This window comes from Klebsiella sp. GW_Kp182, from assembly GCF_040062275.1.
In the GTDB taxonomy this organism is placed as follows: domain Bacteria; phylum Pseudomonadota; class Gammaproteobacteria; order Enterobacterales; family Enterobacteriaceae; genus Klebsiella; species Klebsiella michiganensis.
Window position 1 is genome coordinate 1 of record NZ_JBEAFQ010000043.1, and the last position, 100707, is coordinate 100707.

A 100707-nucleotide genomic window follows, 5' to 3' on the forward strand; every position below is an offset into this window, starting at 1 on the left:
CGCGAGCAGAACCACCGTAGGTTTTAGCCAGAACGGTAGTGATTGCAGCGGTCAGAGTAGTTTTACCATGGTCAACGTGGCCGATAGTACCGACGTTGACGTGCGGTTTTGTACGTTCAAATTTTTCTTTAGACACGGCTATATTCCTTACTATAGTGCTCTCCCCTTCTGGAGAGAGCACGGGACTTTGGTTTTAACCCTGCGGCTTATTTACCACGGGCTTCGATTACGGCCTGAGCAACGTTGTTCGGCGCATCATCATACTTCAGGAACTCCATGGAGTAAGAAGCACGACCTTTGGTCAGAGAACGCAGCTGAGTTGCATATCCGAACATTTCAGACAGCGGAACTTCAGCGTGGATCACAACGCCAGTCACGTTGGATTCCTGACCGCGCAGCATACCGCGACGACGGCTAAGGTCACCGATAACGTCACCAGTGTTCTCTTCCGGAGTTTCTACTTCAACCTTCATGATCGGCTCAAGCAGAACTGGTTTCGCTTTCTTAAAGCCATCTTTAAAGGCAATAGAAGCGGCCAGTTTAAACGCCAGTTCAGAGGAGTCAACGTCGTGGTAAGAACCGAAGTGCAGACGCACGCCCAGATCAACTACCGGATAACCAGCCAGAGGACCTGCTTTCAGCTGCTCCTGGATGCCTTTATCAACGGCCGGGATGTATTCGCCAGGAATTACACCACCTTTGATGTCGTTGATGAACTCATAACCTTTCGGGTTAGAGCCCGGCTCCAGTGGGTACATGTCGATAACGACGTGACCGTACTGACCGCGACCACCAGACTGTTTAGCGTGTTTACCTTCGATATCGGTAACTTTCGCGCGAATCGCTTCGCGGTAAGCAACCTGAGGTTTACCGACGTTCGCTTCAACGTTGAATTCACGCTTCATACGGTCAACGATGATGTCGAGGTGCAGCTCACCCATACCGGCGATGATGGTCTGGTTAGATTCTTCATCAGTCCATACGCGGAAAGACGGGTCTTCTTTAGCCAGACGGCCCAGAGCCAGACCCATTTTTTCCTGGTCAGCTTTGGTTTTCGGTTCAACAGCGATAGAGATTACCGGCTCAGGGAATTCCATACGCTCCAGAATGATCGGCGCATTAGGATCGCACAGAGTGTCACCCGTAGTTACGTCTTTCAGACCGATAGCAGCAGCGATATCGCCCGCGCGAACTTCTTTGATCTCTTCACGTTTGTTAGCGTGCATCTGTACGATACGACCGAAACGCTCACGTGCAGCTTTCACGGAGTTCAGGATGGTATCACCAGAGTTAACCACACCAGAGTACACGCGGAAGAAGGTCAGGTTACCCACGAACGGGTCGGTAGCGATTTTGAATGCCAGAGCAGCAAACGGCTCATCATCGCTAGCGTGACGCTCAGCCGGAGTATCTTTACCATCGTCCAGGATACCGTTGATCGCAGGTACGTCAACCGGGGATGGCAGGTAGTCAACTACCGCATCCAGCATCGCCTGAACACCTTTGTTCTTGAACGCAGAACCACAGGTTACCAGGATGATTTCGTTGTTCAGAACGCGCTGACGGAGAGCAGTTTTAATCTCTTCTTCAGTCAGTTCTTCACCACCCAGGTATTTCTCCATCAGCTCTTCAGAAGCTTCAGCAGCGGACTCGATCAGGTTCTGGTGCCATTCTTCGGCCAGTTCCTGCATGTCTGCCGGGATATCTTCGTAAGTGAAGGTTACACCTGCGTCTTCTTCGTTCCAGTTGATGGCTTTCATTTTCACCAGGTCAACAACACCGGTGAACGCTTCTTCAGCGCCAATCGCCAGCTGCAGCGGAACAGGGTTCGCGCCCAGACGGGTTTTGATCTGACCAACAACCTTCAGGAAGTTCGCACCCATACGGTCCATTTTGTTAACGAACGCAATGCGCGGAACTTTGTATTTGTTTGCCTGACGCCATACGGTTTCAGACTGAGGCTGAACACCACCAACTGCGCAGTAAACCATTACTGCACCATCAAGCACACGCATGGAACGTTCTACTTCGATGGTGAAGTCAACGTGCCCCGGGGTGTCGATGATGTTTACGCGATGCGGTTCATACTGCTTAGCCATACCTGACCAGAATGCAGTAGTCGCTGCGGAGGTGATAGTAATACCACGCTCCTGCTCCTGTTCCATCCAGTCCATGGTGGCAGCGCCGTCATGAACTTCACCGATTTTGTGGTTTACACCGGTGTAGAACAGAATACGTTCGGTAGTAGTAGTTTTACCGGCGTCGATGTGCGCACTGATACCGATGTTACGGTAGCGTGCGATGGGTGTTGTACGAGCCATTTGATTCCTCGTTTATTTCTTTAGGCGTTCAGTTAAGTTATCCAAAACGGGCGACTTATCTGAAGCGCCCGCCTGGTGACTAATACTCCGAAGGGATTACCAACGGTAGTGTGCGAACGCCTTGTTGGCTTCTGCCATACGGTGAACGTCTTCACGTTTCTTAACTGCAGTACCTTTGTTGTCTGCAGCATCAGAAAGTTCGTTCGCCAGACGCAGAGCCATGGATTTATCACCACGTTTACGAGCAGCTTCAACGATCCAACGCATTGCCAGAGCATTACGACGAACCGGACGGACTTCAACTGGAACCTGATAAGTAGAACCACCAACGCGGCGAGACTTAACTTCTACAGTCGGGCGCACGTTGTCGAGAGCGACTTCGAAAGCTTCCAGTTCATTTTTACCAGAGCGCTGAGCCAGGGTCTCCAGCGCGCTGTATACGATTGCTTCTGCAGTAGATTTTTTACCATCTACCATCAGGATATTTACAAATTTAGCCAGCAGTTCTGATCCGAACTTAGGATCCGGCAGGATTTTACGCTGACCAATGACGCGACGACGTGGCATGGAAATACTCCGTTGTTAATTCAGGATTGTCCAAAACTCTAAGAGTTTAGTTTGACATTAATATAAAACGTTTGGCCTTACTTAACGGAGAACCATTAAGCCTTAGGACGCTTCACGCCATACTTGGAGCGAGCTTGCTTACGGTCTTTAACGCCGGAGCAGTCAAGCGCACCACGAACGGTGTGGTAACGAACACCCGGAAGGTCTTTAACACGACCGCCACGGATCAGGATCACGGAGTGCTCCTGCAGGTTGTGACCTTCACCACCGATGTAGGAGGTGACTTCGAAACCGTTAGTCAGACGCACACGGCAAACTTTACGCAGTGCGGAGTTCGGTTTCTTAGGAGTGGTGGTATATACACGAGTACATACGCCACGTTTCTGCGGGCAGGCTTCCAGCGCCGGCACGTTGCTCTTTGCAACTTTGCGCGCGCGTGGTTTGCGTACCAGCTGGTTAATTGTTGCCATTAAATAGCTCCTGGTTTTAGCTTTTGCTTCGTAAACACGTAATAAATCGCCTCATATAATATGAGGACGCAGAATTTTAGGGCGGTGCCGAAAAGGTGTCAAGAAATATACAACGATCCCGCCATTACCAGGACAACTGACCTGCATGTTTGACTGAAAGTCTGACGAAATCAGTATAGCTAACCCTGACGACACTGTCCGCAATTTGACCAGCCAGCCCGCGGGCTTCGATATCTTCTTGCAGAGCGTAGAGGGATATGGGGGCAGATTGCAGGATTTCAAGGAAACGGCCTTCCGCGAGAGCGGCGATAACGCCATCCGACAGCAGCAGAAGATCGTCGCCCTCTTTTAGCAAACGGAGCATAGCCGCCATATCGGCGTGCCAGGGGGATGTGCTTAGCGTGTGGAGCATTCGAGCCTCAGAACCGCAGTATCACGTTAAAATCGTCAAGCCGGGCGCGCAAAGCCTCTGGCTCCAGCCATTCGCCATCAACAACCCACGGCGTGGCAGAATTCAGACCGCGCTCCCGTGCTGAAGCAGCGCAAATCCAGCACTGTTCGATATCGTATAGCGATAAGAGCTTAAAGGTGGAGATATAGTCGCGCGCCAGCACCGCTGCGGGGCGCTGCCCGGGAAGAAGCTGAAAGACGCCATCACCCACGAAGAAAACGCCGATCTCCTCCGTCAGCGCTGAGGTTGCCAGCAGGGCGTCCAGCCCTTCCCTGCCCGACGCTGAACCATGAGGCGCAGACGAAAAAACAAAGGCTACGCGCTTCATCAGAACTGCACCATGCGATCGCAGGTTAACGCGGCTTCCGCCAGCGCGCCCAATCCGCTCAAGGTAAAGCCCGGCTGCAAATTATACCCAGGCAAATTCAGCTGCCGGGCCTCCTGTTCATCAGTGATTCCACGCCGTAACGCTGCGGCTACACAGATATGCAAGGAAACGGCGTGTTCGTCATGCAGCGTCTGCCAGGCCCGAACCAGATCAAATTCGTCGCTGGCGGGCGCCGTGAGCTGATTCGCGTTATGGACGCCTTCACGATAGAAAAAGATGCTGAGCAACTCGTGGCCTTCCTGCAAAACGGCGCGGGCAAACTGTAGTGCGCTGCTGGCCTGCTGGGTACCATAAGCGGGCCCCGTTACCGTAATGGCAAAGCGCATTACTTATCCAGCCCCTGGAAATCTCCACTTTTGAACTGACGAATGTAGAGATATACCGTGTGCTTAGAGATGTTCAGCCGATCGGCCACCTGGTTGATGGCATCTTTGATATCAAAGATCCCCTTCTCATAGAGGTTCAGGACGATCTGCCGATTTTTAGCGTTGTTAGAAACGTTACGGTCAGCGTTCACCTCTTCAATCGTGAACTCAAGCGTCTGGGCCACCAGATCGTCAACCGATGAAGCAAAGTTGACCTGGGAATTCACCTCCGTCGTTTCCGGCGGAATAAAGGTGCTCATGATTTGTGAGAAAGGGACATCAAGGTTCATGTTGATGCACAGCAGGCCAATAACCCGATGGTCACGGTTGCGGATAGCGATAGTGACCGATTTCATCAGCACACCGCTTTTGGCGCGAGTAAAATAGCATTTGGAAACGCTGCTATCGGCTCCAGTCATATCGTGCAGCATGCGCAGCGCAAGGTCGGTAATTGGCGAGCCGATTTGACGGCCGGTGTGTTCACCGTTGGCGATACGAATAGCGGAACATTTTAAGTCCTGCAATGAGTGCAATACGATTTCACAGTGGGAACCGATGAGCATCGCTAACCCGTCCACTACCGCTTCATAGGATTTAAGGATATCGAAGTCGGTCTGGTCAAAAGGACGTTGATCCAGCAAATCAAGCTCACTGGTCTCGTTGGTTAAAAGCGACCTGGACATGAAAAAAAGCACTCCTTTTCAGGAGCCTGTCGTTATCGTCAGGGCAGGCTCATCATCATTATTAATCTATCTAAAGTAATACAGCGCCTGAGGTTCTTTCCAGTTTTAATTATATCTGCCCGCAATAAAAAAACCGCCGCCCCTGGAGGCGGCGGCTTAAAACCGATTACTTCTTAGCGTCAGCGGCTGGCGCTTCAGCAGCGGCTTCAGGCTTGGCATCCGCTTTCGGCGCCGGTTTAATATCCAGCAGCTCTACATCAAATACCAGAGTAGAGTTTGCCGGGATACCCGGTACGCCAGTTTTGCCGTAAGCCAGATCCGGTGGAATGACCAGCTGGATTTTACCGCCTTTCTTGATGTTCTTCAGGCCTTCGGTCCAGCCCGGGATCACGCCATCCAGGCGGAAGGAAAGCGGCTCGCCGCGGGTATAAGAGTTATCAAACTCTTTACCGTCGATCAGCGTACCTTTGTAGTTGACGACAACGGTATCGCTGTCTTTCGGCGTTTCGCCGGTACCCGCTTTCTCGACTTTGTAGAGCAGGCCAGATTTAGACGTTTTCACGCCTTTCTCTTTCGCAAAGGCGTCACGGTAAGCTTTGCCTTTCGCTTCATTCTCAGAGGCGTCTTTTTCCATTTTCTGCTGAGCAGCTGTTTTTACACGGGTTTCAAACGCCTGCAGAGTCTGTTCGATCTCCTGATCGGACAGCTTGCTCTTATCAGCAAAAGCGTCCTGAACGCCGGCGATCAGCTGATCTTTATCTAATTTGATGCCCAGTTTTTCTTGTTCTTTCAGGGAGTTTTCCATGTAACGTCCCAGCGATGCACCCAGCGCATAAGCAGATTTCTGATCGTCATTTTTAAATGCCGATTTGCTGTCCGTTGCGGGTGCCGCTTTCGCTGTAGTCTCAGCAGCGAAGCTCAGCGGTGCATTCAGGGCGATGGCCATAGTGGTCGCCAGCAGCGTTACTTTAAACAGTGATTTCATCCATTTCTCCAGGGCCGGGGCATCTCACCCCAGGGTTATCGTAAAAAACAAAAAACGTACTATAGAACGTTGCAGAACAAATCAACATACAGACGTACCTGAATATCGCCTCATTTAAGACTATTTTTGTATGAATTAGTTTCCTGTCAGACGTAACGATGCTGCGCGGATGCTGAAACTTCAGTAGAATCCGCCCGCAGGATAAGACAGAAGAGGTTACTCATGCACGATAGCACTTTAGAGACTCGCCTTGCGGAGCTGGAGAGCAGACTGGCGTTTCAGGAAATCACTATTGAAGACCTCAACAAGACCGTCACCGCCCACGAGATAGAAATGGCGAGGATGCGCGAACATATGCGCCTGATGGTCGAAAAACTGAAAGCCACTCAGCCGTCGCATATGGCTTCACAGGCGGAAGAAACGCCCCCGCCGCACTATTAAGACGTAAAAAAAGCGGGTTTCCCCGCTTTTTTCTATTCCGCGACGCGAGCGCAGCGGAATTAGTGGCAGCCGCAGCCGCCGTTGCCGCCGCAGCCGCCTTTGCCATGTTCGTGGTCATGGTCATGGCCGTGGCCACCGCAGCAACCATCATGATCGTGGTCGTGGCCATGATCGTGCCCGTGAGCACCGTGTACATGACCATGCTCCAGCTCTTCCGCCGTTGCTTCGCGAATCGCGACAACTTCAACGTTGAACTTCAGATTCTGACCAGCGAGCATGTGGTTACCGTCAACAACAACGTGTTCGTCACCCACTTCGGTGATTTCTACCGGTACCGGACCCTGATCGGTTTCCGCCAGGAAGCGCATGCCAACCTGCAGTTCATCAACGCCCATAAATACGTCTTTAGGAACGCGCTGAACCAGGTTTTCGTCGTACTGACCGTATGCATCGTTAGCGCCGACTTCGACGTCAAATTTGTCGCCAACGTCGTGGCCGTCCAGCGCGTTTTCCAGGCCGGAAATCAGGGAACCGTGACCATGCAGGTAGTCAAGCGGCGCGCTTACCGGAGACTCATCAACCAACACACCGTCTTCTGTACGTACCTGATAGGCCAGGCTGACCACCAGGTCTTTTGCTACTTTCATGATATCTCCTGAGCATGGGAAGAATAGTGGCGCAGATTGTAGCGGAATTCTGCACCCGTGTACCCTCTAGCTTAAAAAAAGCCGATAGATAACGCTAGTCCGGATGAAAAATGCCTATCACTTGCTCTTCTTTGCGAACATGCTCGCGGACCTCTTTATCCGCCTCACGCATCTGATGACCGCACTTAACGCACTCAACAATATCGACATTATTCTCACGCCACATCGCCAGCGAATCCTGGGCCTGGCACGCCGGGCATTTCGCACCGGCGATAAAACGTTTACGCACAGCCATATCATTTACCTTTATTCAAATTCATCCCAGCCGTCTAACTGCCTGCTCTCTTTTTGCATCTCGCGCTGAAAAATCTCCTCCAGCTCGCGTCTCGCTTCCCGCACGCGGGATATCTGCAGGGTATCACTATGCACCGGCATTAACTCGCGCAGCATCCGCATATCGAGGCGCCGAAAATGCAGCTGGGCGCGCTGCGCCTGATGGGGATGCATGCCGAGTGAGATAAGCGCTTTCCGTCCTAGCTCCAGCGCGCTGGAGAAGGTTTCGCGGGAAAACTGCGCCACTCCCGCCTGCAGCAGCTCATGGGCCTCAACGCGTCCCCGCGCTCGCGCCAGAATATGGAGATGTGGAAAGTGTTGTTGACACATCTCCACCAGCTTCATGGTATCTTCCGGCTCGTTGCAGGTGATAACGATCGACTGCGCGTCTTCGGCTCCCGCCGAGCGAAGGAGCTCCAGCTGCGTCGCATCGCCAAAATAAACTTTATAGCCATATTTACGCATCAGATTGACCGCGCTGATATCGCGCTCCAGTACCGTAATACGCATTTTGTTCGCCATCAGCAGACGGCCAATCACCTGGCCGAAACGCCCAAAACCAACGATGATCACCTGCGGTTTGTTATCTTCAACCCACGGAGCCTCGCCCTCCTCTTCAGGTTGGTTCAATCGCCGCGAAAGGACTTTATCGATGAGCTTCATCAGCAGCGGCGTGGTCATCATCGATAATGTCACCGTCACCAGCAGCAGGGCCATCTGATCGTTTTGAAACAGACGAAGCGAAGCGGGGAGTGAGAACAGCACAAAGGCAAACTCGCCCCCCTGGCTCAGCACGCCGGCAAACTGCACCCGTTCAGAGCTGCGCAGGCCATAAACCCGTGCCAGAAGATACAGGACGAGACCTTTTACCGTCACCAGTATCGCGACGCTGGCCACAACCCACAGTAAATGGGTATAGAGCACCCCAAGGTTCAGCGCCATGCCAACGGAAATAAAGAACAGCCCGAGGAGAAGCCCTTTAAACGGCTCAATGGCGATTTCCAGCTCGTGGCGATACTCGCTCTCTGCCAGCAGGACGCCGGCGATAAAGGTCCCCAGCGCCATCGACAAACCGAGCGCATCCATAAACAACGCCGATCCAAGAACCAGCAGTAGCGTCGCCGCGGTGAAGACCTCCCGCACGCCGGAGCCGGCGATAAACCGAAATACCGGCCTCAGCAGATAACGACCTCCAACCAGCATTCCGCCGAAGGCCAGCACCTTCATCCCGATGGTGAGCCAGTTAAAATGGTCGTCACCTGACCCTGCGAGCAGGGGAACCAGCGCCAGGGCCGGGATCACAGCCAGATCCTGAAACAGCAGTACGGAGAAGCCCAGCTGCCCGGACTCGCTGCGGCTCATGCCTTTCTCCCGCATCAGCTGCAGCGCCATCGCGGTGGAAGACATCGCCAGCCCAATTCCGCCAACCACCGCAGCGCGCCATGAGAAGTCGCTAAGCATGAGCAAACCGCCAAGTATCAGCGCGCTGAAGGCGACCTGAGCGGCCCCGACGCCGAAAATGGAGCTTCTCAGCCGCCACAGCTTGGACGGATTCAACTCCAGTCCGATGATAAACATCAGAAAGACGACGCCTAATTCTGAGAAGTGAAGAATTTCATCCACATCGCTGATGAAGCCTAATCCCCAGGGGCCGATGGCGATACCGGCCAACAGATACCCGAGCACGGCACCAATACCCAGCCTCGCCGCCAGCGGCACCGCCACTACGGCGGCAAACAGAAATAACACCCCGGCCAGCAGTAAATCAGCTCCCGCCATTTGGACCTCCCGCCGTTACAGGGTTAGCCAGCCAATCGCGGTAGGCGCGAGCGCGGCTTTTCAGATCGTCGGGTGATTGCCGACGCGCCCAGTAGACGATAATCGGGCTCATCCAGTGCATGCGGCACATACCGGCGGTCAGTTCGAAAGGGCGGAGAATATCATTCATCGGATAACGATGGGCATCGCGCCGGTAGGCGCTCTCCGGCTCGCCGGTAGTAATGACGCTACGCCAGTACTTTCCCGCCAGCTGATTCCCTCCCGCCCCGCTGGCAAAGCCGCGGCTGAGCACCCTGTCCAGCCACTCTTTCATCAGCGCCGGGCAGCTCCAGGTATAGAGCGGATGCTGGAAAACAATCACCTCATGCTGGCGCAGGAGATCCTGCTCGCAGGCGATATCGATAAAAAAATCCGGATAGTGCGCGTAGAGATCGTGCACGGTAACATTCGACAACTGTAAGGCCGATTCAAGCAAAACCCGGTTGGCCACGGAATCCTGAGATTCTGGGTGGGCATACAGCAGCAAAACTTTCGCTGTCTGAGACATCTTTCCCCTCCCGAACGTCTTCTGGCGGCCTGTGCAGCGGCTGCGTCCCGACGCAACCAGAATGACTTTGTGTATCATCTTCATTTTGGGCTACCATTGCGGCCCGGTTGAGCGATTCGCTCGACACTACATTATCATAATGACAAATTAACATAGTCAGAACATACGGCGCCTTATGATTGTTTTCTCCTCCTTACAAATTCGTCGCGGCGTACGCGTCCTGCTGGACAACGCTACCGCCACCATCAACCCAGGGCAAAAAGTCGGCCTGGTGGGTAAAAACGGCTGCGGTAAATCCACGCTGCTTTCGCTTTTGAAAAACGAGATTAGCGCCGACGGCGGCTCAATGACCTTCCCCGGCAGCTGGCAGCTGGCCTGGGTTAATCAGGAAACGCCTGCGCTTGCGCAGCCGGCTATTGACTATGTTATTGATGGCGATCGCGAATTCCGCAAGCTGGAGGCGGACCTGCACGAAGCCAACGAACGTAATGACGGCCATGCCATCGCGACGGTCCACGGTAAGCTGGACGCCATCGACGCCTGGACCATCCGCTCGCGTGCGGCCAGCCTGCTCCACGGGCTCGGTTTCAGCAACGAACAGCTTGAAAGACCGGTGAGCGACTTTTCCGGCGGCTGGCGTATGCGTCTCAACCTCGCGCAGGCGCTGATTTGCCGTTCCGATCTGCTGCTGCTTGATGAACCGACGAACCACCTCGATCTCGACGCGGTCATCTGGCTGGAGAAGTGGCTCAAAGGCTACCCGGGGACCCTGATACTGATCTCCCACGATCGCGATTTTCTCGATCCGATCGTCGACAAAATTATCCATATCGAACAGCAAACGATGTTCGAGTACACCGGCAACTACAGCTCATTTGAAGTGCAGCGCGCGACCCGTCTTGCGCAGCAACAGTCGATGTATGAGAGCCAGCAGCTGCGCGTCGCGCATTTGCAGAGCTACATCGACCGTTTTCGCGCTAAAGCCACCAAAGCTAAACAGGCGCAAAGCCGTATCAAAATGCTCGAGCGTATGGAGCTCATCGCCCCTGCCCACGTTGATAACCCGTTTCACTTTAGCTTCCGCGCGCCGGAAAGCCTGCCCAATCCCCTATTGAAAATGGAAAAGGTCAGCGCCGGTTATGGCGAGCGCGTGATTCTCGACTCAATCAAGCTGAATCTGGTTCCCGGTTCGCGCATCGGTCTGCTGGGGCGTAACGGGGCCGGTAAATCGACGCTGATTAAACTGCTGGCCGGCGAGCTACAGCCGCTGCAGGGTGAAATTGGTCTGGCGAAAGGCATCAAGCTTGGCTACTTTGCCCAGCATCAGCTGGAGTTCCTGCGCGCCGACGAATCCCCGCTGCAGCATCTTGCCCGTATTGCGCCGCAGGAGCTGGAGCAGAAGCTGCGCGACTATCTGGGCGGTTTCGGCTTCCAGAGCGATAAAGTCAACGAAGAGACAAAGCGTTTCTCCGGCGGCGAGAAAGCGCGCCTGGTGCTGGCGTTAATCGTCTGGCAGCGGCCTAACCTGCTGCTGCTTGATGAACCCACCAACCACCTCGATCTCGATATGCGCCAGGCGCTAACCGAAGCGCTCATTGATTTTGAAGGCGCGCTGGTGGTGGTTTCGCACGACCGTCATCTGATTCGCTCCACCACCGATGACCTTTATCTGGTGCACGACAGCAAAGTCGAACCTTTCGATGGCGATCTTGAAGACTATCAGCAGTGGCTGAGCGACTCGCAAAAGCAGGAAAGCCAGACATCGGAAGAGCCAAAGGAAAACGGCAACAGCGCCCAGGCGCGTAAAGATCAGAAACGCCGGGAAGCCGAACTGCGTACGCTGACCCAGCCGCTGCGCAAAGAGATCGCCCGACTGGAAAAAGAGATGGAGAAGTTCAACGCGCAGCTGGCGCAGGCGGAAGAGAAGCTGGGCGACAGCGAATTGTACGATCAAAGCCGCAAAGCCGAGCTCACCGCGTGTCTACAGCAGCAGGCCAGCGCGAAGTCCGGGCTGGAAGAGTGTGAAATGGCCTGGCTGGATGCCCAGGAGCAGCTGGAGCAGATGCTACAGGAAGGCTAGCGGCAATATGCCATACGTGAAGGCGGGCTAACCCGCCTTTTTTCATCCTCCGCACCGTGGCTTAGCGCTGCGCCGCCAGCCGGGCGCGGATCTGCGACAGCGAGACATAGCCGTACAGCTTGCCATCCAGAAAGCGCGTTTTTAACTCGCCCTGCTGCTCCTGTTCCAGCGTTTGCCCATCGTACAGCTGCAGTTCCCCCAAGGCGTCGCGTTCCACGCGCAGCAGACCACGCGCCGAACGTTTAAGACCATTATCGGTTTTCGGCTCCTTAAAGAGGGCTCTTCCCTCGCCGTTCACCTCCCCCCAGGTTGCCTTCATCGCGAAGCCGAAGGTATCGCGGGTGTTGTACTGGTAGGTAAATGAACCCACGCCGAACACCACGTTAGCGCTGGCAAAGCCTTTCGCTTCCAGGCGACGCAGGATCTCATCCGCTCTGGCGAGAGTAATGGAATCGCCGTAAATCAGGCCGACATGCGGATCCAGCACCTTGTATCCTTTTTCGTTGATAGTGCCGCCAAAGATTTCCCACAGAACCTCCACGGAGCCTTTCTCCTCGGCGCTGCGCTCGCTGCGGGTGTCGTCGTCAGCTGCGGTTCCGCACAGAATCGCCACCGGATCGCCGCTGTCCGGACGGAATACCACGCGCCCCTGACGCTGCATAATTATTGCCTGCAGCTCGCGGGTGTATTCGGTCAGCACCTGCCAGTAGTCCCAGGTATCCGAGACGATAGAGACGAAACCCTGCGGGTGGACTTCGGTAATCAGCCGGCGAAAGGTTTCAATTTCCCGCTCGCGCTCGCCCATACACATCACGCTGTGTTCCGTAGCCGGAATGCTGGCGCCGATGAGCTCATCTTCACCGCGAGTGTAATAATCACGGGCATACAGCAGCGAAGGCAGGCTATCGGTCCCTTTGAAGCTGGCCAGATGTCCGCAGCCCGACTGCGCAGTGTCGTGCAGTCCGGACATCCCCCGAAACGAAAAGTCGTGACATTGGAAATCAAGGTGCGTCAGATCGCTACAGGTTTTCTCCGCCCAGCGTTCGCAAATCAGGCGATAGTGGTGGGCGATGGTCGCGTTGGTTGACGCTTTCCACAGCTCCGCCGAAAGCACCGTCTCCAGATAGTTCACCAGCCAGAAGAACTCAGGTTGCGTATTGGTGATGGTCAGCACCGGTACTTTCATCGGCACCTTGGTGCCTTCATCCAGCGCTTTGATATGCAATGGTAAATAGCCAAGCCGATGCAGAGCGCAAATAGGTTCCACCCCAACCGTATCGCGGCCCAGATAGCCGTCCATCACCTGCTTATACTCGTTGACGACCTCCTCTTCCGGGCGGGCGAAAAACGCCTCGTTAAACAGATCGACCAGGAACCACTGTAGAAAGCCCTGCAGGCCGAAAAATACCAGCTTGCCATCGGCCTGCGGCGACTGGAAAAAACGATCGCTGCGCGGGGTAAAGTTAGAGTAAACCTTCGTTGTCCCCTGCGGATACTGCACGCGATGGGAAACTTTATAACCATCAATGGCCAGAATCGGATTTATTTTCATCATGTTATCCCCAATGTGCGCGGTAGATGGCGTCAATATCGATAAGCTCCAGCTGCGGATGAGCCAGGGCAGGAGAAGTCAAAGAGGTGGTGGCGTAAACGGCATCGATGCCGTTATTCAACAGATGCTCTACGCCTTTGGAAAAAATACCGTGGGTGACGTACAGACTCACGCTGCGGGCGCCCGCCTCGCGCAGCACCTGCGCCGAGCCGATAAAGGTGCCGCCAGCGTCACAGAGGTCGTCAACAATAAGCACCGCTTTACCCGCGACATCACCCGCCAGCAGGGAAAAACCGCTTAACGCGCCGCTGGCAAGGTCACGCTCTTTACCGAGGATCGCGAACTCTCCGGCACCGCAGGCTTTAGCCACAGGATGAATCTTCTTTAGCGCACCGGCATCCGGCGCCACCAGCATCAGCTCCCCGGCAGCAATAGCCTGACGCAGACCGGCGCTCTGCAGAAGACAGTGCTGTTGAGCCACCGTGACCATATTATTGACTGCCGCCGCTGCGGCATCGCTGTGCGGGTCAAGCACCACGACTTTGTCAAAGCCAAGGGTATTAAGCTGCCGGGCAAAGACCTTCAGCGCGAAGCTGTCTCCCGGCACCATATGACGATCCTGACGCGCCCACGGCAGCCACGGCAGTTCCAGATGGCTAAACGTCACGTCGGTAACATGACGCACGGCCTCCACCAGCTGCGCCAGCAGCATAAAATCGTTCATGTCGCGCAGAGCAACCGCCCGGATGCGCATCAGACGGGCGGAAGGCGGTAGTGGATTGGTCACCTTCAGCCACACAGCGCCATCGGGAAAGACGCCGCTGGCAAGCGTAAACGCCTCATCATCCAGTTCCAGGGTAAATTTTTCGCTCATGATGACCTCCGCTCATTAAATTATGTCCCTAAGACACAATCAATAATGTCCCTAAGACACACATTATGCAAACGTTAAATGTCATTTAAGCGGAGATGTGAATTAAGCAGTTGAAAAACAATAATAAAAATGTAGGCTTGCTGCTCAGGAAGGGGCTGGTACACTTGTCAGCGTTCTTTTCCGCTGCGAGCGCTCTATGACCAACGATGCCGAATACCTCAGCCAATACGATGCCAGCCGCTTTCCCTCGCCGCTGGTGACCGTCGATAGCGTCCTGTTTACCCTGCATGAAGGGGCGCTGTGCGTTCTGCTGGTTGAGCGCGCTAATCCACCGCAGCAGGGGGCGTGGGGACTACCCGGCGGCTTTATCGATCTGGCGCACGATGATTCAACCCGCGCCACGGCGCTACGTAAGCTCACGGAAAAAACCGGGATTTCACCGTCATGGCTGGAGCAGCTCGACACCTTCTCCGGGCCGGATCGCGATCCGCGCGGCTGGAGCCTGACTATCGCCTGGTTTGCGTTAATCTCGTGGGTAGAGTGTCAGCCGCATATCGCCAGCGTCAGCGATGCCCGCTGGGTGCCGGTGGCGCAGCTGGATAGCTATTCGCTGGCTTTCGATCATCAAAAGATTATAGACGCCGGTCTGCATCGCTTACGCCAAAAAACGATGTACTCTTTACTGCCGGTTTATTGTCTGCCGGAGACCTTTACCCATGGTCAGCTGCTGGAAGCCACGGAAATCATCCTTGGTCAGCCGATTCAACGCAAAAGCCTGATTCGCCGCTTCGAAGCCTCCGGAATGTTTGAAGAGACCGGTGAAACAGCGGCAACCGGCGCGCGGAAAGCGCGGCTATGGCGGCGTAAACCCGGCGTCGATTTTCATCTCTTTTCACGTAACCTGCTGGCCGATTAGCCGCAAGGCCACATATGGGCTAACCTGCGCACTTCATGCGCGGTATAGTATGTTATAAAGATTATTTATTGCTCTGGTGCTATGGTTGATATCACTCCTACAGAAATGACGCCCCCTGAAGACGACTCGCAGCAGTTTCATCCGATGCGCGGCGTAGGCAATCGTCATTTGCAAACCATGTTGCCGCGGCTAATCCGTCGCAAACTCCGCTTTACTCCCCACTGGCAGCGTCTGGAATTGCCGGACGGCGATTTTGTCGATCTGGCATGGAGTGAAGACCCTTCTCAGGCGCGCCATAAACCTCGTCTGGTGGTATTTCATGGCCTGGAGGGGAGCCTACACAGCCCTTACGCACACGGACTTATCCATGCGGCAATGCAGCGCGGCTGGCTGGGCGTGGTGATGCACTTTCGCGGCTGTAGCGGCGAACCCAACCGGAATAACCGCATCTACCACTCGGGCGAAACGGAAGACGGCTCCTGGTTTCTGCGCTGGCTCCAGCGCGAGTACGGCACGGTCCCCACCGCCGCGGTGGGATATTCGCTCGGGGGCAATATGCTGGGCTGCCTGCTGGCAAAAGAAGGCGACGCTATTCCCGTTGATGCCGCGGTTATCGTCTCGGCGCCGTTTATGCTGGAAGCCTGTAGCTATCATATGGACAAAGGTTTCTCCCGCGTTTATCAGCGCTACCTGCTCAACCTGCTGAAAGCCAACGCCGCGCGTAAGCTAAAAGCCTATCCCGGCTCTCTGCCCGTCGATTTACGCCAGCTAAAAAGCATGCGCCGTATCCGCGAGTTTGACGATTGCATTACGGCCAGGATCCACGGTTTTGCCGATGCGCTGGACTACTATCGCCAGTGTAGCGCCATGCCGCGCCTGAGCGATATCACTAAGCCCACGCTGATTATTCACGCGAAGGACGATCCCTTTATGGATCACCACTCGATTCCCCCGCAGGAGCAGCTGCCGGCGAATGTCGAATATCAGCTCACGGAGCACGGCGGGCACGTTGGCTTCGTCGGCGGCACGCTGCGTAAGCCTGAAATGTGGCTTGAAAAACGCATCCCGGATTGGCTAACCCGTTGGCTAGGAGCGCAAATATGATCATTCCCTGGCAAGATCTCGATCCCGAAACGCTGGATAACCTGATCGAAAGTTTTGTATTACGTGAAGGCACCGATTATGGTGAACATGAACGTTCGCTGACGGATAAAGTCGCGGATGTTAAACAGCAGTTGAAAAGCGGAGAAGCCGTGCTGGTGTGGTCAGAACTGCACGAAACGGTGAACATCATGCCCCGCAAGCAGTTTCACGGCTAAGGCGGCACACACTATCGTTTACTCTGGGAGTTGTTATGTCTGCCAAACATCCGGTGATTGCCGTCACGGGCTCCAGCGGCGCGGGAACCACGACCACCAGCCTCGCCTTTCGCAAAATTTTCGCCCAGCTTAATCTGCACGCCGCCGAAGTTGAAGGCGATAGCTTTCACCGCTATACCCGTCCGGAAATGGACATGGCGATCCGTAAAGCGCGCGATCAGGGCAAACATATCAGCTACTTTGGCCCCGAGGCTAACGACTTCGGCCTGCTGGAACACACGTTCGCCGAATATGGGCAAAGCGGCAAAGGCCAGTCGCGCAAATATTTACATACCTATGACGAGGCCGTGCCGTGGAATCAGGTTCCGGGGACCTTCACGCCCTGGCAGCCGCTGCCGGAACCGACTGACGTCCTGTTTTATGAAGGCCTGCACGGCGGCGTTGTGACGCCACAGCATAACGTAGCAAACCATGTCGACCTGCTGGTCGGCGTGGTGCCCATCGTCAATCTTGAGTGGATCCAGAAGCTTATCCGCGACACCAGCGAGCGCGGACACTCTCGTGAGGCGGTCATGGATTCCGTGGTCCGCTCGATGGAAGATTACATCAACTTTATCACCCCGCAGTTTTCACGCACCCACCTCAACTTTCAGCGCGTACCGACGGTGGATACGTCCAACCCGTTTGCGGCCAAAGCCATTCCTTCACTGGATGAAAGCTTTGTCGTTATCCATTTCCGTAATCTAAAAAATATCGATTTCCCCTGGCTACTGGCGATGCTGCAGGGCTCGTTTATTTCGCATATGAATACCCTGGTGGTACCGGGCGGGAAAATGGGGCTGGCGATGGAACTGATTATGGCGCCGCTGGTTGAGCGGCTGATGGAAGGCAGGAAAATCAGCGAGTAGCCAGAACCCCGGTGGCGCGATTGCCGGCCGGGGCGCGTTCGGCTTACCCTTCGATCACTTCATAAGAGTGGGTAATGTTTACCGCTTTCTCAAGCATCAGCGCGACGGAACAATACTTTTCCGCCGACAGGTCGACCGCGCGAGACACGGCAGCGTCCTTCAGTTCTTTACCGGTCACGATAAAATGCAGATTGATATGGGTAAACAGACGCGGCGCCTCTTCGCGGCGCTCCGAGGTCAGCTTAACTTCGCAGTTGGTGACGTTCTGGCGGCCCTTCTGCAATATGGAAACCACATCAATCGCGCTGCATCCGCCTGCCGCCATCAGTACCATTTCCATTGGGCTGGGCGCTTTATCCCCGGAATTGCCGTCCATCAGAATCTGGTGGCCAGAAGCCGACTCACCGATGAAGGTTAACCCTTCAACCCACTTCACTCGCGCTTGCATAAATTTAACTCCAGGGCTGTAATTTTCCTGACAGATTACGCGTACATAACAATTCTCGCAACGGAAGGCGACCTGGGTCATGCTGAAGCGAGACACCAGGAGACATGCGGCGAAAGCTATGCTAAAACAATCTGGATGCTACAGTAATACATTGATGTACTGCATGTATGCAGAGGAGTTCACATTACAGGCTGCAGAAAACTTTCAGCCGGATTCCCAGGTATAGGGATTCAATACGATTGCATGCCCGGATGCCGTGTAGTGTCGGCACCCGGAGATAGCTTATAACAGAGGATAACCGCGCATGGTGCTTGGCAAACCGCAAACAGACCCTACCCTTGAATGGTTCTTGTCTCATTGCCACATTCATAAGTACCCATCAAAGAGCACGCTGATCCACCAGGGTGAGAAAGCAGAAACGTTGTACTACATCGTTAAAGGCTCCGTGGCTGTACTCATCAAGGATGAAGAAGGTAAAGAGATGATCCTCTCTTACCTTAATCAGGGCGATTTCATCGGTGAATTAGGCTTGTTTGAAGAAGGCCAGGAGCGTAGCGCTTGGGTACGTGCGAAAACCGCATGTGAAGTGGCCGAAATCTCCTACAAAAAGTTCCGTCAGCTGATCCAGGTTAACCCGGACATCCTGATGCGTCTCTCTTCGCAGATGGCTCGTCGTCTGCAGGTCACGTCTGAGAAAGTCGGCAACCTCGCCTTCCTTGACGTTACCGGTCGTATCGCTCAGACGCTGCTGAACCTGGCTAAACAGCCGGATGCGATGACCCACCCGGACGGTATGCAAATTAAAATTACCCGCCAGGAAATTGGTCAGATCGTCGGATGCTCCCGCGAGACCGTTGGCCGCATCCTGAAAATGCTGGAAGATCAAAACCTGATCTCCGCGCACGGTAAAACTATCGTCGTCTACGGTACCCGTTAAGTCGGTAAAACGGCGTATTGCCTGACAATACGCCGTTTTTGTTTTCCCCTCATGTGGCGCAGGCTGATTTACCACCCGGAAGTCAACTATGCACTGCGGCAAACGCTGGTGTTGTGTCTGCCGGTTGCGATTGGGCTTCTGCTCGGTCATCTCCAGCAGGGGCTGCTGTTTTCTCTTGTTCCCGCCTGCTGCAACGTTGCCGGGCTGGATACGCCGCATAAACGCTTCTTTAAACGCCTGATTATCGGCGGCAGCCTGTTTGCCGGCTGTAGCCTGATCGTTCAGCTCCTTCTGCAGCGAGACATCCCTTTGCCGCTGATCCTCACGGGTCTGGCGCTCATCCTCGGCGTCACCGCCGAAATCAGCTCCCTGCACGCTCGGCTGCTGCCCGCCTCGCTTATCGCGGCTATTTTTACCCTCAGTCTCGCTGGCAATATGCCGATCTGGGAGCCGCTGTTAATCTACGCCATGGGCACCTTATGGTATGGCGTGTTTAACTGGTTCTGGTTTTGGCTGTGGCGCGAACAGCCGCTGCGCGAATCATTAAGCCTGCTCTACCGGGAGCTGGCCAACTACTGCGAGGCCAAATACAGTCTGCTTACCCAGCATACGGACCCCGCCACATCGCTGCCGCCGCTGCTCAACCGCCAGCAGAAGGTGGTGGATCTGATTACCCAGTGCTATCAGCAGATGCATATGCTGGCGGCTAACCAGCGCAGCGATCACAAACGCCTGCTGCGCGCTTTCCAGGTTGGACTGGACCTTCAGGAACATATTTCCGTCAGTCTTCATCAGCCGGAAGAGGTGCAGAAACTGGTGGAGCGCAGCCACGCGGAAGCGGTGATTCGCTGGAACGCGCAAACCGTTGCCGCCCGCCTGCGGGAGCTGGCGGACGATCTCCTCTACCACCGTTATCCTCAGCGCTTTCAGATGGATAAACAGATCGGCGCGCTGGAAAAAATCGCCTGGCAGCATCCGGATAATCCGGTTGGCCAGTTCTGCGCCTGGCACTTCAGCCGCATTGCCAGGGTTCTGCGCACCCAGCGCCCGCTATACGCGCGTAACCTGATGGCGGATAAAACCCGCCGCCTGCCGCTGCTGCCCGCGTTGAAAAACTATCTGTCGCTTAAGTCGCCGGCGTTACGAAACGCGGCGCGTATCAGCGTGATGCTGAGCGTCGCCAGCCTGATGGGCAGCGCGCTGCATCTGCCTAAGCCCTACTGGATCCTGATGACCGTGCTGTTCGTGACGCAAAACGGCTACGGCGCAACCCGGGTACGTATCGTCCATCGGGCTGCCGGAACCATTGCGGGACTGGTCATTGCCGGGCTCACGCTGCACTTTCACGTTCCTGAAGGCTATACGCTGACCGCGATGCTGTTCATCACGCTGTTAAGCTATCTGATTATCCGCAAGCACTACGGCTGGGCGATGGTCGGGTTTACGGTGACGGCGGTGTACACTCTGCAGCTGCTCACCCTGAACGGCGAGCAGTTTATCATCGCCAGACTGATTGATACGCTGATTGGCTGTCTGATCGCCTTCGGCGGAATGGTCTGGCTATGGCCGCAGTGGCAAAGCGGGCTGCTGCGCAAAAATGCCCACGATGCGCTGGAAGCCGATCAGGAAGCGCTCAGGCTGATCCTCAGCGACGATCATCAGGCCCCGGCGCTGGCCTACCAGCGCATGCGCGTTAATCAGGCGCATAACGCGCTGTTTAACTCGCTGAATCAGGCGATGCAGGAACCCGGCTTTAACTCGCACTATCTGGAAGACATGAAGCTGTGGGTGACCCACAGCCAGTTTATTGTCGAGCATATTAACGCGATGACCACTCTGGCGCGCGAGCACAATATGCTGACGCCGGATCTGGCGCAGCGTTATCTGGAATCCTGCGAGATTGCGCTCCAGCGCTGCCAGCAGCGGCTGGATTCCGACGGGCCGGGCAGCGCGGGGGATGTGAACATTATGGAGGCGCAGGATGCGGAGGTTCCTCGCGGCCCGCTCAGTACGATGGAGCAGCATTTGCAGCGCATCCTCGGGCATCTGAACACCATGCACACCATTTCATCGGTGGCATGGCGTCAGCGTCCGCATCATGGCATCTGGCTGCGCGCCACTAAGCGCTAAGCACCCGCTCAACCGCCAGGGCAAAGCGCGCCATGCCTTCAGCAATATCGCTATCATCAATCACCAGCGACGGTACGAAGCGCATCACGTCCGGTCCGGCATTGAGCACCATGACGCCCGCCTCTGCGGCGGCGTAGAGGAAATCGCGCGCCTTCCCGTGATACTGCGGCTTCAGCTCGGCGCCGATAAGCAGACCCATGCCGCGAATATCGCTGAACAGATCGAACCGCGCGTCAATGCGCTGAAGGTGCTCAACAAACAGCTCGCGCTTCGCGGTGACGCCGTCCAGCACTTCCGGCGTATTAATCAGATCGAAGGCTGCTCCGCCGACCGCGCAGGCCAGGGGGTTACCGCCGTAGGTTGAGCCGTGAGAACCGGCGTGGAAAGCGCTGGCGATATCATGGGTGGTCAGCATGGCGCTGATAGGGAAGCCTCCGCCAAGCGCCTTGGCGCTGGTCAGAATATCCGGCGTCACGCCGTAGTGCATATAGGCAAACAGCGAGCCTGTGCGCCCCATACCGCACTGTACTTCATCAAACACCAGCAGTGCCTGGTGCTGGTCGCAGAGATCGCGCAATCCTTGCAGGAATTCCGGCGTCGCCGCCGTCACTCCGCCTTCACCCTGAATCGGCTCGACCACCACCGCGCAGGTATGATCGTCCATCACGGCTTTCACCGCGTGTAAATCGTTAAACGGCACGTGAACGATATCGGCCGGTTTCGGCCCAAACCCGTCGGAATATTTCGGCTGACCGCCGACCGAGACGGTGAAAAGCGAGCGACCGTGAAACGCATTATGGAAAGCGATGATTTTGGTTTTGTACGGGCTATGGCGGGTCACGGTGTAATGGCGAGCCAGCTTGAAAGCCGTTTCGTTAGCTTCCGTACCGGAGTTCATAAACACGACGCGATCGGCAAAAGTCGCATCCACCAGCTTCCGCCCGAGTCGCAGGGCCGGTTCGTTGGTAAAAACGTTGCTGGTATGCCACAGCTTTTCACCCTGCTCATGCAGTGCCGCCACCAGCGCCGGATGGCAATGACCGAGCGCGGTCACGGCAATCCCACCGGCGAAATCAACGTACTCTTTACCCTGCTGATCCCATACCCGGCTTCCCTTACCCTTCACCGGAATAAATTCTGCCGGTGCATAAATCGGCAAAATGACCTCATCGAATGTAGCGCGGGTGATTGCCGGTTGTTCAGTTGCCATGTGGTGCCCATCCTTTACGTTATGCAGCAATGATTATGATAATCTAATCACAAAATATGCATAAAAAATCAACTCATGGCAACTACAAATCACCGATTGAGGAAGTTTGCCAGCAGCTGGTGGCCCTGCTCGCTGAGAATACTCTCCGGATGAAACTGCACGCCCTCGAGATCGAACACGCGGTGGCGAATGCCCATGATCTCTCCCTCTTCGCTGCGGGCGGTCACCTCAAAGCATTCAGGCAGCGTTAGCGGATCAATGAGCAGGGAGTGGTAGCGGGTCACCGTAAGCGGGTTATTCAGTCCAAGGAACACCCCTTGGCCGGTATGGCTGACGGGGGACGTTTTCCCGTGCATGACTTTGGCGGCTCGTACGATAGCGGCGCCGAAAACCTGGGCGATGGCCTGATGGCCGAGGCAAACGCCTAAGATCGGCGTTTGGCCGGAAAAATGGCGGATCGCCGCCAGTGAAATCCCCGACTCATCCGGCGTACAGGGGCCCGGCGAGATAACGATTTTCGCTGGCGCCAGGGAAATAATGTCCGCTAACGTCAGCTCGTCGTTACGCCTGACCAGCACTTCCGCCCCAAGTTCGCAGAAATACTGGTACAAATTCCAGGTGAAAGAATCGTAGTTATCGATAAGCAGGATCATAGCGGCTCCGGGAACAAAGAACCGCGCTATTCTACTCAGTTTCCGTCGCTTCGCTTACCACTTTGCGAATTATCGTCCGCAGTGGAGAAAGGTCGCCCATCGCTCCGCTCTGGTTGGCCTGGTTCCACGCATCGACCGCAATATCGCGCCAATCCAGCGTATAGCCCGCATGAATAGCCAGCTGCTCAAAGAAAATGCGTTGCGCCATGCCGTTACCGAGACGGAAAGGATGCAGGACGTTAATTTCGCAGTAGTAATGAGCAAGACGTTCAATGAATTTATCCTGCGCGAGACCCACCAGATAACCTTCCTCTTCAAGATCCTGAAGCAGCGCGTTCCCCTCTTTTTCGATATAGGCGAAATGGCAGAAACGGGTGTCGCCCTGATAGATATCCACTTCACGCAGCTGCCCCGCCCAGTCGAAGACATCCTGATAGAGCTGGCGATGAATAGCGCAGAGATGAGGCAATCCCCGCACCAACGGCCCGAGTTCAATGGTTGCCGCGCGTAATGCGGTCAGCTCCCACGCCGCCTGCTCAAGTCGCTGAGCCTGGCGAATCCCCAGGCGGTTGCGCATCACCTTAAGACCGGGGTAGAGATAGGGGTCCCGCCCCTCGCCGAATTTATCGCTCATAGTGACTCCTTAACGCCGCAATGCGCGCCAGGGCTTCTTCGGGGGTAAGGGTTATCAGCGGAACATCGACGCCCTCCAGCCGTCGGCTGGCCTGAAAATTCACGTTACGTCGATCCTCCCAGAGACGGGACTTCTGTTTTTCGGTGAGCTTTTTCATTTAACACCTCCCTGACGCGTCCGCAGTTGCCACAAGTATAAGCGGCAAAAAACGATTTCGCAGGGAAGCGGGGGCTGCGCGGGTACGGGTTACCCGCGCAAAATAAGATTACGGCAGAACTTTTGCGGAAAGGATCACGATAGGTTTGGACGGTACATTCTGATACGGGCCAACGTTATGGGTCGGCACCTGAGAAATCTTATCCGCCACGTCCATACCTTTAACGACTTTACCAAACACCGCATAGCCAAAATCACGCTGGCCATGATCGAGGAAGGCGTTATCCGCAATATTGATAAAGAACTGGCTGGTGGCGCTGTCCTGATCGGCGGTACGCGCCATGGCGATGGTGCCACGCGTATTGCGCAGGCCGTTGTCGGCTTCGTTTTTAATCGGTGGATTAGGCTGTTTCTGCTGCATCTGCTCGTTAAAGCCGCCGCCCTGCACCATAAAGCCCGGGATCACCCGGTGAAAAGTGGTGTTGTTATAAAAGCCGCTGTTCACGTACTTGAGGAAGTTATCCACCGAGATGGGTGCTTTCTGGCTATTCAGCTCAAGCTCAATATTGCCCGCAGACGTGGTCAGCAACACATGGGGATCCCCTTTTGCCGCCATGGCCGGGGAGAATGCTGAAATGGCGAAAACGGCAGCCACCGCCGCGAGAGTTGATTTGAGCATGGAAATTCCTTAACGGAGCAGAATAAAAACCGAGTGCTTTGATTCTAAAGAGCCTTTGCATCCTGGGCCAGCCTTTTACCTAATTTTACTTAGCTGAAACAGTTGTAACGATGGGCCTGGCGATCGGCCAAATAGATAAATGTGATATGAGTCACACTAAGAATTGCAAAAAGATATAAATTTCAGAATAAACGTTTGCTTGAATCACGCTAACGCATAAAATCTGTCCGCCCGGCGCAGAGTCAACGCGCTTTACATTTCTATTCACAGGCCAGTCATGACTAACAGCAATCGTATCAAGCTCACATGGATCAGCTTCTTCTCCTACGCCCTGACCGGCGCGTTGGTGATTGTCACCGGGATGGTGATGGGAAATATCGCAGATTATTTTCATCTGCCCGTTTCCAGTATGAGCAACACCTTTACTTTCCTTAATGCCGGTATCCTGATCTCTATCTTCCTGAACGCCTGGCTGATGGAAATTGTTCCGCTGAAAACCCAGCTGCGTTTTGGCTTTATCCTGATGGTTCTGGCCGTCGCGGGTTTAATGTTCAGCCACAGCCTGGCGCTGTTTTCCGCTTCGATGTTCGTGCTTGGCCTGGTCAGCGGGATTACCATGTCGATTGGTACCTTCCTGATCACCCATATGTATGAAGGCCGTCAGCGCGGGGCGCGTCTGCTGTTCACCGACTCCTTCTTCAGCATGGCGGGGATGATCTTCCCGATGCTGGCCGCTTATCTGCTGGCGCGCAGCATCGAATGGTACTGGGTTTATGCCTGCATCGGCCTGGTCTACGTCGCTATTTTCATTCTGACCTTCGGCTGCGAATTCCCGGTATTGGGCAAAAAAGCCCTGCAGGATAGCCAGCCGGTAGTGAAAGAGAAATGGGGTATCGGCGTGCTGTTCCTCTCCATCGCTGCGCTATGCTACATCCTCGGTCAGCTGGGCTTCATCTCCTGGGTGCCGGAATACGCCAAAGGCCTGGGCATGAGTCTTGGCGACGCGGGTAAACTGGTGAGCGATTTCTGGATGTCGTACATGATCGGCATGTGGTCTTTCAGCTTCATCCTGCGCTTCTTCGACCTGCAGCGTATTCTGACCGTGCTGGCGGGCGTAGCGACGGCACTGATGTATCTGTTTATCAACGGTTCGCCGGAGCATATGCCGTGGTTTATTCTGACCCTCGGCTTCTTCTCCAGCGCCATCTATACGTCGATCATCACCCTGGGTTCACAGCAAACCCGAGTGTCGTCGCCGAAGCTGGTGAACTTCATTCTGACCTGCGGCACCGTGGGTACTATGCTGACTTTCGTCGTGACCGGCCCTATCGTTGCCGCCAGCGGTCCGCTGGCAGCGCTGCATACCGCTAACGGCCTCTATGCCGTGGTGTTTGTGATGTGTCTGATCCTCGGCTTCGTCTCCCGCCACCGTCAGAACAACGCGGCAGCGGAATCGCACTAAGCCTCAGGCCCCTTTGTTCCGGCAAAGGGGCTATTTCGGGTAAAGAACAGCTCCTCCCCGCCCCGATCCATCTGAACCCAGGTTTGCGCCAGCTGTGTGGTGGCGATGACTCTCCCCTGGCGGATTGACCAACGCACCGGAACCTGACAACGCACGGCCTCAAACCCGTTTTCCGCGGGCAGAATCACCAGATTCGCCGTGTTCCCCGTCGCAATACCGTAATCGCTCAGGCCAAACGTGCGCGCGCTATTTTCCGTGACCAGCTTCAGTCCCTCGTTAATCTGCTGATAGCCCATCATCTGGCAAACGTGCAGACCCATGTGCAGCACCTGCAGCATATTGCCGGTCCCCAGCGGATACCAGGGGTCAAATACATCGTCATGGCCAAAGCAGACGTTAATGCCCGCCGCCATCAGCTCCTTCACGCGCGTGATACCGCGACGCTTCGGATAGTCGTCAAAGCGTCCCTGGAGGTGAATATTGACCAGCGGGTTAGCGACGAAGTTAATGCCGGAGAGCTTCAGCAAACGAAAAAGACGTGACGTATAGGCGCCATTGTAGGAGTGCATCGCGGTGGTATGGCTGGCGGTTACTTGCGGACCTATCCCCTCTTTTAACGCCAGGGCCGCCACGGTTTCAACGAACCGCGACTGTTCATCATCAATTTCATCGCAGTGGATATCCAGAGGCCGCTGATACTTTTTCGCCAGACGGAAAGCGATGTGCAGGGATTCCACGCCATATTCGCGCGTAAATTCAAAATGCGGAATCGCGCCCACCACGTCGGCCCCCAGACGCAGCGCCTCTTCCAGCAGGGCCTCACCATTGGGGTAGGATAAAATGCCCTCCTGGGGGAAGGCGACAATCTGCAGCTCTACCCACGGCGCGACCTCCTGCTTTACCTCCAGCATGGCTTTGAGCGCGGTCAGCGTCGGATCGGAAACATCAACGTGGGTACGGACAAACTGGATGCCGTTGGCGATCTCCCACTTCAGCGTCTTCCACGCGCGGGCTTTAACGTCCTCATGGCTCAATAAAGCCTTACGCTCCGCCCAACGCTCAATCCCTTCAAACAGCGTCCCGGACTGGTTCCAGTTCGGCTCTCCGGCGGTTTGGGTCGTATCAAGGTGGATATGCGGCTCAATAAAAGGGGGGATGGCCAGTCCGCCGCGGGCGTTCAGCACTTCAAAATTCTCTTTGCGCGCCTCCCCCATAGGGGTGATATCCCCGAAGCGCCCCTTGTCTATCGCTATCTGCCATAACCCTTCGCGATCGGGCAGACGAACGTTCTCAATTAACCAAAGCGGCGCTGCTGTCATATCGATGACTCCCGTAATTGTTGCTGAAGTTTTACTCAACCCGCCGTGGGTATCCGTTGCTAATTTTGTACATAAAAAAAGCAAAAAGGAAAAGCCAGCGTTTTCCGTTACTTATAAAAATACTGACAAATCATAAACATACCACTTAAGTAGTAGGTAAAGGTGTAATTGATTTGCATCAATAAGTGTCGCGGCTGAATCGTTAAGGTAGGCGGTAATATAAAAGAAATCGAGGCAAAAATGAGCAAAGTCAGACTCGCTATCATTGGTAATGGTATGGTCGGCCACCGCTTTATTGAGGACCTTCTTGATAAATCCGACGCCAGCCTGTTCGATATTACCGTCTTCTGTGAAGAACCCCGTATCGCCTACGACCGCGTGCACCTCTCCTCCTACTTCTCTCACCATACCGCCGAAGAACTCTCTTTGGTACGGGAAGGTTTCTACGAGAAGCACGGCGTTAAGGTGCTGGTCGGCGAACGCGCCATCACCATCAACCGCCAGGAGAAGGTTATTCACTCCAGCGCGGGCCGTACCGTTTTCTATGACAAGCTGATTATGGCAACCGGCTCCTATCCGTGGATCCCGCCGATAAAAGGTTCTGAAACTCAGGACTGCTTTGTTTATCGCACCATTGAAGACCTGAACGCGATTGAAGCCTGCGCCCGCCGCAGCAAGCGCGGCGCCGTCGTCGGCGGCGGTCTGTTAGGCCTCGAAGCCGCGGGCGCGCTAAAAAACCTCGGCGTTGAGACCCACGTGATTGAATTCGCCCCCATGCTGATGGCGGAACAGCTGGATCAGATGGGTGGCGAACAGCTGCGCCGTAAGATTGAAAGCATGGGCGTGCGGGTGCACACCAGCAAAAACACCAAAGAGATCGTTCAGGAAGGTACCGAAGCGCGTAAAACAATGCGTTTTGCCGACGGCAGCGAGCTGGAAGTCGACTTTATCGTCTTCTCTACCGGTATCCGCCCGCGCGATAAGCTGGCCACCCAGTGCGGTCTGGAAGTCGCTCCGCGCGGCGGCATCGTGATTAACGACGCCTGCCAGACCTCTGACCCGGATATCTACGCCATCGGTGAATGCGCCAGCTGGAACAACCGCGTTTACGGCCTGGTCGCCCCGGGCTACAAAATGGCTCAGGTTACCGTTGACCATATCCTCCAGACCGAAAACGCCTTTGAGGGCGCGGATCTTAGCGCCAAGCTGAAGCTGCTGGGCGTTGACGTCGGCGGCATTGGCGACGCTCACGGTCGTACGCCGGGCGCGCGCAGCTACGTTTACCTCGACGAAAGCAAAGAGGTCTACAAACGCCTTATCGTCAGCCCTGACAACAAGACCCTGCTCGGCGCGGTGCTGGTGGGCGATACCAGCGATTACGGCAACCTGCTGCAGCTGGTGCTGAACGCCATCGAACTGCCGGAAAACCCGGACTCGCTGATCCTCCCAGCGCACGCGGGCAGCGGTAAGCCGTCCATCGGCGTCGATAAACTGCCGGACAGCGCACAAATTTGCTCCTGCTTTGACGTCACCAAGGGCGCATTGATTGCCGCCATTAATAAAGGCTGCCACACGGTGGCGGCGCTGAAGGCGGAAACCAAAGCCGGTACCGGCTGCGGCGGCTGTATCCCGCTGGTGACTCAGGTGCTCAACGCCGAACTGGCGAAACAGGGCATCGAAGTTAACAATAACCTGTGCGAGCACTTTGCATACTCCCGTCAGGAACTGTTCCACCTCATCCGGGTGGAAGGCATCAAAACCTTTGAAGAGCTGCTGGCGAAACACGGTAAAGGCTACGGCTGTGAGGTTTGTAAACCGACCGTGGGCTCGCTGCTGGCTTCCTGCTGGAACGAATATATCCTCAAGCCGCAGCATACCCCGCTGCAGGATACCAACGACAACTTCCTGGCCAACATCCAGAAAGACGGCACCTACTCCGTTATCCCGCGCTCTGCGGGCGGCGAAATCACGCCGGAAGGACTGGTGGCCGTCGGCCGTATCGCCCGCGAATTTAATCTGTACACCAAGATCACCGGCTCTCAGCGTATCGGCCTGTTCGGCGCGCAAAAAGACGATCTACCGGAAATCTGGCGTCAGCTGATCGACGCGGGCTTCGAAACCGGTCACGCGTATGCCAAGGCGCTGCGGATGGCGAAAACCTGCGTAGGCAGCACCTGGTGCCGCTACGGCGTAGGCGACAGCGTGGGTTTCGGCGTCGAGCTGGAAAACCGCTACAAAGGCATTCGTACGCCTCATAAAATGAAGTTTGGCGTCTCCGGCTGTACCCGCGAATGTGCGGAAGCCCAGGGTAAAGACGTCGGCATCATCGCCACGGAGAAAGGCTGGAACCTTTACGTCTGCGGCAACGGCGGCATGAAGCCGCGCCACGCGGATCTGCTGGCAGCGGATCTTGACCGCGAAACGCTGATGAAATACCTCGACCGCTTCATGATGTTCTATATCCGTACCGCCGACAAACTGACCCGTACCGCACCGTGGCTGGATAACCTGGAAGGCGGCATCGATTATCTGAAGTCGGTCATCATCGACGACAAGCTGGGCCTGAACGAACATCTGGAAGAAGAGATGGCCCGCCTGCGTGAAGCGGTAGTCTGCGAGTGGACGGAAACCGTTAACACCCCAGCGGCCCAGGTGCGCTTCAAACACTTTATCAACAGCGACAAGCGCGACCCTAACGTCCAGGTAGTGCCTGAGCGTGAACAGCATCGCCCGGCCGCGCCCTACGAACGTATCCCGGTAACTCTGGTGGAGGAAAACGCATGAGCCAGTGGAAAAACATCTGCAAACTCGATGACATCCTGCCGGAAACCGGCGTCTGCGCGCTGTTAGGCGACAAACAGGTGGCGATTTTCCGCCCCTATCACGGCGACCAGGTGTTTGCGATTAGCAATATCGACCCGTTCTTTGAATCCAGCGTCCTGTCTCGCGGCCTGATCGCCGAGCATCAGGGCGAGCTGTGGGTTGCCAGTCCGCTGAAAAAGCAGCGCTTCCGCCTGCGCGACGGCCTGTGTATGGAAGATGAAAGCCATTCGGTGGCGCACTATGAAGCCCGAGTGAAAGACGGCGTCGTGCAGCTACGCGGTTAATCACTTTACGGGAGGCGCAACGCCTCCCTTTTTTTGCATTTTTTTCTTCAATTGATGGCACAACGTCATTTCTACTGCATCGCGAAGGCAGCTAACCAAGAGCCAGCGCAAGGGATGAGGTGCTAAAGGAACTCCTATGTTTACGGACACAATAAACAAGTGCGCGGCCAACGCCGGGCGCATTGCGCGCCTCTCGGTCAATCATCCACTCAGCTTCTGGGTTAGCGCCATGATGGCGGGTGCCTACGTCGGCCTCGGCATCATCCTTATATTCACCCTCGGCAACCTGCTCGACCCTGCCGTTCGCCCGCTGGTGATGGGCGCCACCTTTGGCATTGCGTTAACGCTGGTGATTATCGCCGGCTCTGAATTGTTCACCGGCCACACTATGTTCCTGACCCTGGGCGTGAAGGCGGGGACCATCAGCCAGGGGCAGATGTGGGCGATTCTGCCGCAAACCTGGATGGGTAACCTTGCGGGTTCCGTTTTCGTGGCGCTGCTGTATAGCTGGGGCGGCGGCAGCCTGCTGCCGGTCGATACCAGCCTCGTCCACACCGTCGCGCTGGCAAAAACCAGCCAATCCGCGATGGCGCTCTTTTTCAAAGGCGCACTGTGTAACTGGCTGGTGTGTCTGGCGATCTGGATGGCAATCCGTACCGAAGGCGCGGCAAAATTTATTGCTATCTGGTGGTGTCTGCTGGCGTTTATCGCGTCCGGCTATGAGCACTCCGTCGCGAATATGACGCTGTTTGCCCTCTCCTGGTTTGGCCATCATAGCGATGCCTACACGCTTGCGGGAATCGGTCACAATCTGTTATGGGTAACACTCGGCAATACTTTGTCCGGTGTCGTATTTATGGGATTGGGTTATTGGTATGCTACGCCGCAATCGGAGCGCCCCGCCCCGGAAAAAACTAACGAGACTAAGAGTCTGGCTCAGTAGACGTAATCGGTGCAGGCAGGTTGAACATTGCCCAGGTTCAACCTGATAAATAAGATAGCCTGATAGCCAGATTCTAAGGCTGCTGCCAATAATTAAGAGGGAATGTCGTGGACCATTTGCCTATATTTTGCCAATTACGCGATCGCGACTGCCTGTTAGTCGGCGGCGGCGATGTGGCTGAACGTAAAGCTCGCCTGTTACTGGACGCTGGCGCCAGATTAACGGTCAATGCCCTGGATTTTGTGCCGCAATTCCAGGTATGGGCCGATGCAAACATGCTGACCCTGGTTCAGGGCGAGTTTAATCCTGCTCTGCTGGATAACTGCTGGCTGGCCATTGCCGCAACCGACAACGAAGCGGTTAATCAACGAGTCAGCGCGTCAGCGGAAGAAAGGCGAATATTTTGTAACGTGGTCGACGCCCCTCAGCAGGCCAGCTTTATTATGCCGTCGATTATCGACCGCTCGCCGCTGATGGTGGCCGTCTCATCCGGCGGCACCTCGCCGGTTCTGGCGCGCCTGCTGCGCGAAAAGCTGGAATCAGTTTTACCGCTGCATTTAGGCCAGTTGGCCCACTACGCAGGTCAGCTGCGCTCAAGAGTAAAGAAACAGTTTGCCACCGTCGGCGAGCGCCGACGCTTTTGGGAGAAACTGTTTGTTAACGACAGGCTGGCGCAGTCGCTGGCCAACGAGGACCGCCAGGCCGTCGCTGACGCCACGGAGCAGCTGCTGACCGAGCCGCTGGATCATCGCGGTGAAGTGGTACTGGTAGGCGCCGGCCCCGGCGACGCCGGACTGCTGACCCTCAAAGGCCTGCAGCAAATACAGCAGGCCGATGTCGTGGTTTATGACCGCCTGGTCTCCGACGATATCATGAATCTGGTGCGCCGCGATGCCGACCGGGTCTTCGTGGGTAAACGCTCGGGCTACCACTGCGTACCGCAGGAAGAGATTAACCAGATTCTGCTGCGCGAAGCCCAGGGGGGGAAACGCGTTGTACGACTGAAAGGCGGCGATCCGTTTATCTTTGGCCGCGGTGGCGAAGAGCTGGAAACCTTGTGCCATGCCGGTATTCCGTTCTCCGTTGTACCGGGAATTACCGCGGCCTCAGGCTGTTCCGCCTACTCGGGCATTCCCCTGACCCACCGGGATTTTGCCCAGGGCGTGCGCCTGGTTACCGGCCACCTTAAGACCGGCGGCGAGCTGGACTGGGAAAACCTGGCGGTTGAAAAGCAAACCCTGGTGTTTTATATGGGCCTGAACCAGGCCCCGGCGATCCGGGAAAAACTGATTGCCCACGGCATGGCGGCGGATATGCCCGCAGCCATCGTTGAAAACGGAACGGCGATAACGCAGAAGGTTGTCACCGGCACGTTAGAGCAATTGGATATTCTGGCCCAGCAAATGGCCAGCCCGGCGCTGATTATTGTCGGCCGCGTGGTCGGCCTGCGCGATAAGCTAAACTGGTTCTCCAACCATTAATGACGCTGATGTAGCTCAAAACCGCTCACAAATTAAAAAGCCGGATGCATTGCACCCGGCTTTTTATTGCGCTGAGACCAGCAAATTGCTCAAGGCTTAGCGACGAAACCAATCGCTTCGTAAACCGCTTTCAGGGTAACGGAAGCGCGAGCGCTGGCTTTCTCCGCACCCTCTTTCATGACCTGATTGAGGAATGCTTCATCACCGCGGAATCGGTGATAACGCTCCTGCAGTTCGGTCAGCATGCCGGAAACGGCTTCAGCCACTTCGCCCTTCAGGTGACCGTACATTTTGCCTTCAAAATGCTGCTCCAGCTCTGGAATGCTCTGTCCGGTAACGGCAGAGAGGATGTCCAGCAGGTTCGAGACGCCCGCTTTGTTCTGGATGTCGTAGCGAACAACCGGCGGCTCGTCGGAGTCGGTGACCGCGCGTTTGATCTTCTTCACCACCGATTTCGGGTCTTCCAGCAGGCCGATAACGTTGTTGCGGTTATCATCTGACTTGGACATCTTTTTGGTCGGCTCCAGCAGCGACATCACGCGCGCGCCGGATTTTGGAATAAACGGTTCCGGCACTTTAAACACGTCGCCGTAGATAGCGTTGAAACGCTGGGCGACATCGCGGCTCAGCTCCAGGTGCTGTTTCTGGTCTTCGCCAACCGGGACCTGGTTAGTCTGATACAGCAGAATGTCGGCAGCCATCAGTACCGGATAGTCAAACAGACCGGCGTTAATGTTTTCCGCATAGCGCGATGACTTGTCTTTAAACTGGGTCATACGGCTCAGTTCGCCGAAATAGGTGTAGCAGTTCAGCGCCCAGCCGAGCTGCGCGTGCTCCGGCACGTGGGACTGAACGAAGATGGTGCTTTTTTGCGGGTCGATACCGCACGCCAGATACAGCGCCAGCGTGTCCAGCGTGGCCTTACGCAGCTGCTGCGGGTCCTGACGAACGGTAATCGCGTGCTGGTCAACGATGCAGTAAATGCAGTGGTAATCGTCCTGCATGTTTACCCACTGACGCAGCGCACCCATATAGTTGCCAATGGTCAATTCACCGGAGGGCTGTGCGCCACTAAAAACGATGGGCTTAGTCATTTTTTATTCCTGAGTTTCACTGTACGGTAGCCCGAAAGCGGGCAAGAGTTCATTAAATTGGTCAAAGATATAATCCGGCTCGCTCAGCGAAATCGGCTCGCCGTAGTTGTAGCCGTAGGTCAGGCCGATCGAGCTGCAGCCCGCGGCCTTCGCGGCCTGAATATCGTTGCGCGAGTCGCCAACGAACAGCAGCTCCGCGGGTGCCAGCCCCAGTTTCTCCGCGACCAGAAGCAGCGGTTCCGGGTGCGGTTTTTTGTTTTTTACATCATCGCCGCCGATAACAACGGTAAAATATTTCGCGATATCCAGCGACGCCAGAATCGGCGCGACAAACGGCGTCGGTTTATTGGTTACCAGCGCCAGCGGCAGACCCTTTGCGTGCAGCGCGCCCAGCGTATCGGCAACGGCGGGAAACAAAAAGCTCCCCTCTTCCGCCACTTCGCCATAGTAGCGGTCGAACAGCTTGCGCAAAATGGCCTGCTGTTCAGCCTGCGGGATATCATCATGATCGACGGAAGGTTTACCCTGCGCCGCTCTCAGCGCCGCGCGCTCCTGACGGGCCCAGGTCAGAGCCCGCTGGATCAGAACGTCCGCGCCGTTGCCAATCCAGGTCACGACACGTTCTTCGCCCGCCATCGGCAGTTCCAGCGCATACAGCGCGTTATCAACGGCAGCGGTCAAGCCCGGCGCGCTATCGACCAGCGTCCCATCGAGATCGAACGCCACGCCGCGAATATTTTGTAACTTATCCATGGCTAACCTTTGCTAATTCGCTACGCATTTGATCGACCACTTTTTTGTAGTCAGGCTGATCGAAAATGGCCGATCCGGCAACAAACATATCCGCACCGGCTGCGGCAATCTCAGCGATATTGCTGACTTTTACGCCGCCGTCGACTTCCAGACGGATGTCGTAGCCGGATTCATCAATGCGACGACGAACTTCACGCAGTTTTTCCAGGGTGTGCGGAATAAAAGACTGACCGCCAAAGCCTGGGTTGACGGACATCAGCAGGATGACATCCAGCTTATCCATCACGTAGTCGAGGTAGCTCAGGGAAGTGGCCGGGTTAAACACCAGACCGGCTTTACAGCCGTGCTCTTTGATAAGCTGCAGCGTGCGGTCAACGTGTTCAGAAGCTTCCGGATGGAAAGTAATGATGCTGGCGCCCGCGGCGGCAAAATCAGGAACGATGCGGTCAACGGGCTTGACCATCAAATGCACATCAATCGGCGCGGTGATACCGTAATTTCGCAGTGATTTAAGCACCATCGGACCAATGGTCAGATTCGGCACGTAGTGGTTGTCCATCACGTCAAAGTGCACAACATCCGCACCCGCAGCCAACGCATTGGCGGTATCCTCGCCCAGACGGGCAAAATCAGCCGACAGAATCGAAGGGGCAATCAAATACTGCTTCATCCGCATCTCCTTGAAATTTATTTGGTCTTGGGCGGACGGTACAGAGCCAGAAGCTCGTCCACCTTCTTACGTGTACCACCGTTGCTGCTGATGCTGCGTCGAACCTTCACAATATGCGTCTCAGCGGCGTTTTTGTACCACTCCTCAGTGAGCGGCGTGCGATGGTTTGAAATCAGCACTGGAATGCGCTTTTTCATCAGCGATTCCGCCTTTTTAGCCAGCAGCTCCTGCTGCTCCTGGCTAAAGCTATTCGTATGATAAGCCGTAAAATTCGCCGTTGATGACAGCGGCGCATAGGGCGGATCGCAGTAAACAACGGAGCGGTTATCTGCCCGCTTCATGCACTCTTCATAAGATTCACAATGAAACTCTGCATGCTGCGCCTTCTCCGCGAAATGATACAGCTCAGCTTCGGGAAAATAGGGCTTCTTATAGCGACCAAACGGCACGTTAAACTCACCGCGCAGATTGTAGCGACACAGGCCATTGTAGCCATGACGATTCAGATACAGGAACAGCACCGCGCGACGCAACGGCTCCTGACTCTGGTTGAACTCATCACGGAACCGATAATACTGCTCTGCGACGTTGTTCTCTGGCGTAAACATCTTACGCGCCGCCGTAACATAGTCATCGGTACGCAGCTTGACGATGTTATACAGACTAATCAAATCACTATTGATATCAGCGAGGATATAACGAGAAAAGTCGGTATTCAGAAATACCGACCCGGCGCCTACAAAAGGCTCAATCAAGCAGTCGCCCTGCGGCAAATGCTTTTTAATATCGTCAAGCAGGGGGTATTTACCCCCTGCCCATTTCAGAAAAGCGCGATTCTTTTTCATGCTGCCTAACTAATTACACATTCTCCGGCTGTGGAGAAAGCTCCGACAGCATCCTGCGCTTCAGACTACACTGCGGCATTATTTCAGGTCAGACTGAACCTGATGCAGCGGTTTTGCCCACGGATTTTTTGCCTGTACATCTGCTGGCAGCGTAGCAACAGCACGTTTCGCTTCATCTTTCGAAGCGTAGATGCCGCTCACCAGTACATACCAGGGCTGACCGTTACGCGTAGTCTCATAGACAACATATTTTTCCAGCTTCTCTTTCTTCGCCCAACTGTTGAGGTTGTTGTAGTTAGAAGAGCTGCTGAGCTGCAGCGTGTAGTGACCGGACGGCGCAGACTTCATCGAACTGACGTCACCCGCACTTTTACCCGTAGCAGCCGGAGCGGCAGCGGCAGTTGCTGCTGGCGCGGTGGTCGCGGCTGGTTTGGCCTGGGCAGTTGCGGCAGGCTTAGTCGGCTGCGCGGCTGCCGGCGTCGTGGTCGCGACGTTTTCGACACGCTTAGGCTGGACCGCTGCCGGCTTCGGCTGGGTCGGCGCTTTCGCCGTGGCCTGCGGTTTCGGTTCGATAACCGTATGCTTACGCTCCGCCGGGCGCGGTGTCGCCGCCGTCTGACGCTCTGTCGTCGCCTGGCGCGGGGCCGCGGTGCCATTGCGCACTGGCGCAACGGTGGCAGGTTCAGTTGGCAGAGTAGAATTCGCGACCGCGCTATCAATCTGACCCTGCTGCTGGGTCAGCGCATTGTTCAGATCGCCCTGAACCTCAACGCGCTGCTGGCCTTGGGGTTCAGCCGTCGCCTGACCTTGAGTCGGGTTAGACGCGATAGGCGGCAGAGAAACATCCTGCGGCTGCGCGTTGTTTGCCGCTGATGAATCCTGAGCAGCAGGCTGGGTATTATTATTGTCCTGCTCGCCGGACAGGTTGATGCTCTTCTCGCCGGAAGCCGTTTGCTCGCTGGATGAGGATGGTGATTTCAGCGCGGAACCCACGCCAACGATCAGCAGCAGCAGAACGAGGATCCCCACGCCCATCATGATGTACTGACGGGAAGCCGGTTTCGCAGGCGCCTTCTTACGCTTACGAGGACGACGCTCAACCTGACGCTCTTCGTCATCGTCTTCGTCAGACTCTACTTCTTCTTCGTATTCTTCATACTGTTCTTCATCGCGCTCACGGCGTGCTTTGCTGCCGCGCGTCGGGCGGCCATCGTCAGCATCATCAAGTTCGACATCATCAAAATTGATTTGCGGATCGGCATCACGCTCTGAAGACTGACGAGAACGACCAGTACGACGATCGCTGCGATCGGCTTTCATATCGTCTTCTGGTTTTAATTCATCCATTTAACACCCCACTAAAAGGCTTATGCTCACGACTATTGCACGTCACCCGAAATGATAACGCCGCGCGAACGCGGCCAGACCTTCTTATTGTTGCGCCTGCTGAGTATCAGCAATCGCGCCAAGAACAACATCATGCGGGACTCCGCCGCGTATCTCGCTCTTCCCTATCGCGAGGGGTAGCACCAGCCGCATCTCGCCCGCCAGCACCTTTTTATCACGCATCATATGGGGCAAATACGCCTCTGCTGCCATCTCCTGCGGGCCACTTACCGGCAAGCCAGCACGCTGCAGCAGATGAATAATGCGCTGCGTATCCTGCGGATTAAACCGCCCCAGACGTTCGGATGCACGCGCCGCCATCACCATACCGGCAGCGACCGCTTCACCATGTAACCAGTTACCGTAGCCCATCTCAGCTTCGATAGCATGACCAAAAGTATGGCCAAGATTGAGTAAAGCACGTAACCCGGTTTCGCGCTCGTCGGCGGCGACAACTTCAGCTTTCAGCTCACAGCAGCGACGGATACAGTACGCCATCGCTTTTTCATCCAGCGCCAGCAATGCATCAATATTATTTTCCAGCCAGTCGAAGAATTCGCCGTCAAGAATAACGCCGTACTTGATCACTTCAGCCAGGCCGGAAGAGAGCTCACGCTTCGGCAGCGTTTTGAGACAGTTAAGATCGACAACAACAGAAACCGGCTGCCAGAAGGCGCCAATCATGTTTTTGCCGAGAGGATGGTTGACGGCCGTTTTGCCGCCGACCGAAGAATCCACCTGCGACAGCAGAGTGGTAGGAACCTGAATAAAGCGCACGCCACGCTGGTAGCTGGCCGCTGCAAATCCCGTTAAATCACCAATCACCCCACCGCCGAGCGCCACTAACGTCGTGTCGCGGCCGTGTGGTTTTTGCAATAGCGCGGTAAAAACGGTATCCATCACCGCCAGGCTTTTAAACTGCTCGCCGTCGGGAAGAATCACGCTATCGACTTTTACGCCCGCTTGCTCAAGTACGGAGCGTACGGTATCCAGATAAAGCGGCGCCAGCGTTTCATTGGTGACCAGCATGACCTGGTCGCCTGATTTCAGTGGCAGGAAGGAAGCTGGATCGTTAAACAAACCAGCCGCGATGGTAATCGGGTAACTACGTTCCCCGAGGGTTACAGTAAGCCTCTCCATAACGCGACGTCCACCTCAGTTGCTTTTACTCTGACGCACTTTATTAAGCCAGAATCAATTGCTTTCCAGCATATGAATAATCTGGTTTGCTACCACTTTCGCGCTTTGATCGTCAGTGCGGATAGTGACATCTGCAATCTCTTCGTACAGCGGATTGCGTTCATCCGCCAGCGCTTCCAGTACTTCGCGAGGCGGAGCATCAACCTGCAGCAAAGGACGCTTTTTATCGCGCTGCGTACGGGCAAGCTGCTTTTCGATAGTTGTTTCCAGGTAGACCACCACGCCGCGGGCGGAGAGACGGTTACGCGTTTCACGGGATTTTACAGAGCCACCGCCGGTTGCCAGCACGATTCCCTGTTTTTCCGTCAACTCATTGATGATTTTTTCTTCACGGTCGCGGAAGCCGTCTTCGCCTTCTACATCAAAGACCCAACCCACATCTGCGCCAGTGCGTTTCTCAATTTCTTGATCGGAATCGTAAAATTCCATGTTGAGCTGTTGGGCTAACTGGCGCCCAATAGTGCTTTTGCCGGCACCCATAGGCCCAACCAGAAAGATATTGCGTTTCTCTGCCATTTTTTCGGTACTACTAAGACTATTCGTTAATGGTAAACCCGCTTCGCAGACACCCAGCGCAGCAGGACATGAACTGAAACCTCATATGCAATTAGAGCGAGAGTCAGACTAAAAATTATCTCAATACTCCGGCTGGTTTGGCAACAGAATAAATCACCGGACAAGAAAGGGAGGATTGATGTCGTACCCGACTCTCAAATCGGTACCCCTTGTATGCTAAATCCGTCCTCACGTCAAACACCTGAAACGTGTTTAGCATGAAAAACCCGCTTAATGCACTGCCAGAATACGTGGAGTGATGAAGACAACCAGTTCACGTCGTTCGTTATCCTTACCGTCACGGCGAAATAACTGACCAAGCCAGGGGATGTCGCTAAGGAGAGGAATACCATCGCGAGACGTTTTATTTTTCTGCGCAAAGATCCCGCCTAACGCCAGGGTCTCGCCGCTTTTCATTTCAACCTGCGTTTCTATTTCTTGTTTATCGATAGCCAGCGCTTCACCATTTTCCTGTTTGAGCACCTGGCCCGGCGTATTTTCGCTAATCCTGAGTTTTAAACGCACGCGATCGTGATGCAGCACCGTCGGCGTCACCTCCATCCCCAGCACCGCCTCTTTAAACTCAACGGAGGTCGCCCCGCTTTCGCCGCTGGAGACCTGATAAGGTATCTCGCTGCCCTGCTTAATGCTGGCGGGCTGCATATGGGAAGCCAACAGCCGAGGGCTGGCGATAATGTCCACCTGCTGCTTCTGCTCAAGCGCGGAAAGTTCCAGCTCCAGAAGCCGCCCGCTGATGCGGCCGATGTTAAACCCGGCCCTCGTGCTGGCATCCCCTACCGCCAGGTTGCTGCTCAAGGTGGTTAATTTACCGGAGCCCGGCGGGCTGCTGGCGTCGGCCAGGCTCCACTTAACGCCCAGTTCGCGCAGGCTGGTTTCGCTCATTGAGACGATGTGCGCCGCCAGCTCAACCTGGCCGACGGGCACATCCATTTCCCGGGCCCACGCTTTTAACGCCGGGAGGTGCCGGGCATCATCACGAATCAACAGGCGGTTGGTTCGCTTATCGACCATCATATGCCCGCGAGCGCTGAGCAGTTTTTCACCCGCCTTCGCCAAATCTTCTGCATCCGCATAATGCAAGGTCACGCTATACCCCTGCAAAGGAAGATTCTGCAGACGCTTTGCTTTTTCCGCTTCCAGCTGCAGCTGCTGCGCCTTTTGCCACGCCTGAGTGTGCACGTACAGGACCGAACCTTGCTGAGTCAGGGCCAGACCGGCGCTGTCGATAACCGAGCGCAGCGCCTGTAACCAGGGCACCTCCTTCAGATGAAGAGATACCGTACCGCTGACGTCAGGAGCCACCACGAGATTTTTTTGCTTCAGCTCCGCCAGCGTTTGCAGTACCTGAGACACCGGCGCATCATCGACGACCAGCGACACGGGAAGATCCTTTTTGGCCGCGACGACCATCAGCGGCAGGAGCAGAAACAGCAGGCTTGTCCATCGCATTATTCTTTATTCCCTTTCGCAGCCAGACCCACTGTGCGGGTTCACACCCAGGACCGGTTGATATTGTCATTTTCTCTGGCGTCAGGCGCGTCACCCGCCAGCCCGTGGGCAAAATCGCCTCCGCCCTCACGCGACGCCATTTCCCGGCGCTATCCTGCACGATACCCATAAGCGCCAGCGAATCGCCGATAGCACCGCCGTAGCGCCACTGGCTAAGCTGCGCCGTCCGGCAGCGGTCCACCGGGGGCTGAAACGGATCGCGCTCTTCAGCCAGCAGCGGGAGCGGGAACAGCAGCCAACACCACCATTTAAGGCGCATCTTCCGCCTCCAGATGCAGAGTCAACCGTAACGCCTGCTTTTCCGGCTGCAGGGAGAAAGCCGTAGCGCGCATCCCGCAGCGAGCCAGCCAGGAAAAGAGCGCGGGCACCGCTTGCCAGTCAACAGCCAGCTGCATCTCGCCTGCGGAGCCCCCTGGCCGCCAGGCGATAAGCGTCGCCCCGGCAATCGGAAGATCAATAGGCGTAAAAACCTGGGTCGCGTCTTCCTCCATGCCGGCGGTCTGTAAAGCGCTACGCAGCGGCAGCAGTTTTCGCCACTGCGCCTGTACCTGCGGCGAGCGCCCCGCCGACGTTTCTGCCTGGAGAGGCAGCAGTAGCCAGAACCCGATTACGGCGATGAGGACCAGAGCGACGGATATCATGAACAGATATTTGCGCCCCGTCAGCCAACGTTCAACGTCCCACTGCATTGTCGTCCTCTTCGGCCATGGAAAAGTGAAATAACCAGCGCCCTTCGCTGTCGCGGTGCGTTTCTCCCGCCTTTGGCGGACGCAAGCCGGCAACGCTCCCCAGCGCCTTTTCAAGCTCAGCCAGCCCCTTTAGATGCAACGTGAGTCCGCTCAGTACCAGGGTATTCTGTCGGTATTCCAGCAGCGTTAACCAGGCGTGCTCCGGCATACGCGACGCTATCGCCTGTAACGTTGGCTGCCAGGCTGCGGTTCTCTCGCGCCGCAGATAGCGCAGGCGCCGTTGTTCCTGCTGCTGCAGGCGCTGGCGCATGGCGCGTTCACGCTGCTGTAATGCGCTATAAAGCAGGTCGTCAGCGCTTATCCTCGCCGTTTCAAGCGAGTGGCTGGCCCGTTTGTTGAGCCGTGAGGCGAGGATCGCCACAAGCAGAATAAGTAGCAAACCCACAATCAGCAGTCCTGCCATCCGCAGACGTTGCCGTCGACGCGTTTCGCGCCAGGGAAGGAAGTTAACGATGTGGCTCATGGCTGACCCGCTCCCAGCGCCAGGCCGAGGGCAACGGTAAAGCTATCGCCACGGGCCGGGAGCGGGGGCTGCAGGCGATGAATGACGCTCCATGCGTCAAAATTCTGCCCGTCGAGCGAGGCAGAGTTGCAAAGGCGAAACTCTCCGGCGTTCACCCGGGAAACCAGGCCGGGAAAAGAGGGTACGTCGCTGCATGGACAGCATCCCCAGCTATCGGCGGTCGCCCAAAGCCAGCTCGCTTCGTCACGCCACGCCAGCCCCTGAACCTCGACGGGCAGCCAGGGGAAAAAGGCGCCAAGCGCGCTGGCGTCCGGCACAATTCCGACCACCTTCAGCTTAAGGCGGCTTGCCAGCTGGCCGAGGACGTTAATATCCAGGCGCTGCGCGGCGGTGACCCGCCAGCCATCGGCCGCTCTGGCGTCCACATAATCGACGCAGAGCGATGACGCGGGCATTTCCAGCTGCTGCGCCATCGCGCTGGCGATCCAGGTCGCCTGCTCGCTTTCTCGTAATGAAATCTGCGGGCGCGGAAGCTGCTTTTGCAGCGTTCGCGCCGCCGGGAAGGCAATACACGCCTGATGCTGCAAAGGCAGCTCCCGCCGCCAGGGCTGCAGCTGGCGGGCCAGCGACTCAACGTCCACCACGATGCCCTGCCGCACGGTGCCGGGCATCAGCGGGATACTCCACCAGCGACGTAGCGCCCAGCGTGAACGCTCGAGTAATAACGCGACGATAGCAATATGGTCCTGCTGAATATGCATTCCTATGCGCCAGTTTCTAAAAGCCATGCCTACGATCTCCTTATCCGCCGATATGCTTCGCTATATCAATGCTCCAGGCTTGCCTTTATACTACTGCGCGTTTGTTTATAAACTGCCCAATGAAAACTAAATGAGAAATCTCCGGTGAAGTTCGTAAAGTATCTTTTTATCCTTGCAGTCTGTTGCGTACTGCTGGGAGCAGGCTCGATTTTTGGTCTCTATAAATATATAGAGCCGCAGCTCCCCGACGTCGCAACCCTGAAGGATGTGCGCCTGCAGATCCCGATGCAGGTCTATAGCGCGGATGGCGAGCTGATTGCGCAATATGGCGAAAAACGCCGTATTCCCGTCACGCTGCAGCAAATGCCGCCTGAGCTGATAAAAGCGTTTATCGCCACCGAAGATAGCCGTTTTTATGAGCACCATGGCGTTGACCCGGTCGGGATTTTCCGCGCGGCCAGCGTCGCGATGTTCTCCGGCCACGCCTCGCAGGGCGCCAGTACGATTACTCAGCAGCTGGCGCGCAACTTCTTCCTGAGCCCTGAGAAGACGCTGATGCGTAAGGTGAAAGAAGCCTTCCTCGCGATCCGCATCGAGCAGTTGCTCAATAAAGATGAAATCCTTGAGCTGTACCTGAACAAAATCTATCTTGGCTACCGCGCCTACGGCGTCGGCGCGGCCGCGCAGGTCTATTTTGGGAAATCCGTCGACCAGCTTACGCTGAGCGAAATGGCGGTCATTGCGGGCCTGCCTAAAGCGCCGTCGACGTTTAACCCGCTCTACTCCATGGATCGCGCAACCGCCCGCCGCAACGTTGTTCTCTCACGGATGCTGAGCGAAGGCTACATCACGCAGTCGCAGTACGATCAGGCGCGTAGCCAGACGATTGACGCCAGCTACCATACGCCGGAAATCGCCTTCTCCTCCCCGTATCTTAGCGAAATGGTGCGTCAGGAAATGGTCAGCCGCTACGGCGAGCAGGCTTATGAAGACGGTTATCGCGTCTACACCACCATTACCCGTAAAAATCAGCAGGCAGCCCAGCAGGCGGTGCGGAATAACGTGCTGGATTATGATATGCGCCACGGCTATCGCGGCCCGGAAAAGGTGCTGTGGAAGGTGGGCGAAACGCCGTGGGATAACCAGAAAATCCTCGATACCCTGAAAAAAACCCCGAGTACCGGACCGCTCTCTCCGGCGGTAGTCACTTCGGCAAGCCCGCAGGAAGCCGTCGCACTCATGAGCAACGGCACCTCGGTGTCGCTGAATATGGAAGGCGTCCGCTGGGCGCGTCGGTTTATCTCTGATACCCAACAGGGCGCCACGCCGCGTAAAGTGAACGATGTGGTACAGGCCGGGCAGCAGGTGTGGGTTCGCCAGGTGGGTAGCAGCTGGTGGCTATCGCAGGTGCCTGATGTCAACTCGGCGCTGGTATCGATCAACCCGCAAAACGGGGCGATCATTGCGCTGGTCGGCGGCTTCGATTTCAACCAGAGCAAGTTCAACCGCGCGACTCAGGCGCTGCGCCAGGTCGGTTCTAACATTAAGCCGTTCCTCTACACAGCGGCAATGGATAAAGGCTTAACGCTGGCGAGCATGCTCAACGATGTGCCGATTTCCCGCTGGGATGCCGGCTCCGGCTCCGACTGGCGGCCAAAAAACTCCCCGCCGCAGTATGCGGGCCCTATCCGCCTGCGTCAGGGGCTGGGTCAATCAAAGAACGTTGTCATGGTTCGCGCGATGCGCGCCATGGGCGTGGACTACGCGGCTGAGTATCTCCAGCGCTTCGGCTTCCCGGCGCAGAACATCGTGCGGACAGAATCGCTGGCGCTGGGCTCCGCGTCTTTCACCCCGCTTCAGGTTGCTCGCGGCTATTCGGTGATGGCTAACGGCGGTTTCCTGGTCAGCCCTTATTTCATCAGCAAAATCGAGAACGATCAGGGCGGCGTCATTTTTGAAGAGCGGCCAAAAATTGCCTGCCCGCAGTGCAATATTCCGGTGATTTATGGCGATACGCCGAAGTCCGATGTGCTCGAGAACAAAGACGTTGAGGACGTAGCGACCTCTCAGGACCCGCAAAACCCCGGCGTTCCTCCGCAGCCGCAGCTGGCGCAGGCGAACCAGTCGCTGGTGGCGCAAAGTGGCGCACCGGAGTATGCGCCGCACGTGATCAACACCCCGCTGGCGTTCCTGATTAAAAGCGCCCTGAACACTAATATCTTCGGCGAACCGGGCTGGATGGGCACCGGCTGGCGAGCGGGACGCGATCTGCAGCGTCACGATATCGGCGGCAAAACCGGGACCACCAACAGTTCAAAAGATGCGTGGTTCTCGGGCTACGGCCCTGGCGTGGTGACGTCGGTATGGATTGGCTTCGATGACCACCGTCGCGACCTTGGCCGCACCACCGCCTCCGGGGCAATCAAAGATCAGATATCGGGCTATGAAGGCGGCGCCAAAAGCGCTCAGCCGGCCTGGGATGACTTTATGAAAAACGTGCTGCAAGGCGTACCGGAAGAACCGCTTACGCCGCCGCCGGGTATTATTACGGTCAACATTGACCGCAGTACCGGTCAGTTGGCCAGCGGCGGTAACAGCCGCGCTGAGTACTTTATTGAGGGCACTCAGCCTACCCAGCAGGCGGTTCATGAAGTCGGCACCACCATTACCGATGGCGGGGGGGAAACCCACGAACTGTTCTGACAAAAAAAGCGCCTGCGGGCGCTTTTTTTTGGCTGACGGAAAACCGGTTGTAGATATCGTGCCACGGCTGGCGCCTTTACCACGACCTACCGCAACGGCTCCGTGGGGCCCGCCGTGGGGCATTTTTCGTTATCCGGGAGTGACGTTACAGCCGCCCCTGAGCCTGCAGCCATTCGCGCAGCAGGAACAGCGCGCTAACGTTACGCGCTTCGTTAAAGTCTTCTTCATCAAGCAGCGTCATCAGCTGCGACAGCGGCCAGCGAACCTGGGGCAGCGGCTCGGGCTCGTCGCCGGGCAGCGATTCCGGATAAAGATCTTCCGCCACCAGAATGTTCATCTTGCTGGAGAAGTAGGAGGGGGCCATGCTCAGCTTTTTCAAAAACGTCAGTTTTTGCGCGCCAAAGCCGACCTCTTCTTTTAGCTCGCGGTTGGCGGCCTCCAGTACGCTTTCACCCGGATCGATCAGACCTTTTGAGAAGCCCAGTTCATAGGATTCCGTACCGACAGCGTATTCGCGAATCAAGATTATATGGTCATCGACAATCGGCACAATCATCACGGCTTCACGGGTAGAAGGCCGCATCCGTTCATACACTCGGCGCACGCCGTTGCTGAACTCGAGGTCCACGCTTTCAACATTAAAAAGGCGCGAGCGCGCGACTGTTTCAACGTTGAGAATAGTGGGTTTTTGTAATGATTTGCTCATTGTCATCGGTCTATGCTGTGATTACAGCGGCCATTGTGCGATACGCAGCACGGTTTCGGCAATCCTAATCGCTACTAATTTACATAGTTGCAACTTTCCCGTCCCGAGCCCGATTATCACAATGACTAAAAAGTCAATAGGTTGAATAGTATTTGAGAATATACTGATTCCTGGATTTTAACGTTTTTGATAAGGTTGTATGCTGCTGCTTTGCATAAGAGATGTTCCCGCTTTAACAGAGTGCCGATTGCGACGGCTGTTTTACCTCCATTGATGAATGGCAACCGACGATACCAGTAAGAAAAGAATAACTATGATGGGATGGGCATGGGCACCTTTCTGATATTTTTGATAGCTCTGCTAATCTGCGCATTGCTTATCGGGTGGTGGTATCGCACGCATGCAAGACGTCGTCGCCTGCCGCTGCTGCAGGCCTTTAGCGATGCCGCGACGCGCAAGCTTTCCGATGAAGAGCGCAGCGCCGTAGAAAAATACCTCGACCGTCTCAGCCGCAACCAGCAGCTGCCGGCATCAGGCGCCAGCAGCGCGCCGGTAAACCTGACCCTGAACGAACAGAGCGGCACCGTTTATAGCGTCACCCGAGCCATCACTCGCTACGGCATCACCACCGACGACCTCAACAAATGGCGCTACTTTCTTGATTCCGTGGAAATTCATCTTCCCCCCTTCTGGGAACAACACATCAATGATGAAAACAGCGTCGAATTAATCTCCACCGATAGCCTGCCGCTGGTGATTGCTCTCAACGGGCAAACCCTCAGCGACTACCCGCACGAGTCCCGAGGGTTGGCGCTTGAAAAATCCTCCGTGCCTCAGGCTTCCATCCGCGGAGAAGAGAGCGAACAAATTGAGCTGCTGAACATCCGCCCGGAAACCCCTGAAGAGTACGCGCTCAGCCGCCCTGACGGTCTGCGCGAAGCCATCCTGGTGGTCACCGCTTTCCTGCTGTTTTATTGCAGCCTGATGACTCCCAACGTTTTTTCCCCCTGGCTACTGGGCGGCGGGTTGCTTCTCCTGCTTGCGGGCATATGGGGTATTTACGCCCCCCCACGTAAAACATCGCTGCGGGAAATTCACTGCCTGCGCGGCATGCCTAAACGCTGGGGGCTGTTTGGTGAAAACGACCAGGAACATATCAATAATATTTCCCTCGGCATTATCGATCTTATCTACCCGCGCCACTGGCAGCCGTGGATCGCGCAGGACCTCGGCCAACAAACGGATATCGACATCTATCTTAGCCGCCACGTTGTCCGCCAGGGGCGCTTCCTGTCGCTGCATGATGAGGTGAAAAATTTCCCGCTTCAGTACTGGCTCCGCAGCGCGATTATCGCCCTGGGCGCGCTGCTGGTCGTCGTGATGCTGTGGGCCAGCGTACCGCTGAATATGCCCTTTAAATTCACCCTTTCATGGCTCAAGGGCGCACAAACTATCGAAGCCACGACGGTTGCCCAGCTGGAGAAGTCAAAGATTCGCATCGGCGACACGCTGCGCCTGAAAGGCACTGGAATGTGCAACATCCACTCGCCGGGCGCCTGGACGGCAAAAGAGAACTCGCCGTTTATGCCGTTCGATTGTTCACAAATCGTCTGGAATGATGCCCCTCCCCTGCCGCTGCCGGAGTCAGATATCGTCAGTAAAGCCACCGCCCTGATGCAGACCGTTCAGCGCCAGCTCCATCCCGAATCCGATGACGATTCGCGCGTCAGCCCGGCGCTGCGTTCCGCCATTCAGAAGTCAGGCATGGTGCTGCTGGATGACTTTGGCGATATCGTCACCAAAACTAACGACCTGTGCTCTGCGAAAGACGATTGCGTTCGTTTGAAGAATGCGCTGGTTAACCTCGGTAATACCCGCAACTGGGAAACCCTGACCAAACGCGCAAACGCGGGTAAGCTGGATGGCGTCAACGTCCTGTTACGCCCGGTAAGCGCGGAGTCGCTGGAGAATCTGGTCACCACCTCCACCGCCCCGTTCATCAGCCGTGAAACCTCGCGCGCGGCGCAGGCGCTGAATAGCCCGGCGCCCGGCGGTTTCCTGATTGCCAGCGATGAAGGCAGCGACCTGGTGAATCAGCCATGGCCAGGCACCGGGTTATACGACTTCCCTGCACACCAGCAGTGGAGCGAACTGCAGCGCCTGGCGGGCATGTTAATGCATACGCCGTTCCAGGCAGAAGGCATCGTCACCAATCTTTATACCGATGCCAACGGGACGCAGCACATCAACCTGCATCGTATTCCCGATCGCACCGGTCTGTGGCGCTATCTCGGCACCACGCTGCTGCTACTGACCATGCTGGGCTGTACGGCGTATCACGGCCTCCAGGCTTTTCGTCGCTATCAGCGCCATCGCCAGCGTCAGGAAGAGATTCAGAAATACTACGAAAGCTGCCTGAATCCGGATCTCCTTTCCTCGCCGGACCCGCAAGAATAATTTTCTGCGCGACCGGGTATGATACCCTGTCGCGCAATTTCCCCCTCGCTGGAGACTCACCATGCATTTTGATATCGCCTGGCAGGAGGTTGATACCGTTCTGCTGGATATGGACGGCACGCTGCTCGACCTCGCCTTCGACAACTACTTCTGGCAAAAACTGGTGCCGGAAACCTGGGGCGCCGCGCGGGGTCTCAACCTGCAGGAAGCCAGGGACGCAATGCGCCAGGAGTACCACGCGGTGCAACATACGCTAAACTGGTACTGCCTGGACTACTGGAGCGAGCGCCTGGGTTTGGATATTTGCGCGATGACCAGCGAGCAGGGGCCAAGGGCCGCGCTGCGTGAAGATACCGTGCCGTTCCTCGAGGCGCTAAAAAACAGCGGCAAACGGCGGATTTTGCTGACCAACGCCCATCCGCATAATCTGGCGGTGAAGCTAAAGCACACCGGGCTGGATGCACACCTTGATTTATTGCTTTCCACCCACACATTTGGTTATCCGAAAGAAGATCAGCGGCTGTGGCACGCCGTGGCTGAAGAAACCGGCTTCGACGCGCGTAATACGCTCTTCGTCGACGATAACGAGGCGATTCTGGACGCGGCGGCGGAGTACGGCATCCGCTATTGCCTCGGTATCACCAACCCCGATTCCGGGCTGGCGGAAAAAAGCTACGCTCGCCATCCGGGGTTGAATGACTACCGGCATCTGATCCCCTCGCTGACCCTATAACAGGAGAGGCCATGAAAGAAAAACCCGTCGAAGCCGTCAGGCTGGACAAATGGCTGTGGGCGGCCCGCATTTATAAAACCCGTGCGCTGGCGCGCGAGATGATTGAAGGCGGCAAGGTGCACTATAACGGACAACGCAGTAAGCCGGGCAAAGTGGTCGAGCTGAACGCGACCCTGCTGCTTCGCCAGGGCAATGACGAACGAACCATCGTGGTAAAGGGCATTACCGAACAGCGCAGACCCGCCAGTGAAGCCGTCGCGCTTTATGAAGAGACGGCGGAGAGCATCGAGAAACGCGAGAAAATGGCGCTGGCGCGGAAGATGAACGCGTTAACCATGCCGCATCCCGACAGGCGACCGGATAAGAAAGAGCGCCGCGACCTGATGAGATTTAAACACGGCGATAGTGAATAACTGTGGCCCGCAAGAGAGATGATTATGACTCAACACGATCAATTACACCGCTATCTGTTTGAAAACTATGCCGTACGCGGTGAGCTGGTAACCGTTTCAGAAACTTTAGAACAGATTCTGACCAACCATAGCTACCCGCAGCCGGTGAAAACCGTGCTGGCGGAACTGCTGGTTGCCACCAGCCTGCTGACCGCCACGCTGAAGTTCGCCGGCGATATTACCGTTCAGCTGCAGGGCGATGGCCCGCTGTCGCTGGCGGTGATCAACGGCAACAACCAGCAGCAGATGCGCGGTGTAGCCCGCGTCCAGGGCGAGATCCCGGAAGGGGCGGACCTGAAAACCATGGTCGGTAACGGATATCTGGTCATTACCATCTCTCCGGAAGAGGGCGAGCGCTATCAGGGCGTGGTCGGTCTCGAGGGGGATACCCTTGCGGCCTGCCTCGAAGATTACTTCCAGCGCTCCGAACAGCTGCCGACCCGACTGATCATTCGTAGCGGTGAACACGACGGTAAACCGATGGCCGGCGGCATGCTGCTGCAGGTTCTGCCGGCGCAGGACGCACAGGCGGCGGATTTCGAACATCTGAGCACCCTGACTGAGACCATCAAAGCTGAAGAGCTGTTTACCCTGCCAGCGAACGATGTGCTCTGGCGCTTGTATCACGAAGAAGAAGTCACCGTTTACGAGCCGCAGAACGTCGAGTTTAAATGCACCTGCTCTCGCGAGCGCTGCGCCGGCGCGCTGAAAACGCTGCCGGATGAGGAGATCGATAGCATCCTGGCCGATGAAGGTGAAATCGATATGCACTGCGACTACTGCGGTAATCACTACATCTTTAATGCGATGGATATTGCCGAAATTCGTAACAACGCCTCCCCGGCCGACCCGCAGCTCCACTAATCATCGCTTCGTCAGGCGCGGTTTCCCTTTTCGCGCCTGGCGTCAACGCTTTTTCTGCGCGTGGTGAATCGATTCCCCATGAAAGAGTTACGTAATTTTCTTTCAGGTAAGCGATTACATTCACATTTCAACAGTTTTTTTAATTACTTTTTAACCATTAAGAAACATCTACCCCCAACTATGCCCCAATTCCTGAGATAATCCCCTACGCCTCGTGACAGGAGTCACAACGTTTTTCGTAAGTCCGCCGTTTGTCGAGATACGTAAATCTATGAGCCTGGTCGCGGTCTATACCCCGTAATAAACCCTACAATTTAAAGCAGTACATATTGGCTAAGGAGCAGTGACATGCGCGTTAATAATGGTTTAACCCCGCAGGATCTCAAGGCTTATGGTATCAATGACGTCCAGGATATCGTTCATAACCCCAGCTACGACACTTTGTATGAAGAAGAGCTCGCCCCCAATCTGGAAGGCTATGAACGTGGCGTATTAACAAATCTTGGTGCAATCGCCGTAGATACCGGTATTTTTACCGGCCGTTCTCCAAAAGATAAGTATATCGTTCGTGACGACACCACCCGCGATACGGTGTGGTGGGCTGATAAAGGCAAAGGCAAGAACGACAACAAGCCGCTCTCTGAGGAAACGTGGCAGCACCTGAAGGGGCTGGTGACCCGCCAGCTCTCCGGCAAGCGTCTGTTTATCGTTGACGCCTTCTGCGGCGCCAATGCCGACACCCGCCTGAGCGTCCGCTTTATTACCGAAGTCGCCTGGCAAGCGCATTTCGTGAAGAACATGTTTATCCGACCAGGCGATGAAGAGCTGGCAAACTTCAAGCCGGACTTCATCGTGATGAACGGCGCCAAGTGCACCAACCCGCAGTGGAAAGAACAGGGTCTGAACTCCGAGAACTTCGTCGCGTTCAACCTGACCGAGCGCATTCAGCTCATCGGCGGCACCTGGTACGGCGGCGAAATGAAAAAAGGGATGTTCTCGATCATGAACTACCTGCTGCCGCTGAAGGGCATCGCCTCCATGCACTGCTCCGCCAACGTAGGGGAAAAAGAGGATGTCGCCATCTTCTTCGGCCTTTCCGGTACCGGCAAGACCACCCTCTCTACCGATCCGAAACGCCGTCTGATTGGCGATGACGAACACGGCTGGGATGACGACGGGGTCTTCAACTTCGAAGGCGGCTGCTACGCCAAGACCATTAAGCTTTCCGAAGCCGCGGAGCCGGATATCTACCATGCGATTCGCCGCGATGCGCTGCTGGAGAACGTGGTGGTGCTGGCCGACGGCACCGTCGATTTTAACGACGGTTCGAAGACCGAAAACACCCGCGTCTCTTATCCGATCAACCATATCGAGAACATCGTTAAGCCGATCTCTAAGGCCGGTCATGCCACCAAGGTTATCTTCCTGACCGCCGACGCCTTTGGCGTCCTGCCGCCGGTTTCTCGCCTGACCGCCGACCAGACCCAGTACCATTTCCTGTCTGGCTTCACCGCCAAACTGGCAGGTACCGAGCGCGGCGTTACGGAGCCGACGCCAACCTTCTCCGCCTGCTTTGGCGCGGCGTTCCTGTCGCTGCACCCGACGCAGTACGCGGAAGTGCTGGTGAAACGCATGCAGGCCTCCGGCGCCCAGGCTTATCTGGTCAACACCGGCTGGAACGGTACCGGTAAACGTATCTCTATCAAAGATACTCGCGCCATTATCGACGCCATTCTTGATGGTTCGCTGGACAACGCCGAAACCTTCACTCTGCCGATGTTTGAGCTGCAGATCCCGACCGAGCTTCCCGGCGTGGATACCCATATCCTTGACCCGCGCAACACCTACGGATCGCCGGAGCAGTGGCAGGAGAAAGCGGAACAGCTGGCGAAGCTGTTTATCGAGAACTTCGAGAAGTACACCGATACGCCGGCGGGCGCTGCGCTGGTGGCCGCGGGGCCGAAACGCTAATCGGGTCCGCAGAAATGAAAAAGCCGGGAATCGCTTCCCGGCTTTTTTATCGCGTTGACATCACGCTGGCTTCTTCTTACTCGCCGCCTTACGCCGCTTATCCAGATCCTTAAGCAGCTTATTCACCTGCTCATCGGCAAACATCGCCTCGAGGGTGGTGGAGAGCTTGCGACGCCAGTTTGGATACTCCGTGCTGGTGCCCGGAATATTGACCGGCTCGGCCATCTCCAGCCAGTCTTCCGGCTGCAGGCCCAGCAGGGCGCTGTTGCTGTCGGCAATATAGCGCTGCATTCCACGATTGAGGGTCGACGTCATCGCCATCAGAGACGCTTTGTGCCCGGTACGCTTCGGCAGACAGCCGTAGCGGTGCAGAGCGTCCAGCAGCCCCTGCTTCGCCCGCTCGCGGTCCTGATACAGTCCGCGCAGTACCACCGCATCCGGATACAGGCCAAGCGATTTACCCAGCGTCAGGTCGCCGCTTTCCCAGTAGCCGCGCAGCGTTGGCAGGTCATGCGTCGTAGCCACAGCCATTGATTGCTCCGGATACGCCTTCGGCGCACGGAAAGTCTTCTCGTGGTCATTTTCGAAATAGAGCACTTTGTAAGAGTAAACGCCGCTTTTACGCAGCTTACCGACGATCTCTACCGGTACGGTTCCCAGATCCTCGCCGATCACCATACAGCGATGACGCTTACTCTCCAGCGCCAGAATCGACAACAGATCGTCGACCGGATACTGCACATAGGCGCCGTGATCGGCCGTTTCACCGTAAGGGATCCACCACAAACGCAGCACCGACATCACGTGATCGATGCGCAGCGCCCCGCAGTTTTGCATGTTGGCGCGCAGCAGTTCGACAAACGGCTCATAGGCGCGCGCCACGATGATATGCGGATCCATCGGCGGCAGGCCCCAGTTTTGTCCCAGCGGGCCCAGGATATCCGGCGGCGCGCCGACGGAAGCTTTCAGGCAGTACAGCTCGCGATCGCACCAGGTTTCCGCCCCGCCTTCCGCAACGCCCACCGCCAGGTCGCGATACAGGCCGATCGGCATAGCGTCGTTCTGGCTGGTATGCCAGCATTCGGCAAACTGAGTGAAAGCGAGCCACTGCAGCCACAGGTAAAAATTCACCTCATCGGCGTGTTCGGTGCAGAACGCTTTAACCTCCGGGCTATCGGTATCCTGATAAGCCTTCGGCCACGCGGGCCAGCCCCAGCGCAGCGGATCCTGCTTAACCTGCCAGGCGTGCAGCGCGTCAAACGCCGCCTGCCAGTACAGGCTTTCCCCCTCGCGCGCCACAAACTGACGGAACTCCGCCGTCGTCTCATCGTTACGTGCGGAAAAACCTTTCCAGGCCATGCGCAGCGCAGTGAGCTTAAGGGCGGTCACGGCGGTGTAGTCAACATCATCGGTCTGACGCGCGGCCTGTAGGGCCTGCTGCGTAGCCGGTGATTGCCACCATTTCTGCGCCTCTTTGCTGTGTCGGAAATCCTCTACCGCATTGACATCAATATAGATAACGTTGAGCCAGCGGCGTGAAGAGGGGCTGTACGGACTGGCGCTCTCCGGATTAGCCGGATAGAGCGCGTGGATCGGGTTAAGCCCGATAAACGCACCGCCGCGGCGGGCGATTTCCGGCAGCATCGCGCGTAAATCGCCGAAGTCGCCAATCCCCCAGTTCTTCTCCGAGCGCAGCGTATACAGCTGTACGCAGGTTCCCCACAGCTTCTTGCCATCCTTCAGCGCCTGCGGTTCGTAGCAGCGCGCGGGCGCGACGATGACCCGGCAGTGCCAGCGGTCGCCGTCCTGAGTCAGCGTCAGCGTGTGGTACCCTTCCGGCAATCTTGCCGGCAGCGGCAGCGTTTCACCGCCGCGCGCCTGGCCCTGATACTGTTTCCCTTCTTCGGTGGTGAGGATCCAGTGGAACTCCCCCTGGCCCGCCACCGGCAGAGACATCTTTTTGCCGTAGGTGAACACCTGCACCGCAGGCAGCGGGTTAACCGCCGCCTTCACGGCGGTCGCTGTACGATGCATCGCATCAAGCAGCCGCTGCTTGGTCACCGCAGCAATGGACTGCGGCTTTCCATGAGCATTGATGTAGCTTGGGCTTATTCCCGCCGCCAGGGCAGCGTTATCAAGGCGTTTAGTCTCCATAGGCCTGTCCTTAGCGTTTTGCCTGCCAGATACGTTGCTGATAATCGCGAATCGAGCGGTCGGAGCTGAACATGCCGCAGCGCGCGGTGTTCAGGATCGCTGCGCGCGTCCAGGCCTCCTGGTCGCGATACAGCGCATCAACCTGCTTCTGCGCCGCCACGTAGGCTTCAAAATCAGCCAGCACCAGGTACGGATCGCCGCCTTTCAGCAGGCTATGCAGCATCTGGTCAAAGGCATGCTTATCGCCATCGCTATATTTGCCGCTCTCCAGCTCTTTCAGCACCGCGTCCAGCAGCTTGTCTTTCTTACGCCATTTCAGCGGATCGTAGCCTTTGGCCTTCAGCGCTTTCACTTCTTCCACGGTATGACCGAAGATAAAGATGTTTTCGTCGCCCACCTGCTCAGCGATTTCCACGTTCGCCCCGTCCAGGGTTCCCACGGTCAGCGCGCCGTTCAGCGCCAGCTTCATATTGCCAGTACCGGAGGCCTCTTTACCCGCCGTAGAGATCTGCTCGGAGACATCCGCCGCCGGGATCAGCATTTCCGCCGCCGAGACGCAGTAGTCCGGCAGGAATACCACTTTCAGCTTATCGCCAACCAGCGGATCGTTATTGATCGCTGCGGCAACCTTGTTGATCGCCCAGATAATATTCTTCGCCAGGTAGTAGCCCGGCGCCGCTTTCGCACCGAACAGGAACACGCGCGGTACGCGGTCCGCCTGCGGGTTCTCGCGGATTTCTTTGTACTGCGCGAGGATGTTCAGCAGATTGAGGTGCTGACGTTTGTACTCGTGCAGACGTTTAATCTGGATATCGAAAATCGCCTGCGGATTAATCTCGATACCGGTACGCCGCTTCACAAACTCCGCCAGACGAACCTTGTTGGCCAGCTTAATGTCGCGATACGTCTGACGGAACTTCGCGTCATCGGCATATTTTTCGAGGTTGATCAGCTGGTCGAGATCGTTGGCCCACTCTTTCTTCAGGGTTTTATCCAGCAGCGCGGCCAGAGCCGGGTTGCACTGCTTGATCCAGCGGCGCGGGGTAATACCGTTGGTGACGTTATGGAATTTATTCGGCCACAGCTGGTGATATTCCGGGAACAGATCTTTCACCACCAGGTCGGAGTGCAGCGCGGCAACGCCGTTAACCGCAAAGCCGCTCACCACGCACATGTTCGCCATGCGAACCTGTTTATCGTGCACCACCGCCAGTTTCGCCCATACCTGCTTATCGCCCGGCCAGGTTTTATCCACCAGCGTTTTAAAGCGGTCGTTAATCTGTTTGATGATCTGCATGTGGCGCGGCAGCAGCGCTTTCACCAGCTTCTCATCCCAGCACTCCAGCGCTTCCGGCATCAGGGTGTGGTTGGTATACGCGAAGGTTTTGCTGGTAATCGCCCAGGCGTCGTCCCAGCTCAGCTGATGCTCATCAATCAGCACGCGCAGCAGTTCCGGAATCGCAATCGTCGGGTGAGTATCGTTAAGCTGGATGACTTCATAATCCGCCAGCTCCGCCAGCTTACGGCCCGCCAGATGATGGCGACGCAGAATATCGGCAACCGAGCAGGCGCACTGGAAGTACTGCTGCATCAGACGCAGTTTTTTACCCGCCTGATGGTTATCGTTCGGGTAGAGAACTTTCGTCAGTTTTTCGGCGTCAATGCCCTGCTGTTCGGCACGCAGGAAATCGCCGTCGTTGAATTTGGTCAGGTTAAACGGATGCGCGTGCTTAGCCTGCCACAGGCGCAGCGGCTGAGCCACGTTGTTGCGGTAGCCCAGCACCGGCAGATCCCAGGCTTCGCCGGTAATCACGAATGCCGGTATCCACTCACCGCTTTTGGTCACTTTACCGCCGAGGCCAACCTGCACGTCCAGCGCTTCGTTGTGGCGGAACCACGGGTAGCTATTACGCCCCCAGTCATCCGGCGCTTCCATCTGCTGGCCGTCAGCGAAAGACTGGCGGAACAGACCGTACTGGTAGTTCAGGCCGTAGCCGGTCGCCGACTGGCCAACGGTAGCCATTGAATCAAGGAAACATGCCGCCAGACGGCCAAGACCGCCGTTGCCCAGACCCGGGTCGATTTCCTCTTCCAGCAGGTCGGTCAAATTAATGTCGTGCGCCTGAAGCTCATCGCTGACCTGCTGATACCAGCCAAGGTTAAGCAGGTTGTTGCCGGTCAGGCGACCAATCAAAAACTCCATGGAGATATAGTTTACGTGGCGCTGCCCTTCGGCCGCTTTCGCTACCGGCTGAGCCGACAACAGCTCGGACAGCGCACCGCTAACGGCGCGCCACCACTGACGCTGGGTCATCTCGGAAGCGGACTGTAAACCAAAATGCTGCCACTGACGCGTCAGTGCAGCCTGAAACTGAGCTTTGTTAAAAGAAGTCTGTGACATAAGTAATCCGGGTCCTTTACTAAAACGTTAGCGTTAGTGTGCCGACCTCCCGGAGTCGCGTCCTCATCCCGCCAGGGATTAGCCGGGGAGGAGTAGCAGGGATGAGCGAAAAGTGTGATCGTGGCCACTATTACGTTAGCCTACCGGCCAAAATTATGCTGCAAAATTCGCCATACCGGAACAACAAACCGGCCCGTCTGGCGCTCAAAATTTTGTTACAAGCCAGGACGATAAAAGCAAGCGAAATGCCGTTGTGTAAATATTGCCAAATAAAAGTAAATATCAGGGGAATAAACGTACTTTAATGTAGAAATAGCTCAAAAAGATGACTTATAAGATTTCGCTGATAATATTTTATTAAAAACAAACAGCTACTAATTTTGTAATAAAAGATTAGCTTATCGTGCCTGTAACCTGCGCAATCCCAATAACCGCGCACGCTGACGCGGATTTCTGTGAATTTCTCTCTATGTCCAAATTTGTGACATAGAGCAAATTCAAGAGCATAAAACTCGGACATAACTTGCAATAAAATTCATTATGGCCGACCTTATTGGATATTAATTACGAAGCGCAAAAAAATTCGCAACTCCTCCCTTGCACAGCGAAATGAAGAACTATGTTGATTCCGTCTAAATTAAGTCGCCCGGTCCGCCTTGAACACACTGTGGTTCGTGAGCGATTGCTGGCGAAACTTTCCGGCGCGAACAATTATCGTCTCGCGTTGGTGACCAGCCCGGCTGGCTACGGTAAGACCACGCTCGTGTCTCAATGGGCGGCGGGGAAAAACGATCTCGGCTGGTTCTCCCTGGATGAAGGCGATAACCAACAGGAGCGTTTTGCCAGCTATCTTATCGCCGCCGTTCAACAGGCAACCGGCGGCCACTGCGCGGCCAGCGAAGCGATGGTGCAAAAGCGCCAGTACGCCAGCCTGCCTTCCCTCTTCGCACAACTGTTTATTGAACTGGCCGACTGGCAGCGCCCGCTGTTCCTGGTGATTGATGATTACCATCTGATCAGCAATCCGGTGATTCATGACGCAATGCGTTTCTTCCTCCGCCATCAGCCAGAAAATATGACGCTGGTGGTGCTGTCGCGTAATCTGCCGCAGCTGGGTATCGCCAACCTGCGCGTGCGCGATCAGCTGCTGGAAATCGGCAGCCAGCAGTTGGCTTTTACCCATCAGGAAGCCAAGCAGTTTTTCGACTGTCGTCTCAGTTCGCCCATTGAGGCCGACGACAGCAAAAGGCTGTGCGACGATGTTGCCGGCTGGGCCACCGCGCTACAGCTGATTGCCCTCTCGGCGCGCCAGAACAATACTTCCGCCCACCACTCCGCTCGTCGTCTTGCCGGCATTAACGCCAGCCATCTTTCTGACTATCTGGTCGATGAGGTGCTGGATAACGTGGACCCGCGGACGCGTAATTTCCTGCTGAAAAGTTCGCTACTGCGTTCAATGAACGATGCGCTCATCGTCCGCGTTACCGGCGAAGAGAATGGCCAGATGCAGCTGGAAGAAATTGAACGTCAGGGCTTATTCCTGCAGCGGATGGACGATTCCGGCGAATGGTTCCGCTACCATCCGCTGTTCGGCAACTTCCTGCGCCAGCGCTGCCAGTGGGAGCTGGCGGTTGAGCTGCCGGAAATTCACCGTGCGGCGGCAGAAAGCTGGATGGCGCAAGGCTTCCCGAGCGAAGCCATTCACCACGCCCTGGCCGCGGGTGACGCCAAAATGCTGCGCGATATTCTGCTCAACCACGCGTGGGGCATGTTTAACCACAGCGAACTGAGTTTGCTGGAGCAGTCCCTCGCCGCGCTGCCGTGGTCAAACCTGCTGGAAAACCCGCGTTTAATTCTTTTGCAGGCCTGGCTGATGCAGAGCCAGCACCGCTATAGCGAAGTGAATACCCTGCTGGCGCGCGCCGAGCAGGAGATGGATACGGAAATGGACACCGCCATGCACGGGGATTTCAACGCCCTGCGCGCCCAGGTGGCGATCAACGCAGGCGATCAGGACGAAGCCGAGCGCCTGGCGATGGTGGCCCTTGATGAACTGCCGCTGGCCAGCTACTACAGCCGTATCGTTGCCACATCCGTACACGGTGAAGTTCTGCACTGCAAAGGCCAGCTGAGCAAATCGCTGGCGGTCATGCAGCAGACGGAACAGATGGCCCGCCGTCATGACGTCTGGCACTACGCGTTATGGAGCATGATCCAGCAAAGCGAAATCCTCTTTGCGCAGGGGTTCCTGCAGGCCGCCTGGGAAATTCAGGAAAAAGCGTTCCAGCTGATTCGCGAACAGCACCTTGAGCAGCTGCCGATGCACGAGTTCCTGCTGCGGATTCGCTCCCAGCTGCTGTGGGCCTGGGCGCGGCTGGATGAAGCGGAGACCTCCGCGCGCAGCGGCATGAACGTGCTTTCCTCCTATCAGCCGCAGCAGCAGCTGCAGTGCCTGACGCTGATGGTACAGTGCTCGCTGGCACGGGGCGACCTGGATAACGCCCGCAGCCATTTGAATCGCCTGGAAAACCTGCTGGGCAACGGCCATTACCATAGCGACTGGGTATCCAATGCCGACAAAGTCCGGGTGATCTACTGGCAGATGATCGGCGATAAAGCCGCCGCGGCAAACTGGCTGCGCCAGACGCCAAAACCGGAATTCGCTAACAACCATTTCTTGCAGAGCCAGTGGCGCAATATCGCCCGCGCGCAGATCCTGCTCGGCGATTTTGATTCCGCCGAAATGGTGCTGGAAGAGCTAAACGATAACGCCCGCTCGCTGCGTTTGATGAGCGACCTGAACCGCAACCTGCTGCTGCTCAACCAGCTCTACTGGCAGGCCGGGCGTAAGAGCGAAGCGCAAAAAGCGCTGCTGGAAGCGCTCACCCTCGCTAACCGCACCGGGTTTATTAATCATTTTGTCATTGAAGGCGAAGCGATGGCGCAGCAGCTGCGCCAGCTGATTCAGCTCAATACGCTGCCGGAGCTGGAGCAGCACCGCGCCCAGCGTATTCTGCGCGATATCAACCAGCATCATCGGCATAAGTTCGCCCACTTTGACGAGAGCTTCGTCGAACGGCTGCTGAACCACCCGGAAGTGCCGGAGCTTATCCGCACCAGCCCGCTGACCCAGCGCGAATGGCAGGTCCTGGGACTTATCTATTCCGGCTACAGCAACGAGCAGATCGCCGGTGAGCTGGACGTGGCCGCCACTACGATTAAAACGCATATCCGTAACTTGTATCAGAAGCTGGGGGTGGCGCACCGCCAGGATGCCGTTCAGCATGCCCAGCAGCTGTTGAAAATGATGGGATACGGGGTTTAAGCCGCTATCGGCTCGCTTCAGGCAACATAACCGTTACGTCATCGCCGGCGGCAGGTTTCCCTCCGCCTGGCGGCGGAGATAACCCCGTCACTCATCAACACCACGCCACCAATCGCGCGCGTCAGGCGGAGCAACGCTCTGGCATGACCCGGAAATTCTAAAGGTTCAGCACAGCTCCAGCTGAAGGTTGTTATCGGTAATCACCTTCAGTACGCCGGCGGGCGGCATCACATCGGTGTAGACCGCATCAACCATACTGATGCTGCCCATGTTGACCATCGCATTACGGCCAAATTTAGAATGGTCAACGACCAGCATCACGTGGCGGGAGTTTTCAATAATCGCCCGTTTGGTGCGCACTTCGTGGTAGTCGAACTCCAGCAGCGAGCCATCGCTGTCGATACCGCTGATGCCGAGAATACCGAAATCAAGGCGAAACTGGGAGATAAAGTCCAGGGTGGCCTCACCGATAATACCGCCATCCCGGCTGCGCAGCTCGCCGCCGGCCAGGATAATGCGGAAGTCCTCTTTCACCATCAGCGTATTGGCGACGTTGAGGTTATTGGTGACGATGCGCAGGTCGTTATGGTTAAGCAGCGCGTGGGCCACCGCTTCCGGCGTGGTACCGATATCGATAAACAGCGTCGCGCCATCGGGGATTTCGCTCGCCACCTTGCGGGCGATGCGCTCTTTTTCCTGGGTTTGGGTCGATTTTCTGTCGTGCCAGGACGTATTCACCGAGCTGGACGGCAGCGCAGCGCCGCCGTGATGACGCAGAATCATTTTCTGATCGGCTAAATCATTCAGATCGCGGCGAATGGTCTGCGGGCTGACGGCAAACTGCTCGACAAGCTCTTCGGTACTGACGTATCCCTGTTTTTTTACCAGCTCGATAATCGCGTCATGACGTTGTGTTTGTTTCATGAAATATCCCTGGGAATCTCTACGTTCGTTTTCGCACATTCTGCGTATCAACAAACGCCATCGCCAGCCCGGTCACCAGACCGGCCACGTGCGCACCGTTCGCAATCGACATGCCGAAAACATCAAACCATCCAGCAATTAACCATACTAAAGAGAAGAGTATCAAGCCGCGCTGTAAATAAACGCCGCTCTGCGGATCGCGCTCGCCCCGTAGCCAGACATAGCCCATTAGCGCATAGACTACGCCGGAGAGTCCGCCAAACCACGGGCCGCTGAACTGATGCTGCACAAAGCCGCTCAGCAAAGCGGCGATCACCGTAATCACCACCAGCTTGCCGCTGCCGATGCGCTTTTCTACCGCTCCGCCGAGGTACCACCACCATAGCAGGTTGAACAGAATATGCATCAGCGAGAAGTGCATAAGCGCATGGCTAAAGTAGCGCCAGACTTCAAATTTCAACGAAGGATCGTAGGGCCAGGCCAGCAGCAGCATGACCGGTTGATCGCCAATGACCGTTTGCAGGACAAAGACGGCGATGCAGGCGAAGAGCACGCCCCAGGTCACCGGCCCGGCGTTATGGCGAAGCGTCGCTAAAAAGGGAAAGCGCTGGTAGTGCAGCCCGCTATTGGTGTGCCCCGACTGCCAGCTGGCAGCGAGGTAACGCGGATCGGCGGGATTTTCCAGAAAGCGGGCCAGCTCGGCCTGTACGCGTCCGGCCTGGGACTCATCAGCCAGCCAGATATCGCTCTGCGTATGCTGCTGAATAGTCAGAATAATGCCCTGCGTCGCCATATAGTCGACAAACGCCTGGGCCACGCGCGGGTTGGCAAAAGAGGTAATCATTAACATGCAGCGGATCGCTTATTCCACACAAAGGGAGATATTATAGCCACAACCGGCGCTAACGCCTAAAGTGCGCCATGCGCGACTTCCGCCGGAAAATGCCGGTGCCAGGCATCAAACCCGCCGTCCACGCTGTAAACCTTGTCGTAACCCTGCTGCAGCAGATACTGCGCGGCGCCTTTGCTGCTATTGCCGTGATAGCACATCACCATGACCGCCGTATCAAAGTCGTTGTCGCGCATAAACGCGCCCAGCGTATCGTTGGTCAGATGGAATGCGCCCGGCGTGTGGCCCATCGCATAGCTTTGCGGGTCGCGAATATCGACCAGCACCGCCGTCTGCTGGTGCATTTTCTGGTGGGCTTCTTCTACGTTAATACATTCAAAGCGATCCATAAGCTCTCTTCTTTATATACGGATATACAGGCAGGCGGCGAAACGCCCTGGATTTTAGCGTCTAGTGTACAGCCTGGCGCTAAATAAACGCCAATATGTTACACGCATCACTCTGAAATGTTTTTTTGATGTTACCAATAGCGCGATTGTTTGCTATATTGAGCGATATCGAACATTTGTGAGCTTAAACGAAAGTGTAAGAGGTGGCGAGCGTGGAAACCAAAGATCTGATTGTGATAGGGGGAGGCATCAACGGTGCCGGTATCGCGGCAGACGCCGCAGGGCGTGGTTTATCCGTACTGATGCTGGAGGCAAGCGACCTTGCCTGCGCCACATCCAGCGCCAGCTCAAAGCTGATTCACGGCGGGCTGCGCTACCTTGAACACTATGAGTTCCGCCTGGTGAGCGAAGCGCTGGCCGAACGCGAAGTGTTGTTGAAAATGGCCCCGCATATCGCCTTCCCGATGCGCTTTCGTTTACCGCATCGCCCGCACCTGCGTCCGGCGTGGATGATCCGCATTGGCCTGTTTATGTACGATCATCTGGGCAAGCGCACCAGCCTACCCGGCTCAACCGGGTTGCGTTTTGGCACAGAATCGGTACTTAAACCTGAAATCGTGCGCGGTTTCGAATATTCCGACTGCTGGGTTGACGATGCGCGTCTGGTGCTGGCCAATGCCCAGATGGTTGTGCGTAAAGGCGGGGAAGTGCGCACGCGGACCCGCGCCATCTCGGCAAAACGTGAAAACGGTTTGTGGATTGTCGAAGCCGAAGATATTGATAGCGGCGAGAAGTTTACCTGGCAGGCGCGCGGTCTGGTTAACGCCACCGGCCCGTGGGTCAAACAGTTCTTCGACGAAGGGATGCATCTGCGCTCGCCGTACGGTATTCGCTTGATCAAGGGCAGCCATATCGTGGTGCCGCGCGTGCACACGCAGAAACAGGCCTACATCCTGCAAAATGAAGATAAACGCATTGTGTTTGTGATCCCGTGGATGGATGAATTTTCCATCATCGGCACCACCGACGTGGAGTATAAAGGCGATCCGAAAGCGGTAGCGATCGACGACAACGAAGTTAACTACCTGCTGAACGTCTATAACGCCCACTTTAAAAAGCCTCTCACGCGAGACGATATCGTCTGGACCTACTCCGGCGTGCGCCCGCTATGCGACGATGAATCCGACTCGCCGCAGGCGATCACCCGCGATTACACTCTTGATATCCATGATGATAACGGGCAGGCGCCGCTGCTGTCGGTCTTTGGCGGCAAGCTGACCACCTATCGCAAGCTGGCCGAACATGCGCTGGAGAAACTGACGCCTTACTACAAAGGCATCGGCCCGGCATGGACCAAAACCGCGGTGCTGCCCGGCGGCGATATCGGCAGCGACCGTGACGACTACGCGGCGAAACTGCGCCGCCGCTTTTCGTTTATCAGCGAATCGATGGCCCGCCATTACGCCCGCACCTACGGCAGCAATAGCGAGCTAATCCTTGATAAGGCGACCTCACTGGACGATCTGGGTGAGCATTTCGGCCATGAGTTTTTTGAAGCCGAACTGCGCTATCTGGTTGAGCACGAATGGGTTCGTTCGCTGGATGACGCGATCTGGCGTCGCACTAAACAAGGTATGTGGCTGAATGACGAGCAGCAGGCGCGCATCAGCGAGTGGCTGGCGCAGCACGCGGGAAAGTCTGAGCTGTCGCTGGCGTCGTAACACCGCAAACAGTAACGGGGCCTGCGGGCCCCGTTTTTTATGGCTAATCCGTTACAACCTTACCGGATCGATATGCCAGATATGGTCGGCATACTCCTTAATCGTACGGTCAGAAGAGAAGTAGCCCATATTGGCGATATTCAGCATCGCTTTATTGGCCCACTCCTCCGGGTGACGGTACAGCTCATCCACCTTATCCTGACAATCCACGTAGCTACGGTAATCCGCCAGAACCTGATAGTGGTCGCCGAAGTTAATCAGCGAATCCAGCAGGTCACGGTAGCGTCCCGGCTCCGATGGGCTGAACAGGCCGGTGCCGATCTGCGTCAGCGCCTGGTGCAGCTCTTCATCCTGCTCATAGTAATCACGCGGTTTGTAGCCGTTAGCCCGCAGGGCTTCAACCTCTTCCGCCGTATTACCGAAGATAAAGAAATTATCCGCCCCGACGTGCTCCTGCATCTCAACGTTAGCCCCGTCCAGGGTACCGATGGTTAACGCGCCGTTAAGCGCGAACTTCATGTTGCTGGTACCGGACGCCTCCGTCCCCGCCAGCGAGATCTGCTCGGAGAGATCCGCCGCTGGAATGATCAGCTGTGCGAGGCTTACGCTGTAGTTAGGAATGAACACCACTTTCAGCTTATCGCCAACGTCCGGATCGTTATTCACCACCGCCGCGACGTCATTGATTAAATGAATAATATGCTTCGCCATGTAGTAAGCCGAAGCCGCCTTGCCGGCGAAGATATTCACGCGCGGTACCCACTCGGCGTCGGGATCGGCCTTAATGCGATTGTAGCGGGTGATCACATGCAGCACGTTCATTAGCTGACGTTTGTACTCGTGAATACGCTTGATCTGCACATCGAACAGGGCTTTCGGATTGACCACCACGTTAAGCTGCTGGCCGATGTAGTTCGCCAGCCGCTGCTTGTTTTCCAGCTTGGCCTGGCGCACCGCCTGGTTAACCTTCGGATAGTCAATATGCTGCTCCAGCTCCTTCAGCTGGCTTAAATCCGTACGCCAGGTGTGGCCGATATTTTCATCCAGCACTTTCGACAGCGGCGGATTCGCCAGCGCCAGCCAGCGGCGCGGAGTGACGCCGTTCGTGACGTTGGTAAAGCGCATCGGGAAGATTTTGGCAAATTCGGCAAACAGCGACTCGACCATCAGCCGGGAGTGCAGCTCCGACACGCCGTTGACCTTGTGGCTTACCACCACCGCCAGCCACGCCATGCGTACGCGACGCCCGTTAGACTCGTCGATAATCGACGTACGGCCCAGCATCGCCGTATCGTTGGGATACTGCTCCTGCAGGGTCTTCAGGAAGTAGTCGTTAATCTCGAAAATAATCTGCAAATGACGCGGCAGGATTTTACCCAGCATATCGACGGGCCAGGTCTCCAGCGCTTCGCTCATCAGGGTATGGTTGGTATAGGAGAAGACCTGGCAGGTCACCTCGAACGCCTCATCCCAGCTAAACTTATGCTCGTCAATCAGCAGGCGCATCAGCTCCGGAATCGACAGCACCGGGTGCGTATCGTTGAGGTGAATTGCGATTTTGTCCGCCAGATTGGCGTAGGTTTTATGCAGCTGGTAGTGACGGCTGAGGATATCCTGCACCGTCGCCGACACGAGAAAATACTCCTGGCGCAGGCGCAGCTCGCGCCCGGAATAGGTGGAGTCGTCCGGATAGAGCACCCGCGACACGTTCTCAGAGTGGTTTTTATCTTCCACCGCCGCGAAGTAGTCGCCCTGGTTGAATTTACCGAGGTTGATCTCGCTGCTGGCCTGTGCGCTCCACAGACGCAGCGTGTTGGTGGCGTCGGTGTCGAAACCCGGGATGATCTGATCGTAAGCTTCGGCAATAATCTCTTCGGTCTCCACCCAGCGGGAGTGTTTACCTTCCTGCTGAATGCGGCCGCCGAAGCGCACTTTGTAGCGAGTATTGTGGCGCTCGAACTCCCACGGGTTGCCGTACTCCAGCCAGTAGTCCGGGGACTCTTTCTGCCGCCCGTCGACGATATTCTGCTTAAACATCCCGTAGTCGTAGCGAATACCGTAGCCGCGGCCCGGCAAACCCAGCGCCGCCAGCGAGTCGAGGAAGCAGGCAGCCAGACGACCAAGACCGCCGTTGCCCAGGCCCGGGTCGTTCTCTTCGTCAATCAGCTCTTCAAGATTCAGCCCCATCTCTTCCAGCGCGCTGTTCACATCCTCATAAATACCGAGCGATAGCAGCGCGTTGGACAAGGTACGGCCAATCAAAAACTCCATCGACAGATAGTAAACCTGGCGCACTTCCTGAGAGAGCTGCGCCCGGTTTGAACGCAGCCAGCGCTCAACCATGCGATCGCGAACGGCGAACAGCGTGGCGTTGAGCCATTCATGTTTGTTAGCGATAGCCGGATCTTTGCCGATGATAAACATCAGCTTATAAGCAATAGAGTGCTTTAACGCCTCAACGCTCAGGGTGGGTGATGAGTAGCTAAAAGGTACATTCATAGCTTTGGCTCCTGGTTACAGCAAGCGTTGATAAAGTTCGCGGTAAGAATTTGCGGCAACCTGCCAGCTAAAATCCATATTCATCGCCTGACGCTGGACGTAGCGCCAGAGCGACGGGCGCGACCACAGGACGAATGTGCGTCGAATAGCCCGCAGCAGCGACAAAGCGTTGCTATCTTCAAAAACAAAGCCGGTAGCCAGACCGTCGGCGAGGTTCTCCAGCGAGCAATCGGACACGGTGTCCGCCAGTCCGCCGGTACGCCGCACCAGCGGTAGCGTGCCGTACTTCAGGCCGTACAGCTGGGTTAAGCCGCACGGTTCAAAACGGCTGGGCACCAGAATCACATCGGCGCCGCCCATAATGCGGTGCGAGAAGGCTTCATGGTAGCCAATCTGTACGCCCACCTTGCCCGGATGCTCGGCCGCGGCGGCCAGGAAGCCCTCCTGCAGCACCGGGTCGCCCGCCCCCAGCAGCGCCAGCTGACCGCCCTGCTCCAGCAGGCCCGGCAGCGCCTCAAGCACCAGGTCCAGCCCCTTCTGGCTGGTCAAACGGCTGACAACGGCAAACAGCGGCGCTTTGTCATCCACCTTCAGCCCCATGGCGATTTGCAGCTGGCGTTTGTTTTCCGCTTTTTCTTCCAGCCGATCGCGATCGTAGCGCGCGGCCAGCAGCAGGTCGCTTTCCGGATTCCAGATATGGTCATCCACCCCGTTGAGGATCCCGGAGAGGCGGCCCTCATGCTGCCGCTGACGCAGCAGCCCTTCCATGCCGTAAGCGAACTGCGGCTCGGTGATTTCGCGCGCATAGGTCGGGCTGACCGCCGTAATATGGTCGGCGTAGTAGAGCCCCGCCTTCAGAAAGGAGATCTGGCCGTTAAATTCAAGGCCATGAACGTTATAGAACGACCAGGGCAGCTCAATGTCGTTCATATGCCACGAGTAGAACATCCCCTGGTAGGCCAGGTTATGCACCGTAAAGACCGACTTAGCCGGGTGGCCGCGCGCCGCCAGGTAGGCCGGGGTCAGGCCCGCATGCCAGTCGTGGGCGTGAACAACGTCAGGGCGCCAGAAAGGATCCAGGCCGCAGGCCATCTCGCTACCGACCCATCCCAGCAGCGCAAAGCGCAGCACGTTGTCGGTATAGGCGTGCTGATTAGTATCGTGGTAAGGGCTCCCTGGGCGATCGTAGAGATGCGGGGCATCAATCAAATAGATGCCCACGCCGTTAAAGTGACCGAACAGCAGAGTGATGCGCCCGGCAAACGTCTCGCGGCGCGTCACCACCTGCGCATCCGTCACGCCGCGGCGGATATCAGGAAACGCGGGCAGCAGTACGCGCGTGTCGACGCCCCCGGCAATTTGCGCTGCAGGCAGCGCGCCGATCACATCCGCCAGTCCACCGGTTTTTAACAGCGGGAACATCTCTGAACATACATGTAATACCTGCATTAGCGCTCCTGTGGATACCCCAATTTCCGCAGCATGTCGCGGGTGACCAGCACGATACCTTCCTCCGAGCGGTAGAAACGGCGTGCATCCTCTTCCGCGTTCTCCCCAACAACCATACCTTCCGGGATCACGCAGGCGCGGTCAATAATGCAGCGACGCAGGCGGCACGAACGGCCAACCCAAACCTCTGGCAACAAGACTGCCGAATCAATATTACAGAATGAATTCACCCGCACGCGCGGGAACAGCACCGACTGCACAACCACCGAGCCGGAGATAATACAGCCGCCTGAAACCAGCGAGTTCAGGGTCATCCCGTGGCTGCCCGAGCGGTCCTGGACGAATTTTGCCGGAGGCAAAGGCTCCATATGGGTGCGAATCGGCCAGTTCTGATCGTACATGTCCAGTTCCGGGGTCACCGAAGCCAGATCGAGGTTGGCTTTCCAGTACGCTTCCAGGGTCCCCACATCGCGCCAGTAGGGCTCAGACTGCGGATCGGACTGCACGCAGGAGAGCGGGAAAGGATGTGCATAAGCCATGCCAGCTTTGGTGATTTTCGGAATGATGTCTTTACCAAAATCGTGGCTGGAGCTTTCATCGCTGTCGTCTTCTTCCAGAAGCTCATAAAGGTAATCCGCGTCAAAGACATAGATACCCATACTCGCCAGCGATTTGCTGGCATCGCCCGGCATCGCAGGCGGATTAGCCGGTTTTTCGACGAAATCGATAATCTTATCGCTCTCGTCCACCGCCATGACCCCGAACGCCCGTGCTTCTTCAATAGGCACTGGCATACAGGCCACGGTGCAACGCGCGCCTTTTTCGACGTGATCGATAAGCATGCGCGAGTAGTCTTGTTTGTAAATATGGTCGCCCGCGAGGATAACGACGTACTCCGCCTTGTAACGACGAATGATGTCGAGGTTCTGCGTCACCGCATCCGCCGTGCCGCGATACCAGTTTTCCCCCTGCATCCTTTGCTGGGCGGGCAGCAGGTCAACAAACTCGTTCATCTCTTCATTGAAGAACGACCAGCCGCGCTGGATATGCTGCACCAGCGTATGCGATTGATACTGGGTGATGACGCCGATGCGTCGAATGCCTGAGTTAATACAGTTAGATAACGCAAAATCGATAATGCGGAACTTGCCGCCGAAATGGACAGCAGGTTTCGCGCGTTTATTGGTCAGATCCTTCAGACGGGTACCACGTCCCCCGGCAAGGATCAGCGCAACGGATTTGATCGGCAACTGACGCGCCAGCATCAATGGATCGTTCTTTTCTACCCCAACCATAATTAACTCCTTTTTTACTCCCCAGCTTGCCTGCCCTTCTCGTCGCGCCGCCGCTTCGAGACCAACCGGAAGCCCCGAGGTTACGACCTTTGAAATACGCACACTCCGTGCGCGGGCCCATGCCAGACAGCTATAGTGACCGGATTATCCTCTCCGGCGAAAGGTGGAATGGCGCGCCATTCCCCCGCGGGTAAAACCATCTCTGCCACCTCGGCGGTGGCGTTGAGCGCCATCAGCCAGCGATCGGACAATATGATCTGCATACGCGGCGCACCGTGCTGCCATTCATCGGCGGACAGCGGCTGCGCATGTTGGTTTAACCAGCGAACGCTGCCGTCTCCCTCCTGCCACCAGCGATTCTCGGTTAAAGCCGGAACCCGCTGGCGCAGATGAATTAACGCGGCGGTGAACGCGGTCAGCCCGCGGTTAGTATGGTTCCAGTCCAGCCAGGTCAACGCATTGTCCTGACAGTAAGCATTGTTGTTGCCATGCTGGCTGTGACCGTGTTCGTCACCCGCCAGCAGCATCGGCGTTCCCTGCGCCAGCAGTAGCGTCGCCAGAAGAGCGTGAACGCTGGCACGGCGCCGTTCAATCACGGCAAGACTCCCTTCTAATCCTTCTATACCATGATTGTTGCTGTAGTTATTGTTAGTCCCATCGCGATTCTCCTCCCCGTTTGCCTCATTATGTTTCTGATTGAAACAAACGCAGTCGCGCAGGGTGAAACCATCGTGCGCGGTGACCAGGTTAACCGCCGCCGAAGGCGCTCTGCCGTTACGCTGAAAAACGTCGCTGGATGCGGCAAAACGCTGAGCGAAGTCGCCCAGCGAGACGTTCTGCTGCAGCCAGAATCGACGCGCGGTATCGCGGAAATGGTCGTTCCACTCGGCGAACAGCGGCGGAAAGTTACCCACCTGGTAGCCGCCCGGGCCGATATCCCAGGGTTCCGCGATCAGCTTGACCTCCGCCAGACGCGGGTCGTTACGGATGGCCTCAAACAGCGGCGCATCCTGACGAAACGCCGGCGTCCGCCCCATCACCGAGGCGAGGTCGAAACGAAAGCCGTCAACGTGGCACTCGTCAACCCAAAAACGCAGGCACTGGCGGGCATACTCCACCACGCCGGGGTGGCTGAGGTTGAGGGTGTTCCCGCAGCCGGTCCAGTTGTGGTAATCGCCGTCTTCCCTGATCCAATAATAGCTACGGTTATCGATTCCGCGCAGGGAGAAGGTCGGCCCTTCCAGGTCTATCTCCGCGCTATGGTTCAGCACCACGTCAAGGATCACTTCGATGCCCGCCGCATGCAGCGCTTTTACCGCATCGCGAAACTCGTTTAACGCCTGCTCCGGCGCGCTGGCGTAGCGCGTGTCGAGGGCGAAAATCGCCAGCGGGTTGTAGCCCCAATAGTTGCTTAACCCCATCCGCTGAAGGCGCGGTTCGCTGGCGAACTGCGCCACCGGCATTAACTCTAGTGCAGTAATGCCCAGCATGCGGAAGTAATCGATCATCACCGGATGACCAAGCGCTTTATAGGTGCCGCGGATATTCTCCGGCAGATCGGGGTGCAGATACGTCAGCCCCTTGACGTGGGCTTCATAAATCACCGTCTGGCCCCACGGCGTGCGCGGCGGCTTATCGCCGCGCCAGTCGTAATGCAGGTCGATCACCCGCGACTTCGGCGCTATCGCTGCGCTGTCGCGGTTGTCGGGAGCGAAGTCGCCGCCGTGGAGACGCTCATCGTCAGGCAGCCCACCCTCCACGTGATGGCAGCAGGGGTCAAGCAGCAGCTTCGCCGGGTTGAAGCGGTGCCCTTGCGTTGGGTCCCAGGGCCCGTGGACGCGGTAGCCGTAGCGCAGGCCAGGCCCGACATCGGCGAGCCAGCCGTGCCAGATATCGCCGCTGCGCGCGGGCAGGTCGACGCGCCGTTCATTACCCTGCTCGTCAAACACGCAGAGTTCCACCCGCTCCGCGTGGGCGGAAAAGAGCGCGAAATTCACGCCCTTACCGTCGTAGCTGGCCCCTAAAGGCGCGGGCTGTCCTGCCGCGAGTGCGATCATTGCGCCTCCCGCACCAGCCACACCGTCGCCAGCGGAGGCAGCGTAATGGAGAGGGAGTGTTCACGACCGTGGCTGGCGATCGGGTCGCTCTCAACGACGCCGCCGTTGCCGGTGTTGCTGCCGTGGTAATGCATGGAGTCGGTGTTGAGCTCTTCACGCCAGCGGCCGGGCTGGTTGATGCCAAAACGGTACTCATGACGCGGGACCGGGGTGAAGTTGCTGGCGACGATAATTTCATTGCCCGCCCTGTCGCGACGAACAAAGATAAATACCGAACGCTCATGGTCGTCCACCACCAGCCATTCGAAGCCGTAGGGATCGAAATCCAGCTCGTGCAGCGCTTTATGGTGACGATAGGTATGGTTGAGGTCGCGCACCAGCCGCTGGACGCCGTGGTGCCAGTTATCGCCGCCTTCCAGCAGATGCCAGTCGAGGCTTGCGTCGTGGTTCCATTCGCGCCCCTGAGCAAACTCATTGCCCATAAACAGCAGCTTTTTACCCGGGAAGGCAAACAGCCAGCCGTAGTAGGCGCGCAGGTTAGCGAACTTCTGCCAGGCGTCGCCCGGCATGCGGTCGAGTATCGATTTTTTGCCGTGCACCACTTCATCATGAGAGAGCGGCAGGACAAAGTTTTCGGTGTAGTTGTAGAGCATACCGAAGGTCATCTTGTCGTGATGATGACGGCGATGCACCGGGTCCAGCTTCATGTAGTCGAGGGTGTCGTGCATCCAGCCGAGGTTCCACTTGAACCAGAAACCCAGCCCGCCGGTGGAGGAAGGACGGGAAACGCCGGGAAAATCGGTCGACTCTTCCGCCATGGTTACCGCGCCCGGCGTCTGTTCGCCCAGCACGCGGTTGGTATTGCGCAGAAACTCAATCGCTTCAAGGTTTTCCCGACCGCCGAATTCGTTCGGCACCCACTCGCCCTGCTTGCGGCTGTAGTCGCGATAAATCATCGACGCCACCGCATCAACCCGCAGCGCGTCAATGCCGAAGCGTTCGATCCAGTACAGCGCATTGCCGACCAGGTAATTGCTGACCTCGCGGCGGCCGTAGTTGTAAATCAGGGTGTTCCAGTCCTGATGGTAGCCTTCGCGCGGGTCGCTGTGTTCATACAGCGAGGTGCCGTCAAACGAGGCGAGCGCAAAGTCATCCGCCGGAAAATGGCCAGGCACCCAGTCCAGAATAACGTTAAGCCCCGCGGCGTGCGCGGCGTTGATAAAGTAGCGGAAATCCTCCCGGGTACCGAAGCGACGGGTGGGCGCGTACAGCCCGGTCGGCTGGTAGCCCCAGCTGCCGTCAAACGGATGCTCGTTCACCGGCAGCAGTTCGAGGTGGGTAAAGCCCATCCATTTGGCATACGGGACCAGCTGGTCGGCAAGCTCGCGATAGCTCAGCCAGAAGTTATTATCGGTGTGGCGGCGCCAGGAGCCGAGGTGTACTTCATAAATCGAGATCGGCGCATCAAACTGGTTAGCCTGCTTGCGCTCCGGCGGCTGTGCGACCTTTTCCGGCAGCCCGCAGATGAGCGAGGCGCTCTCCGGACGCATTTGCGCTTCAAAAGCGTAAGGATCGGACTTCACCCGCAGGTTGCCGTGGACATCGATAAGCTCGAATTTATACAGCTGGCCGTTCAGCGCGCCGGGAACAAACAGCTCCCAGATGCCGGACTCTTTACGCAGGCGCATCGGGTGGCGGCGGCCGTCCCAGTAGTTAAACTGGCCGACGACCGATACCCGGCGGGCATTCGGCGCCCATACGGAGAAACGCGTACCGACCACGCCGTCCATGGTATCGGCATGCGCGCCCAGCGTTTCATAAGGACGCAGATGCGTGCCTTCCGACAGCAGCCAGACATCAAGATCCTGCAGCAGCGGACCAAAACGGTACGGGTCATCAATTAGGTTCTGCTGCCCGTGCCAGGTGACGGCCAGCTGATAGCGAAAAGGATTTTTACGACGCGGCAGAACGCCGCTGAATAAACCGCGCGAGTCGAGGCATTCCAGCTTGCCGACTTTGCGTCCGGTTTTTGGTTCAATGACCCACACATCGGTGGCATCGGGTAATAATGCACGAACTTCCAGCCCGGCGTCGGTGTAATGCATGCCAAGCACGGAAAAAGGATCCGCAAAATGGCCGGCGATAAGCGCATTAATCACGTCCTTATCAATACGATTAGACATGGTTTCATCCTGTTGTAGGTGTCGCCCTTTCCTGTATCCGGCGACTTTTTTTTGACCTGAACGGCGCAGCACGTTATGCGTCCCCCTGCTCCGTCCCACCTTCAGGTAAGGAGACATCGTGACTCCTTACTTAAAGCATAGCCAAGGCTGAGTTACCTCCGTTGGGAAAAATCTAACATTCGCGTTTACTCCTTGTATTACGCAAAAAAAAGGGGTGTTTCAACACCCCTTTTCTCATCTTGTGACGACTACGCCAGCTGTCTTAGCATGCGGCGGAGCGGCTCGGCGGCCCCCCACAGCAGCTGGTCACCAACGGTGAAGGCCGACAGATACTCCGGCCCCATGTTCAGTTTACGCAGGCGACCCACCGGGGTGGTCAGGGTGCCGGTAACGGCAGCCGGAGTCAGCTCACGCATGGTGATATCACGATCGTTCGGTACCACTTTGGCCCACGGGTTATGCGCGGCCAGCAGTTCCTCAACGGTCGGAATAGAAACATCTTTTTTCAGCTTGATGGTGAACGCCTGGCTATGGCAGCGCAGCGCGCCAACGCGAACGCACAGGCCGTCTACCGGAATCGGTGAGGCGGTCGCGAGAATTTTGTTGGTCTCCGCCTGGCCTTTCCACTCTTCACGGCTCTGGCCGTTATCCAGCTGTTTGTCGATCCATGGGATCAGGCTGCCCGCCAGAGGAACGCCAAAGTTGTCTACCGCCAGCTCGCCGCTGCGGGTCAACGAGGTGACCTTGCGTTCAATATCCAGGATCGCGGAAGCCGGATCCGCCAGCTCAGCCGCAACATGGCTGTGCAGCTGGCCCATCTGGGTCAGCAGCTCGCGCATATGCCGCGCACCGCCGCCGGAAGCCGCCTGATAAGTCGCCACGCTAACCCACTCAACCAGATCCTGAGCAAACAGGCCGCCGAGAGACATCAGCATCAGGCTGACGGTACAGTTGCCGCCGACAAAGGTTTTAACGCCGTTGTTCAGACCGGCGGTGATAACGTCCTGGTTCACCGGGTCGAGAATGATGATGGCGTCGTCTTTCATGCGCAGCGAAGAGGCGGCGTCAATCCAGTAGCCCTGCCAGCCGCTTTCACGCAGCTTCGGGTAAATATCGTTGGTGTAATCGCCGCCCTGACACGTGACAATAATGTCCAGCGCCTTCAGTGCTTCCAGGTCGAATGCATCCTGAAGCGTGCCACCGGTACTGCCACCAAAGGATGGAGCAGGCTGCCCCAGTTGGGAGGTGGAGAAAAAAACAGGGCGAATGGCATCAAAATCGCGCTCTTCAACCATGCGTTGCATGAGGACAGAGCCGACCATTCCGCGCCAGCCGATAAAACCAACATTTTTCATAACGTATTCCTGCGAGGTGTGTGCTGTTTGTTCCAGGCCAGTTTCCTACTGGTTAGTCCTTCACATTACAAAATGCAGCTAAAGTCGCAAGTGAAATTAATCAATGATTGCCAGGCAATCAGTAACGTAACTAATTTTGCATAGCGGCAGCCGTCGCTGGCCCCCCGGAATACCCTAATAATTATCAGGGAATTTATATCGCGAAGGAAATATTTTCCGCCGCTATTTTATTGATCAGGATTATGGATTACGGCAGAAATTCGGTTGTTTTACTCTTGCTAAACAAACCGGTTAAATCCAGGCGTGGCGCGGGTTTGTGAGCCGTATGACGTTTATCGTATTTCTGATAGTGGCAGATCGGGAGAGGGGTAAAGCTAGGGGTTTTCGATATAAGTAGAGCGGAAAAATTAACCCGGCATCGCCTCGCTCCGCCGGGTGTTTCACTTTGTCGTTTAGCTCAATAGCGTAAACGCAATCATGCCGACAATCGCCCCGACGGTGCCGAGGATGGTTTCCATCATCGTCCAGGTCTTCAGCGTTTGCGCTTCGGTCGCGCCGGTAAACTTACCGAACAGCCAGAAGCCCGCGTCGTTAACGTGGCTGACGACAATAGAGCCGCCGGCGATGCAGATAGAGAGCGCCGCCATCTGCGCGCCGCTGTAGTGCAGCTGTTCGATAACCGGCATCACCAGCCCAACGGCCGTCAGACAGGCAACGGTCGCGGAGCCCTGAATAATACGCACCGCCGCCGCCAGCACGAAGCAGGTGATGGCAATCGGCAGGCCCATACCGGTCAACGCTTCGCCGAGGGCAGGACCGACGCCAGAGTCGACCAGCACCTGTTTGAACACGCCGCCCGCACCGATGACCAGCAGGATAATGCCCGCAGGCTGGAGCGCATGACCGCAAATCTCCATCACCCGATCTTTGGCCATCCCCTGACGTACCGCAAGGCCATAGATAGCCACCAGGCACGCCACCAGAATCGCGGTAAACGGATGGCCGATAAACTCAAACCATTCGTAGGCGGTAGAGCCTTCCGGCACAAAGCGCGCGGCGATGGTTTTCAGGCCAACCAGCACCAGCGGCAGCAGAATCAGCGACAGGCTGAAGCCGAATGACGGCATTTTGCCTTCGCCGAGGTGCGGCTCGCTAATATCGTCCGGAATATGCAGCTCAACGTAACGGCTGATAAAGTTACCCCACAGCGGTCCGGCGATAATCATCCCCGGGATCGCGGCGCACAGGCCAATCAGGATCATCCAGCCAAAGTCGGCGTGCATCTGCGAGGCCAGCAGCATCGGCGCGGGCCCCGGCAGCAGGAACGCGGCCGCAGCGGCTACGCCAGCAAACAGCGGGATCACCAGCTTCACCAGGTTGGTGCCGGTGTGGCGCGCCATTGAGAAAGCCACGCTGATCAGCAGCACGATCGCCACTTCGAAAAACAGCGGCAGCGCGCAGATAAGTCCGGCCAGGCCTATCGCATAGTGGGCGCGATTGTGGCCGAAAGATTTCAGCATCTTAACGGCAATCTGGTCGACCGCGCCGGTTTCATGCAGGATCTTACCGAACATAGCCCCCAGCGCGACGACGATAGCCAGAAAGCCCAGCGTGCCGCCCATGCCTTTTTCCATCGTCGCCGCGATCTTGTCCAACGGCATGCCGGAAAAAAGCCCTGCTCCAATAGAAACCACCATCAAAGCCACGAAGGCATGCATACGCGCCTTCATCACTAAAAACAGCAGCAGCAAAACGGAGCCGACTGCTGTTAAAACAAGCGTTAATGTACTCACTATTTACTGCCTTTGTTGATCACCTCAATGGTGCTGGCGACCACGCCTTCCAATGACTGGTCGATATCGACGATTAAAACATCGTTTTCATCCGCGCCCGGTTCCTGCAGCGTTTCAAACTGCGTGACCAGCATCTGAGTTTTAAAGAAGTGGCCTTTACGCGCCTTCAGACGTTGTTCGATAACCTCGAAGTCGCCTTTCAGGTAGATAAATGAGAGGTTCGGGTTACCTTTACGCAGGATGTCGCGGTAGCTCTTTTTCAGCGCGGAGCAGACAATCAGCGACACTTTATTGGTACGCTGCATGGCAAACGCGGCATCGTTCAGCGCCTGCAGCCACGGGGTGCGGTCATCGTCATTTAACGGTTCGCCGGAAGCCATCTTGTTGATGTTGCTGCGCGGATGCAGAAAGTCGCCGTCGAGAAACGCGGCGTGCAGTTGATGCGCCACTTCGCTGGCGACAGCGGATTTGCCGCTGCCGGAAACGCCCATCAGGACATAGATGTGGTGATCATGGTTAGTCGTGCTCAAAGCTTCCTCCCACTGGACACATACGCGCAGCCTGGCAGCGTTTAACGGCGTGGAATACTGGCGTACAGGTTAATTGTTACGGGTAACTGTTATCGGTAACATTGTCATGCCGGAGTTGTGGAGAAGCAATAACCATTCGTGCCAGATGTGAATATGTGTGATCTACTTCAAATTTGTCAGTTTAAATAGATCCGCCCGGTGACAATGTGAAACCTAAATCTAACATCTTAGGCGTCACCGCTTCACCGCGAATACGCGCCAGCAGACGTTCAGCACCAATCCGCCCCATCCGCTCGCGCGGCGTCAGCACGCTGGCCAGGCGCGGCTCCATCACCTGGCCGATATCGTGGCCGTGGAAACCGGCAATCGCCATATCGTCAGGGATTTTAAGCCCCAGCCGCTGGCACTCAAACGCCGCGCCGACCGCAAGGTCATCGTTGGTACAGAAAATGCCGTCAAGCTGCGGATATTCGCGACGCGCCTGGCGCATCAGCTCAATCCCCGATGAATAAGAGGAAGACTGCTCAACCATCACGCTGTAGGGCGTCATTCCGGCATCAAGCATCGCTTGCTCATACCCCTTCTGTTTGATGATAGTACGTTCATCAAGACGTGCGCCAAGATAGGCAACGTGACGGTGACCATGATTGATAATCGCCGCGGTCATCTGCCGGGCCGCTTCAAAGTTATCAAAGCCGACGGCGATATCGAGGCACGGCGACTGGCTGTCCATCAGCTCCACAACCGGGATACCCGCCACTTCAATCATCTTCAGGGTGCGCGGCGTATGGGTTCGTTCGGTAAGGATCAGGCCGTCAATGTTCCAGGAAAGCATGGATTCCAGGCGTTTTTCTTCCATTTCCGGCTTATAGCCGTAGTGCGCCAGCATCGTCTGGTAACCGAAAGAGTCGGTCACGCTTTCAATACCGCGCAGCACTTCTGAGAAAACCTGGTTAGTTAACGAGGGCAGCAGCACGCCAATAGCGCGGCTGGTGGCATTCGAGAGGATGTCGGGGGCGCGATTAGGAATATAACCCAGTTCATCGAGAGCAACGGCAATCTTGCCACGCAGCGCTTCGGAAACCTGTTCCGGGTTACGTAAGTAGCGACTGACCGTCATTTTGGTCACGCCGACAAGATCGGCTACATCCTGAAGTACGGGTCTTTTCTTTTTCATCGTCCTGACTGCGATCAACGGGGAAACATTTTCTCAGTTTATCACGGACAAAGCGCAACCTTCCCTAACATCAGGGAAGGTTGCGCAATTTATTTAGACCCGATCGGAGAACGATCAGACGGGCGGCAGATCGAACAGCAGAATTTCGCTATCGCCGTCGGCGTGTACGGAAATCGCCTGCTCGTCCCAAATGGCCAGGCCATCGCTGGTGGTGGCCTTCGTCCCGTTGATGGTGACTTCACCTTTCACCACCTGGATCCACACCCGCCGTTCAGCGGCAATCTGGTGCACCGACTGCTCATCTTTCAGCAGCGCCCAGCGGTACAGTTCCATATCCTGGTACACCTTCAGCGAACCTTCGCGGGCATCCGGCGACAGCACCAGCTGTTTGCCCTGCGCGGCGTCAAAGCGGCGCTGTTCGTAGCGCGGCGTGATGCCATTTTTTTCCGGCATAATCCAGATCTGGTACAGATGCAGTTTTTCCGTGTTGCTTGGGTTGTACTCCGAGTGACGAATCCCGGTACCCGCGCTCATGATCTGGAACTCACCCGCCGGCACCTGCTCTTTATTCCCCATGCTGTCCTGGTGCTCAACGGCCCCTTCCAGCACGTAGGTCAGGATTTCCATGTCCTTGTGCGGATGGGTACCGAAGCCCTGGCCTGCATCAATCACGTCGTCATTGATCACCCGCAGCGCCGAGAAGCCCATAAAGTTAGGGTCGTAATAGTTCGCGAAAGAGAAAGTATGCCAGGAATCCAGCCAGCCGTGGTTAGCGTGGCCGCGTTCGTTAGCTTTGCGTAAGTAGATCATGTTGCACCCCCGTATGTTTTCGATGGGATAAGTGTGGACCCAATCCCCTGGCGATCATAGAGGGTGAAAATTGACTCCTCTGTTCAAAAAATATGAACGAGTGCAGAGGAGCCATGAGGGCTTATCGGGTAAGGGTAATCGTAGCTGGAGATGGCTGTTCAAAGCCGCGTTCGAGGATCTCCAGATTCGTGAGAACGTCAGATTCCTTGACGAAATTTGGCTGACCGTTAACGAGGGTTTCATACAGCGAATCATAGACCCGCCCATAGTCGCCGGTTTCAAGCGGGATCTCTTCCCGTACGGTTTCGCCCGCCTCATTGACGTACTCCAGCAGACCAACCGTCTCGTCCGCGCCGAATCCCGGCTCGCCCGGCATAATATTGGCCTTCAGGCTGGTCTCCTGCTGGTCGATACCGTATTTAATAAACGACCCTTTATGACCATGGACGATGAATTTTGGATAGGGCAGCTTCACCAGATGGCTGGTTTTGACAATCGCCTTCAGGTTGCCGTAGAACAGCTGGGCCTCAAAGGTATCGTCCGGATTGGCCTTGTTACGCAGGCTACGGATGTCGTAAGAGACATGGTCCGGGCGACCGAACAGGGAGATAATTTGGTCCAGGGTATGGACGCCCAGGCCGTAAAACGTGCCGTCCTGAGGCAGGCCGGGTTTCCCTCCATCTACCGGGCGATAGTTGTCAAAATGGTTTTCAATCTCGACGATCTCGCCCAGCTTTCCGCTCTCAATCACTTTCTTCGTGGTCAGGAAGCAGGAGTCGAAGCGACGATTCTGGTACGGCGTGACCGTCAATCCCTTGCTTTTCGCCAGGGCGAATAGCGTTTTTGCCTCATCAAGGGTCGGGGTAAAGGGCTTTTCGACCAGTACATTTTTGCCCGCCTCCAGCGCCCGTTTGGCATAGGCAAAATGGCTGTCCGCGTGGGTGCACACAATCACCAGCTTGACCTGCGGATCGTTAAGCACTTCGTCGAGGTCGCTGGTGAAGTGAATATGCGAGTATACCGGTGCCTGTTCCTCTGGCTTTGCGCTGCGGCGAAAGATATGCGCCACGTGCCAGCGGTCTTTTCGGTGCAGGACATAGGGAAGATGGTAGCGGGTGGTGCTTTTGCCGAATCCAATAAATGCGCAGTGCAAAGTCATAACGCGGTCCTTTGTTAGGTCTCTGCTATTAACCATAGCGCAAGCTGGCTGCGAACTTAACCCCTTCAATAAGTGTGCCAAATTCTTAAATGTAAAATTTAACGCTCAAATTCATTGACCCTACGGCCTAAATTCTGGATAAGAGGGCCCTCGGGAAAAGAACGTTTTTTATCCAGCGCGTAGGAACATGACGCCGCATCGCGCTCGCCGTTTCCCAAAACACGATGACTAAAGGAGTAGCCATCTCGTTCGTATGGAAAGCAAGTATATCGCCCTGAATAGCGCCCTTCTCTTTTGGCTGCTTGGCCTGATGGCCTGGTGCTGCGAATCCACGTATCTGGCCTGGCTATCGGGCTCTTTCTCCTTGTCATCTTTCGTTTTTCATTTTCAATATCATCGGATTAACCATATGTTTAAAAAGAATAAAAACGTTGAAGCGACGCCACAGACGGTGGCTACGCCGGTACTCAACAGCGCATCCCCGTTAGCCGTTTCCCGCAAACCTGCCGCCACGGTTATCGCCAGCGGCATCCGCTTTGACGGCAATATTATCGCCGAGGGAGATGTCGATATTTACGGTACCGTAAGCGGCAATATCGACGCCGAAGAGAGCCAGATTAAGATTATGGCCGGAGGCCTGGTCGAGGGAAATATCACCTGCCGCGAGCTGATTATCGACGGCTGCATCCTCGGCCAGTGCCGCAGCGAGACGATTGAAATCGATAAGAACGGCCAGGTCACCGGCACGTTGGCCTACCGCACGCTGGCCATTAACAAGGGCGGCGTTTTTTCCGGCCAGGCAGAAGTGCTGCCGCCGGTCGCGGAAAAGAACAACGTGGTGGGATTCATCACAGATACCGCGGTAGAAACGAAAGAGAGAGCGGAAGCGCATACTGCCGAAGCGGCGCAGTAGCGTCTTCGGGTGCAGGCTGAAAAAAAAGCAAAAAAAAGCCAGCACCCGGCTGGCTAAAGTAATACTGGAAGCAATGTGAGCAATGTCGTGCTTTCAGGCTTTCCGCAAGGGTCTCCCTGAATGCAGAGCAATAATAATCATTCTCATTCGCAATTGTCCACCTCTTTTTGCAAAAAATAGGCGTTGCTCCCTTTTTTAAAGTCAGCGATCTTTAAGGGGACGATTAACCCAAAAAGGAAAATGAAGAATGAGCGACATAGTGATACGTCACGCCGAGCCACGGGATGCTGAACCTTTACGCCAGATAACTGCGCATCCGGAGGTCTATCACGACACGCTACAGCTCCCTCATCCTTCTATGGAAATGTGGCAGGAACGCCTGCTACCGAAACCCGGTAGCCGTCATCTGGTCGCGACAATCGACGAACAGGTGGTGGGCCACCTCAGGCTCAGCATCGAACCCAGCCCTCGTCGCAGCCACGTGGCGACCTTTGGCGTCAGCGTTGCCGCGCAGGCGCACGGCCGTGGCGTAGGCAGCGCGCTGATGCGAGAGATGATTAATCTCTGTGATAACTGGCTGCGCGTCGATCGTATTGAATTAACCGTGTTTACGGACAACCCATCCGCGATGGCGCTTTACCGCAAATTTGGCTTTATTGTAGAAGGGACCGGCAAGCAATACGCCCTGCGCAACGGCGAATATGTCGATGCCTACTTTATGGCGCGGCTGAAGGGGTGACGCTCAACTAACCCTCTCCCGGCAGGGAGAGGGTCGGAGTGAGGGTAAACCTAATACCCTGCCGTTAAATCATCCGGGGAACGCGGATCGGATGCGCCGTACAGCGTGCCGTCCGGGCCAACCATAATACTCTGGGTGCTGCCCATCGCCTCTTTCACCGCCACTTTCTGCCCTTTGCTCTCCAGCAGCTTCAGCGTATCCGGGCTAAATCCCTTCTCTACACGCAGTTCGTCCGGCAGCCATTGATGATGGAAGCGCGGGGCGTTGGTGGCTTCCGCGACGTTCATTCCGAAATCAATGGTATTCACCACCATCTGCAGGACGGTGGTGATAATGCGGCTGCCGCCGGGGCTACCGGTCACCAGCCAGGTTTTGCCATCTTTCACCACAATCGTTGGCGACATCGACGACAGCGGACGTTTTTTCGGCTCGACGGCGTTGGCGTCACCGCCCACCAGCCCGTAGACGTTTGGCACGCCGGGTTTAGCTGAGAAATCATCCATCTGATTATTCAGCAGAATGCCGGAGTTCCCCGCCACGATGCCGGTTCCAAAGGTCGTATTCAGCGTATAGGTCACGGCAACGGCGTTACCGTCCTTATCCACCACCGAGAAATGGGTAGTCTGATTGCTTTCATACGGCGCCAGCTTACCGGGGCGAATCTGGCTCGACGGCTTCGCCTTATTGATATCAATCTGCTCAGCAATCGATTTGGCGTACGCTTTGCTGGTCAGCGCCTGCCACGGCACCTTGACGAAGTCCGGATCGCCAAGGTATTCCGAACGGTCGGCATAGGCGTGCTTTTCGGCTTCCGCCATCACCTGCATGGCGTCGGCGCTGCCGAAGCCGTACTTATGCATATCGAAGTTTTCGAGGATATTCAGGATCTGCACGATATGAATGCCCCCGGACGATGGGGGCGGCATTGAGAACACCTGATAGCCGCGATACTCGCCGCTCACCGGCGTACGTTCGACCGCCTTGTAATTCGCCAGATCCGCTTTGGTGATAAGCCCGCCGTTATTCTTCATCTCAGCGGCAATCTGGTCGGCAATCGCGCCTTTATAGAAGGCATCCGGCCCCAGCTCGGCAATCAGCTCCAGGCTTTTCCCCAGCTGTTTTTGCACCAGCTTATCGCCCTTTTTCAGCGGCTCGCCGTTTTTCCAGAAGATAGCCCGGCTGTTGGCATGGTCGGGGATCACTTCGCTGCCGTAGGTTTTCAGGTCGTCGGCCAGCGCATCATTTACCGTGAAGCCCTCTTCGGCCAGCTTAATCGCCGGGCGAATCACTTTGTTGAGCGGCATCGTGCCGTATTTTTCCAGCGCGAGGGAGAAGCCGGCGACGGTGCCCGGCGTGCCGGAAGCCAGATGCGAGGTCAGCGATTTCTTGCTGTCCGGGTTGCCCTGATCGTCGAGAAACATATCCCGGGTGGCCTGTTCCGGGGCCATCTCGCGGAAGTCGATCGCCGTGGTATTACCGTCTTTGGTTCGCAGCATCATAAACCCGCCGCCGCCGATATTACCGGCCTGCGGATGGGTGACCGCCAGCGCGTAGCCCACCGCCACGGCGGCATCGACCGCGTTGCCGCCCTGACGCAGAATATCCACACCTACCTTCGTTGCCAGCGCGTCCACCGAGGCCACCATCCCCTGCTGAGCGCGGACCGGGTGAAATACATCTTCCTCTACGCCATAAGATACCGGCGGAGGGGCGGGATCTGCCGCGACGGTAAAACTGCCGCCCGCCAGCAACGCAGCGATGACCACCTGACGCCAGAGCGTTGTTTTTATCATTGTCATACTCCTGAATGATGTTTTTATTTACCCATAATCCTGGATGATAAGTCTTAAAAAATCATTGTTGCGCCGGAAAGGGAGTAAACTTAAGCGATCCCACGAAGTGAGGAGAGAACAATGAAAGCAATGTTATATCTGGCGGCGCTGCTGCCGCTGAGCGTCATGGCGCAGCCGATCAATATCGACAATAACCCCAATCAGCCGGGGTACGTGGTGCCCAGCCAGCAGCGAATGCAAAATCAGATGCAGACCCAGCAAATGCAGCAGCAAAACAATCTTAAGCAGAGTATTCAAAGCCAGTCGCGCGCGCAGCAGCAGCATCTTCAGACGCAGTTGAATAACGATCGGCAGCGGGTACAGCAGAATAACAATCTGACCCGTGAGCAGCCTCTCCCTAACACCAACGTTGGGATGCTGCAGCGCCAGACGACCCCGTAAGGGCCGCCTGACGCAGAAGCGGATTACGCCGGGAAGTTGGGGCCGATGACGTCAATCGCATCGGTGCAGATGCTGTCCACGCCCCAACGCAGCAGCTCGGCGGCGCGCTGCGGTTTGTTCACGGTATAGACCAGAATATGCAGGCCCGCGGCCTTCAGGCTCGCCACGCGCGCTTCATCCAGCAGCTTATGGTTGAGGTGAATAGAGACGCAGCCGAGACGCGCGGTCAGTTCGCGCCAGTCGTTGCGCCACTCATCCAGCAGCAGCCCGCGCGGCAGTTCGGGCACCGCCTCCTGCGCGGCTTCCAGCGCATCAACGTCAAACGATGAGAGCAGCGGCGGTGTCATTCCCTGCCACAGCTCACGCGCCGCCAGCGCCACCGCTTTGCCGGTCAGCGGCCCGGTGCCGGTGGTCGGTTTAATTTCGATATTGGCCATCATGCCGTGCTGACGGCAGCGGTCGGCCACCTCGCTCAGCAGCGGCAGCGGCTCGCCTTTGAACTCACCGCTGTACCAGCTGCCGGCATCCACTTTTAGCAGATCGTTCCACGCCAGTTCGCCCGCCACGCCCCAGCCGTTGCTGGTGCGTTCGAGATTGTCATCGTGCAGTAAAAAAATCTGCCCGTCTTTCGATAACTTAGCGTCAAACTCAATCATCGTATGGCCGTAACGAGCGCCGGTATCGATGGCCGCCAGGGTATTTTCCGGGGCCAGTTTACCGCCGCCGCGGTGGGCGACGATATGAGGATAAGGCCAGTGACTCATGCGCGTTGTCCTGTTTCACTATCAAAAAGATGCAGACTTTCCTGCGGCAGATGCAGCCACAGGGTGCTGCCCGCCTGCGGACGCTGCTGGTGCGGCAGCCGGACCACCAGCTTTTGCTCGCCCCAGCGCCCGTGGGCGAGGTTATCGGCACCTAAAATTTCCAGCGTATCCATCACCAGCGGTACGCCACCTTCCGCCTCGGAGCTTAATGCAAAATGTTCCGGACGGATACCCAGGGTCATCTTACGCCCGGCATAGCGGCGATGCTCGCTGTTGATGGGTAAAAGCATCCCGCCCTCAAGCTCGAAGCGGCTACCGTCGTCGCTGACCCGGCCTTCCAGCAGGTTCATTGCCGGGCTGCCGATAAAGCTCGCCACAAAGCGGCTGGCCGGTTTTTCGTAGACCTCGACCGGCGTACCAATCTGCTCGGCGATGCCTTTATTCATCACCATCACCCGCTGCGCGAGGGTCATGGCTTCCACCTGATCGTGCGTCACGTACAGCGAGGTGGTTTTCAGCCGACGGTGCAGCTGCTGCAGCTCCAGACGCATCTGCACGCGCAGTTTGGCATCGAGGTTGGAGAGCGGCTCATCAAACAGGAATACCGCCGGGTCGCGCACGATAGCCCGCCCCATCGCCACGCGCTGGCGCTGGCCGCCGGAGAGTTCGCGCGGACGGCGCTTCAGCAGGCCATCCAGCTCCAGAATGCGCGCCGCTTCCTGGACACGTTCGGCAATTAATCCTTTACCTAAACCGCGAATTTTCAGGCCCCACGCCATATTCTCTTCCACGCTCATATGCGGGTAGAGGGCGTAGTTCTGGAACACCATCGCAATACCGCGATCTTTCGGTTCCATTTCGGTGACGCGCTTGCGGTCGATCCAGATATCACCGCTGGTGACCCGCTCCAGGCCCGCCACCATGCGCAGCAGGGTTGATTTTCCGCAGCCCGAGGGACCCACCATCACAATAAATTCGCCGTCCGCGACGTCCAGCGTCAGCGGCTGGATCACCTGGGTTTTGCCATCCCAGCTTTTGGTTACTGCCTGTAGCTTAAGTCCTGCCATTTTATTTCTCACTATCCACTAAACCACGCACAAACGCGCGCTGCATGGCTAAAACGATGACAACCGGAGGAATCAGCGTGAGCAGCATCGCCGCCATCACCTGATTCCACTGCGTGGTACCCTGGCCGATGGCGATCATCCCTTTAATGCCCGCGACCGCCGTGCCGAGATTCACATCGGTAATGATCAGCAGCGGCCACAGATACTGGTTCCAGCCGTAGATAAAGGTGATGACGAACAGCGCCGCCAGGTTGGTTTTCGACAGCGGCAGCACGATGTCGCGGAAGAAGCGCATCGGCGACGCGCCGTCGATACGTGCGGCCTCTATCAGCTCGTCCGGCAGGGTCATAAAGAACTGGCGGAACAGGAAGGTGGCGGTCGCCGAGGCCATCAGCGGCAGCGTGAGCCCGGCATAGCTGTCGAGCATTTTCAGGTTGGCGATCACTTCCACCGTCGGGAAAATACGCACCTCAACCGGCAGCATCAGCGTGATGAAAATCATCCAGAAGAACAGGTTACGCAGCGGAAAACGAAACCAGACGATGGCGAAAGCGGAGAGCATCGAGACCGTAATTTTGCCTACCGTGATGCCGAAGGCCATGATGAAGCTGTTGAGCATCATTAGCCAGAACGGCGCGCTATTGGCCCCTACGCCGTTCACCCAAATAAATTTCATGTTTTCGAGCAGATGGCCGCCGGGAATCAGCGTCATCGGCGTATCAAAGACCGCTTTACTGTCCAGCGTCGCCGCGACAAAGGCGACATACAGCGGAAACAGAATGACCGCGATCCCTAAAATCAGCATGGTATGGCTGAAAATCGTCAGCCCGCGTCGATTCTCAATCATTGGTAGCGCACCTTTCGTTCAACGTAGCGGAACTGCACCACCGTCAGAATGATGACGAGGAACATCAGCACCACCGACTGGGCGGCGGAAGCGGAAAGGTCGAGCCCGGCAAAACCTTCACGATAGATCTTATAAATCAGCGTTGTCGTCGCCTGAACCGGCCCGCCGCCGGTTGCGGCATCGATAACCGGGAAGGTATCAAAGAAGGCGTATACCAGGTTCACCACCAGCAGGAAGAAGCTCACCGGGGCGATCAGCGGCAGCGCCAGCCTGAAGAAGCGGCGAACCGGGCCGGCGCCGTCAATCGCGGCGGCTTCTACCAGCGAGCGGGGAATAGATTGCAGCGCGGCGAAGAAGAACAGGAAGTTGTAACTAATCTGCTTCCAGACCGAGGCGAAAACCACAAGGAACATCGCCTGACCGCTGTTCTGCGCGTGGTTCCAGTCGTAGCCCATCTCACCGAGGAGATGCGTAATCAGCCCGCGTCCGGGGTTGAACAAGAAGATCCATAGCACCGCCGCCACCGCGGGCGCAACGGCATAGGGCAGGAGCATCAGCGTCTGATAAAAGCGGCTGCCGCGCACCACGTAATCCACCAGCGCGGCGAAAAACAGCGAGATCAGCAGGCCGCTGACGGTAACCATCGTGCTGAACTTAATGGTGGTCCAGAAGGAGTCCAGGTAGTACGGGTCCTGGAAGAGGGCTAAAAAGTTATCCAGGCCAACAAACTGGCTGGAGAGCCCAAACGGATCGACGCTCTGCAGTGAATACCACAGCGCTTCGCCCGCGGGCCAGATAAAAAAGATGACGGTGATAACCAGCTGCGGCGCGACCAGCACATAGGGCAGCCAACGCGAGCGGAACACCGGACGGGATGATGACATAGTTAAACTCTGAGTTGGTTTCCCCTCATCCCGGCCCTCTCCCTAAACGGGCGAGGATGAAAAGACGGCTCCGGGCGATCCCCTCTCCCCGACGGGGAGAGGGTGAGGGGCTGGCTATAAGATTACGACCTGGTTGACTGCTCGAAACGGCGCAGCAGCTGATTACCGCGCTCAACCGCGGCGTCCAGCGCCTGCTGAGGCGTTTTCTTCCCGGTCCATACGCTTTCCAGTTCTTCATCCACGATGGTACGAATCTGCGGCATATTGCCCAGGCGCAGACCTTTGGTGAACGGCAGCGGCGGCTTGTTCAGCATCTGGCGCGTCGCGATATCGGCACCGGGGTTCTTATCATAGAAGCCCTGTTCGCGGGTCAGGTTATAGGCGGCGGTGGTAATCGGCAGATAGCCGGTTTTCTGATGCCATTCGGCGGCGTTTTCCGGCTTAGTCAGGAAATCGAGGAATTTGGCGACGCCGGTATAGGTTTCTTTGTCTTTACCCTGCATCACCCACAGGCTGGCCCCGCCGATAATGGCGTTTTGCGGCGCGCCCTTCACGTCGGCGTCGTACGGCATCATCCCTACGCCATAGTTGAACTTCGCGTACTGGCGAATATCCGCGAGGGAGCCGGAAGAGGCGGTGGTAATGGCGCAGTCGCCGTTATAGAACTTCTCGGTGGATTCGTCTTTACGCCCGAAGTAGCTGAAGTCGCCTTTCTTGTTCAGTTCTTCGAGCAGAGCGATATGCTTCACCTGCTCCGGCTTGTTGAACTCCAGTACCGCATCGGTACCGTCGAAGCCGTTGTTTTTGGTCGCCACCGGCAGGCCGTGCCAGGCGCTGAAGTTTTCAATCTGAATCCAGCCCTGCCAGCCGCTGGCGTAGCCGCATTTCATCCCGGCGGCTTTCAGCTTCGCGGTATACGCCGCCAGATCCTGCCAGGTTTTCGGCGGCTGTTCCGGATCTAATCCGGCTTTTTTAAAGGCGTCTTTGTTGTAGTACAGCACCGGCGTGGAGCTGTTAAACGGCTGGGAGAGCAGATGGCCGGTTTTGGAGTCGGTGTAATATCCGGAGACGGTTGGCACGAACTGCGTTTCATCAAACTGAATGCCCGCATCGCTGAACACCTGATAGACCGGCTTAATCGCCTTCGAGGCCATCATCGTCGCGGTGCCGACTTCGTAAACCTGCAGAATAGCCGGCGCGTTGCCGGTACGGAAGGCGGCGATGCCGGCGCTCAGGCTCTGCTCATAGTTGCCTTTATACACCGGAACAATTTTGTAGTCCGGGTTGGCTGCGTTGAAACGTTGCGCCAGTGAATCAACTTCTTTCCCCAACTCCCCTTCCATCGAGTGCCAGAACGGGATAGTGGTTACCGCCAGGGCTTGTCCGGCAAATGCCAGGCTGAGCGCCAGTCCTAAAGCTGTATGTCGTAACGATATCATCGGTTATCTCTCTTGTTGTTCCGGATGCGCGATTTCACGCGTTTTATGTTCGCGGGGGTAACATGACATGCTCGAATGACAGAAAAATAACTATTGCATTACAAAAATATTACAATAAATTGGCAAAAACATGATGAAACGGTGAAAAAAAAGTGGCAGGGAAATGGCAAAGCGAAAAAGAGAGGTGGTGCAGGCTACAGATAAGCGGGGATCTGTAGTTAAATAGGGGGCGTTAAACAGCACTCTCCGGCGAGCCGTCATAAGGAAAAATATGAAGACGCTTCATAAACCTACCGAACGCGTTTTACTCATTCTGGAAACCTTAGCCAACGCAGACGGAATGACGCTTTCCGAGCTATCGCTCAAAACGGATATTTCGAAGGGAACCATTTTCCCGATCCTCAAATCGCTGCAGTACCGGAAATATATCAGCCACGACGATCGCAACGGCATATATACGCTGGGGATCTCGTGCGCGGTTCTGGCCAGCTCAACGGTGGAAAAAGAGTTCTGGCTGAAAACGATCAATAGCGAAATGCACGCGGTGGTCAATGAATGCAATGAAGTTTGCCAGCTCGGCATTCTGGATGACGCCTGGGTGCTCTATGTTGATAAAGTTCAGGGCGACCAAACCGTGCAGCTGGTCTCTAAGGTAGGGACTCGCCTTCCGGCGATCTGCTCTGCCCTGGGCAAGGCGCTGCTGCATAAGCACCGCGACGAAGAGATCCTGGAGCTCTATCCGCAGGGTTTTCCTTCCGTTACCGCCCGCAGCGTAACGAATATGGCTCAGCTTCGTCAGCAGCTGGAATGGGTCGCCGCCAACGGTTATGCCATGGACGATCGGGAAATCAACGACGATACCATCTGCTTTGCCGTCCCCCTGCTGCAGAAAGGCATTATTCTGGCGGCGATCAGCGTCTCATTGCCCTCTTTCCGCGCCAGCGATGAAAAAACGCAGCAGGTTATTCGCGCGTTAAAAGAGGCAAAGGGTCGTATCGAAAGCGTGCTGAATAAGCTGCCTGATATTAAAAATTACTGATTTATTCGCCCACGATGCCGTCGGAATTGTGATTACCCACACAATACCGATATTTAATGATCCGCCGTGACGCCCGTCTCTTCTGCATAATTCCCCATCTATTCATTGATTTAATCAATTATCCGCACGACTTTGGCGCCATTTGACTTCACGTCGATGGCGTGTTTACTTATGCTTAATCGCAAATACAAACAGTGTTTGTATATACGAACAACAAAGAGGTTGAATATGCAAAGTCGTTACATCACCCCGGCAATAACGGTTTTTGATGAGCAGGGCAGGCTGGATCCTGACGGAAATTTTCGCCTGTACGATTTTATTAAAAACAGCGTATCGGGATTTGTCGTCATGGGCAGTACCGGCGAGTTTTTCTCGCTGGATATGAAAACATCCCGTCAGATAATTCAAATGGCGGCAGAGTTCCCGCGCGAGGGAATAAAGGCCTATGCGGGTACCAGCCGCATGGATATTGACGAGTGCGTAGAGCTGGCAAACTATGCAGATGAGTGCGGGCTGGATGGCGTCATGATTATCAGCCCGTGGTACTTCCGCCTGACTGATGAAGGCATTTATACATTTTATAGCCAGATTGCCCGCCGCACCGCCGCCAAAATATTCATCTATAACTTTCCGGAGCGCACCGGCTATTCCGTCTCGCCGGAGGTCTGTTTACGACTCGCCAGCGAGTTCCCAAATATTGTCGGTCTTAAAGACACCATTCCGGACACCAATCACACGTCGCAGGTGATTCGCCAGGTAAAATCTGAACTACCGTATTTTGAAGTCTATGCCGGTTATGACAATAACTTCGCGCACAATGTCCTGGCGGGGGGCGATGGATGTATTGGCGGGTTATCCAATATTTGCCCTGAAATATTCCGCGACTGGATGCAGGCATTTAACGATAACGATATGCAGCAAATTTCGCGGTATCAGCAAAAAGTGGATAGGTTAATGGATATTTACGCGGTTAACGATCCGTTCATTCCAACATTTAAAAAAGCGTTACAGCTGCGCGGAATTATTCAGTCCGACCGCTGCACGCCACCGTTTAGCTCGCTCGCCACCTGCCAGACCGAAAGTATTCTGCGGATACTTTCCCGCGCTGGTATTGAAATTAATGCCTGACCCCCACGCGGAGGTATTATGAAAACCATCACAGCTTACGACAATCCGGCCCTCAATTCCGCGATTACCAAATCATGGAAGCGCCTGGTGCCACTGATGTTTATTTTGTACTTCATCGCCTTTATCGACAGGGTGAACGTGGGATTCGCCAAAGAGGCGATGCAGGTGGATATTGGGCTCTCCAATTCCGCCTTCGCCCTCGGCGCGGGGATCTTTTTCGCCGCCTATGCGCTGTTTGGTATTCCCGCTAACCTGATTCTGAATAAAATCGGCGCGCAAAAATGGTTAAGCATCACCACCGCGCTGTGGGGCGTTCTCTCTGCCCTCACCGGACTGGTGCAGACGGAAACCCAGTTTATTGTTCTGCGCTTTTTACTGGGGTTAGGCGAAGCCGGTTTTTATCCCGGTATTCTGCTGCTGGCCTCCATCTACTTTCCCAATAAAGTTCGCGCCTCCGTCGTCGGTATCTTCGTGCTCGGCGTGCCGCTGGCATTAACCTTAGGCTCGCCCATCTCCGGGGCGCTTCTGGAAATGCACGGCTTCCTCGGCAAACCCGGCTGGTTCTGGATGTTCTTTATCGAAGGCATTCCGGCGGTCATCATGGGGATCTTCGCCTGGTTCTGGCTTGATGATACGCCGGCCAAAGCGCGATTCCTGAACGACGAAGAGAAAAAAGCGCTGATTGCTCAGCTTCAGCAGGAGCAGCGGCAGACGGAAACCAGCAGCGTCGGCACCGCCCTGAAAAGCCTGAAAGTCTGGCACCTGGCGCTGATCTACGGCACCATCCAGATCAGCGTTTACGGGCTGATGTTCTTCCTGCCTTCGCAAGTCGCCTCGCTAATGGGCTCCACCCTCGGCTTTAAGGAGTCGCTGGTCGCCGCCATTCCGTGGGCCTGCTCCGCCGTCGGCGTCTATTACATTCCGCGTCTGGCGGACAAAATGCCGGCCCGTCGGGTGCTGATTTCAGTCATCTGTATGCTGGCGGCGGCGCTGGGGCTGTTTGTTTCTGCCTGGTCCGGCCCGGTACTCGCCATTGCCGCGCTCTCGCTGTCGGCCATCGGCTTCCTCTCAGTGCAACCTATCTTCTGGACTTTCCCGGCGCAGATTGTGTCAGGCTCGGCGCTGGCCGCCAGTATCGGCTTTTGCACCACCATGGGCGCATTTTGCAGCTTCCTCGCGCCGCTGATTCGCGTTGAGGTCGATGCCTTCTTCGGCAACGATTCGGCGGGTCTGGTCGCCCTGTCGCTCATCACCGTCTGCTGCGCGCTGCTGATTGCCGCCCTTGCCGGCAGAAAAGCGACAAACGGCGTCGCGGTCCCCCATCACTAAGTCCTGATGCGCTTATAACAAAGGATAATGAACATGCAGACCATCTTAAAAATTGACCCTACCGATAACCTGATCGTTGCGCTGCAGGACTTACGCAAAGAGCAGCGGGTTCACTGGAACGATGAAGCCTACGTTCTGCGTAGCGATGTCAAAGCCAAACATAAATTCGCCACCGAGGATATTGCGCCCGGCGATATCGTGTCGCTGTACGGCGTTCCGGTCGGCAAAGCGACGCGCCCCATCACCCGCGGCGAAGCCATTACCACTGAGAATATCAAACACTACGCGGCCCCGGTTTCGCTTGACGACGTCGCGCCCTATGACTGGCAGCAGCCGGATGTTTCCGCCTGGCAGCAGCGGACTTTCAAGGGCATAGTTCGCGAAGATGGCCGGGTCGCCACCGCGAACTACTGGCTGGTCATTCCGCTGGTATTCTGTGAAAACCGCAACGTTCAGCGCGTCACCGATGCGCTGAACGACGCCCTCGGCTACGCCAATAACGGCCTGAAAAATTTTGCTCGCCAGGTGACGTCGGCAGGAGCATTAAACGATACCCGGCATCTGCCCTTCCCGCATCTTGACGGCATCCGCTGTATTACCGTCAATTCCGGCTGCGGCGGCGCCACCTCGGACAGCATGACGATGTGCGACGTGCTGGCCGCCTATTCCGATCATCCCAACGTTCTTGGCGTGACGGTCTTTGCCCTCGGCTGTGAAAAAGCGCGGATTGTTGATTTCAACGCCGCGCTGGCGAAGCGCAACCCGAATTTCAACAAACCGATTATTTACTTCAGACAGCAGGACTGGAGTAGCGAAGAAAAAATGATGCAGGATGCGTTGACTGAAACCTATAACGCGATCCGCGAAGCCCCCGTCGCCGAGCGGCAGGACGTCCCGCTCTCCCACCTCAAAATCGGCGTGAAGTGCGGCGCTTCTGACGGGTTCTCGGGGATCAGCGCTAACCCGGCGATGGGCGAAGTGTCGGATCGTCTTGTCGCCCTCGGCGGCGCGTCGGGGCTGGCGGAATTCCCCGAGCTGTGCGGCGCTGAAGGGGATATCGTGCAACGCTGCGCGACCCGCGAGCTGAAAGAGAAGTTTTTGTCGCTGATGAAAAACTATGAGCATGTCGCGAACTTCTTCGGTACCACCATCGCCGATAATCCCAGCCCGGGAAACATTGCCGATGGGCTGATCACTGACGCCATCAAATCCGCCGGCGCGGCGAAAAAAGGCGGCAGAGCGCCGGTAAGCGCGGTATGCGACTACGCCGAACCGATGGGAGAAAGCGGCCTTTCGCTGGTCTGCACGCCGGGCAACGATGTGGACGCGGTAACGGGCCTGGTCGCGGCGGGGTGCAACGTGGTGATCTTCTCAACCGGGTTAGGTACGCCGACGGGGAACCCTATCGTTCCGGTGCTTAAGGTTTCAACCAACTCCGCGCTGGCGAAAAAGATGCCGGATATTATCGATTATGACTGCGGGCCGATTATCGAAGGCACGCCGCTGGCGGACATCGCCGACGGCCTGTTTGAGAAAATCATCGCCACCGCCAGTGGGACCTGGCGCACCAAAGCGGATGCGCTCGAACAGTATGATTTTATGCTGTGGAAACGCTCTCTGGAACTGTAGTAGCCAAGTAAAACGCCCGGCAGATGCCGGGCGTTTTGTCTTCACTACCCGCCCAGATAGGCGCTGCGTACCGCTTCATTCGCCAGCAGCGCGTCGCCGGTATCCTCAAGCACCACGTGGCCGTTTTCCAGCACGTAGCCGCGGTCGGCCAGCTTCAGCGCCTGGTTGGCGTTCTGCTCGACGAGGAAGATAGTCATCCCCTGCTCGCGCAGCTGTTCGATGGTATCGAAGATTTGCTGAATGATAATCGGCGCCAGACCGAGCGAAGGCTCATCCAGCAGCAGCAGGCGCGGCTGGCTCATCAGCGCGCGCCCGATAGCCAGCATCTGCTGCTCGCCGCCGGACATGGTGCCCGCCCGCTGAACCCGGCGCTCATGCAGGCGCGGAAACAGCTCATACACCCATTTGATGCGGGTCTGGAACTGGTCGCGGTCGGCAAAAAAACCGCCCATCGCCAGGTTCTCTTCCACCGTCATCCGCGAGAAAACGCGGCGCCCTTCCGGCACGATCGCCACCGCTTCGCGCATGATTTTCGCCGTCTGCCAGTCGGTAATATCTTTACCGTCGAAAACCACGCGGCCGCTGGAGGCGCGCGGGTCGCCGCACAGGGTACCCAGCAGCGTGGTTTTCCCCGCGCCGTTGGCGCCAATCAGGGTGACAATCTCTCCCTGATTGATATGCAGACTGACGTTGTGCAGCGCCTGGATTTTGCCGTAATGCGCGCTGACGTTGTCAAAAGATAACATCACTTTTTCCATCTTATGCGTCACCACCATTATGCTTCACCTAAATAGGCGCGGATCACGTCCGGGTTGTTGCGGATCTCTTCCGGCGTACCGTTGGCCAGCGGCGTGCCCTGGTTTACCACGTAAATACGATCGGAAATGCCCATCACCAGCTTCATATCGTGCTCAATCAGCAGGATGGTGGTGTTGTGATGGCTGCGCAGCTCGACGATTAGCTCGTCCAGCTCTTTGGTCTCTTTCGGGTTTAGCCCCGCCGCGGGCTCATCCAGCATCAGAATTTCCGGCTGGGTCACCATACAGCGGGCAATCTCCAGACGGCGCTGGTCACCGTAGGCCAGGTTACTGGCCTGCCGGTTGGCATGCTCAAGCAGGCCAATACGTTCAAGCCAGGTCGCGGCGCGGTCCAGCGCTTCGCTCTGGGCGCGGCGGAAGGACGGCGTCTTCAGCAGGCCGGAGAAAACCCCGGTTTTCAGCTGCTGATGCTGCGCCACCAGCAGGTTTTCAATCACCGTCATTTCGCGGAACAGACGCACGTGCTGGAACGTTCGCACTACGCCCATACGGGCAATCTGCTGGCCCGGCAGCCCTTCCAGATGCTGGTCGCGCAGCATAATGGTACCGCCGGTTGGCTTATAGAAACCGGTCAGACAGTTAAAAACGGTGGTTTTGCCCGCGCCGTTAGGGCCGATAAGCGAAACGATTTCCCGCTCGCGCAGCTCCAGCGACACGTTGTTGACCGCCAGCAGGCCGCCAAAACGCATCATCAGACCGTTTACGGATAATAATGGCTGACTCATGCCTGCTCTCCTTCTTTGGCCTGCCCATTTTTCAGCTTCAGCTGCGGACGGGTCATCGGCAGAAGCCCCTGCGGACGCCAGATCATCATCAGTACCATCAGCGCACCCAGCATCAGCATGCTGTATTCATTGAAATCACGCATCAGCTCGCGCGAGACCACCAGCAGAACCGCCGCCAGGATCACCGCGAACTGGGAGCCCATACCGCCGAGAACCACAATCGCCAGCACAAAGGCCGACTCGGCGAAGGTAAAGGATTCCGGGCTGACGAAGCCCTGACGGGCGGCGAACAGAGTGCCGGCAAAACCGGCAAACGCGGCGCTAATGGTAAAGGCGGTCAGCTTGATGCGCGTCGGGCTGAGGCCCAGCGAGCGGCAGGCAATCTCATCTTCACGCAGCGCTTCCCACGCGCGGCCCAGCGGCATACGCAGCAGGCGGTTAATCACGAACAGACTTAACACCACCAGCAGCAGAGCGACCAGGTAGAGGAAAATCACGCGATCGGAGGGATCGTACTTCACGCCGAAGAAGTTGCTGAACGTATCCCAGCCGCCTTCGCGGGCGCTGCGGCTAAATTCAAGGCCGAACAGCGTCGGTTTCGGGATCTGGCTGATGCCGTTCGGGCCACCGGTTATTTCGGTGTTGTTAAGCAGCAGGATGCGCACGATTTCGCCAAAGCCAAGCGTGACAATCGCCAGATAGTCGCCGCGCAGGCGCAGGACCGGGAAGCCAAGCAGGAAGCCCGCCGCCGCCGACACCAGCCCCGCCAGCGGCAGGCAGGTCCAGAAGCCCAGACCGTAATAGTGGTTCAGCAGCGCGAAGGTGTAGGCGCCGATGGCGTAGAAACCGCCGTAGCCCAGCACCAGCAGGCCGGAAAGCCCCACCACCACGTTAAGGCCCAGGCCGAGGATGATATAGATCATCGTCAGGGTAGCGATATCCACCGTCCCGCGCGACACCATAAACGGCCACGCCACGGCGATAACCAGCAGGGCGATCAGGAACAGCTTCTGTTTTACCGTCGAACCGTCGATAGCCGGCAGAATAAACTTCGGCCCGGAGACGTTCTTCATGGTTTTCTGGAAAATGGGACGCAGCAGCTGGAAGAAGAAAACCACTGCGGTACCGATATAGATCCACTGCCAGCGGATATCGGCGGCGGTATCCACCACCAGCTTCGTGCCGTCCAGCTCCAGCTGCACGCCCATAAAGACGCCCGCCAGGATAAAGAACATCACCGCGGACAGCAGCGCCATCGCAAAATGCATCGGTTTCATACTTTTTCTACCTCCGGACGGCCCAGGATACCGGTAGGCATCACCAGCAGAACCAGGATCAGCAGCGCGAAGGAGACCACGTCTTTATATTCCGTACTGAGATAGGCAGAAGAGAGCGCTTCGGCGATACCGAGGATCAGCCCGCCGATCATCGCCCCGGGAATGCTGCCGATGCCGCCCAACACCGCGGCGGTAAAGGCCTTCATCCCGGCCATAAAGCCGATGTACGGGTTGATTACGCCGTAGAACTGACCGAGCAGAACGCCGGCAACCGCCGCCATTGCCGCGCCGATCACAAACGTCAGCGCAATCACCCGGTCGGTGTTAATCCCGAGCAGGCTGGCCATTTTCAGGTCTTCAGCGCAGGCGCGGCAGGCGCGCCCCATGCGGGAATAGCGGATAAAGAGCGTCAGCGCCAGCATGGCGATAAACGTCACCACCCAGATAACCAGCTGCATGGTGGTGATAGTAGCGGTGAAGTTATCGCTGCTGCCTACCGTCCACTGGCCGTTGAACAGGCTCGGCAGCGCGACATCGCGCGAACCTTCCGTCAGGCTGACGTAGTTTTGCAGGAAGATGGACATCCCGATGGCGGAGATCAGCGCAATCAGGCGTTTTGAGCTGCGCACCGGCCGATAGGCCACGCGTTCGATACTCCAGCCGTAGGCGCTGGCAATCACGATAGCGCCGACGAATCCGGCGGCAACCAGCAGCCAGCTGGTATCGATACCCATCATCATCAGGGCGGCAATGATCATGAAGGAGACGTAGCTGCCAATCATATAGACCTCGCCGTGGGCGAAGTTGATCATGCCGATAATGCCGTACACCATGGTATAGCCGATGGCAATCAGCGCATAGGTGCTTCCCAGCGTGACGCCGTTAAACATCTGCTGCAGAAAATAGAGAAACTGCTCGGACATAAGGTAACCTTTTTCTACCCGCCCGCTTTGCACGGGCGGTGGGATAACTTGTCTTATGGCTTATTTCGCGAGGGTGGATGACCCGTCCGCGTGCCACTGGAAGACACCAAATTCAAATCCCTTCAAATCGCCTTTTTCGTCCCAATTCAGCGGCCCAATCACGGTTTTCGCGCCGTGAGCTTTTAGATCTTTGATTAAATCCAGCGGCTCCTGGCTTCCGGCCCGGTCCATCGCCTGCGCCAGCGACTGCACGGCGGCGTAGGTGATCCAGACATACGGACCACTCGGGTCTTTCTTCTCGGCTTTGAGCGCGTCAACGATAGCGCTGTTGGCCGGGTCCTGGTCATAGCGTTTTGGCATCGTCACCAGCATGCCTTCCGCCGCATCGCCCGCGATGTTGGACAGCGACGCGTTACCCACGCCTTCCGGGCCCATAAACACGGTTTTCAGGCCCACGGAGCGCGCCTGGCGCAGCATCTGGCCCATTTCCGGGTAGTAGCCGCCGTAGTAAACGAAGTCGATATTCTCTTTTTTCAGGCGCGCCAGCAGCGCGGAGAAGTCTTTTTCACCGGCGGTAATGCCGTCGAAGAAGACGATATTCGCGCCGCCTTTTTTCAGGCTCTCCTGGACAGAACGCGCAAGGCCTTCGCCGTACTGCTGCTTATCATGAATGATAGCAATACGCTGCGGCTTGACGGTTTCCATGATGTATTTTGCGGCGGTTGGCCCCTGCGAAGAGTCCAGACCGGCGGTACGCATGATGTACTGATAGCCGCGCTGGGTCAGCTCCGGGTTGGTCGCGCCCGGGGAGATCATCAGAATGCCTTCATCTTCATAGATATCGGATGCCGGCTGGGTGGAAGAAGAGCAGAGGTGGCCGATAACGTACTGAATGCCGTCATTGACGATTTTGTTCGCCACCGCAACGGCCTGTTTCGGGTCGCAGGCGTCATCGTACTCCACGGCAACCAGCTTATCGCCCTTGATGCCGCCCTGGGCATTAATATCTTTGATCGCCTGGCGCGCGCCGTTGAATTCCATATCGCCCCACTGGGCTACCGGGCCAGACATCGCGCCAACAACGGCGACCTTAATATCTTTGGCAAAAGCCGCCTGGGACATCGCCAGTGCGACTAACCCCGCGATAACCGTTTTCGCGTTCCTTTTCATGCTGCAGAACCCCGTTCGTGATGTGGTGTAAATATTTTGTATTTTTATGGTTAAAAAGCATTCTGTACTTTTATTAAACAACGCTACTTTTACCATTATCTTTAATGGTTTAGCGAGGTTTTTTGCCTGAATACAGAGTAAAATCTCTATTTTTCAGGCGATTAAGCAAAGATAATATTCTGTATTTGCTGGAAGATAAACAAAAAAAGTCCAGTAAACAGCATAAAATAACGATACATAAGGCGGAATAAAACGCTACATATCAGGTTAAAATTCTGCTTATTTTTCGATCCATGATGAATTGCTCTACCCTGCTCCTTCCAGGAAAACGAATCCCCTGATGAACAGGCAAAAAACGGCGCTCCGCCTGGCAGGGAATTTGGATACACTAACGCCTCTGTTTTGACTGGACCCTCGCGTATGAAACTGACCATTATTCGTTTACAGCACTTCAGCGATCAGGATCGCATCGACTTAGGTAAAATCTGGCCGTCGCAGGATCTTGCGGCGCTGGCTCTGGATGAAAGCCATCGTATTTATGCCGCCCGCTTCAATGAGCGCCTGCTGGCCGCGGTTCGCGTAACGCTAAACGGCGTTGAGGGCGAACTCAGCGCGCTGTGCGTGCGTGAAGTGACCCGCCGTCGCGGCGTCGGACAGTATTTAGTGGAAGAGGTGCTAAGGGATAACCCGGAAATCAGCAGCTGGCGCATCGCGGATGCCGACGCGGAAGACCGCGGCGTGATGGCGGCGTTTATGCAGGCGCTGGGCTTTAACGCGCAAAACGGCGGTTGGGTAAAAAAGCAATAAATCGGCGAAAGAAGGCTGAACATTCCCGGATTGCGGCGTAACGCCTTATCCGGGCTACAAAAAACCAGACCGCACCAGCCTGTAGCCCGGGTAAGCGCAGCGCGACCCGGGAAGAAACCGAACCAATGCATCAACCCCGGCGCATTCCCCGGGTTGCGGCGTAACGCCTTACCCGGGCTACAAAAAACCAGACCGCACCAGCCTGTAGCCCGGGTAAGCGCAGCGCG

The 100707-nt window shown here is 56.4% G+C and carries 91 protein-coding genes; 29 read left to right on the top strand and 62 right to left on the bottom strand.

The annotated features are described in order from the left end of the window. The 9 genes from ABLU88_RS18540 to fkpA form a co-directional block, all read right to left on the bottom strand. On the bottom strand, positions 1–136 hold a 136-nt coding region (locus tag ABLU88_RS18540), incomplete at its 3' end, for a GTP-binding protein (RefSeq protein ID WP_009484166.1). Positions 137–206: 70 nt separating this feature from the next. Beyond that, on the bottom strand, positions 207–2321 hold the full coding sequence (gene fusA / locus ABLU88_RS18545) for an elongation factor G (protein WP_004115957.1): 2115 nt from the start codon (positions 2319–2321) through the stop codon (positions 207–209). A 96-nt stretch (positions 2322–2417) separates the two neighbouring features. Next, positions 2418–2888, bottom strand: a complete 471-nt coding sequence (gene rpsG / locus ABLU88_RS18550; RefSeq protein WP_004106370.1) for a 30S ribosomal protein S7 — start codon at positions 2886–2888, stop codon at positions 2418–2420. Positions 2889–2983: 95 nt separating this feature from the next. Next, on the bottom strand, positions 2984–3358 hold the full coding sequence (gene rpsL, locus ABLU88_RS18555; RefSeq protein WP_002920115.1) for a 30S ribosomal protein S12: 375 nt from the start codon (positions 3356–3358) through the stop codon (positions 2984–2986). Positions 3359–3482: 124 nt separating this feature from the next. Continuing rightward, positions 3483–3770, bottom strand: a complete 288-nt coding sequence (gene tusB, locus ABLU88_RS18560) for a sulfurtransferase complex subunit TusB (RefSeq protein WP_025107828.1) — start codon at positions 3768–3770, stop codon at positions 3483–3485. A 7-nt stretch (positions 3771–3777) separates the two neighbouring features. Further along, positions 3778–4137 (bottom strand): sulfurtransferase complex subunit TusC, encoded by a 360-nt coding sequence (gene tusC, locus ABLU88_RS18565; RefSeq protein WP_004854839.1) that lies wholly within the window; start codon positions 4135–4137, stop codon positions 3778–3780. Further along, a complete protein-coding gene (gene tusD / locus ABLU88_RS18570; protein ID WP_049084403.1) occupies positions 4137–4523 on the bottom strand; it encodes a sulfurtransferase complex subunit TusD in 387 nt (128 codons plus the stop codon). The genes tusC and tusD overlap by 1 nt, the downstream gene beginning before the upstream one ends. After that, a complete protein-coding gene (locus ABLU88_RS18575) occupies positions 4523–5245 on the bottom strand; it encodes a transcriptional regulator (RefSeq protein WP_004106380.1) in 723 nt (240 codons plus the stop codon). The genes tusD and ABLU88_RS18575 overlap by 1 nt, the downstream gene beginning before the upstream one ends. Positions 5246–5411: 166 nt before the next feature. After that, positions 5412–6230 (bottom strand): FKBP-type peptidyl-prolyl cis-trans isomerase, encoded by an 819-nt coding sequence (gene fkpA, locus ABLU88_RS18580; RefSeq protein WP_025107830.1) that lies wholly within the window; start codon positions 6228–6230, stop codon positions 5412–5414. Between the two features lie 222 nt (positions 6231–6452). Here fkpA and ABLU88_RS18585 point away from each other — a divergent pair, with 222 nt between their 5' ends. Next, entirely contained in the window at positions 6453–6671 is a 219-nt protein-coding gene (locus tag ABLU88_RS18585; protein WP_004106384.1) for a protein SlyX, read from the top strand. Between the two features lie 59 nt (positions 6672–6730). Here ABLU88_RS18585 and slyD read toward each other — a convergent pair whose 3' ends face one another. The 4 genes from slyD to kefG all read right to left on the bottom strand — a co-directional run bounded on the left by slyD (position 6731) and on the right by kefG (position 9977). After that, on the bottom strand, positions 6731–7318 hold the full coding sequence (gene slyD, locus ABLU88_RS18590) for a peptidylprolyl isomerase (protein ID WP_014227042.1): 588 nt from the start codon (positions 7316–7318) through the stop codon (positions 6731–6733). 94 nt (positions 7319–7412) lie between these two features. Beyond that, positions 7413–7613, bottom strand: coding sequence for a YheV family putative zinc ribbon protein (locus tag ABLU88_RS18595; RefSeq protein WP_004106389.1), 201 nt, complete (start codon positions 7611–7613; stop codon positions 7413–7415). Positions 7614–7624: 11 nt separating this feature from the next. Further along, positions 7625–9430: a glutathione-regulated potassium-efflux system protein KefB gene (gene kefB, locus ABLU88_RS18600; protein WP_348837539.1), complete on the bottom strand. Its 1806-nt coding sequence runs from the start codon at positions 9428–9430 to the stop codon at positions 7625–7627. Further along, positions 9417–9977, bottom strand: coding sequence for a glutathione-regulated potassium-efflux system ancillary protein KefG (kefG, locus tag ABLU88_RS18605; RefSeq protein WP_348837541.1), 561 nt, complete (start codon positions 9975–9977; stop codon positions 9417–9419). The genes kefB and kefG overlap by 14 nt, the downstream gene beginning before the upstream one ends. Positions 9978–10152: 175 nt before the next feature. Between kefG and ABLU88_RS18610 the strand changes: the two genes are divergently transcribed. Then, a complete protein-coding gene (locus ABLU88_RS18610) occupies positions 10153–12057 on the top strand; it encodes an ABC transporter ATP-binding protein (protein WP_004854860.1) in 1905 nt (634 codons plus the stop codon). A 61-nt stretch (positions 12058–12118) separates the two neighbouring features. Here the strand turns inward: ABLU88_RS18610 and ABLU88_RS18615 are convergent, their stop codons facing one another. Beyond that, entirely contained in the window at positions 12119–13609 is a 1491-nt protein-coding gene (locus ABLU88_RS18615) for a nicotinate phosphoribosyltransferase (protein ID WP_348837585.1), read from the bottom strand. Positions 13610–13613: 4 nt separating this feature from the next. Next, the gene (gene prs, locus ABLU88_RS18620) at positions 13614–14483 is read right to left on the bottom strand and encodes a ribose-phosphate diphosphokinase (RefSeq protein ID WP_257198193.1); all 870 of its coding nucleotides are present in this window, start codon (positions 14481–14483) and stop codon (positions 13614–13616) included. 196 nt (positions 14484–14679) lie between these two features. Here prs and ABLU88_RS18625 point away from each other — a divergent pair, with 196 nt between their 5' ends. From ABLU88_RS18625 to ABLU88_RS18640, 4 genes are all read left to right on the top strand, one after another. After that, positions 14680–15399 (top strand): NUDIX domain-containing protein, encoded by a 720-nt coding sequence (locus ABLU88_RS18625; RefSeq protein ID WP_025107833.1) that lies wholly within the window; start codon positions 14680–14682, stop codon positions 15397–15399. Positions 15400–15543: 144 nt separating this feature from the next. Next, the gene (locus ABLU88_RS18630; protein WP_231719137.1) at positions 15544–16503 is read left to right on the top strand and encodes a hydrolase; all 960 of its coding nucleotides are present in this window, start codon (positions 15544–15546) and stop codon (positions 16501–16503) included. Next, entirely contained in the window at positions 16500–16718 is a 219-nt protein-coding gene (locus tag ABLU88_RS18635; RefSeq protein ID WP_004125965.1) for a YheU family protein, read from the top strand. The genes ABLU88_RS18630 and ABLU88_RS18635 overlap by 4 nt, the downstream gene beginning before the upstream one ends. A 35-nt stretch (positions 16719–16753) precedes the next feature. Then, positions 16754–17626, top strand: coding sequence for a phosphoribulokinase (locus ABLU88_RS18640; protein ID WP_004854874.1), 873 nt, complete (start codon positions 16754–16756; stop codon positions 17624–17626). A gap of 43 nt (positions 17627–17669) precedes the next feature. Here the strand turns inward: ABLU88_RS18640 and ABLU88_RS18645 are convergent, their stop codons facing one another. Next, a complete protein-coding gene (locus ABLU88_RS18645) occupies positions 17670–18074 on the bottom strand; it encodes an OsmC family protein (protein WP_004854875.1) in 405 nt (134 codons plus the stop codon). Between the two features lie 304 nt (positions 18075–18378). Here ABLU88_RS18645 and crp point away from each other — a divergent pair, with 304 nt between their 5' ends. Both crp and ABLU88_RS18655 read left to right on the top strand, forming a co-directional pair. Then, positions 18379–19011 (top strand): cAMP-activated global transcriptional regulator CRP, encoded by a 633-nt coding sequence (crp, locus tag ABLU88_RS18650; protein WP_000242758.1) that lies wholly within the window; start codon positions 18379–18381, stop codon positions 19009–19011. 51 nt (positions 19012–19062) lie between these two features. Continuing rightward, entirely contained in the window at positions 19063–21141 is a 2079-nt protein-coding gene (locus ABLU88_RS18655) for a YccS/YhfK family putative transporter (RefSeq protein WP_064357747.1), read from the top strand. On the opposite strand, the gene ABLU88_RS18660 is transcribed toward ABLU88_RS18655, so the two are convergent. From ABLU88_RS18660 to ppiA, 5 genes are all read right to left on the bottom strand, one after another. Then, complete coding sequence (locus ABLU88_RS18660; RefSeq protein WP_014839676.1) at positions 21131–22351, bottom strand: aspartate aminotransferase family protein; 1221 nt, start codon at positions 22349–22351, stop codon at positions 21131–21133. The genes ABLU88_RS18655 and ABLU88_RS18660 overlap by 11 nt on opposite strands. Positions 22352–22440: 89 nt before the next feature. Continuing rightward, on the bottom strand, positions 22441–23004 hold the full coding sequence (gene pabA / locus ABLU88_RS18665) for an aminodeoxychorismate synthase component 2 (RefSeq protein ID WP_014227049.1): 564 nt from the start codon (positions 23002–23004) through the stop codon (positions 22441–22443). Between the two features lie 31 nt (positions 23005–23035). Then, a complete protein-coding gene (locus ABLU88_RS18670) occupies positions 23036–23638 on the bottom strand; it encodes a putative adenosine monophosphate-protein transferase Fic (RefSeq protein ID WP_348837547.1) in 603 nt (200 codons plus the stop codon). Continuing rightward, positions 23628–23795 carry a YhfG family protein gene (locus ABLU88_RS18675; RefSeq protein ID WP_004854887.1) on the bottom strand — a complete coding sequence of 56 codons (168 nt, stop codon included), beginning with the start codon at positions 23793–23795 and terminating at the stop codon, positions 23628–23630. Before ABLU88_RS18675 ends, ABLU88_RS18670 begins: the two co-directional genes overlap by 11 nt. 108 nt (positions 23796–23903) lie before the next feature. Further along, positions 23904–24473 (bottom strand): peptidylprolyl isomerase A, encoded by a 570-nt coding sequence (gene ppiA / locus ABLU88_RS18680; protein WP_004854889.1) that lies wholly within the window; start codon positions 24471–24473, stop codon positions 23904–23906. A 277-nt stretch (positions 24474–24750) separates the two neighbouring features. Here ppiA and tsgA point away from each other — a divergent pair, with 277 nt between their 5' ends. Next, on the top strand, positions 24751–25935 hold the full coding sequence (gene tsgA, locus ABLU88_RS18685) for an MFS transporter TsgA (RefSeq protein WP_182158300.1): 1185 nt from the start codon (positions 24751–24753) through the stop codon (positions 25933–25935). Here tsgA and ABLU88_RS18690 read toward each other — a convergent pair. After that, positions 25932–27254: a cytosine deaminase gene (locus ABLU88_RS18690; RefSeq protein WP_348837550.1), complete on the bottom strand. Its 1323-nt coding sequence runs from the start codon at positions 27252–27254 to the stop codon at positions 25932–25934. The two genes, tsgA and ABLU88_RS18690, sit on opposite strands and share 4 nt — an antisense overlap. A 240-nt stretch (positions 27255–27494) precedes the next feature. Between ABLU88_RS18690 and nirB the strand changes: the two genes are divergently transcribed. The 4 genes from nirB (at position 27495) to cysG (ending at position 32785) form a co-directional block, all read left to right on the top strand. After that, positions 27495–30038, top strand: coding sequence for an NADPH-nitrite reductase large subunit (gene nirB / locus ABLU88_RS18695; RefSeq protein WP_032751535.1), 2544 nt, complete (start codon positions 27495–27497; stop codon positions 30036–30038). Further along, positions 30035–30361: a nitrite reductase small subunit NirD gene (gene nirD, locus ABLU88_RS18700; protein ID WP_004854898.1), complete on the top strand. Its 327-nt coding sequence runs from the start codon at positions 30035–30037 to the stop codon at positions 30359–30361. Before nirB ends, nirD begins: the two co-directional genes overlap by 4 nt. 136 nt (positions 30362–30497) lie before the next feature. Then, positions 30498–31304, top strand: a complete 807-nt coding sequence (gene nirC, locus ABLU88_RS18705) for a nitrite transporter NirC (RefSeq protein ID WP_224293521.1) — start codon at positions 30498–30500, stop codon at positions 31302–31304. Positions 31305–31411: 107 nt separating this feature from the next. Continuing rightward, entirely contained in the window at positions 31412–32785 is a 1374-nt protein-coding gene (gene cysG / locus ABLU88_RS18710) for a siroheme synthase CysG (RefSeq protein WP_004854905.1), read from the top strand. Between the two features lie 89 nt (positions 32786–32874). Here the strand turns inward: cysG and trpS are convergent, their stop codons facing one another. The 12 genes from trpS to ABLU88_RS18770 form a co-directional block, all read right to left on the bottom strand. Next, entirely contained in the window at positions 32875–33879 is a 1005-nt protein-coding gene (gene trpS / locus ABLU88_RS18715; RefSeq protein WP_004854910.1) for a tryptophan--tRNA ligase, read from the bottom strand. Positions 33880–33882: 3 nt separating this feature from the next. Beyond that, complete coding sequence (gene gph, locus ABLU88_RS18720) at positions 33883–34632, bottom strand: phosphoglycolate phosphatase (RefSeq protein WP_004854912.1); 750 nt, start codon at positions 34630–34632, stop codon at positions 33883–33885. Next, positions 34625–35302: a ribulose-phosphate 3-epimerase gene (gene rpe, locus ABLU88_RS18725; protein WP_004126039.1), complete on the bottom strand. Its 678-nt coding sequence runs from the start codon at positions 35300–35302 to the stop codon at positions 34625–34627. The genes gph and rpe overlap by 8 nt, the downstream gene beginning before the upstream one ends. A 17-nt stretch (positions 35303–35319) precedes the next feature. Beyond that, entirely contained in the window at positions 35320–36147 is an 828-nt protein-coding gene (dam, locus tag ABLU88_RS18730; protein WP_348837555.1) for an adenine-specific DNA-methyltransferase, read from the bottom strand. 78 nt (positions 36148–36225) lie between these two features. Further along, complete coding sequence (gene damX / locus ABLU88_RS18735; RefSeq protein WP_348837557.1) at positions 36226–37494, bottom strand: cell division protein DamX; 1269 nt, start codon at positions 37492–37494, stop codon at positions 36226–36228. 84 nt (positions 37495–37578) lie between these two features. Beyond that, positions 37579–38673 carry a 3-dehydroquinate synthase gene (aroB, locus tag ABLU88_RS18740; protein WP_004854923.1) on the bottom strand — a complete coding sequence of 365 codons (1095 nt, stop codon included), beginning with the start codon at positions 38671–38673 and terminating at the stop codon, positions 37579–37581. Between the two features lie 54 nt (positions 38674–38727). Further along, positions 38728–39249: a shikimate kinase AroK gene (gene aroK, locus ABLU88_RS18745; RefSeq protein WP_004106441.1), complete on the bottom strand. Its 522-nt coding sequence runs from the start codon at positions 39247–39249 to the stop codon at positions 38728–38730. A gap of 270 nt (positions 39250–39519) precedes the next feature. Beyond that, complete coding sequence (gene hofQ / locus ABLU88_RS18750; protein WP_162557642.1) at positions 39520–40761, bottom strand: DNA uptake porin HofQ; 1242 nt, start codon at positions 40759–40761, stop codon at positions 39520–39522. After that, complete coding sequence (locus ABLU88_RS18755; RefSeq protein WP_014839685.1) at positions 40670–41077, bottom strand: HofP DNA utilization family protein; 408 nt, start codon at positions 41075–41077, stop codon at positions 40670–40672. Before ABLU88_RS18755 ends, hofQ begins: the two co-directional genes overlap by 92 nt. Next, positions 41067–41507, bottom strand: coding sequence for a hypothetical protein (locus ABLU88_RS18760; RefSeq protein ID WP_025107843.1), 441 nt, complete (start codon positions 41505–41507; stop codon positions 41067–41069). The genes ABLU88_RS18755 and ABLU88_RS18760 overlap by 11 nt, the downstream gene beginning before the upstream one ends. After that, positions 41491–42030, bottom strand: a complete 540-nt coding sequence (locus tag ABLU88_RS18765) for a PilN domain-containing protein (RefSeq protein ID WP_047722861.1) — start codon at positions 42028–42030, stop codon at positions 41491–41493. Before ABLU88_RS18765 ends, ABLU88_RS18760 begins: the two co-directional genes overlap by 17 nt. Then, positions 42027–42818, bottom strand: coding sequence for a hypothetical protein (locus ABLU88_RS18770; protein ID WP_047722860.1), 792 nt, complete (start codon positions 42816–42818; stop codon positions 42027–42029). The genes ABLU88_RS18765 and ABLU88_RS18770 overlap by 4 nt, the downstream gene beginning before the upstream one ends. A gap of 117 nt (positions 42819–42935) precedes the next feature. Here ABLU88_RS18770 and mrcA point away from each other — a divergent pair, with 117 nt between their 5' ends. Continuing rightward, positions 42936–45494 carry a peptidoglycan glycosyltransferase/peptidoglycan DD-transpeptidase MrcA gene (mrcA, locus tag ABLU88_RS18775; RefSeq protein ID WP_009654857.1) on the top strand — a complete coding sequence of 853 codons (2559 nt, stop codon included), beginning with the start codon at positions 42936–42938 and terminating at the stop codon, positions 45492–45494. A gap of 145 nt (positions 45495–45639) precedes the next feature. Here mrcA and nudE read toward each other — a convergent pair whose 3' ends face one another. Next, entirely contained in the window at positions 45640–46200 is a 561-nt protein-coding gene (gene nudE / locus ABLU88_RS18780) for an ADP compounds hydrolase NudE (RefSeq protein ID WP_004854946.1), read from the bottom strand. 327 nt (positions 46201–46527) lie between these two features. On the opposite strand from nudE, the gene ABLU88_RS18785 reads away from it, so the two are divergent. The 5 genes from ABLU88_RS18785 to pckA all read left to right on the top strand — a co-directional run bounded on the left by ABLU88_RS18785 (position 46528) and on the right by pckA (position 52677). Further along, positions 46528–48657: an intracellular growth attenuator family protein gene (locus ABLU88_RS18785; RefSeq protein ID WP_049103555.1), complete on the top strand. Its 2130-nt coding sequence runs from the start codon at positions 46528–46530 to the stop codon at positions 48655–48657. Positions 48658–48718: 61 nt separating this feature from the next. Beyond that, positions 48719–49390, top strand: a complete 672-nt coding sequence (gene yrfG, locus ABLU88_RS18790; protein ID WP_029946960.1) for a GMP/IMP nucleotidase — start codon at positions 48719–48721, stop codon at positions 49388–49390. An 11-nt stretch (positions 49391–49401) separates the two neighbouring features. After that, positions 49402–49803: a ribosome-associated heat shock protein Hsp15 gene (gene hslR, locus ABLU88_RS18795; protein WP_014227064.1), complete on the top strand. Its 402-nt coding sequence runs from the start codon at positions 49402–49404 to the stop codon at positions 49801–49803. Between the two features lie 18 nt (positions 49804–49821). Then, on the top strand, positions 49822–50706 hold the full coding sequence (gene hslO / locus ABLU88_RS18800; protein WP_160741635.1) for an Hsp33 family molecular chaperone HslO: 885 nt from the start codon (positions 49822–49824) through the stop codon (positions 50704–50706). A gap of 348 nt (positions 50707–51054) precedes the next feature. Further along, the gene (gene pckA / locus ABLU88_RS18805; RefSeq protein WP_014227066.1) at positions 51055–52677 is read left to right on the top strand and encodes a phosphoenolpyruvate carboxykinase (ATP); all 1623 of its coding nucleotides are present in this window, start codon (positions 51055–51057) and stop codon (positions 52675–52677) included. Between the two features lie 60 nt (positions 52678–52737). Here the strand turns inward: pckA and malQ are convergent, their stop codons facing one another. Both malQ and malP read right to left on the bottom strand, forming a co-directional pair. Continuing rightward, on the bottom strand, positions 52738–54831 hold the full coding sequence (gene malQ / locus ABLU88_RS18810) for a 4-alpha-glucanotransferase (protein ID WP_025107848.1): 2094 nt from the start codon (positions 54829–54831) through the stop codon (positions 52738–52740). Positions 54832–54841: 10 nt separating this feature from the next. Beyond that, entirely contained in the window at positions 54842–57232 is a 2391-nt protein-coding gene (gene malP, locus ABLU88_RS18815) for a maltodextrin phosphorylase (protein WP_025107849.1), read from the bottom strand. Positions 57233–57851: 619 nt separating this feature from the next. On the opposite strand from malP, the gene malT reads away from it, so the two are divergent. Next, complete coding sequence (gene malT, locus ABLU88_RS18820; protein WP_014227069.1) at positions 57852–60557, top strand: HTH-type transcriptional regulator MalT; 2706 nt, start codon at positions 57852–57854, stop codon at positions 60555–60557. Between the two features lie 165 nt (positions 60558–60722). Here malT and ABLU88_RS18825 read toward each other — a convergent pair whose 3' ends face one another. The 3 genes from ABLU88_RS18825 to glpE are packed head-to-tail and all read right to left on the bottom strand — an operon-like array spanning position 60723 to position 62720. Further along, the gene (locus ABLU88_RS18825) at positions 60723–61481 is read right to left on the bottom strand and encodes a DeoR/GlpR family transcriptional regulator (protein ID WP_004106478.1); all 759 of its coding nucleotides are present in this window, start codon (positions 61479–61481) and stop codon (positions 60723–60725) included. Positions 61482–61500: 19 nt separating this feature from the next. Then, positions 61501–62331, bottom strand: coding sequence for a rhomboid family intramembrane serine protease GlpG (gene glpG / locus ABLU88_RS18830; protein ID WP_014227070.1), 831 nt, complete (start codon positions 62329–62331; stop codon positions 61501–61503). Positions 62332–62390: 59 nt separating this feature from the next. Beyond that, positions 62391–62720, bottom strand: a complete 330-nt coding sequence (gene glpE, locus ABLU88_RS18835) for a thiosulfate sulfurtransferase GlpE (protein ID WP_004126086.1) — start codon at positions 62718–62720, stop codon at positions 62391–62393. Positions 62721–62932: 212 nt separating this feature from the next. Here glpE and glpD point away from each other — a divergent pair, with 212 nt between their 5' ends. Next, a complete protein-coding gene (gene glpD / locus ABLU88_RS18840) occupies positions 62933–64441 on the top strand; it encodes a glycerol-3-phosphate dehydrogenase (protein WP_004854978.1) in 1509 nt (502 codons plus the stop codon). Positions 64442–64492: 51 nt separating this feature from the next. Here glpD and glgP read toward each other — a convergent pair whose 3' ends face one another. The 11 genes from glgP to ABLU88_RS18895 all read right to left on the bottom strand — a co-directional run bounded on the left by glgP (position 64493) and on the right by ABLU88_RS18895 (position 80748). Next, positions 64493–66940 (bottom strand): glycogen phosphorylase, encoded by a 2448-nt coding sequence (gene glgP / locus ABLU88_RS18845; protein WP_014227071.1) that lies wholly within the window; start codon positions 66938–66940, stop codon positions 64493–64495. A gap of 15 nt (positions 66941–66955) precedes the next feature. Next, complete coding sequence (gene glgA, locus ABLU88_RS18850) at positions 66956–68389, bottom strand: glycogen synthase GlgA (protein WP_004854984.1); 1434 nt, start codon at positions 68387–68389, stop codon at positions 66956–66958. Next, positions 68389–69684, bottom strand: coding sequence for a glucose-1-phosphate adenylyltransferase (gene glgC / locus ABLU88_RS18855; RefSeq protein WP_004106488.1), 1296 nt, complete (start codon positions 69682–69684; stop codon positions 68389–68391). Before glgC ends, glgA begins: the two co-directional genes overlap by 1 nt. 80 nt (positions 69685–69764) lie before the next feature. Then, positions 69765–71741, bottom strand: coding sequence for a glycogen debranching protein GlgX (gene glgX / locus ABLU88_RS18860; RefSeq protein WP_102803174.1), 1977 nt, complete (start codon positions 71739–71741; stop codon positions 69765–69767). After that, complete coding sequence (gene glgB, locus ABLU88_RS18865) at positions 71738–73924, bottom strand: 1,4-alpha-glucan branching enzyme (RefSeq protein WP_348837568.1); 2187 nt, start codon at positions 73922–73924, stop codon at positions 71738–71740. The genes glgX and glgB overlap by 4 nt, the downstream gene beginning before the upstream one ends. A gap of 248 nt (positions 73925–74172) precedes the next feature. Then, on the bottom strand, positions 74173–75279 hold the full coding sequence (gene asd, locus ABLU88_RS18870; protein ID WP_004854992.1) for an aspartate-semialdehyde dehydrogenase: 1107 nt from the start codon (positions 75277–75279) through the stop codon (positions 74173–74175). 452 nt (positions 75280–75731) lie between these two features. Then, positions 75732–77072, bottom strand: coding sequence for a gluconate transporter (gntU, locus tag ABLU88_RS18875; RefSeq protein ID WP_014227075.1), 1341 nt, complete (start codon positions 77070–77072; stop codon positions 75732–75734). Next, complete coding sequence (gene gntK, locus ABLU88_RS18880; protein WP_004854998.1) at positions 77072–77602, bottom strand: gluconokinase; 531 nt, start codon at positions 77600–77602, stop codon at positions 77072–77074. Before gntK ends, gntU begins: the two co-directional genes overlap by 1 nt. A gap of 181 nt (positions 77603–77783) precedes the next feature. Continuing rightward, on the bottom strand, positions 77784–78779 hold the full coding sequence (gntR, locus tag ABLU88_RS18885) for a gluconate operon transcriptional repressor GntR (RefSeq protein ID WP_004106498.1): 996 nt from the start codon (positions 78777–78779) through the stop codon (positions 77784–77786). A gap of 114 nt (positions 78780–78893) precedes the next feature. Then, the gene (locus ABLU88_RS18890; protein WP_004855003.1) at positions 78894–79589 is read right to left on the bottom strand and encodes a pirin family protein; all 696 of its coding nucleotides are present in this window, start codon (positions 79587–79589) and stop codon (positions 78894–78896) included. 121 nt (positions 79590–79710) lie between these two features. Continuing rightward, positions 79711–80748, bottom strand: a complete 1038-nt coding sequence (locus tag ABLU88_RS18895) for an oxidoreductase (RefSeq protein ID WP_122116817.1) — start codon at positions 80746–80748, stop codon at positions 79711–79713. Between the two features lie 253 nt (positions 80749–81001). Here ABLU88_RS18895 and ABLU88_RS18900 point away from each other — a divergent pair, with 253 nt between their 5' ends. Next, on the top strand, positions 81002–81661 hold the full coding sequence (locus ABLU88_RS18900) for a polymer-forming cytoskeletal protein (protein WP_102803177.1): 660 nt from the start codon (positions 81002–81004) through the stop codon (positions 81659–81661). Between the two features lie 247 nt (positions 81662–81908). Further along, entirely contained in the window at positions 81909–82400 is a 492-nt protein-coding gene (yhhY, locus tag ABLU88_RS18905) for an N-acetyltransferase (protein WP_025107856.1), read from the top strand. 50 nt (positions 82401–82450) lie between these two features. Here yhhY and ggt read toward each other — a convergent pair whose 3' ends face one another. Further along, positions 82451–84193 (bottom strand): gamma-glutamyltransferase, encoded by a 1743-nt coding sequence (gene ggt / locus ABLU88_RS18910; protein ID WP_032694233.1) that lies wholly within the window; start codon positions 84191–84193, stop codon positions 82451–82453. A 120-nt stretch (positions 84194–84313) separates the two neighbouring features. Here ggt and ABLU88_RS18915 point away from each other — a divergent pair, with 120 nt between their 5' ends. Then, positions 84314–84634, top strand: a complete 321-nt coding sequence (locus ABLU88_RS18915; protein WP_348837573.1) for a DUF2756 family protein — start codon at positions 84314–84316, stop codon at positions 84632–84634. A gap of 23 nt (positions 84635–84657) precedes the next feature. Here ABLU88_RS18915 and ugpQ read toward each other — a convergent pair whose 3' ends face one another. The 5 genes from ugpQ to ugpB form a co-directional block, all read right to left on the bottom strand. Beyond that, positions 84658–85398: a glycerophosphodiester phosphodiesterase gene (ugpQ, locus tag ABLU88_RS18920; protein WP_014227082.1), complete on the bottom strand. Its 741-nt coding sequence runs from the start codon at positions 85396–85398 to the stop codon at positions 84658–84660. Further along, positions 85395–86465, bottom strand: coding sequence for a sn-glycerol-3-phosphate import ATP-binding protein UgpC (locus ABLU88_RS18925; RefSeq protein ID WP_025107858.1), 1071 nt, complete (start codon positions 86463–86465; stop codon positions 85395–85397). The genes ugpQ and ABLU88_RS18925 overlap by 4 nt, the downstream gene beginning before the upstream one ends. A gap of 1 nt (position 86466) precedes the next feature. Then, positions 86467–87312, bottom strand: coding sequence for a sn-glycerol-3-phosphate ABC transporter permease UgpE (gene ugpE, locus ABLU88_RS18930; RefSeq protein ID WP_004116045.1), 846 nt, complete (start codon positions 87310–87312; stop codon positions 86467–86469). After that, the gene (ugpA, locus tag ABLU88_RS18935; RefSeq protein ID WP_004126134.1) at positions 87309–88196 is read right to left on the bottom strand and encodes a sn-glycerol-3-phosphate ABC transporter permease UgpA; all 888 of its coding nucleotides are present in this window, start codon (positions 88194–88196) and stop codon (positions 87309–87311) included. The genes ugpE and ugpA overlap by 4 nt, the downstream gene beginning before the upstream one ends. A 122-nt stretch (positions 88197–88318) precedes the next feature. Continuing rightward, a complete protein-coding gene (gene ugpB / locus ABLU88_RS18940; RefSeq protein WP_004855028.1) occupies positions 88319–89635 on the bottom strand; it encodes a sn-glycerol-3-phosphate ABC transporter substrate-binding protein UgpB in 1317 nt (438 codons plus the stop codon). Positions 89636–89906: 271 nt separating this feature from the next. Between ugpB and ABLU88_RS18945 the strand changes: the two genes are divergently transcribed. The 4 genes from ABLU88_RS18945 (at position 89907) to ABLU88_RS18960 (ending at position 94760) form a co-directional block, all read left to right on the top strand. Beyond that, positions 89907–90674, top strand: a complete 768-nt coding sequence (locus ABLU88_RS18945; RefSeq protein ID WP_014839703.1) for an IclR family transcriptional regulator — start codon at positions 89907–89909, stop codon at positions 90672–90674. 228 nt (positions 90675–90902) lie between these two features. Continuing rightward, on the top strand, positions 90903–91802 hold the full coding sequence (locus ABLU88_RS18950; protein WP_348837578.1) for a dihydrodipicolinate synthase family protein: 900 nt from the start codon (positions 90903–90905) through the stop codon (positions 91800–91802). Between the two features lie 18 nt (positions 91803–91820). Continuing rightward, a complete protein-coding gene (locus tag ABLU88_RS18955) occupies positions 91821–93131 on the top strand; it encodes an MFS transporter (RefSeq protein WP_009654269.1) in 1311 nt (436 codons plus the stop codon). A 33-nt stretch (positions 93132–93164) separates the two neighbouring features. Then, positions 93165–94760: an altronate dehydratase family protein gene (locus ABLU88_RS18960; protein WP_014839706.1), complete on the top strand. Its 1596-nt coding sequence runs from the start codon at positions 93165–93167 to the stop codon at positions 94758–94760. A gap of 44 nt (positions 94761–94804) precedes the next feature. On the opposite strand, the gene livF is transcribed toward ABLU88_RS18960, so the two are convergent. The 5 genes from livF to livK are packed head-to-tail and all read right to left on the bottom strand — an operon-like array spanning position 94805 to position 99673. Continuing rightward, the gene (livF, locus tag ABLU88_RS18965) at positions 94805–95518 is read right to left on the bottom strand and encodes a high-affinity branched-chain amino acid ABC transporter ATP-binding protein LivF (RefSeq protein ID WP_004126158.1); all 714 of its coding nucleotides are present in this window, start codon (positions 95516–95518) and stop codon (positions 94805–94807) included. A gap of 17 nt (positions 95519–95535) precedes the next feature. Beyond that, on the bottom strand, positions 95536–96303 hold the full coding sequence (gene livG / locus ABLU88_RS18970) for a high-affinity branched-chain amino acid ABC transporter ATP-binding protein LivG (RefSeq protein ID WP_004855045.1): 768 nt from the start codon (positions 96301–96303) through the stop codon (positions 95536–95538). Further along, complete coding sequence (livM, locus tag ABLU88_RS18975; protein ID WP_025107864.1) at positions 96300–97580, bottom strand: branched chain amino acid ABC transporter permease LivM; 1281 nt, start codon at positions 97578–97580, stop codon at positions 96300–96302. The genes livG and livM overlap by 4 nt, the downstream gene beginning before the upstream one ends. Beyond that, positions 97577–98503 carry a high-affinity branched-chain amino acid ABC transporter permease LivH gene (gene livH / locus ABLU88_RS18980; RefSeq protein ID WP_014227088.1) on the bottom strand — a complete coding sequence of 309 codons (927 nt, stop codon included), beginning with the start codon at positions 98501–98503 and terminating at the stop codon, positions 97577–97579. Before livH ends, livM begins: the two co-directional genes overlap by 4 nt. Before the next feature lie 60 nt (positions 98504–98563). Continuing rightward, on the bottom strand, positions 98564–99673 hold the full coding sequence (gene livK, locus ABLU88_RS18985; RefSeq protein ID WP_014227089.1) for a high-affinity branched-chain amino acid ABC transporter substrate-binding protein LivK: 1110 nt from the start codon (positions 99671–99673) through the stop codon (positions 98564–98566). A 420-nt stretch (positions 99674–100093) separates the two neighbouring features. Here livK and panM point away from each other — a divergent pair, with 420 nt between their 5' ends. Beyond that, entirely contained in the window at positions 100094–100480 is a 387-nt protein-coding gene (gene panM / locus ABLU88_RS18990) for an aspartate 1-decarboxylase autocleavage activator PanM (protein WP_348837583.1), read from the top strand. The last annotated feature ends 227 nt before the right edge of the window (positions 100481–100707 follow it).

What these genes read in the sequence shown, in the direction of transcription:
- ABLU88_RS18655 (WP_064357747.1), top strand. Translation starts at nt 19,063, where the DNA reads ATGTGGCGCAGGCTGATTTACCACCCGGAAGTCAACTATGCACTGCGG.
- ABLU88_RS18595 (WP_004106389.1), bottom strand. Translation starts at nt 7,613, where the DNA reads ATGGCTGTGCGTAAACGTTTTATCGCCGGTGCGAAATGCCCGGCGTGC.
- ABLU88_RS18635 (WP_004125965.1), top strand. Translation starts at nt 16,500, where the DNA reads ATGATCATTCCCTGGCAAGATCTCGATCCCGAAACGCTGGATAACCTG.
- damX (WP_348837557.1), bottom strand. Translation starts at nt 37,494, where the DNA reads ATGGATGAATTAAAACCAGAAGACGATATGAAAGCCGATCGCAGCGAT.
- glgC (WP_004106488.1), bottom strand. Translation starts at nt 69,684, where the DNA reads ATGGTTGGGGTAGAAAAGAACGATCCATTGATGCTGGCGCGTCAGTTG.
- aroK (WP_004106441.1), bottom strand. Translation starts at nt 39,249, where the DNA reads ATGGCAGAGAAACGCAATATCTTTCTGGTTGGGCCTATGGGTGCCGGC.
- ABLU88_RS18950 (WP_348837578.1), top strand. Translation starts at nt 90,903, where the DNA reads ATGCAAAGTCGTTACATCACCCCGGCAATAACGGTTTTTGATGAGCAG.
- dam (WP_348837555.1), bottom strand. Translation starts at nt 36,147, where the DNA reads ATGAAAAAGAATCGCGCTTTTCTGAAATGGGCAGGGGGTAAATACCCC.
- livG (WP_004855045.1), bottom strand. Translation starts at nt 96,303, where the DNA reads ATGAGTCAGCCATTATTATCCGTAAACGGTCTGATGATGCGTTTTGGC.
- yrfG (WP_029946960.1), top strand. Translation starts at nt 48,719, where the DNA reads ATGCATTTTGATATCGCCTGGCAGGAGGTTGATACCGTTCTGCTGGAT.
- ABLU88_RS18660 (WP_014839676.1), bottom strand. Translation starts at nt 22,351, where the DNA reads ATGGCAACTGAACAACCGGCAATCACCCGCGCTACATTCGATGAGGTC.
- rpsL (WP_002920115.1), bottom strand. Translation starts at nt 3,358, where the DNA reads ATGGCAACAATTAACCAGCTGGTACGCAAACCACGCGCGCGCAAAGTT.
- nirC (WP_224293521.1), top strand. Translation starts at nt 30,498, where the DNA reads ATGTTTACGGACACAATAAACAAGTGCGCGGCCAACGCCGGGCGCATT.
- ABLU88_RS18760 (WP_025107843.1), bottom strand. Translation starts at nt 41,507, where the DNA reads ATGCAGTGGGACGTTGAACGTTGGCTGACGGGGCGCAAATATCTGTTC.
- tusD (WP_049084403.1), bottom strand. Translation starts at nt 4,523, where the DNA reads ATGCGCTTTGCCATTACGGTAACGGGGCCCGCTTATGGTACCCAGCAG.
- malQ (WP_025107848.1), bottom strand. Translation starts at nt 54,831, where the DNA reads ATGGAGACTAAACGCCTTGATAACGCTGCCCTGGCGGCGGGAATAAGC.
- tusB (WP_025107828.1), bottom strand. Translation starts at nt 3,770, where the DNA reads ATGCTCCACACGCTAAGCACATCCCCCTGGCACGCCGATATGGCGGCT.
- ABLU88_RS18915 (WP_348837573.1), top strand. Translation starts at nt 84,314, where the DNA reads ATGAAAGCAATGTTATATCTGGCGGCGCTGCTGCCGCTGAGCGTCATG.
- ABLU88_RS18575 (WP_004106380.1), bottom strand. Translation starts at nt 5,245, where the DNA reads ATGTCCAGGTCGCTTTTAACCAACGAGACCAGTGAGCTTGATTTGCTG.
- fkpA (WP_025107830.1), bottom strand. Translation starts at nt 6,230, where the DNA reads ATGAAATCACTGTTTAAAGTAACGCTGCTGGCGACCACTATGGCCATC.
- tsgA (WP_182158300.1), top strand. Translation starts at nt 24,751, where the DNA reads ATGACTAACAGCAATCGTATCAAGCTCACATGGATCAGCTTCTTCTCC.
- malT (WP_014227069.1), top strand. Translation starts at nt 57,852, where the DNA reads ATGTTGATTCCGTCTAAATTAAGTCGCCCGGTCCGCCTTGAACACACT.
- ugpB (WP_004855028.1), bottom strand. Translation starts at nt 89,635, where the DNA reads ATGATATCGTTACGACATACAGCTTTAGGACTGGCGCTCAGCCTGGCA.
- kefB (WP_348837539.1), bottom strand. Translation starts at nt 9,430, where the DNA reads ATGGCGGGAGCTGATTTACTGCTGGCCGGGGTGTTATTTCTGTTTGCC.
- gph (WP_004854912.1), bottom strand. Translation starts at nt 34,632, where the DNA reads ATGGATAAGTTACAAAATATTCGCGGCGTGGCGTTCGATCTCGATGGG.
- pabA (WP_014227049.1), bottom strand. Translation starts at nt 23,004, where the DNA reads ATGATCCTGCTTATCGATAACTACGATTCTTTCACCTGGAATTTGTAC.
- ABLU88_RS18645 (WP_004854875.1), bottom strand. Translation starts at nt 18,074, where the DNA reads ATGCAAGCGCGAGTGAAGTGGGTTGAAGGGTTAACCTTCATCGGTGAG.
- ABLU88_RS18615 (WP_348837585.1), bottom strand. Translation starts at nt 13,609, where the DNA reads ATGAAAATAAATCCGATTCTGGCCATTGATGGTTATAAAGTTTCCCAT.
- rpsG (WP_004106370.1), bottom strand. Translation starts at nt 2,888, where the DNA reads ATGCCACGTCGTCGCGTCATTGGTCAGCGTAAAATCCTGCCGGATCCT.
- livM (WP_025107864.1), bottom strand. Translation starts at nt 97,580, where the DNA reads ATGAAACCGATGCATTTTGCGATGGCGCTGCTGTCCGCGGTGATGTTC.
- ABLU88_RS18755 (WP_014839685.1), bottom strand. Translation starts at nt 41,077, where the DNA reads ATGCGCCTTAAATGGTGGTGTTGGCTGCTGTTCCCGCTCCCGCTGCTG.
- crp (WP_000242758.1), top strand. Translation starts at nt 18,379, where the DNA reads ATGGTGCTTGGCAAACCGCAAACAGACCCTACCCTTGAATGGTTCTTG.
- ABLU88_RS18625 (WP_025107833.1), top strand. Translation starts at nt 14,680, where the DNA reads ATGACCAACGATGCCGAATACCTCAGCCAATACGATGCCAGCCGCTTT.
- slyD (WP_014227042.1), bottom strand. Translation starts at nt 7,318, where the DNA reads ATGAAAGTAGCAAAAGACCTGGTGGTCAGCCTGGCCTATCAGGTACGT.
- ugpQ (WP_014227082.1), bottom strand. Translation starts at nt 85,398, where the DNA reads ATGAGTCACTGGCCTTATCCTCATATCGTCGCCCACCGCGGCGGCGGT.
- gntR (WP_004106498.1), bottom strand. Translation starts at nt 78,779, where the DNA reads ATGAAAAAGAAAAGACCCGTACTTCAGGATGTAGCCGATCTTGTCGGC.
- glpG (WP_014227070.1), bottom strand. Translation starts at nt 62,331, where the DNA reads ATGTTAATGATTACCTCTTTTGCCAACCCGCGCGTGGCCCAGGCGTTT.
- ABLU88_RS18585 (WP_004106384.1), top strand. Translation starts at nt 6,453, where the DNA reads ATGCACGATAGCACTTTAGAGACTCGCCTTGCGGAGCTGGAGAGCAGA.
- ABLU88_RS18945 (WP_014839703.1), top strand. Translation starts at nt 89,907, where the DNA reads ATGAAGACGCTTCATAAACCTACCGAACGCGTTTTACTCATTCTGGAA.
- ABLU88_RS18770 (WP_047722860.1), bottom strand. Translation starts at nt 42,818, where the DNA reads ATGGCTTTTAGAAACTGGCGCATAGGAATGCATATTCAGCAGGACCAT.
- ugpE (WP_004116045.1), bottom strand. Translation starts at nt 87,312, where the DNA reads ATGATTGAGAATCGACGCGGGCTGACGATTTTCAGCCATACCATGCTG.
- panM (WP_348837583.1), top strand. Translation starts at nt 100,094, where the DNA reads ATGAAACTGACCATTATTCGTTTACAGCACTTCAGCGATCAGGATCGC.
- glgA (WP_004854984.1), bottom strand. Translation starts at nt 68,389, where the DNA reads ATGCAGGTATTACATGTATGTTCAGAGATGTTCCCGCTGTTAAAAACC.
- nirB (WP_032751535.1), top strand. Translation starts at nt 27,495, where the DNA reads ATGAGCAAAGTCAGACTCGCTATCATTGGTAATGGTATGGTCGGCCAC.
- glgX (WP_102803174.1), bottom strand. Translation starts at nt 71,741, where the DNA reads ATGATCGCACTCGCGGCAGGACAGCCCGCGCCTTTAGGGGCCAGCTAC.
- fusA (WP_004115957.1), bottom strand. Translation starts at nt 2,321, where the DNA reads ATGGCTCGTACAACACCCATCGCACGCTACCGTAACATCGGTATCAGT.
- hslO (WP_160741635.1), top strand. Translation starts at nt 49,822, where the DNA reads ATGATTATGACTCAACACGATCAATTACACCGCTATCTGTTTGAAAAC.
- ABLU88_RS18785 (WP_049103555.1), top strand. Translation starts at nt 46,528, where the DNA reads ATGGGCACCTTTCTGATATTTTTGATAGCTCTGCTAATCTGCGCATTG.
- ABLU88_RS18630 (WP_231719137.1), top strand. Translation starts at nt 15,544, where the DNA reads ATGCGCGGCGTAGGCAATCGTCATTTGCAAACCATGTTGCCGCGGCTA.
- glgB (WP_348837568.1), bottom strand. Translation starts at nt 73,924, where the DNA reads ATGTCTAATCGTATTGATAAGGACGTGATTAATGCGCTTATCGCCGGC.
- ABLU88_RS18670 (WP_348837547.1), bottom strand. Translation starts at nt 23,638, where the DNA reads ATGAGCGATAAATTCGGCGAGGGGCGGGACCCCTATCTCTACCCCGGT.
- ABLU88_RS18610 (WP_004854860.1), top strand. Translation starts at nt 10,153, where the DNA reads ATGATTGTTTTCTCCTCCTTACAAATTCGTCGCGGCGTACGCGTCCTG.
- ABLU88_RS18900 (WP_102803177.1), top strand. Translation starts at nt 81,002, where the DNA reads ATGGAAAGCAAGTATATCGCCCTGAATAGCGCCCTTCTCTTTTGGCTG.
- hslR (WP_014227064.1), top strand. Translation starts at nt 49,402, where the DNA reads ATGAAAGAAAAACCCGTCGAAGCCGTCAGGCTGGACAAATGGCTGTGG.
- aroB (WP_004854923.1), bottom strand. Translation starts at nt 38,673, where the DNA reads ATGGAGAGGCTTACTGTAACCCTCGGGGAACGTAGTTACCCGATTACC.
- ABLU88_RS18890 (WP_004855003.1), bottom strand. Translation starts at nt 79,589, where the DNA reads ATGATCTACTTACGCAAAGCTAACGAACGCGGCCACGCTAACCACGGC.
- prs (WP_257198193.1), bottom strand. Translation starts at nt 14,483, where the DNA reads ATGAGCGAAAAATTTACCCTGGAACTGGATGATGAGGCGTTTACGCTT.
- ABLU88_RS18690 (WP_348837550.1), bottom strand. Translation starts at nt 27,254, where the DNA reads ATGACAGCAGCGCCGCTTTGGTTAATTGAGAACGTTCGTCTGCCCGAT.
- ABLU88_RS18825 (WP_004106478.1), bottom strand. Translation starts at nt 61,481, where the DNA reads ATGAAACAAACACAACGTCATGACGCGATTATCGAGCTGGTAAAAAAA.
- glpE (WP_004126086.1), bottom strand. Translation starts at nt 62,720, where the DNA reads ATGGATCGCTTTGAATGTATTAACGTAGAAGAAGCCCACCAGAAAATG.
- ABLU88_RS18895 (WP_122116817.1), bottom strand. Translation starts at nt 80,748, where the DNA reads ATGACTTTGCACTGCGCATTTATTGGATTCGGCAAAAGCACCACCCGC.
- ABLU88_RS18640 (WP_004854874.1), top strand. Translation starts at nt 16,754, where the DNA reads ATGTCTGCCAAACATCCGGTGATTGCCGTCACGGGCTCCAGCGGCGCG.
- ABLU88_RS18960 (WP_014839706.1), top strand. Translation starts at nt 93,165, where the DNA reads ATGCAGACCATCTTAAAAATTGACCCTACCGATAACCTGATCGTTGCG.
- glgP (WP_014227071.1), bottom strand. Translation starts at nt 66,940, where the DNA reads ATGAATGTACCTTTTAGCTACTCATCACCCACCCTGAGCGTTGAGGCG.
- ggt (WP_032694233.1), bottom strand. Translation starts at nt 84,193, where the DNA reads ATGATAAAAACAACGCTCTGGCGTCAGGTGGTCATCGCTGCGTTGCTG.
- ABLU88_RS18955 (WP_009654269.1), top strand. Translation starts at nt 91,821, where the DNA reads ATGAAAACCATCACAGCTTACGACAATCCGGCCCTCAATTCCGCGATT.
- ABLU88_RS18675 (WP_004854887.1), bottom strand. Translation starts at nt 23,795, where the DNA reads ATGAAAAAGCTCACCGAAAAACAGAAGTCCCGTCTCTGGGAGGATCGA.
- trpS (WP_004854910.1), bottom strand. Translation starts at nt 33,879, where the DNA reads ATGACTAAGCCCATCGTTTTTAGTGGCGCACAGCCCTCCGGTGAATTG.
- malP (WP_025107849.1), bottom strand. Translation starts at nt 57,232, where the DNA reads ATGTCACAGACTTCTTTTAACAAAGCTCAGTTTCAGGCTGCACTGACG.
- tusC (WP_004854839.1), bottom strand. Translation starts at nt 4,137, where the DNA reads ATGAAGCGCGTAGCCTTTGTTTTTTCGTCTGCGCCTCATGGTTCAGCG.
- nirD (WP_004854898.1), top strand. Translation starts at nt 30,035, where the DNA reads ATGAGCCAGTGGAAAAACATCTGCAAACTCGATGACATCCTGCCGGAA.
- nudE (WP_004854946.1), bottom strand. Translation starts at nt 46,200, where the DNA reads ATGAGCAAATCATTACAAAAACCCACTATTCTCAACGTTGAAACAGTC.
- livH (WP_014227088.1), bottom strand. Translation starts at nt 98,503, where the DNA reads ATGTCCGAGCAGTTTCTCTATTTTCTGCAGCAGATGTTTAACGGCGTC.
- ABLU88_RS18925 (WP_025107858.1), bottom strand. Translation starts at nt 86,465, where the DNA reads ATGGCAGGACTTAAGCTACAGGCAGTAACCAAAAGCTGGGATGGCAAA.
- kefG (WP_348837541.1), bottom strand. Translation starts at nt 9,977, where the DNA reads ATGTCTCAGACAGCGAAAGTTTTGCTGCTGTATGCCCACCCAGAATCT.
- ppiA (WP_004854889.1), bottom strand. Translation starts at nt 24,473, where the DNA reads ATGCTCAAATCAACTCTCGCGGCGGTGGCTGCCGTTTTCGCCATTTCA.
- livF (WP_004126158.1), bottom strand. Translation starts at nt 95,518, where the DNA reads ATGGAAAAAGTGATGTTATCTTTTGACAACGTCAGCGCGCATTACGGC.
- livK (WP_014227089.1), bottom strand. Translation starts at nt 99,673, where the DNA reads ATGAAAAGGAACGCGAAAACGGTTATCGCGGGGTTAGTCGCACTGGCG.
- rpe (WP_004126039.1), bottom strand. Translation starts at nt 35,302, where the DNA reads ATGAAGCAGTATTTGATTGCCCCTTCGATTCTGTCGGCTGATTTTGCC.
- ugpA (WP_004126134.1), bottom strand. Translation starts at nt 88,196, where the DNA reads ATGTCATCATCCCGTCCGGTGTTCCGCTCGCGTTGGCTGCCCTATGTG.
- pckA (WP_014227066.1), top strand. Translation starts at nt 51,055, where the DNA reads ATGCGCGTTAATAATGGTTTAACCCCGCAGGATCTCAAGGCTTATGGT.
- yhhY (WP_025107856.1), top strand. Translation starts at nt 81,909, where the DNA reads ATGAGCGACATAGTGATACGTCACGCCGAGCCACGGGATGCTGAACCT.
- ABLU88_RS18765 (WP_047722861.1), bottom strand. Translation starts at nt 42,030, where the DNA reads ATGAGCCACATCGTTAACTTCCTTCCCTGGCGCGAAACGCGTCGACGG.
- asd (WP_004854992.1), bottom strand. Translation starts at nt 75,279, where the DNA reads ATGAAAAATGTTGGTTTTATCGGCTGGCGCGGAATGGTCGGCTCTGTC.